Annotated in this window: 81 protein-coding genes and 1 tRNA gene; 41 read left to right on the forward strand and 41 right to left on the reverse strand. The window is 32.0% G+C overall.

Annotation, left to right across the window (positions count from 1 at the left end; genetic code table 11):
• Positions 1-372: 372 nt before the first annotated feature.
• The 4 genes from HYY52_02810 to HYY52_02825 form a co-directional block, all read right to left on the reverse strand.
• On the reverse strand, positions 373-1350 hold the full coding sequence (locus tag HYY52_02810) for a VCBS repeat-containing protein (GenBank protein MBI2995622.1): 978 nt from the start codon (positions 1348-1350) through the stop codon (positions 373-375).
• A complete protein-coding gene (locus tag HYY52_02815; GenBank protein ID MBI2995623.1) occupies positions 1347-3206 on the reverse strand; it encodes a hypothetical protein in 1860 nt (619 codons plus the stop codon). Before HYY52_02815 ends, HYY52_02810 begins: the two co-directional genes overlap by 4 nt.
• Before the next feature lie 76 nt (positions 3207-3282).
• Positions 3283-4029, reverse strand: coding sequence for a glycosyltransferase family 2 protein (locus HYY52_02820; protein ID MBI2995624.1), 747 nt, complete (start codon positions 4027-4029; stop codon positions 3283-3285).
• Positions 4026-5402 carry an AAA family ATPase gene (locus HYY52_02825; protein MBI2995625.1) on the reverse strand — a complete coding sequence of 459 codons (1377 nt, stop codon included), beginning with the start codon at positions 5400-5402 and terminating at the stop codon, positions 4026-4028. The genes HYY52_02820 and HYY52_02825 overlap by 4 nt, the downstream gene beginning before the upstream one ends.
• Before the next feature lie 137 nt (positions 5403-5539).
• Here HYY52_02825 and HYY52_02830 point away from each other — a divergent pair, with 137 nt between their 5' ends.
• Complete coding sequence (locus HYY52_02830) at positions 5540-8659, forward strand: VCBS repeat-containing protein (GenBank protein MBI2995626.1); 3120 nt, start codon at positions 5540-5542, stop codon at positions 8657-8659.
• A gap of 4 nt (positions 8660-8663) precedes the next feature.
• On the opposite strand, the gene HYY52_02835 is transcribed toward HYY52_02830, so the two are convergent.
• The 5 genes from HYY52_02835 to HYY52_02855 form a co-directional block, all read right to left on the reverse strand.
• Positions 8664-10589, reverse strand: a complete 1926-nt coding sequence (locus HYY52_02835; GenBank protein MBI2995627.1) for a hypothetical protein — start codon at positions 10587-10589, stop codon at positions 8664-8666.
• 63 nt (positions 10590-10652) lie between these two features.
• Positions 10653-11375, reverse strand: a complete 723-nt coding sequence (locus tag HYY52_02840; GenBank protein ID MBI2995628.1) for a glycosyltransferase — start codon at positions 11373-11375, stop codon at positions 10653-10655.
• A complete protein-coding gene (locus HYY52_02845; GenBank protein MBI2995629.1) occupies positions 11372-12073 on the reverse strand; it encodes a class I SAM-dependent methyltransferase in 702 nt (233 codons plus the stop codon). Before HYY52_02845 ends, HYY52_02840 begins: the two co-directional genes overlap by 4 nt.
• Before the next feature lie 40 nt (positions 12074-12113).
• Complete coding sequence (locus HYY52_02850; protein ID MBI2995630.1) at positions 12114-14099, reverse strand: hypothetical protein; 1986 nt, start codon at positions 14097-14099, stop codon at positions 12114-12116.
• A gap of 10 nt (positions 14100-14109) precedes the next feature.
• Positions 14110-15618 carry a hypothetical protein gene (locus tag HYY52_02855; GenBank protein ID MBI2995631.1) on the reverse strand — a complete coding sequence of 503 codons (1509 nt, stop codon included), beginning with the start codon at positions 15616-15618 and terminating at the stop codon, positions 14110-14112.
• A gap of 128 nt (positions 15619-15746) precedes the next feature.
• On the opposite strand from HYY52_02855, the gene HYY52_02860 reads away from it, so the two are divergent.
• Positions 15747-17432 carry a hypothetical protein gene (locus tag HYY52_02860; GenBank protein ID MBI2995632.1) on the forward strand — a complete coding sequence of 562 codons (1686 nt, stop codon included), beginning with the start codon at positions 15747-15749 and terminating at the stop codon, positions 17430-17432.
• Positions 17433-17579: 147 nt separating this feature from the next.
• Positions 17580-18452, forward strand: a complete 873-nt coding sequence (locus HYY52_02865) for a class I SAM-dependent methyltransferase (protein MBI2995633.1) — start codon at positions 17580-17582, stop codon at positions 18450-18452.
• A gap of 86 nt (positions 18453-18538) precedes the next feature.
• On the opposite strand, the gene HYY52_02870 is transcribed toward HYY52_02865, so the two are convergent.
• The 4 genes from HYY52_02870 to HYY52_02885 form a co-directional block, all read right to left on the reverse strand.
• Positions 18539-19582, reverse strand: a complete 1044-nt coding sequence (locus HYY52_02870; GenBank protein ID MBI2995634.1) for a galactokinase — start codon at positions 19580-19582, stop codon at positions 18539-18541.
• Positions 19579-20304, reverse strand: a complete 726-nt coding sequence (locus tag HYY52_02875; protein MBI2995635.1) for a nucleotidyltransferase family protein — start codon at positions 20302-20304, stop codon at positions 19579-19581. The genes HYY52_02870 and HYY52_02875 overlap by 4 nt, the downstream gene beginning before the upstream one ends.
• 83 nt (positions 20305-20387) lie before the next feature.
• Entirely contained in the window at positions 20388-21521 is a 1134-nt protein-coding gene (locus HYY52_02880) for an ATP-binding protein (protein MBI2995636.1), read from the reverse strand.
• Positions 21522-21748: 227 nt separating this feature from the next.
• A complete protein-coding gene (locus tag HYY52_02885; GenBank protein ID MBI2995637.1) occupies positions 21749-22996 on the reverse strand; it encodes an ATP-binding protein in 1248 nt (415 codons plus the stop codon).
• 186 nt (positions 22997-23182) lie between these two features.
• Here HYY52_02885 and HYY52_02890 point away from each other — a divergent pair, with 186 nt between their 5' ends.
• Both HYY52_02890 and HYY52_02895 read left to right on the forward strand, forming a co-directional pair.
• Positions 23183-23803: a hypothetical protein gene (locus tag HYY52_02890; protein MBI2995638.1), complete on the forward strand. Its 621-nt coding sequence runs from the start codon at positions 23183-23185 to the stop codon at positions 23801-23803.
• Positions 23796-24572, forward strand: coding sequence for a nucleotidyl transferase AbiEii/AbiGii toxin family protein (locus HYY52_02895; protein ID MBI2995639.1), 777 nt, complete (start codon positions 23796-23798; stop codon positions 24570-24572). The genes HYY52_02890 and HYY52_02895 overlap by 8 nt, the downstream gene beginning before the upstream one ends.
• Positions 24573-24578: 6 nt before the next feature.
• Here HYY52_02895 and HYY52_02900 read toward each other — a convergent pair whose 3' ends face one another.
• Positions 24579-25289, reverse strand: a complete 711-nt coding sequence (locus HYY52_02900; protein MBI2995640.1) for a glycosyltransferase family 2 protein — start codon at positions 25287-25289, stop codon at positions 24579-24581.
• A gap of 67 nt (positions 25290-25356) precedes the next feature.
• Between HYY52_02900 and HYY52_02905 the strand changes: the two genes are divergently transcribed.
• From HYY52_02905 to phoU, 5 genes are read left to right on the forward strand one after another with little or no spacing between them, the layout of a single operon-like run.
• Complete coding sequence (locus HYY52_02905) at positions 25357-25989, forward strand: SIS domain-containing protein (GenBank protein MBI2995641.1); 633 nt, start codon at positions 25357-25359, stop codon at positions 25987-25989.
• Positions 25982-26566: an HAD-IIIA family hydrolase gene (locus HYY52_02910; GenBank protein ID MBI2995642.1), complete on the forward strand. Its 585-nt coding sequence runs from the start codon at positions 25982-25984 to the stop codon at positions 26564-26566. The genes HYY52_02905 and HYY52_02910 overlap by 8 nt, the downstream gene beginning before the upstream one ends.
• 23 nt (positions 26567-26589) lie before the next feature.
• The gene (locus HYY52_02915; protein ID MBI2995643.1) at positions 26590-27357 is read left to right on the forward strand and encodes a transaldolase; all 768 of its coding nucleotides are present in this window, start codon (positions 26590-26592) and stop codon (positions 27355-27357) included.
• Positions 27358-27367: 10 nt separating this feature from the next.
• The gene (locus HYY52_02920; GenBank protein MBI2995644.1) at positions 27368-28723 is read left to right on the forward strand and encodes a UDP-glucose/GDP-mannose dehydrogenase family protein; all 1356 of its coding nucleotides are present in this window, start codon (positions 27368-27370) and stop codon (positions 28721-28723) included.
• Between the two features lie 19 nt (positions 28724-28742).
• On the forward strand, positions 28743-29399 hold the full coding sequence (gene phoU, locus HYY52_02925) for a phosphate signaling complex protein PhoU (GenBank protein MBI2995645.1): 657 nt from the start codon (positions 28743-28745) through the stop codon (positions 29397-29399).
• Here phoU and HYY52_02930 read toward each other — a convergent pair.
• Positions 29396-29845, reverse strand: a complete 450-nt coding sequence (locus HYY52_02930) for a hypothetical protein (protein MBI2995646.1) — start codon at positions 29843-29845, stop codon at positions 29396-29398. The two genes, phoU and HYY52_02930, sit on opposite strands and share 4 nt — an antisense overlap.
• Positions 29846-29970: 125 nt before the next feature.
• On the opposite strand from HYY52_02930, the gene HYY52_02935 reads away from it, so the two are divergent.
• The gene (locus HYY52_02935; GenBank protein ID MBI2995647.1) at positions 29971-30438 is read left to right on the forward strand and encodes a 2-C-methyl-D-erythritol 2,4-cyclodiphosphate synthase; all 468 of its coding nucleotides are present in this window, start codon (positions 29971-29973) and stop codon (positions 30436-30438) included.
• Positions 30439-30539: 101 nt separating this feature from the next.
• A complete protein-coding gene (locus HYY52_02940) occupies positions 30540-31373 on the forward strand; it encodes a hypothetical protein (GenBank protein ID MBI2995648.1) in 834 nt (277 codons plus the stop codon).
• On the opposite strand, the gene dnaX is transcribed toward HYY52_02940, so the two are convergent.
• The 4 genes from dnaX to HYY52_02960 are packed head-to-tail and all read right to left on the reverse strand — an operon-like array spanning position 31374 to position 37444.
• Positions 31374-32954, reverse strand: a complete 1581-nt coding sequence (gene dnaX, locus HYY52_02945) for a DNA polymerase III subunit gamma/tau (GenBank protein ID MBI2995649.1) — start codon at positions 32952-32954, stop codon at positions 31374-31376.
• Positions 32951-33538 carry an aminoacyl-tRNA hydrolase gene (locus HYY52_02950; protein MBI2995650.1) on the reverse strand — a complete coding sequence of 196 codons (588 nt, stop codon included), beginning with the start codon at positions 33536-33538 and terminating at the stop codon, positions 32951-32953. The genes dnaX and HYY52_02950 overlap by 4 nt, the downstream gene beginning before the upstream one ends.
• Positions 33528-34706: a 1-deoxy-D-xylulose-5-phosphate reductoisomerase gene (locus HYY52_02955; GenBank protein ID MBI2995651.1), complete on the reverse strand. Its 1179-nt coding sequence runs from the start codon at positions 34704-34706 to the stop codon at positions 33528-33530. The genes HYY52_02950 and HYY52_02955 overlap by 11 nt, the downstream gene beginning before the upstream one ends.
• A gap of 38 nt (positions 34707-34744) precedes the next feature.
• Positions 34745-37444 carry a valine--tRNA ligase gene (locus tag HYY52_02960; protein MBI2995652.1) on the reverse strand — a complete coding sequence of 900 codons (2700 nt, stop codon included), beginning with the start codon at positions 37442-37444 and terminating at the stop codon, positions 34745-34747.
• A gap of 68 nt (positions 37445-37512) precedes the next feature.
• On the opposite strand from HYY52_02960, the gene HYY52_02965 reads away from it, so the two are divergent.
• The 9 genes from HYY52_02965 (at position 37513) to alaS (ending at position 47819) form a co-directional block, all read left to right on the forward strand.
• Positions 37513-37857 carry a divalent-cation tolerance protein CutA gene (locus HYY52_02965; GenBank protein MBI2995653.1) on the forward strand — a complete coding sequence of 115 codons (345 nt, stop codon included), beginning with the start codon at positions 37513-37515 and terminating at the stop codon, positions 37855-37857.
• Positions 37858-37949: 92 nt separating this feature from the next.
• Entirely contained in the window at positions 37950-39557 is a 1608-nt protein-coding gene (locus HYY52_02970) for a DUF3536 domain-containing protein (protein ID MBI2995654.1), read from the forward strand.
• Positions 39558-39691: 134 nt separating this feature from the next.
• Positions 39692-40348 (forward strand): hypothetical protein, encoded by a 657-nt coding sequence (locus tag HYY52_02975; protein ID MBI2995655.1) that lies wholly within the window; start codon positions 39692-39694, stop codon positions 40346-40348.
• Positions 40349-40690: 342 nt separating this feature from the next.
• On the forward strand, positions 40691-41476 hold the full coding sequence (locus tag HYY52_02980) for a response regulator transcription factor (GenBank protein MBI2995656.1): 786 nt from the start codon (positions 40691-40693) through the stop codon (positions 41474-41476).
• 49 nt (positions 41477-41525) lie between these two features.
• Entirely contained in the window at positions 41526-42920 is a 1395-nt protein-coding gene (gene argH, locus HYY52_02985; GenBank protein ID MBI2995657.1) for an argininosuccinate lyase, read from the forward strand.
• Positions 42917-44011 carry an NDP-sugar synthase gene (locus tag HYY52_02990; GenBank protein MBI2995658.1) on the forward strand — a complete coding sequence of 365 codons (1095 nt, stop codon included), beginning with the start codon at positions 42917-42919 and terminating at the stop codon, positions 44009-44011. The genes argH and HYY52_02990 overlap by 4 nt, the downstream gene beginning before the upstream one ends.
• Before the next feature lie 46 nt (positions 44012-44057).
• Positions 44058-44558, forward strand: a complete 501-nt coding sequence (gene rimM, locus HYY52_02995) for a 16S rRNA processing protein RimM (protein MBI2995659.1) — start codon at positions 44058-44060, stop codon at positions 44556-44558.
• Positions 44559-44560: 2 nt separating this feature from the next.
• On the forward strand, positions 44561-45202 hold the full coding sequence (locus HYY52_03000) for a phosphoribosylanthranilate isomerase (protein MBI2995660.1): 642 nt from the start codon (positions 44561-44563) through the stop codon (positions 45200-45202).
• Positions 45203-45218: 16 nt separating this feature from the next.
• The gene (gene alaS, locus HYY52_03005) at positions 45219-47819 is read left to right on the forward strand and encodes an alanine--tRNA ligase (GenBank protein ID MBI2995661.1); all 2601 of its coding nucleotides are present in this window, start codon (positions 45219-45221) and stop codon (positions 47817-47819) included.
• On the opposite strand, the gene HYY52_03010 is transcribed toward alaS, so the two are convergent.
• Both HYY52_03010 and HYY52_03015 read right to left on the reverse strand, forming a co-directional pair.
• Positions 47808-48560, reverse strand: coding sequence for a hypothetical protein (locus HYY52_03010; protein ID MBI2995662.1), 753 nt, complete (start codon positions 48558-48560; stop codon positions 47808-47810). The two genes, alaS and HYY52_03010, sit on opposite strands and share 12 nt — an antisense overlap.
• A gap of 37 nt (positions 48561-48597) precedes the next feature.
• The gene (locus HYY52_03015; protein MBI2995663.1) at positions 48598-49560 is read right to left on the reverse strand and encodes a metallophosphoesterase; all 963 of its coding nucleotides are present in this window, start codon (positions 49558-49560) and stop codon (positions 48598-48600) included.
• Positions 49561-49679: 119 nt separating this feature from the next.
• Here HYY52_03015 and purD point away from each other — a divergent pair, with 119 nt between their 5' ends.
• On the forward strand, positions 49680-51005 hold the full coding sequence (gene purD, locus HYY52_03020; GenBank protein MBI2995664.1) for a phosphoribosylamine--glycine ligase: 1326 nt from the start codon (positions 49680-49682) through the stop codon (positions 51003-51005).
• A 115-nt stretch (positions 51006-51120) separates the two neighbouring features.
• Here purD and HYY52_03025 read toward each other — a convergent pair whose 3' ends face one another.
• The 7 genes from HYY52_03025 to rpmH form a co-directional block, all read right to left on the reverse strand.
• Entirely contained in the window at positions 51121-51798 is a 678-nt protein-coding gene (locus tag HYY52_03025) for a hypothetical protein (protein ID MBI2995665.1), read from the reverse strand.
• A 101-nt stretch (positions 51799-51899) separates the two neighbouring features.
• Positions 51900-52118, reverse strand: coding sequence for a hypothetical protein (locus HYY52_03030; GenBank protein MBI2995666.1), 219 nt, complete (start codon positions 52116-52118; stop codon positions 51900-51902).
• Between the two features lie 379 nt (positions 52119-52497).
• The gene (locus HYY52_03035) at positions 52498-52938 is read right to left on the reverse strand and encodes a prepilin-type N-terminal cleavage/methylation domain-containing protein (protein ID MBI2995667.1); all 441 of its coding nucleotides are present in this window, start codon (positions 52936-52938) and stop codon (positions 52498-52500) included.
• A 3-nt stretch (positions 52939-52941) separates the two neighbouring features.
• Positions 52942-54036, reverse strand: a complete 1095-nt coding sequence (gene yidC, locus HYY52_03040) for a membrane protein insertase YidC (protein ID MBI2995668.1) — start codon at positions 54034-54036, stop codon at positions 52942-52944.
• Positions 54026-54304, reverse strand: coding sequence for a membrane protein insertion efficiency factor YidD (gene yidD, locus HYY52_03045; protein ID MBI2995669.1), 279 nt, complete (start codon positions 54302-54304; stop codon positions 54026-54028). Before yidD ends, yidC begins: the two co-directional genes overlap by 11 nt.
• Positions 54305-54350: 46 nt before the next feature.
• A complete protein-coding gene (rnpA, locus tag HYY52_03050; protein MBI2995670.1) occupies positions 54351-54719 on the reverse strand; it encodes a ribonuclease P protein component in 369 nt (122 codons plus the stop codon).
• A gap of 6 nt (positions 54720-54725) precedes the next feature.
• Complete coding sequence (gene rpmH / locus HYY52_03055) at positions 54726-54863, reverse strand: 50S ribosomal protein L34 (protein ID MBI2995671.1); 138 nt, start codon at positions 54861-54863, stop codon at positions 54726-54728.
• Between the two features lie 128 nt (positions 54864-54991).
• Between rpmH and dnaA the strand changes: the two genes are divergently transcribed.
• Together dnaA and HYY52_03065 are read left to right on the forward strand one after the other, a co-directional pair.
• A complete protein-coding gene (dnaA, locus tag HYY52_03060) occupies positions 54992-56344 on the forward strand; it encodes a chromosomal replication initiator protein DnaA (protein MBI2995672.1) in 1353 nt (450 codons plus the stop codon).
• Positions 56345-56394: 50 nt separating this feature from the next.
• Positions 56395-57894, forward strand: a complete 1500-nt coding sequence (locus HYY52_03065) for an aldehyde dehydrogenase family protein (protein ID MBI2995673.1) — start codon at positions 56395-56397, stop codon at positions 57892-57894.
• On the opposite strand, the gene HYY52_03070 is transcribed toward HYY52_03065, so the two are convergent.
• The 4 genes from HYY52_03070 to murA form a co-directional block, all read right to left on the reverse strand.
• Entirely contained in the window at positions 57886-58752 is an 867-nt protein-coding gene (locus tag HYY52_03070) for a patatin-like phospholipase family protein (GenBank protein MBI2995674.1), read from the reverse strand. The genes HYY52_03065 and HYY52_03070 overlap by 9 nt on opposite strands.
• On the reverse strand, positions 58695-59000 hold the full coding sequence (locus tag HYY52_03075; protein ID MBI2995675.1) for a YggU family protein: 306 nt from the start codon (positions 58998-59000) through the stop codon (positions 58695-58697). The genes HYY52_03070 and HYY52_03075 overlap by 58 nt, the downstream gene beginning before the upstream one ends.
• A gap of 5 nt (positions 59001-59005) precedes the next feature.
• Positions 59006-59653, reverse strand: a complete 648-nt coding sequence (locus tag HYY52_03080) for a hypothetical protein (GenBank protein MBI2995676.1) — start codon at positions 59651-59653, stop codon at positions 59006-59008.
• Positions 59654-59746: 93 nt separating this feature from the next.
• Positions 59747-61069 (reverse strand): UDP-N-acetylglucosamine 1-carboxyvinyltransferase, encoded by a 1323-nt coding sequence (gene murA, locus HYY52_03085; GenBank protein ID MBI2995677.1) that lies wholly within the window; start codon positions 61067-61069, stop codon positions 59747-59749.
• A gap of 92 nt (positions 61070-61161) precedes the next feature.
• Here murA and HYY52_03090 point away from each other — a divergent pair, with 92 nt between their 5' ends.
• Genes HYY52_03090 through HYY52_03110 form a run of 5 tightly spaced genes read left to right on the forward strand, consistent with a single transcriptional unit; the run spans position 61162 to position 66280 of the window.
• Positions 61162-62739, forward strand: a complete 1578-nt coding sequence (locus HYY52_03090; protein MBI2995678.1) for a UbiD family decarboxylase — start codon at positions 61162-61164, stop codon at positions 62737-62739.
• 3 nt (positions 62740-62742) lie between these two features.
• Positions 62743-63405, forward strand: coding sequence for a phosphatase PAP2 family protein (locus tag HYY52_03095; GenBank protein ID MBI2995679.1), 663 nt, complete (start codon positions 62743-62745; stop codon positions 63403-63405).
• 26 nt (positions 63406-63431) lie between these two features.
• On the forward strand, positions 63432-64160 hold the full coding sequence (pyrF, locus tag HYY52_03100) for an orotidine-5'-phosphate decarboxylase (protein MBI2995680.1): 729 nt from the start codon (positions 63432-63434) through the stop codon (positions 64158-64160).
• Between the two features lie 3 nt (positions 64161-64163).
• Positions 64164-65252 carry a molecular chaperone DnaJ gene (gene dnaJ / locus HYY52_03105; protein ID MBI2995681.1) on the forward strand — a complete coding sequence of 363 codons (1089 nt, stop codon included), beginning with the start codon at positions 64164-64166 and terminating at the stop codon, positions 65250-65252.
• A gap of 26 nt (positions 65253-65278) precedes the next feature.
• Complete coding sequence (locus tag HYY52_03110) at positions 65279-66280, forward strand: AAA family ATPase (protein MBI2995682.1); 1002 nt, start codon at positions 65279-65281, stop codon at positions 66278-66280.
• Here the strand turns inward: HYY52_03110 and fusA are convergent.
• Together fusA and recO are read right to left on the reverse strand one after the other, a co-directional pair.
• Entirely contained in the window at positions 66255-68333 is a 2079-nt protein-coding gene (gene fusA / locus HYY52_03115) for an elongation factor G (protein ID MBI2995683.1), read from the reverse strand. The genes HYY52_03110 and fusA overlap by 26 nt on opposite strands.
• Before the next feature lie 138 nt (positions 68334-68471).
• Positions 68472-69239 carry a DNA repair protein RecO gene (recO, locus tag HYY52_03120; GenBank protein MBI2995684.1) on the reverse strand — a complete coding sequence of 256 codons (768 nt, stop codon included), beginning with the start codon at positions 69237-69239 and terminating at the stop codon, positions 68472-68474.
• Positions 69240-69358: 119 nt separating this feature from the next.
• Here recO and HYY52_03125 point away from each other — a divergent pair, with 119 nt between their 5' ends.
• Positions 69359-69685, forward strand: a complete 327-nt coding sequence (locus HYY52_03125; GenBank protein ID MBI2995685.1) for a hypothetical protein — start codon at positions 69359-69361, stop codon at positions 69683-69685.
• A gap of 8 nt (positions 69686-69693) precedes the next feature.
• On the opposite strand, the gene HYY52_03130 is transcribed toward HYY52_03125, so the two are convergent.
• Positions 69694-69945, reverse strand: a complete 252-nt coding sequence (locus HYY52_03130) for a hypothetical protein (protein ID MBI2995686.1) — start codon at positions 69943-69945, stop codon at positions 69694-69696.
• A 424-nt stretch (positions 69946-70369) separates the two neighbouring features.
• Here HYY52_03130 and HYY52_03135 point away from each other — a divergent pair, with 424 nt between their 5' ends.
• The 3 genes from HYY52_03135 to HYY52_03145 are packed head-to-tail and all read left to right on the forward strand — an operon-like array spanning position 70370 to position 73021.
• Positions 70370-71185: a hypothetical protein gene (locus HYY52_03135; GenBank protein MBI2995687.1), complete on the forward strand. Its 816-nt coding sequence runs from the start codon at positions 70370-70372 to the stop codon at positions 71183-71185.
• The gene (locus HYY52_03140) at positions 71182-71907 is read left to right on the forward strand and encodes an ABC transporter ATP-binding protein (GenBank protein ID MBI2995688.1); all 726 of its coding nucleotides are present in this window, start codon (positions 71182-71184) and stop codon (positions 71905-71907) included. The genes HYY52_03135 and HYY52_03140 overlap by 4 nt, the downstream gene beginning before the upstream one ends.
• Complete coding sequence (locus HYY52_03145) at positions 71897-73021, forward strand: hypothetical protein (GenBank protein MBI2995689.1); 1125 nt, start codon at positions 71897-71899, stop codon at positions 73019-73021. The genes HYY52_03140 and HYY52_03145 overlap by 11 nt, the downstream gene beginning before the upstream one ends.
• Here the strand turns inward: HYY52_03145 and HYY52_03150 are convergent.
• Entirely contained in the window at positions 72957-74048 is a 1092-nt protein-coding gene (locus HYY52_03150) for a glycosyltransferase family 2 protein (GenBank protein ID MBI2995690.1), read from the reverse strand. The two genes, HYY52_03145 and HYY52_03150, sit on opposite strands and share 65 nt — an antisense overlap.
• A gap of 28 nt (positions 74049-74076) precedes the next feature.
• On the opposite strand from HYY52_03150, the gene HYY52_03155 reads away from it, so the two are divergent.
• Complete coding sequence (locus HYY52_03155; GenBank protein MBI2995691.1) at positions 74077-75021, forward strand: glycosyltransferase family 2 protein; 945 nt, start codon at positions 74077-74079, stop codon at positions 75019-75021.
• On the opposite strand, the gene HYY52_03160 is transcribed toward HYY52_03155, so the two are convergent.
• On the reverse strand, positions 75018-76529 hold the full coding sequence (locus HYY52_03160) for a glycosyltransferase family 39 protein (protein ID MBI2995692.1): 1512 nt from the start codon (positions 76527-76529) through the stop codon (positions 75018-75020). The genes HYY52_03155 and HYY52_03160 overlap by 4 nt on opposite strands.
• A 121-nt stretch (positions 76530-76650) precedes the next feature.
• On the opposite strand from HYY52_03160, the gene HYY52_03165 reads away from it, so the two are divergent.
• Positions 76651-76725: transfer RNA gene (locus tag HYY52_03165), tRNA-Arg, on the forward strand.
• A 1-nt stretch (position 76726) separates the two neighbouring features.
• Here the strand turns inward: HYY52_03165 and HYY52_03170 are convergent.
• Entirely contained in the window at positions 76727-77950 is a 1224-nt protein-coding gene (locus tag HYY52_03170; GenBank protein ID MBI2995693.1) for an ATP-binding protein, read from the reverse strand.
• Between the two features lie 173 nt (positions 77951-78123).
• Between HYY52_03170 and folB the strand changes: the two genes are divergently transcribed.
• From folB to HYY52_03185, 3 genes are read left to right on the forward strand one after another with little or no spacing between them, the layout of a single operon-like run.
• Positions 78124-78498 (forward strand): dihydroneopterin aldolase, encoded by a 375-nt coding sequence (gene folB / locus HYY52_03175; GenBank protein ID MBI2995694.1) that lies wholly within the window; start codon positions 78124-78126, stop codon positions 78496-78498.
• The gene (locus tag HYY52_03180) at positions 78482-79759 is read left to right on the forward strand and encodes an anthranilate synthase component I family protein (protein ID MBI2995695.1); all 1278 of its coding nucleotides are present in this window, start codon (positions 78482-78484) and stop codon (positions 79757-79759) included. Before folB ends, HYY52_03180 begins: the two co-directional genes overlap by 17 nt.
• Complete coding sequence (locus HYY52_03185) at positions 79744-80583, forward strand: aminotransferase class IV (protein MBI2995696.1); 840 nt, start codon at positions 79744-79746, stop codon at positions 80581-80583. The genes HYY52_03180 and HYY52_03185 overlap by 16 nt, the downstream gene beginning before the upstream one ends.
• Here the strand turns inward: HYY52_03185 and HYY52_03190 are convergent.
• Together HYY52_03190 and pckA are read right to left on the reverse strand one after the other, a co-directional pair.
• Positions 80567-82144, reverse strand: a complete 1578-nt coding sequence (locus HYY52_03190; GenBank protein ID MBI2995697.1) for a 2-isopropylmalate synthase — start codon at positions 82142-82144, stop codon at positions 80567-80569. The two genes, HYY52_03185 and HYY52_03190, sit on opposite strands and share 17 nt — an antisense overlap.
• The gene (gene pckA, locus HYY52_03195; GenBank protein ID MBI2995698.1) at positions 82145-83707 is read right to left on the reverse strand and encodes a phosphoenolpyruvate carboxykinase (ATP); all 1563 of its coding nucleotides are present in this window, start codon (positions 83705-83707) and stop codon (positions 82145-82147) included.
• A 474-nt stretch (positions 83708-84181) separates the two neighbouring features.
• On the opposite strand from pckA, the gene HYY52_03200 reads away from it, so the two are divergent.
• On the forward strand, positions 84182-85426 hold the full coding sequence (locus tag HYY52_03200; protein ID MBI2995699.1) for an aspartate kinase: 1245 nt from the start codon (positions 84182-84184) through the stop codon (positions 85424-85426).
• A 3-nt stretch (positions 85427-85429) separates the two neighbouring features.
• On the opposite strand, the gene HYY52_03205 is transcribed toward HYY52_03200, so the two are convergent.
• Positions 85430-85993 carry a thermonuclease family protein gene (locus HYY52_03205; protein MBI2995700.1) on the reverse strand — a complete coding sequence of 188 codons (564 nt, stop codon included), beginning with the start codon at positions 85991-85993 and terminating at the stop codon, positions 85430-85432.
• 141 nt (positions 85994-86134) lie between these two features.
• Here HYY52_03205 and HYY52_03210 point away from each other — a divergent pair, with 141 nt between their 5' ends.
• Both HYY52_03210 and HYY52_03215 read left to right on the forward strand, forming a co-directional pair.
• Positions 86135-87181, forward strand: coding sequence for a hypothetical protein (locus HYY52_03210; GenBank protein MBI2995701.1), 1047 nt, complete (start codon positions 86135-86137; stop codon positions 87179-87181).
• Positions 87182-87231: 50 nt separating this feature from the next.
• Positions 87232-88041: an LpxI family protein gene (locus HYY52_03215; protein ID MBI2995702.1), complete on the forward strand. Its 810-nt coding sequence runs from the start codon at positions 87232-87234 to the stop codon at positions 88039-88041.
• Positions 88042-88192: the final 151 nt, after the last annotated feature.

An 88192-nucleotide genomic window follows, 5' to 3' on the forward strand; every position in this document is an offset into this window, starting at 1 on the left:
CATATTTTGTGCATTTGTTGCTTTTATTAGACTTGAATTAAGGAGGTTTAAAGATGGCATTACTTGGTATCAACAAAAATGGGATATCGTTAGAGACTCAGTAAGAAATCATCTTGCTATGTCAACTGCGTAAGATATCTATTTTTCTTCCAAAATGATTTGCCATTGCTTTAGTCCTTTCAAAAAGCATGGCCGTATTTTTACTTAAATCTGTTCCATGAGTTAAAGATTTATTTACACGTTTTGGCTTTTAATTCCTGCCCATTTTAAACAATTGCTTCTTTATTAACCGTAAGTCCTATCTTCTTATCCTGACAGCTATGAGTGACATGCTATCCTCGAATTTCTTACACACCCTTTTAAAGGAGCCTTCTATTCTAATTTTTGTAATATTGAAACTGCTGGTATGCAACCATCTGGTACATCCCATTTATATGAGAATGATTCGTTTTGTCTTGTGTTTAAAATGTTCCAGGATTTTTTAGATTGGTTCCAGGTAATTAGCTCGGGTATATTGTCACCATCTAAATCAGCTGAAAGCGGAATATCCTCCTTTCCACCAAATTTAATTTGATTACTTCCTAAGTTTCCAGCATAATGGAAGTACCAAGTTTGATCTTCTGGTCTCCAAAAAACAAGATCACATCTTCCATCTGCATTATAGTCATTTGGGACAATTACATCCCATTCCTTACCGTGTTGAATATGTTCACTTTGATTGTGATCAAATCCTGAACTTGATTTTACTATGTGCCAAAAACCATCTCCTGGTCTCCAAACAATTAAGTCTGATTTTCCATCACCATCATAATCAGCGCTAAAGGCAGAATCTTCATTAGCACCTTCATAAACTGTTTTAAGAACTTTATTCCCATCCTTGTCTACATCAGTTAAAAACCATAATTTGATGCTTGCTCTCCAAATAGCAGGCTCGTACTTTTTGTCGCCATCTATATCAGAAGGTATTGGCAAATCATTGATTGCTCCAAAAAAAACTTTTTGAGATGGTAGGCCAGGATTTGAGGACTGATATATAATCCATTGTGCTGAATCTTTGTGGAAGAAAGCAAAATCTGTTTTTCCATCACCATCGTAGTCAGCAAGTACTGGAATATATTCAGTTGCATTTTCAAAAAAGTTTGACTTGTAGAATTTATTGTCAGATGATTGTTGGTAAAACAAGGTACCACTTTTTGGATCCCAAACAGAAAGATCCTCTATCTCATCTCCATCAAAGTCAGAACCATAACAAGATAATGAAGCAAATAAAATTAGTTTGTCTTTAGTTAAGTCAAGAAACCATGCTGGTAAGATAAGTAACAAAAAGGATAATACAACTGCAGCATTCATGCTATATGCTCCGCTTGCGTTCTAGTTTTAGTTATTTCTTTTTCAATTATATTTTTCAGATTTATTTGACCTAGGTATTTTGTAAGTAACAATAAAAAGACTATTAATGCTCCAAAGCTAATGTACAAAGAGATTTTACGAATTGGTGTATTTTCAAAGCGTACTGTTATCTCATGTTTCCCGCCAGGAGCTTCAAAAACCATAGCACCGCTTTTAGGATCAATATTAATAATTGTGTTTTTCCCATCAATGTAAACATTCCATCCAGGGAAAAAGAAGGTTCTCAATCTAACTTGATGTGGTGTAGGAGAAAAAATCTCAAACATTCTCTCATGTGACAACCATTTTTTTATTGTTATATCTATGTAGGGGTTAGTAGATTGTATAGCAGGTGAAAAATCATGTCTTAGATCTGTTTGCCTCCAATCCGGATCCCCTGTGATATTTGGCCTATATTCATCACTTGCCCAACTAATGCTAATTGCAGATTTAAGAAGATTTTCTTCTGGTACCCATCCCCAATGATACATGTTTATAAAATCAACATATAAAAGCAAACAAAAAGTAAATCCAGTAGCATAAATTATAATTTTGTAACCATAAATGTCAAATTTTTCTTTTAAGATTTTTCCAATTAAATCAAAAGCATACACTAAAATAACCACACCAAATGTAAGGACAAATGTAGTAAACCTCCAAGGGAATTGAATTGTTTGAAGCGGCTTAATCATAAGCCATACATACAAAGAAACAGGAGTCATCATTAAAAAAGAAATTACGAACATCAGTGAAGCCATTTTTATTCTAAGTGGTTCTATAAAATAAAGTTTTACTTTCCCCCAGTTTAAGAGCAAAGTTACAAGGCAGGTAAGAACAACTAGAGAAAATAGTGCATTGCTTACTTCATAATATCTATGATCAAAAATTGCCCATGCATATCCATCATCTCTGTGCCTGTCTAAGTATGTGTACAGGAAATTTTTAGAAAAATCCCAAAGAGGACCCTGTGTAAGGATTTCATCTGTGTGGACAAATCTTTTTTCAAGGCATGCAGGGAGCAAATAAAAACTACTAAGTGCAACCCCAAATCCATAACTTAAAAAAAACCACTTAACAAACTTTTTTGTTCTGTATAGTAGCAAGCTAAGAAAAAAGTATGGAACACTTAAAAGTACAAGAACGAAAGCTGTTGCTAAGTGAGATAAAGCAAGACAAGCAAAACCTGTTGATGTAATTAAAAATGATTTTAAATCAAACTCTTTATTCTTATCAAAACTATCAATGCCATATAAGGTAAGAAATAAAAATGGTATGGCAATGGTACTATTTGGCCAGTTCGTGTTATAGATATAAATATGAATTGCAGGAGAAAAAATTACAAAGGCACAAGCAAGAATACTAGCAACAGGTGAGCCATGTCTTCTTAGATATAAGTAACCAAAAACAGTGGATAAGAGCATTGGTGTTATATATATCCATTTGATTGAAAGTAAGGGATTTCTAAAAATTAAATCTATTAAAACAAAAAAATAATAAACTAGTGGTGCGTAGTAGTTAAAAATAGGTAAACCATATCCACTTGTATGAGCATCAATCCATCTTGGTAGCCATTGTCCCTGCCAAAAACATCTCTTAAAGTTATAAACATGTTCCATGTGAATATGCCAGTCAGCATGGCTTGGAATACTTTTACCAAAAATCATTGGGCCACAAGAAATGAGAGTTAGCAAGACAAGAAAAACAATTCTTTCCATTCTATTTCCAAGGAAGTGATATCCTTTTACTTCGTGTTGTATAGGTGATTCAGCGGTTGGTTCAGTTTGGCTTATAGTTTGATTTTCTGTGCTTTCAATCATAATTTAGACCATAGACTATAGACCATAGACCATAGACCTGGGGAAAGAATTCTTTTTAGATTTCTCATTTCTCATCTTAGAATTCTTTTATATTATACTGGTAAATAAATCTTACTTTTAACACTTCAAGAAACATTTTTATTGAATCCCTGAGCATGCTTACTTTTGAATCTTCAACATGGTACCAGTTTACACCAACCTCTTTGATCTTATATCCAAGTCTCTTTGCTAAATAAAGATGTTCCACGTCGAAAGTATAATTAAAACATTTCTGTAAAGAAGCTAACTTTTCTGCTACATTTTTTTTATAAAGTTTAAAACCACATTGAGTATCTCTAATAGTTGCAAGATTTAAAGTTGCAAGGATCAAGTGAAAAGAAAACCCGATAAACCTGCGCTTAAAGGACATTTTTACTTTTGTAACCTCATCTTTTAAAACCCTGGAACCAACTACCACGTCATGTCCTTGATCAATCCAGGGTAAAAGTTTTTCTATCTCTTCAATTGGGCTTGCACCATCAGCATCAGTGTATAAAACAAGCTCGGTAGAAATATCTTTAAATGCTTCTCTTACAGCGTAACCTTTACCACGATTAATTTCATAACTAATAACGCTAAAGCAATTTTTATTTTTACTTATATTTTTAATCCAGTTATTAACTACCTCGTTAGTGTTATCTCTGCTGCCATCATTTACTACAATTACTTTAAATAAATTTGATCCTGATATTTTAGTTATGTAACTATCAATATCGTTTAATGTTCTTAGAATTCTTTTTGATTCATTGTAGGCAGGAATGACGATTGAGAGAGATTTGTTCATAATGTTAGTAAGTCCTTTGCATCAATTAATTCAACATTTTTTACTCTTGCAAAATCAATAGTGTCTTTTGTAAATCCACCTGAAGAGAAACAAAGAAATCTTGGAGATTTAATTCTTAGCACCTCAGCTTGTTTTGCAAGATCTGAAATTATGCTTGGTCCGTAAGGTTTTGATGACCATTTACATGAAGCTAGTGTATTAGTCTTGTCTGTGTTGTATGTAAAAATGTCGATTTCAACTTGTCCTGTTACAAATCTTCCCATTTTTTTTATCATAAATTCCTTGTTATGTGGATAAAATCTACGAACGTATTCCATACAAATACTCTCAAAAACTGAAAACCCAATATGTGTGTCCAGATTTGGATAAATGACTTTATTAAAAACGTCTTTTTGGTTTCCTAACTTTAACAGGCTTTGATTAGGAAGGATGAACCTGTACCAGAAATAAAATAAAGGATCTTTTAATTTGTAAATTGCTTTTCTGCTTTTCATTTCGTCTTCATTTACAGGTATTTCTTTCTGCATATAACCTAGTTCAATAAGTATTTTTAAATATTGGCTGATTTCACTTGCACTCATGCTTAATCTAGAAGTAATATCTTTCATTTTTGTAGCTCCTGTTGAAACTGATAACAATATTTGTGAGTACTTAGTAATTTCTCTTAATTCGCTTTTTAAAATTAGATTTGGCTCATCAAATAAACGTTCATTCGGGGGTAAAATTTTTTCTATAACATTTTCTTCCCATGACATTTTTTCATCTAACAAGGATAAATATGCCGGTGTACCACCAAAAATTGAGTAAGTATAAAGCTTTTCTACAGGATTATATTTTTCTACAAATAAGCTTGCATCTATATAATTAAATGGTTCCAACTTTAATACGCCAGTAATTCTTCCATACAAAGGTGCTTTATATGATATTACTTTGCTTTCCATAAAACTTATGTGAGAGGTACATAAGATTATTACCATATTTGACTTTGAACCTTTTTGATCCCAAAACCTTTGCAACTTTGACATCCAGCCCTTATGCTCATTAGCAATAAACTGTATCTCATCAAGGACAATTAACAATCTCTCATTCTTGGATTTTTCTGAAAGTAATTCAAAAGCATCCTCCCAATCGTTAAATGTGAAAAACTCTTCTATTAATTTATTGTGTAAAAGAACCTTAGAGAAATCATTTAAACTATCCTTCGCAGTAGCTTCAGATGCTTGAAAATAAACACTGGTTTTATTTTTAATTAATTCAAGAAGCAATGTAGACTTTCCTATCCGCCGTCTTCCATATATAACTAAGAGCTCAGGCCTTTTTGAACCCCATTTCTTGTTTAAAAAGTCTATTTCGTCTTTTCTATTTATAAACATTTAGTATAATCACGATTATACTATTAGCATAATTTAGATTATGCTAATAAAACAGGACTTTGTTATTAAACTTTATACAACAGGGAGCAAAAGTTTTAGTTTTTTAGTCATTTCTTGTTATAAGGGGAGAGTGTGAAATGAGTTTTATAGTTGCAATTGTAGTTAGTTTAATATTAGTTTTTTTATTTGGGTTTATTGGCCACATAGTTACAAAAGAATTAAAACTAGGTGAAGAAAATAAGCTCTTATCTCATCTTATAAAAATTGCTTTGGGTGGCGCAGCATTTTTAATAGTAATTAATTTGGCTGGTAACATTCTAAAAGATTTTAACTGGGCTTTGATTCTTACTTTTTTAGTAATTATTGCTTTAGCTACCTGGAAAAACCAAGAAACAATAAGTGTTTTTAAAAAGCTAAACAAAAGTTCTGTAAAAGAATTCTTTTCTAAGATAAAACAAAGCACTGATAAATATTTCTGGATTCTAATTGGAGTGATTAATTTTATTTATGGTATTACTGCTTTTTCCACAACCAAGTTGGATCACTTTGGGCTTCCTTCTGGACATGTTTTTACTATAAATCAATTATTGGCTGGGACCTATCCACCTAAATACTCTTTTCTACCTAACTTAGCTCAAAAATATCATTATGGAGCAGACATTCTTGGAGCAATAGTATCAAAGTTTTCTAACTGTCATCCGGAAATTTCACTTGATGTTTTACTAATTGTTTTTTTGAATCTAAGTTTTCTTGCTCTTTATGCACTTGCAATAAAGTTTTGTAATTCAAGTCCAGTAAACAAGTATTTAGTACCTTTTGCAGCGTTTTTAGCATGGGGACCAATAACAAATTTATTTATTAAAAATCCTGGAGAAAATATTCCACAAAAGTTTCTTGAGAAGATACAGTATCTAACTCAAAGCAGATTAATTGATGCAGCACAATGGTCTGGGCTTGTGCTTCATTGGTTTTTTGCCCCACCAATTGGAATTGGAATTTTCTTTTTTTTAATTGCTTTGTATTTGGTTTATAACTTCTTGGATGGGAAAAAAGGTTACAAATCTTTGTTTATTTTAGCAATCTTTCTTAGTAGCTTAGTAATTATAGATATTACAAAATTTATCGTAGTGATTGCTGGATTACTAATATACATAATCTTTAAAGCATCTGAATTAATCTTTGAAGAACCTAAATCAATAGCTGAAAAAGACTTACAGTTTTCATTTAAAAGTTTTGGTGTATTGTTTGTTGTAATTTTAGTTCTTTGCTTAATTCATGAGAATTGGTTTACTTTCAACAAAGCCTTTGTTCCACTTATGTCATTTTACAAATTTGGCACTACAAATTTACCAAGTGATTATAATCCAGTGAAAGCCAGTCTAATACTACTCATTATTTTTAGCTTTGGATATTACTTGGCTAATAAGCAAAAAAATAATTGGGTTTCATTTCTTATACCTTATTTTATAGTTAGTATGGTAACTCCATTTCTTTTTACGATACCCAATGCTGGTATTGGCAAATTATTTATGGCAGGAAACTACATTGGAGCATTTGCAGTACCTTTAACAATTGATTTTGTAAAAAACAAATTTAATTTTAAAGAACAGAAACTAACTGTTTTTTACATTGCTATCTTTATACTACTTAGCTTCAGCACATTTATGTTTTGGGCATTTGGAGATAAGACTAAACCAACTTTTTTAACTCAAGGTGGTAAATTAAAATTTTCAGGTAAGCAAGTATTCCCCTACAAAGACAATTTAGAAGAAATGGAATTTGCAAAAAATCTGAGATCAAATAAATTTAAAAACTCAACAATATTAAGTGAACCCATGTATGGTGGAATATTAACTGTTAATTCAGGATTATTTGGTACATGGCCAATTATAGGTAATTTCTACGAAGAAAATCCAATTAAAAAGGAAGTTATTGATTCAGTACTTGCAAATTTTAACTCTCTATTTACACTTAACAGTAAACTGCTTCAAGGACAAAGGATTCGTATACTATACTTAACCCCTAAACTAGTAAGATACATTTTGTCACCCAAAGCAAGACAGGTCTTATTAGCTACTGAATTAAATGGTGGCGGAAAACTAATATACTCAAACAATAAAGATCTAGCTCAATTAAAGGAGACATATTTTATTGATCCTAAAAAACTAACTTATGACTCAGTCCTAAATTATGGTAAGAAGTTAAAAAAATATCTTAAGTCTGCAAATTTAAAAAACAATCACCCCATGTACTTAAAACAAATTGCAGAATGTCCATATTTTGGTATTTATAATGCAATGTCAAATGACTTTGACGGAGATAAAATTTCAGACATAGCATTTTTCGATTATAATTCAAAAAAATGGACTACTATTTATGGAAAGGATCTACAAGAGGAAGAAGTTGATTTAAATAGTTCTATATTCGCAAATTATAATGGTAACTTGTTTACTCCTGTTCCATCAGATTATGATGGTGATGGAAAAACAGATATAGCATTCTTTAATGAAAATAATGGAACCTGGAATATCTTACAATCCTCAAATTTGCAAGTCGATTCAAGCAAACAATTCGGGATACTTATAGAAGAACTTCCTCTGCCTGCATATCTGGATGAGGATTTAAAAACAGATCTATCTTGCTTTAATGCTAACCATGGAACATGGTATTCTGGAACAACAACTAAAGGTACTTATAGTAATAACTTTGGTCTTTCGCCATTAGATATTCCTGCTTTTGCAGATGTAGACGGGGATAAGCAGGCTGATTATATTATTTACAAACCAGACACAAAATTACTCGAAGTTTATCTGTCAACAAAATCATTTGACAAATCTGATCACTTAAAACTAATCATAGGAAATAATAATGCAAGGCTTATCCCTGGAGATTATGATGGTGATAAAAAAGTTGATCTGGCAGTATGGACGCCAGAAAGTGGAGAATGGGAAATAGCTTATGCCAAAGATTTGTTAACAGCAAAAAGTAAACCACAAGAATCAGCACCTTTTATTGGGTGTGGAGCAACAAGACAGTTAAATGAGGATTCTCAGCCATGCTTAACAAAAATAGTAAAGCTAGGGAACGCTGGTGATATTCCAATACCAGGAGATTATAACGGTGATGGAAAAACTGAAATTGCAATTTATCATATATCTATAGGACAGCTTGAAATTTTGCTTGATGGTGAAGTCAAGAAAAAAATCGATTTGTCAAAATACAAAAATTTAACTCCAGTAAGTTTTATTGGAGTATAAAAGTCTATTCCCACTCAAGAAAAATTTCACTGTATCCTGGATATGCAGGATACTGTAATTCTATTTTACCTGTTGATGTAATCGAAAACGGTTCTTCAAAATTAAGAGCAATCTTATTGACAAGCATTTTATCTAATTTAATTCGCCATATCATTTTTTCTGGATGAATAAACTCGTAAGAATTGCTGAATACTTGGTTGTCATCTAAATATGCTCTTAAAGAAAGTTTCCGCCAGCCCTGAATAGAATTTGGTGCTCTTGTAATCAACCAAATAGATTTAATATGTGCAGGATGCTGTGGAGTTATATTTACAGAAGCAGGTCCAGGACTTCTTGCAGCCCAGCTTGTTGCAGGATTATTGTCAAAAGCTTTGTTTACATTGAAGTCGCTGTTAAATTCGCTTGAGGAAGTCACGATTAATGGAATGTATAACATTTTTTCTTTTGCCGACTGCCATGAAGGGGATATTTCGTAAATGATATCTGAAACAGGTTTGAACCATGCCTCAAGTTTTTTAAACTGTCCAGGATCCTGTGTTCTAAGCCCATCATAACAACCGATTATTCCCAAAGATATTCCTGTTAATATACTCCAGAATGCAGACAAAACAGCAAATGAAGTAACCAACTTATTTGCATTAATTTTCTCATAGAAATAAAACCAGACCAAAGAAGCACAAAGTATCAAACACGCAGAAAAGTCCATTACATAACGCCAGGTTACACTGGTAGCAATCAAAAGAATACCTATATTTAAATAGGCAGGAATCAAAATTATCCAAAATTCAATCTGTTTTAAAATAGTATCCTCTTTTATGAAGCGTTTAATATTCAGCTTCTTATCAAAGCAGTAGAAAGCTGGTGCTAAAAAAATCAATAAAATAAAAGGAATCCCTGTAAACATCCCAACTGTTTTTTCAAAGTAGTAAGCCTGTGGAACTTGAATGAATGTCGGAACAGTATAGTTTATGTGTATAAATGGGAACGCAGAATTTATAATAGGCAACTGAAAAAAATAAAAATAACTATTAGGAATTATATTTTCAAAATTGAAGAATTTATCTGTGCTAGTATTTAGAACACATGTAAGCACATAATGTAAACCAAACTCTATGGGGTTTTCAAAACGAAGGAAATTATAAACAAAAAGAGAAGCAAGGCACATTAAAAAAGGAATTGTTAAATAAGCCCCTAATAAAATTTTTGAATGTTTAGTCAGACTCTGTTCTCCTTTTGTTAATTTCCACCAAACTAAAGGTAATAATATTCCAGACAAAATAAATTGTGGTCTACATCCAATTGATAATCCCAAGAATAAACTAGCTAGTATAAAAGTTCTTTTTGAAGAACACTCCTTGCCTAAGGAACGACACAAAAAATAAAGCGCCCCCGATAAAAAGAAAGCACCTCCTGAGATAGCAACTTCATACATATCAGCACGCCTGAGATTATATAGAGCCCCATTAGCAAATGCTAATACTAAAACCGATAAAAGCAACATCCATTCCGGGATTCTCTTAAAATACTTATTTTTTAAGTGATATATTAAAGCAACAGAGAAGATAAATAAACCAAAGGAAAAAATAAAAACTACAAGACTATCTGGGATTTTATTTCCAAGTAAAATTCTAAGTGGTATATAAAGGAATATCAACGGGACAGGACCATGAGATAAATAATACTTTCCCTTATATAATGAAGCATCATGAAGCCTAAGTCCCCAATTATAAGCAGGATTATATGGATCTGACAAAGCTAATAGTTCTTTTGGCGGTTCTATCGGTAAATTAATCTTACCTGCAAGAAATGCATCAGTAAGTAAATTATACATAGTATTATGCTCTCGATCTAATTGAAAGCTATTTGTACCACCTGTTGCATCCCAGAGATAAAAAAGAAAAACAAAAACAATAATATATCGTAATTTCATAAAAATAATATCGCCAACCAAACTTTTAGTTTAAAAATCACTCAATCTACTCCTGCATTAATATTAATCCTTATATTTTAATAAAAAATTGTTAATTTTTATTCTTAGCAAATCGATTGGAGCATCATAAAAACATTTGAATAAACTTATTCTACTTACTCTATTTTCTGGTTCGGGTGATACCTCAATTTGGTTAATTCTCATTTTTAAAACTAGAGCCATATACAATAGTTCAATATCAAACATACCACCATTGATCTGCTGTCTTCGTACTAGTTGCATAACCGCTTCTTTCTTAAAAGCTTTGAACCCACACTGTGTATCATAAAAAAAAGTAGAATTAAAAATCAATATTCTCTGAAGCAGAAACAAACATATTGAAAGAATATATCTGAGAGGACTTCTACCTTTCCTATTTAACAACCTTTTTCCTATCACAATATCATAATTGTTATTTATAATCTCACTTATGAAAACATCAATTTGTACGAGAGGGATTAACATATCTGCATCTAAATAAAATACAATGTCTCCAGTAGATTCTAGAATACCTACCTTTACAGCGGCCCCTTTTCCATTTCTTGCTCCTTGAATAATCTTGAGATTTGCAATCTCATTTTGCTTTATATACCTATTTATTAAATTAAAGGTGTCATCTGTACTATCATCAACAATAATAATTTCATAGTTATATTTCTCGACCCAGGACAAGAGTTTTTTAATAGATTGGAGAATATTTTCTCCTTCATTATAGGTAGGTACTATAAATGAAACTTTTTTATTCATCTAGGTTTACAAATTCCAATATTGTATATGTTCAAGTTGATAACTCTGATATTAAATGGCAAAAACACTTCTTTTGATAAATTAAAAAAATTCTTTAACTCGCTTGTTATACTTTTATACTCATTTATATGTTCTTCTTTACCAAGCCATTTCATGTAATCTAGATTTTTAAACTTAGTATTCATATACCTTTCAGTAGTCAGTTGCCTGCCTAAGTTGATCAAAAAAGATGAATCTAAGGGTATTATATAAAGAAAAATCCCATCTTCTTGCAGATACTTTAATACGTTACGAAATATAATTTGTAAATGTTCATTGGAAAAATGTTCCAATGCCTGAATAGCTGTGACAACATTATATTTTTTCTCTAAATTCCAGTCAGCATCTAAAACACTCTTATGAATAAAGCTATGCTTGTTATAGTTTTGTCTTGCTTCATTTATGAAATTTATATTATGATCTATTCCAGTATAAATTTCAAAATCGTTTAGAAAATCACAATTATGTCCAAGCCCGCAACATAAATCTAGAATATCAATTTTTTCTTTTTTTGATTTCTTTCTGTACTTTTCCTTCAAATCCTTTATTGTCCAATGCCCCCAGTTTGACATGAATGAAGTAAGGGGGTTTTTATAGATATATTTTTGGATTTCTTCTCTTATTTCATTACTGTAGACTTCATAAAAAAGATTATTCATAGTTATAGTTTATTTGCTTTAGTAATTATTGTTATGTTTCTTATTTATTTATAGAGTAATAAAAACCAGGACAATTTACCAATTTTATACTCTTTGAAACAAATAAATTATCACTCGCCAACTTTGCTAGTTTCCAATTCTTAGAAGAAAAACCTGCATTTATAGTTCCACTGGCAGTGTCAAGAAATACGATATCTGATTTCAAATCACCATCTATATCAGCTGTAAATGAATACCCATTTATCCCATTTCTAAAATGATAAGGATATATTTTACCATCAGAACTAGAGGAATAAATGAACTCATTATTATATGGATCTAAAATAGCAGGATCAACTTGCATATCACCATCAAAATCACTGCTTAACGGGGTTATAAATACTGCATTGTGAGACTTATTTTCTTGAAGAGCTACTTCAATTTCTTTTAGATTTGAAGATTTTACAATAACATATAGAACTTTATCTGGGTTAAAAACACAAAAATCATCAATTCCATCACCATCATAATCATTAATCTGTGGTATTCCGTTATTCCCGGCTATTGGAGTTAGCATAATTATTTGAATGTTTTCAGGAGATGATATACCGAGGTAACGTATGTAAAAAGTCTGATTGCTTGCTCTATAAGCACCTAAATCCTGGATAGAGTCATTATTAAAATTACCAACCACAGGTTTATCATTTTTATTGCCAACCTGAATAGCAAATTTATATCCTAATCTACTTGAATCGCACAAAAAAACACCTGTATTAATTGACCAGAGGCAATTATCAAGAACGTAATCACCATCTGTATCAAAAACAAAAGGTATGTAGTTATCCATCTGATTTAACTTTAAGAGTTTCTTTTCTCGACAATCATTTTTATATAACCTTTGAGCTTTTAATAATTTTTCAAATTTGCAATAAATTATATTTCCATGATCATAATAAGCCAGCACAGGTCTGTAGTTAAAATTAATCAGAGGACTTGAAATTGAATTATTGTTATAAAGTAGTTTCATTAACAAAAAATTATTGACCGGAAATGAGTTGGCAATTTGCGGATAGTAATAAATATTTTTTCTTACAGAGTTATGGAGCAAGTTGAATGTTAATAACCTTTTTGAGGAACTACTCCAAAAAGCAAGTTCGCTTGCTCCATCACCATCATAATCTGATGAAACAGGGAAATAATCATCTTTTAAACTAAGCTCTTTTTGGATAACCTCAATAGTTTTATCTGATAATAATTCCCCACTTGAACTAAATAATAATAAAACTTTATTGTTTGTGTGTTCCCATACACACACATCAGCTTTACCATCTTGATCATAATCTGCAGGAATTGGCAGGAAATTTTTACCGCCCAATTTTTTTCTAGCCAGAGTGCCATCTCTTGACGATTTAATATTCCAGAAACCATCTTTGGAACTGTAAACAGCAAAATCAGCTTGCCCATCTCCATCATAATCCTTCGGCACTGGAATATTCTGCCCCATACCCAATTTAACTTTTATAAAAAGATTATTTGAACTTAATATCCCTTGAAAAGTATTATCTCTGGTTCTATAAAATATGAGATCGAATTTCCCATCACCATCATAATCACTTGGTAAAGGAATATCTTTATATTGACCTAACTTGGTAACATTTGCATTAGGATTGTTTCCATTTTTTATGTGCCATTCACCTTCTCCTTTAAGGTTAGTTCGATATACGCCGAAATCAAGAATAGAATCACCATCAAAATATCCTACAAATGGAATATCACCTACTGTGCCCAAATTAAATTTGGAGTGTTTTATGTCCGATGAAGTTATTGTTTCAAAGAAGCAAGGTTCCAAAAATTTATTGAATCCTGACATTGAGGATGTATTCCAAAATATAAAATCAGATTTTCCATCCTTGTTTATATCAAGCAGATTGTTTATTTTTTGACATGGAGTTTTTATAGAAAATGATGATTGAAAATCTGGATTCTTTGTACACCCTGACAAAAACATAAAGACAAAAATTTGTAAAATGATAATTCTAGAAATCATGCAATTTCTTTTATTCAAGACAAACCTCATCATATTTATAGTTCTTGCTAGATTGAAAAAGACTGCAAACAGCAGTAACTGGATCATATAAAATCAAATCAGCCATAAAATCAGAATCAATATCAGAAACAAAGGGTATTCCATCAACTTTTTCATTTAAAGGGAAAGAAATATTTTTATTTAAAGCTGAAGAAGAGTAACTGAATGCTTTATTAGCTGGATTTATAAATCCAAGCTCACATTTGCCATCCCCATCAAAATCTCCTACGACAGGTTTACCTTGGTCATTAAAGTGCAAATCTATTGATTTATTAGTTGATGACAACAAGGTTGAAAAGCTCATGTTATTTAAATTTAACATCCCTTTTTCTTTTATAAAGTCACCATCAAAATCACAAAGTATGATTCCTTTGTTAACATTCAACATTCCCTTGTTAACTACAGATCTTAAGTTAGCTAAAGATTTCAAATCCCCATCTTTAGCCACAAATTTTCTCAATAAAAAGTAATTAACAGGTTCAGAATTTTCAGATACATTCACATTAAATTCTTCATAGTTTATTTCACCTTTTCCAATCTTAAACAAATGAACAGATTTTTGCTTGTCTTCCCAGAATGCAAGTTCATATTTTTTATCCCTGTCGATATCTAGTAATAACGGAAATATTTTTTTACCTGTTAATTTTTTATAAACTTCAGATTCTACCCTATTAGAGGAGCTGTGGATTTTTGATGTAAAAACGATTTTGCATTTATTGTTATTAAAATTCCATACAGCTAAATCAGCCTTTCTGTCACCATCATAGTCTGAGGGTATTGGAAGAAAGTTTTTTCCTCCTAGCATTATTTGTTCTATCAATCCTGTCTTTGAAAACTTAATAAGCCATTCCCCACTGGATGGTCTATATACGGAAAGGTCAATTAAACCATCTCCATCATAATCACTAGGAGTTGGTATGTCCCCTCTTATTCCTACATAATCTTGTAATATTTTATTCATATAAGACAAGATTCCATAAAAACCAGCATCTTTTGGTTTATAAACTACAAAATCATAGATTCCATCACCATCGTAATCTCCTGGAACAGGCAAATCACCTATTTCACCATATCTGTTAGTGAATGAAACTTTTGTCGAGCCATTAATCAAATTCCATTCATTGCCATTTTCTTTATATCTGTAAATGCCATAATCAATTATCCCATCTCCCGAAAAATCTCCACATACCGGCATATCCCCGATCATGCCCAAAGACACTATTTCTTTATTACTTTTATCTTCTATGCTTATAATTTCGAAGAATGAAACCTTGCCGACAAATTCAGCATCCGATTTTAATGAATTACGAAAATTCCAAAATAAAAGTTCTGATTTATTATTATTTATTTGTGGTTTTAATTTATCATTGTGTAAAAAAGCTGACTTAAACTCATTAAATAAATTTCTGCAACAAGGAATGCTAAATAACAAAATTATTAAAATTAAAAACAAAATTTCAATTCTACGGTTTTTATTCATTTCCAATCTTTTAATATAATGTATTATTAAATACTTGAAAGAGTTTAACTGATATTTGTAAGTATTACCTTCGGAAGCTTAGTTGATACTTAGTTTATCTTCAATTTGAATTTCAATATTCTGTAAAAATGCCCCCGAATTTAATAACTAAAAAGTTGTCCTTAGCAAAAGTTGCTACCACTGGATTGATAGTCTTTATATTTTTATATGTTCCTTACCATACTCTCAAACCGTTGTTTCTTTGTGAAACCTGGCATGGCGGTCATGATGGCGGTGGGACGGTTTTTAATGCATGGAGTATAGTAACAATTCTTCAGGAGAATTTCCATCTACCACTTTGCTGGTTACCAGAAAATTTTGGTTATAAAGGTAACCCTTTTTGGCAATATTACCAGCCACTTCCTTACCTAGTTATTTACTTGTGCTCTATTTTTGTTTCAGCACTATACAAAACTGATGTTTATCTTTCACTAAAACTAAGCACATATCTATCCTTTGTTATATCAGAGCTATGTATGTTTTTCCTGTTAAAAACGATTTTTAAAAATTCACCAAATGCAACTTTAACAAGTATTTTTGGCTCTCTGATTTATTTATTTGCACCGTATAGATTTATTGACTTATATGCTAGAAGTGCTTATTCAGAGCTTTGGATATTCTCCTGGATACCTCTTTATTTTTTGGGCTTCTACAAATTGTTTTTTTTAAAGGATAAAACAGGTTGTGTGCAAATTGCGGTTTCGATGTCACTTCTTTTATTAAGTCATTTTATGCCTTCCATTTTCTTTTTAATTATTCTATACATAGGATTCCTGATTTTTAAAGTGGTTAGAAAAGAACTTGGTAATTTTATAAAAGAAGATCTTGTAATCATAAAATGGTGTGCGATCTCAAATCTAATCGGGATGTGCATTTCTTCTTTTTATACTTTACCTCTTATCAATTGTAAAAAATATTTGTTTGGTGATATTGCTGGTTTTGATGGGATGAGTTTAGAGGCTGTAAAGTACCACATTGTTGTTGCAGTAAATATGTTAAATCCATTGAGCTACAACTATCATTGGCGAGTTGGACAAGTATATTTTCTGTCAATATTATTCTTAAATTTTATGCTTCTTAGCAAGAAAAAACTTAGGTTTAGACATCTCCTGTTTTTTTTAAATGTTGTTATATTCATAGCCATGTTTTTTATTTGTGGAAATATCCTTTGGGAGCATCTACCACCAATTTTCTATAGTTTGCAATTTCCCTGGCGCCTATTTGTTGTTTACTCATTTTTTGGTTCTCTTATAATAGCACTTATAGCTAACGAATTTAAACTTACATTGCCAATATTAGTTCTAATATTATCTCTTCATATTTATACAACAAATAGATTTATTCCAGGCTCTATAGGTCCCGGGTTTGTGTATAACTATTACAATATAGAATCCTGGATTAATGACATTTATAAGAAGCAATTTTCAAGTTTAAATGGTGGCAGCTTTGCTCATGGTTTTTTACCTAAGACATCGTTTCCTGTACTTTTTAATTTTTCACCTTCACCAGATACAACCGGTGATGAAAATAATCCTACAAACTATCTAATTATTAAACCTGGTATAAACATTCTTTCACATAAGAAAAATGCAAGTACTTTTATTTATGAGTTGTTTTTGGAAAAATCTAACTTTATAGTCTTAAGACAATACTTCTATCCAACATGGAAAGCCTACCTTGATTCAAAAGAGACAGATTTATATTTAACTGATTTAGGTTATATTGGGGTTGATGTTCCAAAAGGCAAACATATTCTGGAGATTAGATCAAACTAGTACACCTCATCTTGCTTGCACATTCTCAAAATGGATTAAGCTGCTTTTGAATCTAATTTTTCACAAGTCGTTGTAGTATAATAAAACAAAAGTGGTTTTTATAGATTTGCGGTTTACAAAAAAATTAGCCCAAACTTTATTCAAAATATGGAATGTGATCTGTGTAAATCTAAAAACCTCAAAACATGTTTTCCATATCATACTTATTCACTTGTTGAATGTAGAAATTGTAAGCTTAGGTTCTTAGATCCATTACCCAGTCCAGATGAATTAAAGAAACTCTATTCTAGTGATTACTATTTTAGTCCTGACTCAAACTTATATGGTTACTCAAACTATAAGGAGGATGTGAATCTTATAGTCTTAACTGCAATACAAAGGTATAATACCTTGCGATTGATTCTTGGAAAGAGCTCGCACTTGAAATTACTGGATACCGGGTGTGCTTACGGATACTACATCGATATAGCGAGGTTATACGGCTGGGACGTTAGCGGCGTAGAAATAAACGAAGAATGTGTTAAAGAAGCTAAAAATAAACTCAATCTGGATGTCAGGAAAGGGACTCTTGAAGAGCAGCATTTTCCTGCAGAGACATTTGATGTTGTTACTTGCTGGGATATGATAGAGCATTTATTAAATCCTAGTAATTTCTTGCAACAAGTTAACAGAATTCTTAAGCCTGGCGGATACTTCCTTCTTACTACACCTGACGTTGGAAGCATTCCCGCAAAAGTTCTTGGAAAACGTTGGATGGGATATAAGTCTTATGAACACGTGTATTTCTTTAATAAGAAAACTATCAAGCTATACTTAGAGGCTAATGGGTTTGCCCTTACAAGGTTCCAGTATACCGGCAAATATATCTCAAAGCAGTTGTTCTTAGATCGTTTAAAGTACTACTCAAAATTTTTAGGTTGGTTAGTATCTTTTCTAAACAACCTTCCTTTAAATGTTTTTTACTTAAACCCACTTGACATAATGTTAGTGATAGCTAGAAAAGAAAAATTAGTGCCTTGAAATTATTTTGAAGCTATTTGGAATGTGAGTTAAATCAAATTAAATTATCAGCATAATTTAATTTCTTATTTTATCTCTTGCTGTACTTAAACCAACTTAAGTTCTCTTTCTAAGGCTTGCCTTCTATTAAAAATATTCATCATAACTTTTGACCCATCAAAGTCAAACCTAAATCTCATTCTTCTCATACCTTTTAAGCTCATTACATTCGTAAGGCCTGATTGTCTTTCCTTTGGGCAATAAAACATTAAAAATCCGCCACCACCTGCACCAAGAACTTTTCCACCTAGGGCACCATTTTTTATACCAAGCTCATAAATCCCATCTATGTTGTTTGATGATATTTTGTTAGAAAGTCTCTTTTTAGCTTTCCAATGATCATGCATTAATTTTCCAAATGCATCTAGGTTTCCTCGAGAAATAGCATCTAAAATTTTGTAACCGATATCTTTTATTTCATGAAGGCTGTCAACAACCTGATTATGTGACTTTGATTCTTTGTCTTTAGCAGCTGTGCTTTGCTCTTTTAGGATCTGGCTTGCGGATCTGCTTGTGTGTGTGTAGTAAATTAGTAGTGAACTTTCTAGTTCATCAATGATATCTTCAGATACTTTTGGTCTCTCTACCTTTACTACGCCATCTTTTTCAATGTTTAAAACTGTTAAGCCACCAAATGCGGCTGTATATTGATCTTGCTTTCCTACTGGTTCGTTTAGTACATCTATTTCAATATGGCATGCTTCCATAGCAAGCTCATAGGCAGAGACAGGAATATTTTTGTAGCAGTGTAATGCATTTAAAACTCCTACTAAGTAAGCTCCAGAAGAACCCAGTCCAGTCCCGGCGGGAATATCTGCTATTGATTGAATTTCTATTGCATTTTTTATATTCATAAACTTTAGAGCTTCTCTTACTAAAGGGTGTTGAACGTCCTTTACGTCTGAAACTTCTTCGTATTTGGAATATTTCACTCTTATTAAGTCATCAACTATTGGTGTATTTAAATGAATGAACATATATTTATCAATAGTTACTGAAAAAACAAAGCCACCATATTCATTGTAGTAAGAAGGAAGGTCTGTGCCGCCTCCTCCAAGTGTGATTCTAAACGGTGTTCTTGTAATTATCATTGTAGTTTTTTTGATTGGATTAAATTTTCAGCAATATTTAGTGCATCCTTTGTATCAATTGCTATTACAAAGTCATTAGTCAAAAAAGCTTTCATTGTTTTTTTTCTCTTTAAAATTTCTGGAAAAATATCTTTTCCAAAGTCTAATTGGTTTTCTAACTGAATCATATCTAGAACTTCTGGCTCCAAGATATAAATTCCAGCATTAACAAAGGATTTATACCCTGGAATCATATTTTTTTCTCCTTCTGAAAAAGACAAGACGTTATTATTTTCATCAACAATTACATAGCCGCCTGCGATTTTTGAGTTAATTGACTTATCAGGGTCAAAAATACCAATTGTTACAAATGGGTTACATAAATTATGATAACTCATCATTCTGCCTAAATTGAAGTTCGAAAAATTATCACCATAAATTACTAATAATTGTTCGTTACCAATAAAGCCTTGAGCATTTCTTACAGCTCCAGCAGTCCCTAGTGGTTCTTTTTCAAGCGAGTAGGTAATTTCAACTTCCCAATTCTTACCGTCTTTAAAATAATTTTTAATTATTTCAGGCATGTAGTGTAATGCAATGCATATTTCTTTTATGTTATGTTTTCTTAAAAGTAATATATTGTATTCAAGTAATGGCTTGCCATTTACTTTATACATTGGCTTTGGAATATCTTGTAATCCAAGTCTTGTTCCAAGTCCGCCTGCAAGAACTATTGCTTTCATAAGTTAGTTATAAAATTTTACCAATAAACTTTGCACTCAGCTTATAAAATTTGCTGATTTTTAATGGAAGTAGCAAAAGAATACTAGCAAATAAACTTTAAGTAGTTATCTTTGTTAATTACTGTAAAAGCCCCATTCTTATAATTTTTTAACCAAGCTAGTGGTTTTCTTACTTTCTTTTTAACATTCCATTTTACTTCATATCCATGCAACTTCCCTTTTTTTTCTTCAACAAAATCAATTTCTTGCCCTTCATATGTTCTCCAAAAGTAATTGTTAGTAAAGATTTGACAATATTCTTGTTTTTTAATTCTTTCTGTAATGATGTAGTTTTCCCAAAGCATACCAATGTCATCTCTTAAATCTATAGGATTAAAGTTATTCACTAATGTATTTCTAATGCCATTATCATAAAAACAATATCTAGGATTTTTGCTTATTTCTTTTCTTAAATTCCTACTATAACCAACTAACTTATAAATTACAAATGTTTTCTCCAGTAATTCTAGGTACCTTTCTGCAGTATTTTTACTAATGCCTAACTGACTGCCTAATTCATTGTAAGAGACTTCTTTCCCAATCTGAAAGGCTAAAAGTTGTAAAAGCCTCACTATTTTATCAGAATGTTTTAATCCTTCTAATTCAAGAATATCTTTGTATAAATATGAGTTCACTATTTCTTTTAGATATCGTTGTCTTTGCCCATTGTCATTCATTGTAACTACTTCAGGATATAAACCATAGATTAATCTTGTCTCTAAATTTGCTTCAGTTTCATGTTGATTTTCAATAGAACTTATTTCAATTTGAGAAAGAGGAAATAATTTTAAAGTGTATTTTCTACCTGTTAAAGGTTCTCCAACATCTTTAGCTAAGTCAAAAGCAGAAGAACCAGTTGCAATCACCTTAATGTCTTTTATATGATCTACAATAAGTTTTAAGTTTAATCCAATGTCTTTAATTTTTTGTGCCTCATCGATTACTAGAAGCTTCTTATTACCGACAAAACTTTTAAGTTTTTCAATTGATTGGCTGCTAAGATAACGCTGGACTGTTATATCTTCTCCACTCACAAGTAAATGTTTTTGTTTTGTTTGTTCTAGAAATTTATTAATTAAAGTAGTCTTGCCACACCTCCTGGGTCCATAAATTATTACTACCTTATTGGGATAAAGTGATTTTTTTAAATTCTTTAGTTGTTTCTGAGGAATATACATAATTTTATAAAATTAAATTCTGTCAATGAACTGACATTATTATACCAAATTCTGTCAACAAATAATCATGTAAACCTACACTCCACTATATATCCTAATGCTACAAAAAAATCCATCCACCCATTACACTTTTTCCCTTCTTTAAATGAATATTTAGAAAGAGCTTAATTTTGAATACTGTGGAACCCCTTCCTTCAAAACAAACTTAAAAAATCTTCTGATTACAACTAATAAAGAAATGTCAAAGGTACACCAATTATTTTCTCATCTAAATATGTAACGTGCTCTCCTCTGTAAAAGATAATCCCATATTCCACTTTATATCTGGAATATGATTCTATAAATAACTTCAAACCTCTTAGTACTTGTGGTTTAATTTGGTATGAGGATTTTATTTCAATAGGGATAATTTTCTCTCCAAGCTGTAAAATAAAATCAATCTCTGCATTATTTTTTGTCCGGTAAAAATAAAAATCTGGTCTATGCAGGTGATTTTTAATTGATTTATATATTTCTGAAAATACATAGGATTCTAGAATATTTCCCCAATAGCCTGAAGTCAGCATCCTCTCCTTGTCAAAGTTTTTAAGGATGAAATTTATTATTCCTGTATCAAGCGAGAAAATTTTTGGATTCTTAACTAAGATCTTGTTTCTTTGAATTCTAAAAGGATAAAGTTTTTTAAATTGATAGGATGTTTCAAGGATTGAAATATAATTTTTTACAGTGTTTACATTTATACCTACATCAGAGCTAATATGTGACATATTTAAAACATTTCCTGACTGATAGCAAAGCATGTTATATACGGTTTGGAAATTTCCTAACTCAGGGATTTTTGCTATGTCACGTAAATCCTTCTCTATATATGTTGTAATGTAGTTTTGGAACCATTGTTCTTTCTGTTGATTTGAATTTAAATTATGAACCTTTGGGAAACCTCCGTGAAGAATAAAGTTCTTTAGTTTCTCCTCCTTAATTGGCTTAATTGGAGATATTTCTTTGTAAAGTTCTTTAACATTTTTTGATTTAAGTATTGTTTCTACAATACCTCCTTGTTTAATTGACAAGCTTTCGGAAATTGAAAATGGTAATAATTCTAATATGCCGGCTCTTCCAGCAAGAGATTCTGTAATGGATTTCATTAAAAGAAAATTAGCTGAGCCTGAGAGAATTATTTTCCATTTAAAACCCTCATCAACAATTTTTTTTATTGAATGGAATAAGATGGGTGCTTTCTGTACCTCATCCAAAATTACATTTGAATTAAAATCTTTAACAAATAAATCCGGATCATCTATAGCTTTAATTAGTAAACTTCTATCATCAAGATTAAAATATTTCCAGGACTTGTTCATATAATGTTTTAACATTGTAGATTTCCCGCTTTGTCTTGGACCTGTAATTGATATAACAGGAAAAACCTTAAAGAGAGGCTCGATTTCTTTTTCGATATTTCTTTTTTGATAAACCATACAATTATTATACCAGTAAATTTTGTATTTAGCTTACAAAATTTACTGGTATTGAGCAAAGATGGCATGGCAAAAGTTTTTTTGGTAAAATAAGTTCTCTTTTTATCATGATATTATAAATTAGGATTTATGAACAATTATACTCTGTTTCTCACATATGCTATTATTAGCATGTTTGAGAACTATATGAAATTTGTTGAGATTAAAGAAAAACTAAAAAGGTTTATAGTCTTTTCTATAAATGACATAAGAAAAATTGATGAAAGTAAAAATCTTTTAAGAAGATTATACGAATGGCAAGATAAAAATTATATCAAACGAATTAGCAAGGGTTTTTATATACTTAGTGATTTGGAAATCAATGAACAGATTTTATTTTTAATAGCAAATAAAATATATGAACCTTCTTATGTTTCACTCGAATCAGCATTAAATTTTTATAATCTAATTCCTGAAATTGTGCCAAATATTACCTGTGTAACTACTAAAAAGACCCAGTTGTTTAATACCGAAAAGATTTTATTTATATATAAAAAAGTTAAGTCAAAATCCTTTTTTGGTTATAAATTAATTAAATACAAAAATTGGACATACAAAATTGCTGATGTTGAAAAAACAATCCTGGATTACCTGTATTTAAATCCAAATTTAAAGTCAGAGAATGATTTCAAGGAGCTTAGAATAGATAAAAAGACTTTAAAGAAACAGATTAACAAGACAAAATTAAATCTTTACTTAAAATCAATTGGAAATCAAAAACTGTTAACCAGAGTTAAAAAATTTCTCAGGAGTGTTGAATATGCTTAATTACGAGGATATTGAGAATTATTTCCCTGAGAGTATAAGGCATCAGAAAAAATATATTCTTATGGAGTATTTTCAATACAAAATTTTAAACATATTATTTAGTTTGAAATTTTCAAGGAAACTGATCTTCATAGGTGGTACTGCAATAAGAATAATTTATAATACTAAAAGATTTTCGGAAGATCTGGATTTTGACAATTTCAAATTAACACTTGATGAATTCTCAGATACTGCAAGTGAAGTAAAGAAAAAGTTAAAGCTTGAAGGATATGAAATAAATATAGAAACAACAAGTAAAAAAGATACTTTTCACTACCTAATTAAGATTCCAAAACTACTTTATGACTTTAATGTGACTCCACACGCAAACCAAAATCTTCTTATTAAGGTTGACACACAATCGCATAATTTTAAATATATTCCTGAGGAAAAGATTTTAAACAAATTTGGAGTTTTTACTCAAATTAATGTTGCACCAAAAGATATTTTACTTTCTCAAAAAATTGCTGCAGTTTTCAACAGAAAACGGTTTAGGAGCAGAGACTTTTATGACACAGTGTTTTTGTTTGGAATTACTAAACCAAATTATGACTACTTAAAGGAAAAGCTTAATATAAACAAACTTAGTGAGTTAAAAGAACTGCTCCTCAAAAAGTGTGAAAAAATTCAATTTAAAGAATTAGAAAATGATATAAAGCCTTTTTTATTTAATAGTGCCGATTCAATGATGGTTAGTAAATTTAAGGAATATATTACTGGATTAAATTAAAAAATATTACAAAATCTCTTCTCCTAGAGTAAATCTATGGTGAAACATATAGTATAAAGCAGCAAAGAAAACCATCCACCCATTACACTTTTTCCCTTCTTTAAAAGAACGCGCTGAATAAGTAATTGGAACTTCTTTAATTTTTATTCCATTTTTTAAAAGCTTGTTTGTAACTTCTGAACAAAATTCAAATCCTTTGCTTTTTAAGTCTAGATTTTTAATTAGTTCAGACTTAAAAGCTTTATAAGCAGTACATTGATCTGTAATTTTTGTCCTATATGACAGGCTTGTTAAAAAGTTTAAAATCCTGCTTCCAATTTTATTTATTAATCTCATTTTTTTTATATCACCTAAAAATCTAGAGCCATAAACTACTTGAGATTCACCGTTGAGAATTGGCTCAATGACGTTTATATATTCGTTTGGATTATATTCTAAATCCCCGTCTTGAATAAGAATAATATCTCCAGTAGCACTTTTAATTCCTATTCGGACTGCTGAACCTTTTCCACTATTTCTAGAAAGATTAAATGCTCTGATTAAATTTTTACTTGTGAACTCTTTTATAATTTCTAACGTGTTATCTGTTGAGCCGTCGTTTATAACTATTATTTCTTTTTTAATATTACTTGGTAGCTTAGCGTCTATTATTTTTTTTAATACTTCACAAAGATACTTACCTTCGTTATATACAGGTACTATGATTGATAGTTTTATTTGCTTTGTCATGCTCTTTTAAATATTATTACATGACTCTTGGGTATATAATTTACTAGAAAGACTAATGGATTATATCAAAACATATCTAGAACAAACGTCAAGGATTGCACAAATGTTAGATCAAAATGCAATTAATAAAGCTATTAATATTTTAAAAGATGTAAGAGAAAATAAAGGACGAGTTTTTGTTTTAGGAGTAGGAGGTGGTGCAGGTAATGCATCGCATGCTGTAAATGATTTTAGGAAAATTGCTGGTATTGAAACATATGCTCCAACTGACAACGTTTCAGAACTTACTGCAAGGGTAAACGATGATGGCTGGGATTCAGTATTTAAAAACTGGTTAGCTGTTAGTAAATTAAGCAATAATGATGTTGTAATAGTTTTTTCTGTTGGTGGCGGAAACGTAGAAAAAAATATAAGTGTAAATCTTGTAAAGGCTTTAAAGTTTGCAAAAGAAGTAAGTGCAAAAATAATTGGTGTAGTAAGCAGAGATGGTGGATACACAAAAGAAGTTGCTGATTGTTGTATTTTAATTCCTACTCTAACTCCAAATACTGTTACCCCGCATGCTGAAGAATTCCAAGCAGTTATTTGGCACCTTATTGTTTCCCATCCAGAAATTCAAAGAAGTGAAATGAAGTGGGAAGGTGTTGTAGGGAGGGGCTTGATTAATCAAGCCCGTACAAATGCATAGAGCAGTCTTTCTAGATCGCGACGGCGTCTTAAATTATCCGGTTTTTAATTCAGCCACTAATGAATATGAAGCACCGTTTGAAGAAAAAGATTTCAAGTTTTTGCCTGGTGTAATTGAATCTTTAAGAGAGCTACTTGCAATGCATTACAAGCTTTTTCTTGTGTCAAATCAACCTGACTATGCAAAAGGAAAAACTACGCTTGAAAATCTTTTAAGTGTCCATAAAAAAATGCACTTGATTCTTCTAAAAAATAATATTCACTTTGCTGAATACTATTATTGTTATCATCATCCACATGGAATTATTTCAGCATATTCAATTAAGTGTACTTGCAGAAAACCTGGTAATTTATTTTTAATGAAAGCAAAAGAAAAATATGATATTGATATGACTTGTTCCTGGATGATTGGAGATAGAGATGTAGATATTTTTTGTGGACAAGCATCTGGAGTTAAAACAATTTTAATAAAGCTAAGTGAGTCAAAGAGTAAGGTAAATAAAAGTAAGCCGGATTTTATAGCAGGTAGCTTACAAGAAGCAGCTGAGATAATTAAAAAATTGACAATTGAGAATTAGAGATTAGAATGGAGGATATTGAAATGACTATTAAAGAACAAAATAATTTAACATTACCTGTAAGGGCTTATTGCAGTAAGCCCTTACCAAACCTAAAAGTAAAAATATTTGCAGATGGTGCTGAGCTTAAATCAATGATAGAGGCCTATAAAGGCGGCATTATAAAAGGCTTTACTACAAATCCTACTTTAATGCGAAAAAACGGGATTAGTGATTATGAAGCATTTGCAAAAGAAGTTTTAAAAAATATTCCAGATATGCCTATTTCTTTTGAAGTGTTTTCAGATGATTTTAATGATATGGAACGTCAGGCAAGGTTAATTGCGTCATGGGGTAAAAATGTAAATGTAAAAATACCAATTACAAATACAAAAGGACAGCCTTCAATTCCACTTATTAAAAAGCTTTCAAGTGATGGCTTATCTTTAAATATTACTGCAATACTAACTGTAGAACAAGTAAAAGCAGTAAGTGAAGTCTTAAATTCAAATGTTTATACTATTGTTTCTGTATTTGCAGGGAGAATTGCTGATACAGGAAGAGATCCAATGCCATATATAATTGAATGTGCAAAAATTTTGAAGCCACTAAAAAGTGTTGATCTCCTTTGGGCAAGCTCCCGTGAATTATTAAATATTTACCAGGCTGAAGAAGCAGGATGTCAAATTATTACTGTAACTAATGACATAATAAAAAAATTGCCGAATATAAATAAAGATTTAAAAGAATTATCTCTTGATACTGTAAAAATGTTTTATAAAGATGCTTGTGAGGCAGGGTTCTTAATATAGGAGATCTTAAATGAAAGTCGCAGTAATAGGTTTAGGTTATGTTGGTCTTGTAACAGCAGCATGTTTAGCTGAACTTGGGCATGAGGTTTTAGGGATTGATATTGATTCAAGTAGGATCAATATGCTTAAAGAAGGTGAAATGCCAATTTATGAACCTGGTCTTAGAGAGTTAGTTACAAAAAATAATTCTGAAGGCAGATTAATTTTTACAGAAAACTTTAATGAAGAAGTTGATAAAGTAAAACTTATTTTTTTAGCAGTTGGCACCCCATCAAATTCAGATGGTACTCCTGATTTAAGTGCTGTTTATGGTTCTTTGAATTCACTAATGCCATTTATTAAGAGCTATAAGATATTTGTTTTAAAGTCTACTGTTCCAATTGGTACAAGTAGTGAAATAAAAAAATACATAAGTAAGAAATTAAAAACAGATTTTGATGTAGTTTCAAATCCTGAATTTTTAAAAGAAGGTACTGCAGTCCAGGATTTTATGAAACCAGACAGGATAATTATTGGCACTGAAAATATTAAAGTTGCTGAGATTATGAGAGAACTTTACTCTCACTTTACTAGAAATGGCCACCCAATTTTAATAATGGACCTTGTATCTAGTGAAATAGTAAAGTATGCTTCTAATTTAATGCTTGCTTTAAGAGTTTCTTTTATTAATGAAGTTGCATTGCTTTGTGATTTTACTCATGCTGATGTAAGAAGGGTTAGAGAAGGTGTAATTAGTGATCCAAGGCTTGGAAGTCAGTTTTTATATCCATCTTTAGGTTTTGGTGGTTCATGTTTACCAAAAGATGTTCAAGCACTTAGTCATTTCATAGATGAGAAATTAATTGGTCTTTTAATTCCAAAAGTAACACTATTGGTAAATGAAAGACAATCAAAGTGGTTCATAGACAAAATTATTAATTGGTTTGGGAAAAGTGGGATTAAAAACAAAGTAATAACAATTTGGGGTACAAGTTTTAAAGCAGGTACAGATGATATTAGAGAATCACCTGCCCTAAAAGTAATTGAGGGGCTTGGTGAAGCTGGTGCAAAGTTAAGACTTTATGATCCAATTGCACTTAAAAATACTAAGAAATATTTTGTAGATGCTTCTTTTAATGAGAATCTTTACTTTGCCACTAGTGAAATGAACTCAGTTTCTGGTGCAAATGCACTTGTTGTTTGTACTGAGTGGCTTCAATTTAGAAACCCGGATCTTGAAAAATTAGCACAGGAATTAAAAGACAAAGTAATTTTTGATGGAAGGAATCTATACGATCCAGAGAAGCTTAGGCTACATGGCTTAAACCATGTTGGGATTGGGATACCGCTAAATAAACAAAGAGCTGAGCTGAAAGCTGAGAGCTGAAAGCTTGTATAATATATTCATGACTCAAGCACGTGTAACTTTCCGGGATGAACTTATTGAACTACAGTCGTTAGTTTTGGACCTAGCAGAAAAGGTTAAAGCTAATGGTGAACTATTGCTTGAGTATTTTAAAAAGCATGATGTATCTGAACTTTTCTTTAAGATAAAAAATAAGGATAAAGAAATAGACAATGCTCGTTGGCAAGTACATGACTATGGTGATAAGTTAATTGTTTTACAACAGCCAGTAGCTAAAGACTTCAGGCAGATTATTACTTCTATTCAAATTACAGATAATTTAGAGAGAATAGGAGATCATTATAAGAAAATTGCAAGGTTTCTTGAAAAAGTTAGTTTTCCCGATATTGGAATGCCTGAAGAAATAGTTGACATGGCTCGCTTAAGTGTTCAAATGCTTGGAGAAGCAATTCAAGCCTACTCAGTTTTATTTGATGGAAGAGTAAATAAAATTGCTGAAGAAGATGACAGAGTAGATTCTATATATAGGAGTGCAATTAAAAAAATCATCAATATGATTAAGTCATCTCCTGAAGAAAAAGTTGACAGCATTTCAAAACTTTTTTTCATAGCACAAAGTTTTGAAAGAGCAAGCGATCATGCTGCAAAAATTGGGCAACTGGTGAATTTTGCTATAACAGGAGAAAGAAAAAATTAATTTCTAACCTGTAAGTATTTTTTAGGTTCTTTTAAAATCTTTTTTACATTGAACCTGTGGATAATTCTATTAATTAAAAAGTATGTTGAGAATTTTCTGTTAGGATTAAAGAATTGGTCGCAAAGGAAATGTGTTATAAGTGAAAGACTTATTCCAACTCTCCATGGTGTAAGTGCTGGATCTAAAGTTAGGATAAAGAATAAAATCAAAAGCTCATATGAGTGTAAAGGTATATAAAGCTTTCCACTGAAATGCTCATGATGTGCTCCGTTAACTTTCTTCCAATCCCACTTTTTCCCATGTGCATAAAAATAATCAATAACATGATCCAGATCAATTAACGTACCTACTAAAAAACTTGCGACGGCTGGAGCAATTTGATCATAAAGTAAATAGGTACTTAAACCTATTGCGGCTGATATTGCAATATGTCCTGAAGTTCTCATAATGGTTTTTTACCCTGCTTAATTAAATTATCAACATTTTTGGTTAAGCGTTACTTAAGACTATAGACCATAGACCATGAGCAGTGGTAAAATTTTTTTTGGTCTTTAGTCTATAGTCTTTTTTTATGCGGATTGGTCACGGGTATGATATTCACAAACTTGTTCCAGGTAGAAAACTTATACTTGGAGGTGTGGAGCTCCCTTACTCAAAAGGTCTTCTTGGTCATACAGATGCTGATGTCCTTACGCATGCAATTATTGATGCACTCTTAGGTGCAGCTGGCCTTGGTGACATTGGTCAGTATTTCCCTGATACAGATCCTAAATGGAAAGGCGCTTATAGCATTGATTTACTTAAAGTTGTTCTTGAATCATTAAAAAATAATGGATATTTAATAGAAAACATAGATTGCTCAGTAGTAACAGAGGAACCTAAGTTAGCTCCGTATATAAGTCAAATGAAAAAAAAGTTAGCAAGTGTCCTAGAAGTTAAAGATAACAAAATAAATATAAAAGCAAAAACAAATGAAGGTTTAGATTCAATTGGAAATAAAAATGCAATTTGTGCCTGGGCTGTAGCAATGCTTGAGTAGAATATCTTGTAATTTACATTTTGTTACTTTTTAAAGCCTTGTCCTCAAAGCAGGGAATAAGAACAACAGGGATGTGAATATCTACTTTGAAGGGGGATGAAATGAACAGGTATAAAACTTTTTTTCTTTTTGTAATTTTGGTCTTTGTTTTTTGTGCTAATAAAGCTATTGCACAAACAACACCAATCACTTATACAATTACCTTATCAGGTAATGTATTAAATTCATTGTCAGCAACAAATATAACAGTTGCATTTAATCCAAGTGGTTCAGCACAGTTAGATAGTAGTTTTACAGTTATGGCAAATGGCGCATCAGTATTATTGTCTAATGTAGACTCAACAAAAAATGTAATCTCTGTTGTATTTAATGGTGCAATTACTGATGGAGCTTTAACAATAAATGGAAATTTAAAACAAGGCTCAGTTGTTGGTAGTCCAACTATAACAGTTACTAAAGTAGAAGCAGCTGGCGGGACAAATATAACTAGTCAACTAACAACAACAGCTAAAATAAATACACAATCTGCACCAGAACCAACTCCAACTCCAACTCCAACTCCAACTCCGACCCCAACTCCTACCTCAGACGAGCCTGAAGAAGATGAACCAAGTCTATCCATAACTGCTCCTAGCTCAGTTCGACTAAAGTTAAAGAAATTAAATGTAATTAAGATAGTAGTTGAGCAAACAGATTTTACATCAATTAGCAGGTGTGATGTTGACAGTTCAGATGAAACGTTTTTAAAAGTAAGACCAAGCAGATTTGTTTTAAGCCCGAGCAGAGGTAAAAAAATACTAGTAGGTAAAGTACCAATCTTGGCTGCTAGAAATCTTATTAAACAAGGAACTTCTGAAACGGTTACCGTTGAAGTGACATGTGACAACGGGGCATTTGGTGAAAAGGATATTGCTCTAGTAGGAGGTTCGCAGTAACTATTCAATTTGTTTAGCACCAAGTAAGTCTTTTATGCTTCTTGATAACTCATCATCATTGGAGGTTTCAAGGTTTCGAGGTTTCAAGGTTTCGAGATTTTGAAGTTTCGAGGTTTCTGAAATCTGAGCATGTGGTTCAACTTTAAATCTAATTACTTTTGGTTCTATATTAGTTGAGAGTTTAATAGCTCTAATTATCATTTCTTTCTTTTTTGTATCTTGTTCTAATCTTGGCAGAAACATATCTCTAGATAAACCAATCTCAGCAAGTTCACTAGATAAACTAATTAGATAACTTTCAGATTGATTAAGTAAAGTTTTTGTTGGGTTACTGTCTATTAGACTGATGGCTTGTTTCCATGAGGTTTCAAGGTTTTGAGGTTTTGAGGTTTCAAGGTTTTGAGGTTTTGAGGTTTCAAGGTTTTGAGGTTTCAAGGTTTCAAGGTTTTCAAGCTTTTCAATTCTTTCTTTTAACTCTGTCATAGAAACTAAAAAATCTTCATCAAGCATACTCATAATCTCTACCATAAACTGTAACTCTTGACTTAGTGCAAATCGGAGCTTTGTCAATGCATCCTGTAGTTTGTCAATAATTTTTAGTAAATGCCCTTGTTTAACTTTTTCTAAGACATTTAAATCGTTTGATAATTCCTTACTTAATTCATTTCTACATTCAGGGTCAATTTTTGCTTTTGCTAGATCAATAATTAACTCTAGTAAATCTTTAAATATTTCACTTATATCTTTTCCAGTTTTAATTAACTCTTCAGCAAGATCTATAACTCTTTTTTTATTAAAAGTTAATATTGCTTCCATTAATGTAAACAAAGCACTTCTTTCAACTGTTCCCAGAAGTTTAAATACTTCCTTTGAATCTATTGGTCTATCATCATCTTGTAGAACACTTATTTGATCTAAAAGTGATATTGCATCTCTCAAACAGCCAAGGGACTTCTTTGAAATAAAATTAATAATATTTTGATCAATGTTTATTTTTTCTTCTTTTGTAATTGCTTTAATCTTGCTCTCAGTTTCAATTATTGATGCAGGCTTAAAATCAAACTTTTGACATCTGCTAATAATTGTTGGAATCACTTTGTATTCTTCTGTTGTAGCTAAAATAAAAATTACATTTTTTGGCGGTTCTTCAATTGTTTTTAAGAGTGCATTAAAAGCATGATCAGTAAGCATATGCACTTCATCAATAATATAAATTTTAAACCTGGATCCATATGTAACTAGTCCTACTCTGTTTATTAAATCTTCAGCGTCTTCTACCTTTCTATGGCTTGCAGCATCAATTTCTATTACATCAAGCGAGTTACCTTGAATGATTGATTTGCAGCTTAGACATTTATCACAAGGTTCTAACGTAATCCCAGACATACAATTTAGTGACTTAGCAAGTATTCTTGCTGTAGAGGTCTTTCCTGTACCACGTGGCCCGCAAAAAAGATAAGCATGAACAATTTTATTGTATAAAATTGCATTAGAAAGAGTTTTTCTAACAAACTCCTGTCCAATTATTTCAAACAATTTTTGTGGGCGATATTTTAAATATAAAGGTTGATATTGTTTCATACTTTTATTTCTACTCCATTAAACTTATTCATGGCCTTTTCAATATTTTCATTTATTATTATCTCGATGGCATCTACTGAAATATCCACTACTTTTTTTACTAGCTTTTCTTCATTAGGCGTAAACTTCCTTAAAACATAATCTGCCCTTATATCTCCACCAGGATCAGGTCCTATGCCAACTCTAAGTCTTGTAAATTCTTGTACACCTCCTAAAGACTGGATTATAGATTCTACACCATGATGACCAGCTGCACTACTATTAAAAACAATTCTAATTTTTCCAAGATTTAGTGCTACTTCATCATGTACTACGATTAAATCTTTAGAATCAATCTTAAAGTAATTTAGTAATTTAACAACTGCATTCCCAGAATTATTCATGTATGTAGTTGGCCAAGCTAGGATAATATTGTAATTTTCTGTCTTTCCATGTCCATACCAACAAAGAAGCTTTTTTTCTTTTTTCTTTGATATCTTATATTTTTTACTAAGAGTGTTAAGCACAGTAAAACCAATATTATGTCGAGTATCTTTATACTCTTCAGTTGGATTTCCAAGACCAATAATTAATTTAGTTAACACTTACTTCTACTTTTACTTTTTTTCTTGTTTCATTATCTATCTCAATAATTTCTTCAAGTGATGCAGGAAGAGTTGGATTATGATTTTCTAGAGCTTGAGAAATAATTTTTTCAATACCACCGAAAGATATTTGTTCTTTTAAAAACATATCAACAGCAACTTCATTTGCAGCATTTAGAACAATTGAATAACTTTTTCCTTTTGATGCAACCTCATAAGCTAGTTTTAAACATGGAAATTTATTGAGATCAGGCTTTTCAAACTCAAGTTTTCCAATAGATAACAAATCACAAAACAAGTTAAATGGTAATTCTTTTCTTTCAGGATAAAAAAGCGAGTATTGAATAGGAAGTCTCATATCAGTAGCACCAAGCTGTGCAATTATATTCCCGTCAATAAATTCAACTGCGCTGTGCATAATACTTTGAGGATGGATGTAAACATCGATTTGTTTTTCACTTAAATTAAAAAGAGTCATTGCTTCAATAACTTCTAATCCTTTATTCATGAGAGTTGCAGAGTCTACTGTAATTTTTTGTCCCATTACCCAAGTAGGATGTTTTAGTGCTTGCTCTTTTGTTGCTTTTTGTATTGCATTTGTTTCCCATGTTCTAAATGGACCGCCTGATGCTGTTAAAATAATTCTCTTTATTTTTTCTTTGGGGAGACGCCCTGTTGGGGCGTCTTTACCAATACATTGGTGAATTGCAACATGCTCGCTATCAAGTGGAATAATTTCACCATGGTTTTTTATAAGTAATTCTTTAATTAAGCTTCCTGCAATTACTAAGGTTTCTTTATTTGCAAATGCTACTCTTTTTCCATAACTTAGTGCAGAAATTGTTGGCTTTAAACCAAGCGATCCAACTAATCCGTTTACTACAATGTCACATGAGCAAGAGGAAATAAATTCGAGTCCAATATCTCCCCAGAAAATCTCAATGAGTGGATTTTTTAAAATTAACTTTAATTCTTGTGCTAAAGATAAGTCTTTTACAGATACAAATCTTGGCTTATGCTCTTTTACTTGCTCTGCTAAGAGCTGTGCATTTCCACCTGCTGCTAAACCAATAACTTCAAAATCATCCTTAAATGCTGATATTACATCAAGAGTTTGTCTACCTATTGATCCTGTTGAGCCTAGGATTGCAATTTTTTTTTGTTTCATATAGTTTATTTGGGCAGACACACAGGTCTGCCCTTACATTATTTCAGAAGCCCTATCTGCTCGTTAATTATTTTTATCTGGTTTTCAAGTTCTGAGACTCTGTTCTTAACTTCATCTATTTTATCCTGAGCAGCATTGTTAACAAAGTTTGAATTATTAAGCTTTGTTTTTTGATTTTCTAGCTCTTTTTCAAACTGACCTTTTCTTTTGTTTAAGTTGTTTAACATATTGTCAAGATCAACAAGACCTGATAGTGGAATTAAGATTCTTGTATTTCCAATAAGTGCTCCAGTTGAAGGTTTTATTGGATGAAAGTCACTTAAAATATCTAAATCAGACTGAGTAAGAGTTTTAATAAATTTTGATGAACTCTCAAGTGCGAGTTTTTCAAGTTTATCTTTAGTAAATAATTTAACTTCTATTTTCTTTGACCAGGGAATTCCAGAAGTTTGTCTTAAATTTCTAATTGCTTCAGTAGTTTCAATTACATGGCCAAGGCTGTCTATAACTTCGTTATCTAAAAATTCTGTTTTAGCATTTGGATAACTAGCATTAGAAATCAATCCCGATTGTTTTAACATCTCCCATATTTCTTCTGTAATAAATGGCATAATAGGATGCAGTACTCTTGTAATTCCACTTACTATATAAAAAAGGATTTTTTGAGTTGATTCTTTTAAATCAGGATCAACTAACTGGCTTTTTGCTATTTCAATATACCAATCACAAAATTGATTCCAGGTAAACTTATAAATTTGATCTGCAAAATATGTAAACTGATACTCAGTAAAACACAACTTAGTATTACAAAGCAACTCAGTATATTTATGAAGTATCCAACGGTCTGCTATGGTAAGTTTTTTCTTGTCTAAGTTATTTAAATCAAGTTCATATTTTTTTTCTTTATCTAAATTTTGCAGGACAAATCTAACCGCGTTCCATAATTTATTTGCAAATCTTTTATATTGTTCAAGAGTATCTGATTCCCACTTTCCATCTTTATCTTTTCTCCCTGGGAAGCGGACATCCTGATTCCCAGTTACTCCAAGACTAAAATACCAAAACCTGGTTGCATCAGCTCCATATTTTTCAATCATTTCAAGTGGATCAATTGCATTGCCTTTTGATTTTGACATTCTTTTCCCGTCTGGTGTCTGAATTACAGGATGAATTAATACTTCTTTAAATGGAACTTGACCAGTAAACTCTAAACTCATAAAAACCATTCTTGAAACCCAAAGATTAATTATTTCTCTTGCTGTTGCTAAAATACTTGTTGGATAAAAAGTTTTAAAATAATTGTTCGCCGGTTTGTTCTCATCTGGCCACCCTAATGTCACAAAAGGCCATAGTGCAGAACTAAACCATGTGTCTAAAACATCTGGGTCCTGAGTATAGTTTCCCACATCTTTTGGAGGCTCTTCAGAAACGTAGATCTCACTTGTTCCCTTCCTATACCATACCGGTATCTGATGTCCCCACCAAAGCTGTCTTGATATGCACCAATCTTTAATATTTTTTAACCAGTTTAAATAATGATCTTTGTATCTTTCAGGAATAAATTTTATTTTCTTATCTTCTACAACTTTAATAGCTGGTTTAACAAGTGGCTCCATTTTTATGTACCACTGAAGAGATAAGTACGGCTCAATTACTGCCCCACACCTATCATGCTTGATTGAAGGTTGATTATATTCTTCAATTTTTTTTATCAGATTAAGCTCTTCAAGTTTTTGAATAGTTATTTCTCTTGCTTTAAACCTGTCTTGATTTACTATTTCACTTGGTATGCCAAGATTTTCTTTGTCTTGGATTTTCCCATTTGGTGACAAGATTTCAGGAAATTCTTTAAGATCTTTATTTCTCTCAAAAATTTCATAGTCAGCAATGTCATGAGCAGGAGTAATTTTTAAACAACCAGTTCCAAAATTAATTTCAATTGTAGAATCTGAAATGATTGGAATTTGTTTATTTAGTAAAGGCAGGGTCACCCTGCCTCCTGCAAGTTTCTTATATCTTCCATCATTTGGATTTACTGCTACAGCAATATCTCCAAACATTGTCTCTGGGCGTGTTGTAGCTACAGTAAGCCCGCCTTTTGAAATATCTTTAATATCAAATGGATATAAAATATAATAAAGTTTTCCTTTTATTTGTTCAGTTTCTACTTCTAGATCACTTATGCTTGTTAAACATTTAGGACACCAGTTAACTATTCTTTTTCCTCTGTAAATCAGTTCTTTTTTATAAAGTTCTACAAATACTTTTCTGATTGCTTTTGTGTAATTTTTATCCATTGTAAAAACCAGGCGATCATAATCCATAAAACAACCTAGTTTTTTCATTTGATCAATGATTTCATTTCCATGTTTTTCTTTCCATTTCCAGACATAGTTTAAAAATTCTTCTCTTCCTAAATTTTCTTTTCTCTTTTTCTCATTTTTTAAAATATCCCTTTCAACTAAAACTTGTGTTGCAATACCAGCATGATCTGTCCCACCTTGCCAAAGAACGTTTTTCCCATTCATTTTGTGGTATCTGATTAAAACATCTTGAATAGTATCCCCAAATGCATGACCCATGTGAAGATTTCCAGTAACATTTGGCGGCGGGAGTGCAATTGAAAAGTTTTCCTTAGTTGAAATAATTTCGGACTTAAAAAGTTTTTCACTCAACCAAATCTTTAGCCATTTTTCTTCAACTTCTTTTGGATTATAGGTTTTAGAGAGATCGTGCATCTTTTTTACAGAAATCACTAAATACTATACAATGCGGGGTGTGGTAATATTTTCTTTGGGGTAAAAAAATGCCTGCTCTTGATAAAGATCCAATTATAGTTTTTGTAACTACTAAAGATGTTACAGAAGCTGAAAAAATTGCAGGTGAACTTGTAAAAGATGGTTTAGCTGCTTGTGTAAATATTATAAATAAGGTCAGATCAATTTACAGATGGCAGGGAGAGATTTGCAGAGATGCAGAAGCTCTTTGCATAATTAAAACAGTAAAAGGGAATTTCGGAGCCTTAAAAGATAAAGTTAAGTCAATGCATAGCTACACAGTTCCAGAAGTTATTGGGTTGCCTATAGATATTGGATCTGAAAAATATTTAAAATGGCTTGTAAAAGAGGCTAAAGTACTGGCAAAAACGTAAATTCACAAAAGTTTAGCTTTTACGAACCTGGACAAAAATAAAAACATCTTATAGAATTACAAATTAATTCAAGGAAATAAACAAAGGAGTTTATGAGTATACAATTAGGTGCAGTACTTCACTGCTATCAACCTATTAGAAATATGTCCGATGTTGCTTTTATTCCTTTAAAACTAAGACTCAATGATAAGGCAATAGGAGCAAGAAACTTAATTCCACATGCTGATGGAAAAGAAGCAACTGACTGGAATATTAGAGAAATAACTCCTCAATGTTATGAGGCTCTTGCTAAAGGAGGGGTATTTAAAGCATTAGCTTTTAATTTTGGACCAACTTTATTAAAGGATTTATGGATGCATGCTCCTCTCGTATACGACAAGATAATAGAAAGTGAAAAAGCTAGCACTGATAGATTTGAAGGACATAGCAATGCACTTGCCCAGGCTTCTCCAAACCATGCAATATTGCCACTTGCAAAAAATGGAGATAAGCTTACTCATATACGTTGGGCACTTGCAGAATATGAAATGCACTATAAAAAACGTCCTGAAGGAGTCTGGCTCCCTGAAACTGCAGTAGATGAAGGAACCTTAGCTTTGCTTGCTGATGAAGGGATAAAATATACAATACTTTCTCCAACACAAGCAAAGCAATTTAGAAAAATTGGCAGTGATGACAAGAGTTGGCAGGATGCTGGATGGGAAGGGAAAAATGTTGATCCTTCTTATGCTTATAAAGTTCATTTTAAAGACGAGAAGTACAAAAACAAAAATATAAATGTATTCTTTTATGATCATAAATTCCAAAATAATATAGCATTTCCAAATGGAAGCGATAGTTGGGTATATGATAGGAGTGAAAATTTCTTACATAGATGGTTTGGAGCACGAGGTGATTTTAAACATTTTGGAATAGATGGAGAAACATTTGGCTGGCACCAAAAAGGGAAAGCATCTTTACTTGCTGGCGCAGTAAATATTATTGATACCAAAAAGAAAGATTGGCAGAGTGCTGAGTTTATGAACTATGGTTTGTTCCTTGAAAAAAATCCTCCACAAATGGAAGTACAAATATACAATAACTCTTCCTGGAGCTGTGATGTAGAGCTTAACAGATGGGGACAACTTGTAAGAGAAGAAAAGGAACAGAATGGAAATAAGTGGCTTGAAGACAGATATTCTCTTTATGGAATTACTCATTGGCATCCGTCTTGGAGAGTACAATTTAGAAATGCACTTGATTCTTTAAACACAAGTCTTAAGCTTGTATATGAAAAGAATGCGCCCAAATATTTTAAGGATCCAGAAAAGGCTGCTCTAGACTATGGTCTTGTAGTTTCAAATTCAAGATCTTTTTATGAGTTTTTTGATCTTCATAAAAAGCCAAATGCAGATATTGACAAGGCCTATAAGCTTCTTGAAATGCAAAAATTCATGAAGTACATGTTTACAAGCTGTGGGTGGTTTCATGAATATGTAGGCAGAATTGAACCGTTTACTAATTTTATTTGTGCTAACAGTGCTATAAGAATAGGTAGAGAATTTGAGTTTGAGTCTCAAGCTGAAATTGAAGAGATTTTTCTTAACTCGCTTTCTCCTGATATGGCGCAGTCTTACAAACGAGCAAAGGAAGAAAATGATAAATGGAGCACTAAGCTTGATTCTTTACAACCCCAGCCTCAGATAAGGACTGCTGCATAGATAAAATAAATTTAATCTGCCTTGCTCTAGACAAATATGTAAGCAACCTTTACAATAAACCTTAATTGTTTGTGATGACTTGGAACAACTTGTGGCAAAAGGAATTCATATACACATAACAAAGGAGTAAGTGTATGGGGATAGCATCAGTAGGAAGACTAGGTAACCAAGTAGGTTTCCAAGGAAGGCTTCATATTCCGAACATAGGACATGAAGAAGTCCATGAACTTTATACAACTGAGCCAGCTACAGAAGTTGGAAAACCAAAAGATGGTTGGGTAATACTTAGAGTTGATCATGTTTTAATTACTAATTCAAATCAAGATGATGGGATTTATCGTGTTGAAATAAATCCAGCCTTTCAAAACTTTGCAACTTTTAATAACAAATCACAGGATTTAAAAAAACTTGAAGAAGAACTTTTCCACTTGCTACAACAAGAAAATGTAAATCGAGTCATTTTTAGTTTCAATGATTGCAAAGGAGTAGACAGATTAAAAATTAATGGAGATTATAACTTAGTAGATGAAACTCTTAAAAGTCCAGATGGCCGTGAGTATATGGAAAAGTTAATGTTTCGTGCTCTAGCAAGAGCAATAAGTTTAGGAAAAGAGTTTACAATTATTCACCTAGAACCAAGTCTTTACGGAGAAGGCAAAGGCGCGCTTTTATTTAATTCTCTTGTACATAAAACATTAGCTGATGTAATTAAATTTGAAAGTGGTGACTTACCTGCTAGAAATCAAGAAGCTAAAGGTCTTCCTCTATCTTCAGACTATTACTTGGGATAAATAAACTTACCAGTCTTAAAAAAATTTTATCTATTTTGTTTTTATAATCTCTGACAAGGATTTAAGATTTAGCTAGTACTCGTTCGTCAACAAATCTTCTTTGGCCGGAGCGAGTTCATAAAGCTTCTTAATTGTATTTTTATCTCGCTATTGCTATTTTGGACAGAGCTTAAGCAGATAATAACAATAGTTAATACTAGAAAAATCAATGTCTTTTGAGTAATTTTTAAGGGTTTACAATAAAACACAGACTGTTCATATTTCTTAACATGGGATATATTAGTGGTTAAATAAGATAAGCATAGTTCACAAATTTAAATTTATTTACTGGAGTGCAACTTTATGGAAACAGTTTTAAAAACACAAAATGAAACTGTCCAAACTTCTCCTTTACCAACAAGTGAAATTATAGAGAAGGAACCAAAAACTAAAGTGTTAGTTGTTGATGATGAAACTGCTATAAGAAGAATTCTTGAAACACGTTTAAAACTTTCAGGATATCAAGTTGATGTTGCAGTAGATGGTGAACAAGCAATAGAGAAATTTAACACTTATCATCCAGACATTGTAATTCTAGATATTATGTTACCAAAAACTGATGGCTTTGCAGTATGTAAGGAAATTAGATCATACTCTGAAGTCCCAGTCATAATTTTAAGTGCAGTAACAGATGTCGCTGATCGAATTAAAGGACTTGAAATGGGAGCAGATGATTATGTAACAAAACCATTTAGTCCAAATGAACTTGAAGCAAGGATTAAAGCTGTCCTTAGAAGAGTTACAGATAGGCCAATGGATCAAAGTGTAGGTCACTCAAATAATGTAATTGTAATTGGCAATTTAAAAATAGATACAAGCAAAAGACAGGTTTATAAAAACAATGAAAGAATAAGGTTAACTGGAATGGAGTTTAACTTGCTTGAACTTTTAGTAAATAATTCTGGTAAACCATATTCACGAGCAGAAATCTTACAACAAGTCTGGTCGTATCCTGCAGATCATAGAATAGATACTCGTGTTGTTGATGTTCATATAAGTAGGCTTAGATCAAAACTTGAAGAAGATCCTACAAATCCAGAACTTATACTTACTTCACGTGGAACTGGTTATATGTTTCAAAAGATTTAAGGGAATAAATCGGTGGAGGGATGAACCGGTGAACCGGTGAAGCTGTATCATGAATAGGTCTAACGATAAAAAACTATGGTCTGGACGTTTTAAGGAAGAAACAGCTCTTCTTTTAGATCAATTTAACTCAAGTCTTAGCTTTGACAAAAGACTTTATAAGCAAGACATTGCTTGCTCAATAGCTTATGCAAAGATGCTTGCTCACTCTAGGATTATTTCTAAACAAGAGTCTGAAGAAATAATCCGTGGTTTAGCAAAAATTTATGAAGAAATAGAAATTGAAAAAAATAAATGGTTTGAAGAAAATAAAAACGAAGATATTCATTCTGCTATTGAATGTAGGCTAATTAATATAATAGGTGAGGTTGCAAAAAAACTTCATACTGGCAGAAGCAGGAATGATCAAATTGCTACAGATATTAGATTGTGGTTAAAAGAAGAAGTAAAAGAAATAATAAATTTATTAAAAAAATTAAGAAGTATACTAATACAGCTTGCAAGAAATTACTACAATACAATTATCTTAGGATACACTCATCTTCAACCAGCTCAGCCTATTACACTTGGGCATTATTTGCTTTCTTATGAACAAAAAATTTTAAGAGACATAGAAAGATTTAAAGAAAATTTAAATAGAATTGATATTTTGCCACTTGGATCTGGTGCACTTTCTGGAACAAGTTTTCCAATCGACAGAAACTTTTTAGTAAAAGAATTAGGTTTTAAAGCTTTATCAGAAAATAGCATGGATGCTGTAAGTGACAGAGATTTTCTTGCAGAATGTTTGTTTAATATTTCCTTGTTAGGTATACACTTAAGTCAATTTTCAGAAGAGTTAATTTTATGGAACAGTGAAGAATTTAAATATATAGCTATATCTGACTCATATGCTACAGGAAGCAGCATGATGCCCAATAAGAAAAATCCTGATGTTCCTGAATTAATACGTGGAAAAGCAGGCAGATTTCTTGGCAATCTAGTTAGTATGTTGACAGTTTTAAAAGGACTTCCTCAAGCATATAACAAAGATCTTCAAGAAGATAAGGAAAGAATTTTTGATTCAGTTGATAACATAAAAATTGTCTTGCAAATAGCAGATGAGTTTTTACAAAATATAAACTTTAACAAAGAAAAGATGTACGAAACTGCCAACAGTGGTTTTGTTAGTGCAACAGATGTTGCAGATTATTTAACTAAAAAAGGAATACCATTTAGAGTTGCTCATGAAGTAGTTGGGAAAATTGTTGCATATTGTATTGAAAGGAAAAGACAGTTTAAGGATTTAAGCATGAGTGAATGGAATAGTTTTCATAGATCATTTAATGATGACATCATTGAGAAAATTAAGATTGAGTCTTGTGTAGAATCAAAGAATATTTATGGAGGAACTTCTCCAATGCAGGTTTTAAAAGCTATTGAACGTGCTGAGAGGAGAAATAGTTGAACTCTCATAATCAAGCAATGATACTAGCAGCTGGTGTAGGTTCCAGACTTGATCCACTTACAACTCACATTCCAAAACCACTTTGTCCTATTCTTGGGAAACCAGTTATGGAGCACATTATAGACCTTTGCGTAAAACATGGTTTTACTAATTTAGCAGCAAATACTCATGTTCATGCAAATAAAGTCTCAGATTATTTTAAAGATGCTAATAAAAAATTTGGTGTAAATCTAAATCTTGTCTATGAAAAAGATTTGACTGGCATTGCAGGAGGGATTAGGAGTTGTAAAAAATATTTAACTAATGATGTTATTTTAATTATTATGGGTGATGCTTTAACTGATCTTGATTTAAGTTCTTTATATGAAGAACACATAAAAGGTAAATGTCCTGTAACCATTGGGATAAAAGAGGTTGAAGACACAAGCCAATTTGGAGTTGTTGTTACTGATAAAAATAACAAAGTCATTTCATTCCAAGAAAAACCAAAACCAAATGAAGCTAAAAGTAACCTAGCAAATACTGGAATTTATTTTTTTAGTCAAGAGATTTTAAATGAGATCCCATCTGAAAAAGAAGCTCCTAAATATGATGTAGCAACTGATCTTTTTCAGAAACTAATGGCTAAAAATATTCCAATGCAAGCTATTAATATTCATGCGTATTGGGCTGATATTGGGACTTTAAAAAATTATCGCAAGGGCATTCAAGATTCATTAGATGAGAAAGTAAAGATTGACATCAGTGCTCTTAAGACCAATTTTGGCTATAGGGAAAAAGGAGTTTCAATAAATTCAAGTGCAAGAATTAATGGAAAGGTTTACATGGCTGAAAATGTAAAAATCGAATCAAATGTAAAAATTACAGGACTAACGTACATTGAGAAAAACTGTACAATAAAAGAAAATTCTTACATTGATAATTCAATAATTTGGGCTAATTCTTATGTAGGTAGTAATGTAAAAATTATAAATAGCATTCTTGGAAATGATTGTAAGGTAAAAGAAAACACAGAAATGATTTCAAATTCTGTATGGGCACCAGAGACAATAATTGAGGGTGGTACAAAGCCAAGCATAGTATTTGGCTAGAGACGCCCCAGTGGGGCGTCTGTACATGGATGATAAATAAAGCAGTATGTTTTTAATTGGCACAATTGTAGGCGTATTTGGGAATAAGGGAGATTTAAAAATTATCCCTTTAATAAATCCATCTAATTATCTTTTACAAATTAATTCAATTTTTTTAGAAGGAGCTAATACTATTAAGCAAGAGTTTAAAGTTTTAAAATCAAAAAAACATAAAAATGTTCATCTGTTTACATTAGAGGGAATTGATAATATTGAGGTTGCTGAAAGCTTAGTAGGTTTATCTGTTTATGTTTCAACTATTGAGTTTAAAGAGCTTCAAAAAAACGAATATTACTATCATGATTTAGAAGGTTTAACTGTTTATACCGAAACTGGTGAGTTAATAGGAAAGGTAGATCATATATTAAACACAGGGCATGATATTCTTGTAATTAAAAATGAAGAAGGAAAAGAAATAATGATACCTTTTGTAGATGAAATAGTTCCAGAGGTTAATTTAAAAGAAAAAACAATAACAATAAATGCAATTAGTGGATTGGTGGAATAAAAGTGCACAATATAAGGATTAAAATCTGTGGGATAACATCAGTTTACGATGCAAGAATGGTTTGTTCATTTCCAATTCATGCTGTTGGGTTAAACTTTGTTAAAAGATCGAAAAGACGAATCAATATAAAGACAGCAAGAGAAATAATTGATAGATTACCACCGTTAGTTGAACCTGTTTTAGTTTTTCAGGATGAAAGTATAAGTGAGGTGCTTTATTTAACTCATCTTTTTGGAGTGAATACTGTTCAGTTACACGGGACAGAACCAGTTTCTTACTGTAATGAGTTGAAAAGATTTAATAAGTCTCTAAGAATAATTAAAGCTCTTCCTACGAAAGAAGCATCAGTTATACAATTAAATGCATACAAAAAAGCCTGTGATTGTTTTTTACTTGATTCATATGACAGAAAGAGTCAAATGGGCGGGACAAGAAAGCCATCTGACTGGAATATTGCGCAAGAAATAGTTTCAAAATCAAGGTTACCAATTATCCTTGCAGGAGGTTTAAATCCTTATAATATTCAAAGTGCAATTAAAAGAGTAAAACCTTTTGCAGTTGATTTAAATAGTGGTGTTGAATCACGTGTTGGAAAGAAGGACAGAAGCATGATGGAGAAATTATTTGAAGAATTGAATTCGTGATATATAATTATTCAGAATGGGACCAGCAACCTCAAAAGAAATTCGTGAGTCTTGGATTAGTTTTTTTTCTAAAGAGCATGGTCACACATATGTCAAGAGCAGCTCTTTAATACCAGACAATCCAACACTTTTATTAACAGGAGCTGGCATGGTTCAGTTTGTACCATATTTTTTAGATTTAAAAGAACCTGAATTTAAACGTGCAGCAACTATTCAAAAATGTACACGTGTTGGAGGAAAAGATTCTGATCTTGAAAATATTGGGAGAACAACAAGACATCACTCGTTTTTTGAAATGCTTGGAAATTTTAGTTTTGGAGATTATTTTAAATCTGAAGCAATTTCTTGGGCATGGGATTATGTAACAAAGATTTTAAGCTTGCCAAAGGAAAAGTTGATTGTCTCTGTTTTTAAGGGAGATAAAATAACACCTTTTGATAGTGAAGCTTATGATTTATGGAAAAAACTTGGTTTAGATGAAAGTAAAATTAAAAAACTAGGTAGGAAAGATGTGTTTTGGGGTCCTCCAGGGCCAACAGGTCCTTGTGGACCATGTTCTGAGATTTATTTTGACAGAGGGCCTGATTTTAAAGATCCAGATGAGAGATATTTAGAGATCTGGAATCTTGTTTTTATGGAATTTGAAAAAGATGAAGAAGGGAAGATTAAATTACTTGCGAAAAAAAATATAGACACAGGAGCTGGACTAGAAAGAATTGCTCTTATTTTACAGAGTAAACCAAGTACATTTGAAACAGATCTTTTAAAACCGATTCTAGACACAGTTTGTGAAATAACGAAGGGTAAATCTGATTTAAAAACAAGAATCATTACCGATCACATTCGTTGTATTTGTTTTTTAATTGCAGATGGAATAAGACCTAGCAATTTAGGACGTGGTTATGTACTCCGCATGCTAATTAGAAGAGCAGCAAGATTTGGTTACTTGCTTGGTATGAGAGAGCCATTTTTATATAAATTACCAGGAGTAGTGACAGAAAATTATTCAGTGGTTTACACTGAGCTGTTAAACATAAATTTAACTATTGAGGTAGTTAAACGAGAAGAAGAAAAGTTCTTAGAAACAATTGAACGAGGACTTGTTTATTTGGATAATTTATTTTTAAAACCAGGGAAAATAATTTCAGGAGAAGATGCTTTTAATTTATATTCTACCTATGGTTTTCCAGTTGAATTAACTATTGATATTGCAAAAGAAAAGGATAAAGAAGTTAATCTTGTAAGTTTTGAAACTGCAAAAGAAAAGCATTCAGAAGTTTCAAACAAAGATGTTTTTGCAGTTAAGTTAACAGATAAAAAAAATTATGGAGATCTTTTAAAAGAACTTGGAACTACACAATTTTTAGGATATGAAGTAGAAAGATGTGATGCAAAAGTTCTTGCAATTTTAAACTCAAGTGGAGAAAGAGTAGAAAAAATAAAAGAAGGAGAAAGTGGTGAAATTATTTTAGACAAGACTGTTTTTTATGCTGAATCTGGAGGACAAGTAGGTGATATTGGAATTATTAGAGACCAAAGACTAGAGACTATAGACCAGAGACCTAAGGTTATAGTTACTGATACACAAAAATTTGAAGGACTCTTTATGCATCATGTACAGGTAAAATCTGGAGAAATAAAAATTGGAGATAATGTTTCATGTGAAATTGACTTAGAAAGACGAACTCGCACAAAACATCACCATAGTGCTACACATCTTATGCACTCAGCACTTAGAAAGATCTTTGGAGAAACCCTTCAGCAAGCAGGTTCAGAGGTAAATTATGAAAGAACAAGATTTGATTTTACGCTTGATCGAGGAGCAAAACCAGAAGAAATTAAAATGATTGAAGACATGGTAAATAACTGGATTCAAAAAAAACTACCAGTAGAAATAAAAGAAATGTCATTTGATGATGCAATAAAAACAGGTGCTCTGGCATTTTTTGGGGATAAGTATGGTGATTTTGTAAGAGTCATAAAAATGGGGGATGAAAAAGAACTTGCAAGTGTTGAGTTTTGTGGTGGAACGCATGTAAAAAACACTAGTGAAATAGGTGAATTTAAAATAATTAAAGAAAGCTCAATTAGTGCTGGTACAAGAAGAATAGAAGCAGTTAGTGGAGAGGCACTAAGAGAGTACATGGTTAAGCAAGAAAAAGAAAGAGAATTAAAATCACAGAAAGAAAAGGAGCTAGAAGTAAAAAAGATACAAGAAGAAAAAAAAACTGCTCTTAGTTTGGAAAAATTAAAGATGCAAGAAGACAAAATACAAAAATTACCAAATGATGTTTTACTTTTTATTCCCAAGTCAGATGATTATGGATCAAATGCAATTAAAATCTATATTGAAAATAAAATTAAATCAGAGACAAAACTAGTTGCTGTAATTGTAAATGTAGAGACGTTGCTCGCAACGTCTCTAACATTTTATGTAGGCATCACAAAAGACCTTATCCAGAAAGGCTTAAAAGCCAAAGAACTTGTAAACAAAATTGCAGAGGTAACTGGTGGTCGTGGTGGCGGTCGCGATGATTTTGCACAAGCTGGTGGGAAAGATATTTCAAGAATTGAAGAAGCTTTAAAAGCTGGTCAGAAATTTATTCTACTTTTTTAAATTGTGTAGCCTTCTTATTGCCTCAAGTTCTTTTTCTTTTTGAGCTTTTTGAACTTTTCTTGCTTCCTGGATCCACGATGATAAATTAACTTTGCCATTATTGTTTCCATTTTCTTGTTCGGCAGAAGGATCTTCTTGATTGCTTAGTATTTTTTCTAATTTAGTTTTATTAAATCCGTATGGAGAATTATATGTAAGAGGCTTGGGAGGTTCATAGTTTAAGAGCCAGCTTTGAAGCCGGCTTGCTCTTCTAGTTGAATCATAAAGACCTTCTGCGTCAAATAAAAGATAGTAGTTCTCCGGATTTTCCCACTGAACTTTAGCAGGATCTATCTTGTTAATTAATTCTTCAATTAAAATGGCTGCTTGTTCTATTGTTTTAAGAAACTTGTGTAGCCTTGGAATATCCATATTTTCAGTATTAATTGCTTTTGATAGTTCAAAAGATTCTAACTTTATATCACTTGCTTTTTTAGAGAGATTACTTTGTTTTAACCTTTTTGCAAAATCTTCTAAGATTTGTGCAGCATATTCAGCTCTGTTATCAATTAGTTCCCTAACAAGTTCAGTTTCAGCTTCTTTTGGATCTTGTGGTATTTTAGGTAGCTCAACTTTTTCAATGCTTGAAGTAGGTTTGTTTTTTATTGTGTCATTTGCACTGGCTTGAGGTAATGGATGAGCTAATGCTGCACTTAATACAGCAAATGAGGCATAGCCTAATAATTTTGTTGACCTTAGCAAGATTGTTGTTAAGTATAACAGGTAAGAAATAATAATGCTAATATTTCTTTAATTTAATAAGCCCTTCTCTGTCCTTTGCTTCTCCTTGTGTTAAAGACCAAGCCCTGGAGCTATTTTTACTTTTATTCCTAAGTTCTTCACCATTTACTTCATGCCACTTGAAATCAAATAAAATATGTTTAGGATCATCATTGTAGATAGTAATTTCTCTAAATGCATTTGGGTATTGAACAACAGCAGGACAGCTGTTGTGAATTATATTTTTAATTTTGGATAATTTTGCAGCATGATAATGACCACTAAATACTGCAAGAACATTTTTATATTCTTTAATTAAATTTAAAAGCTTAGTTCTGTCTGGTTCAACAATAAAATGATCCTTACTTTTATATGGTTCAACTATTGGGAAATGAATAGCAATGATTACAAACCTATCCTTACTATTTTCTAACTCATCATGTAACCATTTAAGTTGCTTGTCATCAATTTGCCCAAGTGCTGTAACAATTTTATCTGTGGTGCCATCAAGACAAATAAATTTAAACTTTTCATTAGGCAAAAAAGAATAATAAGTAGAGACGGGGTTAACCCCGTCTCTACTAAATTTTTTAATAAATCCTTTTTTACCAAGTCCACCACCTATACTTACATCATGATTGCCAAGTAAAACATACAATGGATATTTTAATGACATAGTAATATTAATAAACTTATCTACTAAGTCTTCTTCTGGTGTGTCTACAAGATCTCCTGTAGCTAAAACAAGATCCAGATCTTTTATATTATTTATTTGTTCAACAGCACTAGTTAAAAGTTTTTCAGAGCTTCCAAGTAGTCTCTCTGCATCTTTTGCATATGAATGTTGAAGATGAATGTCAGAGATCTGGACAAAATGTAAAAGTGGTTTTAATTCCTTAGAACTTGTAAAAGAAGTAGAGAAGCAAAGAAGTAAGGAAGTAAAGAAACATGAAAATAAAAAATATTTTCTTTTTTTAGTCATAGCTTTTTCTAATCTATCATGAACTGAGGTTGGGAAGTTACGAAGTTATGAACCTTGTAACCTCGTAACCTTGTAACCTCGTAACCTTGTAACTTCGTAACTGTAATATAATTTTTATTATGAATGTTTTAGTAATTGGTGGTGGTGGAAGAGAACATGCAATTTGCTGGAAATTGCATCAAAGTCCACATGTGACTCATATATTTTGTGCTCCAGGAAATGCAGGTATTGCTGAAGTAGCAACTTGTATCCCTGTAAAGCCACACGATATTGAAAGATTAGCAGAAACTGCAATTGCACAAAAAATTGATCTAACAATTGTTGGTATGGATGAACCTTTATCTCTTGGTATTGTTGATCATTTTAAGAAGAAAGGACTTAGAATATTTGGACCTACAAAAAACGCAGCAAAATTAGAATGGTCAAAATATTTTGCAAAAGAGTTTATGCTAAAGCACAATATTCCTACAGCATCTTACGCATGTTTTGATAGCAGGGATTTTGCTATAGCTTATGCAAAATCCAAAGAGCCTCCAATTGTAGTAAAAGCAGATGGTCTTGCACTTGGTAAAGGAGTAACAGTTGCTAAATCTCTTGATGAGGCTAAAATTGCTATTCATGATTGTTTTGATGGGAAATTTGGCAGAGCAGGAAGTCTTGTAGTAATTGAAGATTTTTTAAAAGGGCAAGAAGTTTCTGTTTTTGCATTTTGTGATGGGAAAGATGCTGTTACATTAGCTACAGCTCAGGATTATAAAAGATTAGAAGATGGCGATAATGGCCCAAATACAGGTGGAATGGGAGCATATGCACCAGTCTCTTTTGTAAGCCCAGAGCTGCTTGGAAAAATAAAAGAAGAAATCATTTCTCCTACTTTAACTGGGATGGCTAGCGAAGGTAATCCATATCAAGGCATTCTTTATCTTGGACTTATGATTGATGAACATGGAAATCCAAGAGTTGTTGAGTTTAACTCAAGACTTGGAGATCCAGAAGCACAAGTTGTTTTACCTTTATTAGATGAAGATTTTTTTGAAATTTGTTTTTCAGTTACTGAAGGTGACTTAGGAAAGTATAAAGAAGGTTTACACAGATTAGGTGGTGCTGCACTTTGTGTAGTTATTGCTTCAAAAGGTTATCCTCAAAACTATGAAAAGGGTATTCCAATTGGATTTCAGAAACTTAATGAGCCAATAGAAGTTGTTAGCGGTAAAAACCCACAAACAATTGAGTCAATTTTAAAAGCCAAAGGAATTATTTTTCATGCAGGTACAGCAAGAGATACTGATGGCAGGCTTGTTTCAAATGGAGGAAGAGTATTAGGTGTTACTGCACTTGCAGACAATCTCTTAGATGCCCAAGTCCTAGCATATAAATTATGTGAAAGAATTGATTTTGAAGGGAAATATTATCGTAGGGATATTGGTGATAAAGGAATGATTTAGCTCATTTAATACTGAGATCATCTTGTGTAAAAATGTTATTTTCTCCACTGTTAAACACCTCACTATCCTCTCCACCACAACAACTATTCAGTTTTATTTCTTAAGAGGAATGTAACTACTTGTATATTACATAATGATCATCGTCTCTTCCATCACTTCCCCACAGACTACTAAAAAGTCCCTTCCTTACATAATGATCATCGTCTCTTCCATCACTTCCCCATAGACTACTAAAAAGTCCTTTCCCTGAACTACCAAAAAGCCCTCCCCCTGAACTATTAAAAAGTTCCCAAAGTGAAAGCAATGAAGTAAGAGCAGTCATCCACGAAGGACTTTCATTCTCTGGAACTCCAACAGTGGGATTTGAGTTTGTTGGAGGAGATCCAATAACAGGATCATGAGGGCTGGGTGTAATAGGCCTTTCAACTGGAAGTGTAACATCAGGAGGTCCAGAAGGCCCAGGGACAATAACAGGATCATAGGGGGGACGTGTAGTAGGCTTCTCAACTGGAAGTGTAACAGTAGGAGGTCCAGAAGGCCCAGGTCTAACAACAGGATCATAAGAGGGACGTGTAGTAGGCTTCTCAACTGGAAGTGTAACAATTCTATCTGGTGGTCCTAGTGCTTTTTTCTCTTCTATATTGTTACTAGTTGAAGTATTTCTACCAGTAGCAGTTAAAGGTATGACAGAGTCTCCATTGGGATTACGTCCATTTACAACCTGTGGAATGCCCTTCTTTGTTGTTACTGCTGCTATTGGTTGGGTGGATGTTGTAATAGATGTATGTACCATATAGTTCTCTAATTTAGTTTAATAGTAATAGACTTCTACAGTAAAACATAAACAGGTTATCTTCTTGTTAAAGGAATTAAAGGATTAGTGTAAATTAATTTTTAAATACTTTCTTGATTTATTTTATATTGAGTTTGAACTAATGCACTTTGAAGTTTGTTTTCTTCGTCTGGTTGTCCTCTTACTTTTTTAAGCTTAGCTAATAGTGCTGCTTGTTCCTCTTTAAGTTTTTTTAGTCCTTCGCTTCTTTTAGTATCTGTAGTGCTTTGAGCATCAGCTCTGCTTGTTTGGTTTGATGAATTTATTGAGTTTACTTCCATAGGGAGTACCTGACTAATTACAAAGTAAAACAAATGTTGGTTAATTTTTGGATAACATCTTCCAAAAAGTAACCCCCTGTATGAGCTCTAACACAGGGGGTTATTTCCTTTTATTACTTTTTATTGTTTGTTAATTCTCTAGAGAAGCTAGAGAACCGACCTACTTACCGATTTGATTTAACACTGCGGTTAATTTTTCCGCTCTCCTTTGGGTCAATTATACTAGCTTGTGTTGCCCACTTTGATTTAGTGTCTTATCAAATGGCTACTATAAGCATACTCACAATTAATAAAAAATTCAAGTTATTAATTATCCATATTTAATGTTGATTAAAAAAAATTTACAAAAGTTATGAGGCTTTAACCAATGTATAATATGCTAACCCTTGCCTGGTTTTGCTTTTGAAAAATAAGTGATGATATTAGTTTGTGCTCCAATATTGTCTTTTCTTTTAACACTTATAGTTACTTCTTTAAGTCCAGTATCTTCAGATATGTTAACTGGATAGTTTTCAGGCCTCCCCACAGTTTTTGGATCAATATACTTAACAGTAACTCTTACTAAAAAATCTTTAACATTTTTAACGACTGTCATACCATCTGTACTGCCTAGTGCGTCAAGTTCTTGATCATAATAGCTTAGTGACTTTAACCTTTCCCATTCGTTTTGAGCTAGATTAACTGCCTGGTTTTGCATTTGAATCCTGACATTTTTTTGAATAATGTATGGAAATATTGCAATAATTCCAGATAAAGCAGTAGTAATAATCACTACGCTTACCATAAGTTCAATTAATGATTGGCCAAATTGATTACGCATAAGTTATGTTCTCATTACCATCCATGTTTGCAATGCTTGAATAAAACCACTTACTACAAAATATAAAAGTACCCCTGCAGGGACAGGAAACATTAAAGTCATTACACCTACCATGGACGGCATTATTTTTTGCATTGTTTTTTGCATCTCAGCTTGTTTTAAATCTATTGGAGGTGGTGAAGATTTTGCAGTAACTTTTCCAGAAAGCCAGATTGTTACTACAAACAAAAAAACTAAAATTATTATATCCATGTTTAGTTTTCCACTTATTGGATCAACTGCCCCAGTTTTTCCAAGTCCACTTATAAACAAGAAATTATCTTTTTCAGAACTGCCAGGTAAGATTGCTTGTAAGTAAACTTTTGTAGGTTGCTTTGTTTTTAAAGTAACGTTATTATCAGGCTTTACTTTAATTTCAGCAAAAGAGTTTAAGTCTTTTGCTGTATATCCTGGTGTATAGTATGGCCTGTCAGAAAGTTGCCACTGAATGTTTTCTGTAATCCCATTTATATTTCCTTCAAGCTTAAAAATACTGTATGTAATTTCTTTATTAGCTGGAATCCTTACAGGACCAGGGTTTAAAACTAATCTTCCTTTTTCTCCTTTCTTACCAACAAAAATAGTTGGTGTAGATGAACCTTTTATTTGTTCATTTAATGTTTGATCTTTGTTTAAAATTTCTACTGGTACAGTTATTGCAACTGGTTTAAATGGAGAACCATTGAAAGCCCAAAAAAGAGCAATTAAAATTGGGAGCTGAAATAACATTGGGAAACAACCACCAAGAGGATTTACTTTATTAGTTTGATAAAATTCCATCATATCTTTTTGAAATGCAGCTTGTACTTCTTTTAATTTCCCTGGCTTATCTTTATATCTTTCTTTTTGTTGGTTAAATCTGTCCTGAAGAATTTTTATTTTAGGCTGAAGTGCTTGCATTTTTCGCATTGATTCAGTTTGTTGTTTTGTAAGTGGATAAAGAATAATTTTTACAAGTATTGTTACTGCAATAATTGCCCAGCCGTAACTCCCTAAAGTACGATTGAAAAAATCAAGCATTGGCAAAATAAAGTGATATGTTATTAAACTAAAATCCATGAATTAACCTCGCAACCTCATAACCTTGTAACCTCGAAACCTTGTAACCTCGAAACCTCGGTACTTCGTCTATCCCTCCTTCACATAATGGATGACATCTTAAAATCCTTTTAACTGAGAGAGCAAGGCCAATAAACAGGCCATGTTTTTGAATTGATTCTAAAAAATAATCAGAACAACTTGGATAAAAACGACATTCAAAAAAGCCAAATAAAGATCTTAAAAATCTTGTCTTTTGCCATAAGTTGGTTGAAAAAGGAAGGGCCATATAAAGGAATGTGTGTATTGTAGAAAAAACTTTTGTAAACATATACCTAATTAATTTTTCTTAACAAGTCTTCCATTGTATCTCTTATTTGCATGAAGGTAGAATTCTTTATGCCTGGATTTGCTATCCATATCAAAACATTTGGAATGGTTTTATTTTGTAAAAGAAATGTGTTTTTAATTAATTGATATGCAGCTCTCATTCTTCTTTTTATTAAATTTCTTTTAGTTGCTCTTTTGTCTACTTTTAAACCTACAATAAAAGCAGCTTTAGGTAACTTGTTAATATCTTTTCTCTTAAATAAATAATAAAGACTTAATAAATTAGAACTTAGCCTTCGTTTCATTTTATTCCTAGGATTAAAAATAAAATTAAAAAGACTTCTATCTTTTAGTCTTTCAGATTTAGGTAGCATAATAAATTAACTTATTGCAAGTCTCTTGCGACCTTTTAACCTTCTTCTTTTTAATACGTTTCTACCTGCTTTGGTTTTTAATCTTGCCCTAAAACCACTAGTTTTAATTTTTTTTCTTTTTGATCCACCTAAAGTTCGTTTCATTGATTGTTTCCCTTATGTTTTTGCAACACCAATATTTATAACATAAATTCTCAATTCTCAATTCTTAATTCTCAATTTTTTCATGTTAAGCTCATAAGTCCGCTTTAAAAAGCTAAAGAGTCTTTGTTATGAATTATGATGTTGAAAAAATTTGGCAAGATGTTCAAGTCCATCTTTCTAAGGAAATAAAAGGCCCAAGCTTTCAAACTTGGATAAAGCCTTCTAAGCTCATTGAGCTAAAAGAAGATAAAGCTACTCTTGCAGTAAAAAATGAATTTAATAAGAACTTTCTCAAACAATGCTACATAGATAAGATTTCATATTGCATTGAAAAAACAATTAAAAGGAAAATCACATTAGAAATTGTTGTTAAAAGTGATTTAAAGATAAGTGAGTTTGTTTCATCAATTGCAAATTTAAAAGAAGTAGAAATTCAACCCTTGGCCCTCAGCCCTCAGTCCGCAACAAATTTAAATCCTTCTTATACTTTTGAAAATTTTGTTGTTGGGCCATGTAATCAGTTTTGTCATGCTGCTGCACTTGCTATTGCTGAAACACAAGGGGAGTTATATAACCCATTATTTATTTATAGTGGAGTTGGCCTTGGAAAAACTCATTTAGTACATGCAATTGCAAACTATGCAATGAGTGAAAATAAGAATGCTCATGTAAAATATACAAGCTCTGAATCTTTTACAAATGAGTTGATCCAATCTATAAGAACCAATTCAATGTCTGGGTTTAGAGAAAAATTCAGGCACGTGGATATTTTAATGATTGACGATGTTCAGTTTTTAGCTGGAAAGGAAGCAACTCAGGAAGAATTTTTTCATACATTTAATACACTCAAAGAAAATGGCAAGCAAGTAATTCTAACTGCAGACAGGCCTCCAAGCTCTTTGTCTTCTATTGCTGACAGACTAAGAAGTCGGTTTGAAGGCGGGTTAATTGCAAATATTCAATTTCCTGATCTTGAAACCAGAACGGCCATCATTCTTTTAAAAGCTGAACGTTTAAATATTAATTTGCAAATGGATGTTGCAGAGTATATTGCGACTATGTATTCAAATAATATAAGAGAACTTGAAGGTGTATTAAAGAGAGTTCATGCATATTTTTCTTTTACTCAAGAAGAAATAAATTTAAAAAATGTTCAAAGAGTTTTATCGTCAAATCATTCCTCTTGTAATAAACCATCTCCAGAAACCATGCTTAAGATTGTTGCCTCTTTTTACAATATTTCCTCTGACGATTTAATTAGTTTAAAAAGGTCTTCTGATTTAACATTGCCAAGACATATTGCTATTTATCTCTTACATAATTCAGGGTTAAGTTTTCCAAGAATTGGAGAATTATTATCTAAGAGGACTCATAGTTCTGCAATTTATGCTTATAAACAAATTAAGAAAAAACTTGAGCAAGACAAAGTGCTTTCCGAAAATGTTAATTCTTTAATGGGATTAATTGAAAGAAGAAGATAAAGACTTATAATTTATTTATAAGTACACTTAACGAAAAAAGGAGAAAACCAATGGCAACAAAACAATTAGAGTTACATCAATCAGTAGTAAAGTTTTTAAGTTCTGCACCAAAAAAAATGTTAATTGGTGGTGAGTTTGTAAGTGCTAAATCTGGAAAAACTTTTGACACAATTAATCCTGCAACAGGTGAAGTAATTGTAAAAGTTTGTGAGGCTTCTAGTGAAGATATTGATAAGGCAGTTAAGGCTGCAAGAAAAGCATTTGAAGGAGAGTGGAAAAAAGTTACTCCATATCAAAGGCAACAGCTTTTACTTAAGCTTGCAGATTTAGTTGAAAAAAATTCAGAAGAGCTTGCACAACTTGAAACCTTGGATAATGGAAAACCAATTAATGAATCAAGAGCAGTAGACGTTCCATTTACTGTAGAACATTTTAGATATTATGCTGGCTGGGCTACAAAAATACATGGTGAGACACTTCCAGTCTCATGTGGGAATTATTTTACTTATACCTTACGTGAGCCCGTTGGTGTAGTTGGCCAAATTATTCCATGGAACTTTCCTCTTCTTATGGCAGCATGGAAAATTGCAGCAGCAATTGCTTGTGGGAATTGTGTAGTATTAAAACCTGCAGAACAAACACCACTTACTGCTCTTAGGCTTGGTGAACTTATTATGGAAGCAGGATTTCCAGCTGGTGTTATAAATATTTGTCCAGGCTTTGGGCCTACTGCTGGTGCTGCTTTATCAAGTCACATAGATGTAGATAAAGTAGCCTTTACAGGAGAATATACTACAGGCCGGGAAATTATAAAAGCTTCAGCAGGAAACTTAAAAAGAGTTTCACTTGAACTTGGAGGGAAATCACCAAACATTGTTTTTATGGATAGTGATCTTGAAGGTGCATTAAGAGGATGTATGGGAAGTGTATTTTTTAATCAAGGTCAGGTTTGTTGTGCTGGTACTAGGCTTTTTATAGAAAAACCAATCTATGAAGACTTTGTATCAAAGCTTTCAGACAGAGCAAGAAAAATAAAACTTGGTCCTGGCTTAAGTGAAGAAACTCAAATGGGGCCACTTGTTAGTGAAGACCAGTTAAAAAGAGTAACTGGATATCTGGATATTGGTAAAAAAGAAGGAGCAAAAGCAGTATGTGGTGGTGAAAGAGCAAAAGATGGTGACTTACAAAGAGGATATTTTGTAGAGCCAACTATTTTTGCAAATGTTAACAATAAAATGAGAATTGCACAAGAAGAAATTTTTGGACCTGTTGTAAGTGCAATTCCATTTAAAGATGTTAATGATGCAGTGTTTCAAGGGAATGAAACTACATACGGCCTTGCTAGCGGTGTATGGACAAAGGACATTAAAAAAGCACATGCAGTTGCAAGAGCATTAAAAGCAGGGACAGTTTGGGTAAATTGTTACAATATCTTTGATCCAGCTACACCATTTGGAGGCTACAAACAAAGCGGGTTTGGACGTGAAGGTGGACTACATGCGCTAGAACTTTATACACAAGTAAAAAGTGTGTTTGTAAATTTAGATTAGTGCATTTTTGTTACTTGATGCACCCTTATATTCTGAAAGTATTCTTCTTGCTGCAAGATAACCAGCATTAATAATCTCGTCGATTTGCCAGTTTTTTAAATTAAAATCTAATGAGCTTACATTCCATACAGCTGGATTTATTACAAATAAATCCCCTCTTTGTTTGCAGTCTTTTTCAAATTTCCATCTGTTAATGTCTTCTTGAACTCTTGCAAAGGATAAGATTTCAAATCCTTGAATAATTTTTGATATTTTTCCACCTTCGTTTTCTTTTAAACCAACATAACCAAGACTAATAGCTAATAATGAAAGGAAGTTGTCTTGAAAATTAAAAAATATTGGACAAGAATTCCAGTGTCCACCGTCAATATATGTACAGTTGCCTACCTCGTGTTCTTTAAAAATACCACTAATTGCACAACTTGCTGCAATTGAATTTTTTAAGTCAGTAATTTTTAACATGTCTGTGTACATAGCTTTTATTCCACATCTTGGGCTTTTGGTTGCCATGATATGTAATTTACTAACAAGTTCAATTTCTTTTAGTTCATTTTTTGTAAATTGTTTTTCTATCCACTCCCCAATTTTTATTGTTGTAGGTTCTGTAAATAAAAATTCAAACTTATCTGATATAAACCAAAATGGGAACAACTTTTTATGCATTTTTTCTTCTTTAAAAAGATTAATTACATCTTTAGGGTCTTTTCTTAAAAAGATAAATGGTGCTATTAAAGAACCACCTGACACTGCAATAATTTCATTAAACTTTATTTCATTCTCAAAACAATATTTATAAACACCTAAATGAGCATAAGATCTAACTCCGCCACCAGATAAGACAAGATTAAATGTTTGCATGAAGATATTATAATTGTTTTTCTTTTTTGTTTATGCCCTTTAATAATCTTGATATTTGATTTTGGTATTTTTAGTTTTTCAGCTAAAAATCTAACTAATTCTTCATTTGCAGCATTATCTTGTGGAGGGGATTTTAATTTAATTTTTAGTGAGTCATTGTATATGCCAACAATTTCTAATTTTGAAGAGCGAGGAATAACGTAAATGTTTAACGTTAGATTATTGTTTTCTTTTTTATACCAGTTCACTTTTTTTAAAAATGAAAACGTTGTGGGCTGGTCTCAAATCTGTCTGTCTTAAAATAATAACCGAGAAAATCTACAAAAAGTACATCGTGTACATCGTAACTCTTAGAACCGTTACCAGAGATTACTGTTGTTGCATCAGGATATTGCTTCTTGAGCATGTAATCTTGTGCAGCTGAATATCCTGAATGAACTTGCTCAGCTTCAGGTGTAGTTTCACCAAGCTCTTTTTCGTGTTTTGTTCTAGCTTGATTGATCATATTTTTTAGAGCATAAATATTTGCAGAGCCTTGTGTTACTCTGAGATCAAAGACTGGTGATATTAGTACAATCTTAGTATCTTCTTGCTCGTCTGTTCTAGTGCTAGCCACTGCTCCAACAGCTAACTCAAGCTGTTGGTTCCTTCTTATCAACATTAGTACAACTGGGTAATCACTTACATCTGTACAATACTTATCCCATTGCTCTTTTGTCCATTCCTTAAACCCGCCTGTAGCTGGTTTAGGTTTATAAACAACATATGGTTCTAATGTTTTTATAACACTAGGTATATCCATAGCTTTTAATAAGTTACTTGCTGGAGCTTGTTGAAGAGATGAAATCCCTCCAGTACCGGCGCTTGTTTTGCTAGGTGTTGTAGCGTCATTTACTCGCATAAATAATTACTATACAGCAAGAAAAAAGCTTTTAATTTTTCCTTTAGAATTATTTAATTAATTTGCTTAACTTGCCGTAAATACTGAATTTATTTAACTTTTTGTTTTTTGTTCCACTGGTATATTTTCTTCAATTGTTTCACCAGAAATATTTTTTGTTCTTGTAATTTTTGCTCCTAATGAACAAAGTTTTTGATCCATGGATTCGTAGCCACGATCAATATGTGATAAGCCAGTAATTTCTGTTTTTCCACTAGCAATTAATCCTGCAACAACTAATCCAGCCCCACCACGAATATCTTGAGCAGTTATTTTTGTACCACTTAATTTTTCTACACCATTTATTACTGCAACATTGTTACTTACTTTTATATCTGCTCCCATTCTTACTAATTCATTTACATGTGAAAAACGTTCTTCATAAATTGTTTCTTTAATTGTGCTTGTACCAACTGCAACTGTAAGTGGCACTGTAATTAATGCTTGCATGTCAGTAGGAAATCCAGGATACCATCCTGTGCTTATGCTTACAGGATGCAGTCTACCATAAGATGCTTTGCCTTTTACTACTCTATTGTCAAGTACTTCAATTGTTACTCCTGCTTCTTGAAGTTTACTTGTTGTAGCTTGTATATGCTCTGGATCTATATTTCTTATAATAACTTCTCCTCCAGTAGCAATAGCTGCAATTAGATAAGTCCCTGCTTCTAATCTGTCGCTAAGAGGTACATATTCTGTTGAATGTAAATCTTTTTGCTTAATTCCTGCAATTGTCATCTGATGAGTACCAGCCCCATGGATATTTGCTCCCATTGAATTTAAGAAACAAGCAAGATCAACAATCTCAGGATCACAAGCAGCATTTTCAATTATTGTTTCACCTTCAGCAAAAATGCTAGCTAACATTATATTTTCAGTAGCGCCATTACTTGGTAAATCTAAATAAATTCTTGCACCAGTTAACTTACCTGCTTTTGCAAGCATATAACCTTGATCTAGTTTTACTTCAGCACCTAATGCTTTTAAACCTTTTTCATGAAGATCTAATCTTCTAGTTCCAATTTGACATCCTCCAGGAAGTGCAACTCTTGCTTCTTTAAATCTAGCAAGTAATGGACCTACTACATTAAATGAAGCTCTAAGTTTGTTTACTAATTCATGTGGTGCAAATGATCCTGAAATATCAGAACTATCAATTTCTAATGAGTTACCTTTAAATTTTATTTTTGCTCCTAAGAACTCTAGTACTTCAACCATACTAAACACATCAGTTAGTCTTGGTACATTAGTTATACAAACAGAGCCTGGAAAAATTAATGAAGCTGCCATTTGTTTTAAAACAGCATTTTTTGCTCCAGAGATTATGACTTCCCCAGATAATTTTTTTTCACCAGTTATGACTAATTTCTCGTTCATTTTCCCTTAAAATAAAACACAAAGAGGCATTGTACCATTTATTCCGTTATTCTTTATACCCTCATTTTATAATAGTTTGGTAAAGGTTTTTGATGTACAAAGATCTAAGAACATTTATAAGAAAACTTGAAGAATGTAGTGAACTTATAAGAGTAACTGCACCAGTAAATCCCTATCTTGAGATTTCTGAAATAACTAACAGAGTTTCAAAAGCAAACCAGGACAAAAATAAAGCCTTACTATTTGAAAATGTTTTAGGGTGTCAGATTCCAGTTCTTATTAATGCCTTAGGTTCTTATAAAAGAATGTACTTAGCATTAGGTGTTAATTCATTTAAAGAGATTGCAGAGAGGATTGAAAAGTTCCTAGATAAAAAGATCCCTGATAGCTTTTTAGGTAAGTTAGGGATGCTACCAAAACTTGTTGAGATAGCTTCTTTCCCTCCACGTATTGTAAGTAATGGCCCTTGCCAAGAGATAGTGATAACTTCTCCAAAAGAACCCATGCTAGATAAGTTACCCATCATTACTGCATGGCCTCAGGACGTGGCTCCTTTTATTACTATGACAGTTGTTGTAACAAAAGATCCTATAACAGGTATACGTAATGCAGGAATGTATCGCCTGCAAAAATTGGACAATTGTACTACTTGTATGCATTGGCATAAGCATCATGATGGAGGTCAGAACTATATTGAGACTATAGACTATAGACCAGAGACCAAAGACCTTGCTTCTGTTTTGGAATTGAGAGCAAGGATGACAGATAGATTAGGACAAGAAGTAGAACGAGACGGCGAGACAGCTATAAAGCTTCAAGAAAAAACCTTGAAACCTCGCAAGATGGAAGTTGCTGTTGCAATTGGCTGTGATCCAGCTATTATGTATGCAGCAAGTGCTCCACTTCCACATGGAGTTGATGAGTTTTTATTTGCTGGTTTTTTAAGAAGTGCACCAGTTGAGCTTGTTAAATGTAAAACAGTAGATCTTGAAGTACCGGGGGCAAGTGAAATTATACTTGAGGGTTATGTTGATTTAGATGAGCTTACCGTAGAGGGGCCATTTGGAGATCATACTGGTTTTTATAGCCAGCCAGCTTTATTCCCGAAGTTTCACATTACTGCAATGACTCACAGAAAAGATCCAATTTATACTACAACTATTGTTGGCAAGCCACCAATGGAAGATTGTTATATGGGAAAAGCAACTGAACAAATATTTTTGCCGCTCATTAAAGTTTTTTTGCCAGAAGTTGTGGATTTAAATTTTCCACTTGAAGGAGTTTTTCATAATTGTGCAATAGTAAGTATAAAGAAAAAATATCCAGCTCATGCAAAAAAAGTTATAAATGCAATCTGGGGTTTAGGACAAATGATGTTTACAAAATATGTTATAGTTGTTGATCATGATATAGATGTTCATAATATATCTGAAGTTGCATTTCATGTTTTTGCAAATACAGATCCAAAACGCGATTCACTTTTTACAGAAGGACCAGCAGACATTTTAGATCATGCACCAAATAAAATTGCTATGTCTGGTAAGATGGGGCTTGATGCAACAAGGAAATTGGCCTCAGAAGGATATGAAAGACAGTGGCCTTGTGAAATGCTGATGGACAAAGCTACTAAAGAGTTGGTATCTAGAAGGTGGAAGGAGTATGGGCTATAGAAAATGATGTATTTTATACTCCATCCAATCTCATCTTTAAATCATCTTGTTGCAAGGTTATTTACTGATCAAGCAACTTTTTTAATTTCTATAATTGTCTTTGTATTAATTTCACTAAATTTTAAAAATAGGTTTTGGCAAAAAGCTGATAGAGAAATTTCTGAATGGGCAAAAGAGTCAAGTAACAATTTTTTTAAAACACATGCTGAAGACAATGCTATTTTTGGAAATGCAATATTTCATATTTTGTTTTCAGTTGTACTTTCACTTATTTTTTTCTTAGTAAAACATAAGTTTAGTCTTGTAATGTCGATTTTATTTACACTTATTTTTTCGTGGGGTTTAAACCGTGCCATGAAGTTAATTTTCAGAAGAATAAGACCTGAAAATATTCCAGCTAGTACAAGGAGAAGGCTTAGCTATTGCTTTCCAAGTGGGCATGTTATGGCAAGTATTCCAATTTATTTTTTTAGTGCAATTCTTTTACAAACCTTGTTACCATTTTTGCCTTGGTATTTAATAGCGTTTGTGATTTCAATTCTTGTTGTGATGTCTAGAATTTACTTAAACCATCACTATTTTTCAGATGTCTTAGCAGGGATAGCTGCTGGAATCTTTTGCTTACATATTTCAATATGGTTTTATTTTTTTACCGGGCTTGTGTAGTTAATGATTAGATACAATTTTAACCAATGAATTGTAAAGCAAAAGATTATTTAATAGTTGCACTTGATACGTCAAGCAAGGATGAAGCTTTAAAAGTAGTTCAGGAGCTTAAAGACTGTGTTGGATTTTTTAAGGTTGGCTTAGAACTTTTTACAGCTTGTGGACCTAAAATAATTCAAGAAATAAAAAAGAGAAATTGTAAAATTTTCTTTGACGGGAAATTCTTAGACATACCAAATACAGTCAGTAAAGCCATTGCGAATTTGGTTTGTCACAAAGTAGATATGATAAATGTACATTTATCAGGTGGGATTAAAATGTTGCTTGAAGCAAAAGAAATTTTACAGAAGACTGCAAAAGAAAACAATATTCAAGCTCCTAAACTTCTTGGAGTAACAGTTTTAACTAGCATAACTAATGAAATCCTTCAGGATGATCTGCAAATTAAAACTCAAATAGAAGAGTATGTTTTAAGCAGAGCAAAACTAGCTATGCAAACAGGTTTAGATGGCATTGTGTGTTCTCCAAGAGAAGCAAGTGTTATTAGAAAAGCTACAAGTGAAGATTTTTTAATTGTTACACCAGGAGTAAGGCCTTTATGGTCAACTGCAGATGATCAAATGAGAATAGCTACTCCAAAAGAAGCAATTACAAGTGGTACAAATTATATTGTAGTTGGAAGGCCTATTACACAAGCAAAGGACCCTCTTGAAGCTACAAAGAAAATATTAGAAGAAATTGAAAGTTGTTGTTAAATTATGGCTCAAACAAAAGATTTATATGCAATATTAGGTGTAAGCAGAGATGCTTCTGAAGATGAAGTTAAAAAGGCCTTTAGACAGCAAGCAAGAAAATACCATCCGGACAATAAAGAGACTGGCAATGAAGATTTGTTTAAAGAAATTAACCATGCATATGAAATTTTAAGTGATCCTGAAAAAAGAGCAATTTATGATAGATATGGCTTAGATGGTCTAAAGAGCACTTTTGGTGATTTAGATATTTTTGATTTTGGTGATTTAAGTGATATATTTTCACAATTTTTTGGAGGTGCAGCAAGAGCTCACAGACCTACTGGGCCTGAAAGAGGTGCTGATCTTAGATTTGAACTAGAAATAGATTTTTTAGAAGCAATTCATGGTTGTACCAAAAAAATAACTATTTACCCCTTTGAGGAATGTGGAGTATGCAAAGGTACTGGTGCAAGACCAGGGTCTAAGTTAACTACCTGTAGAAGTTGTAATGGACTTGGAGAAGTAAGGAAAATTTCTGAATCATTTTTTGGTCATGTTACACAAATTACAACATGTCCAAGCTGTTTTGGAACAGGAAAAATTGTTGAGCAGATATGTACAGAGTGCCATGGCAAGGCTTTAAAACAAGTAAAAAAATCTATTGATGTTAAAGTACCATGTGGTGTAGATCATGGTGCAAGATTACGATGGGGCGGGAAAGGTAATGCAGGGAAAAAGGGAGGTCCGCCTGGTGATCTTTATGTAGTTGTTAATGTAAAAGAACATGAGATATTTGTTAGGGAAGAACAAAATATTTTTATTGAACAAAAGATTTCTTTTACTCAGGCAGCACTTGGAGGGAATATCAAGGTTCCTACTACTGAGGGAGAAAAAGCACTAAATATTCCAAGTGGTATTCAAACAGGCACTATTTTAAAAATGCCAGGTCTTGGTGTTCCAAAACTAAACAATCCAGCTAGGCGTGGAGACGAGCTTGTGCAAATTATGATTGAGACACCCACTAAACTTTCAGCAGAAGAAAGAAAAATCTTTGAACAATTAGCTAAGATTCAAGAAGAAAGAGAACATAAGAAAAAAGAATTTTTTGACTGAGAGTATAATATTTAACCATACTAGCTATGTCAGATGTAAGAAAAGAATATATTGAAGCTGCAAAAAAAATAGAATCTGCTCTATATGAAGTAAAGAAAATCATTGTAGGACAGGATCATATCTTAGAACGAGTGTTAGTGGGACTTTTGTCTAAAGGGCATGTTCTTCTTGAAGGTCCACCAGGCCTTGCAAAAACTTTGATTTTAAAAACTTTTGCAAGTGTATTAGACTTACACTTTCAAAGAGTTCAATTTACTCCTGATCTTTTACCATCTGATTTAATTGGTACACAAATTTACAATCAAAAGACAAATGATTTTGAAACTGTTTTAGGTCCAATTTTTGCAAATCTTGTTTTAGCAGATGAGATAAACAGAGCGCCAGCAAAGGTTCAAAGTGCACTTCTTGAAGCAATGCAAGAAAAACAAGTAACCATTGCTAAAAAATCCCATAAAATTGAAGAACCATTTATTGTTTTAGCTACACAAAATCCAATTGAACAAGAAGGAACATATCAACTGCCAGAAGCACAAATAGATAGATTTATGTTTAAACTTTTAATTACATATCCAAGTGCAAAAGAAGAAATTGCAATTGTAAATAGATTTTGCAATGAAAAGTTGCCAGAGATAAAAAAAATAATTAATAAGAGTGAACTCTTAGAATATGAGCAATTAGTAGAAAAAGTTTATGTAGATCCAAGTATTGTAAATTTCATTGCTGATTTAATTTCAGCTACAAGAGCACCCTTTGATTATAAATTAGAAGGCCTTTCTCAATATATAAGTTACGGTGCAAGTCCAAGAGCATCATTAAATCTTACCCAGGCTTTAAAAGCATATGCATTAATTCATGAAAGAGATTATGTAAAAGAAGAAGACATTGAAAAGTTGGTTTATGATGTACTAAGACACAGGATCACGTTAAGTTATGAAGGTATCATGGCTAAAGAAACACCAGTAAGCATTTTAACTACAATTTTAAATAAGATAAAACCAAAACTTATTTCTTCTTACCACTTATTATAGGTTCAGCTACATTATTAGGTACTTCTTCATAACAAGCAAACTCCATGGTAAATGTACCTTGACCTTTAGTCATGTTTCTTATGTCAGTTGCATAACCAAACATTTCTGCAAGCGGAACTTTTGCATGTACTTTTGATACACCCATTTCTGTATTCATTCCTTCAATTCTGCCGCGTCTGCTTGAAATATTTCCAATTACATCACCCATAAAACTTTCTGGGACTTCAACTTCCAAATCCATAATTGGTTCAAGCAAGATTGGTCTTGCTTTCATGAAACCTTCTTTTAATGCCATGGATCCTGCAATTTGAAATGCCATATCTGAAGAGTCTACTTCATGGAAACTACCATCATGAAGAGTTACTTTTAAATCAATAATTGGGTATCCAGCTAAAACACCACCAACCATTGCTTCTTTTATGCCTTTTTCAATTGCAGGAATATATTCTTTTGGAATAATACCACCAACAATTTTATTTGCAAATTCAAAACCTGAAGCTGGTGGAAGAGGTTCAAGATCAATTACACAATGCCCATACTGACCACGACCACCTGATTGTCTAATGTATTTTCCTTCTTGAGTTACTCTGCCTTTTACTGTTTCCCTGTAAGCAACTTGTGGTTTCCCAACATTTGCTTCTACTTTAAATTCTCTAAGTAATCTATCTACAAGAATTTCAAGATGAAGTTCTCCCATACCTGAAATAATTGTTTGTCCTGTTTCATGATCAACTCTAACTTTAAAAGTAGGATCTTCTTCAGCAAGTTTTTGAAGTGAGATACCAATCTTTTCTTGATCTGCTTTTGTTTTTGGTTCTATTGCAACAGATATAACAGGATCAGGGAAGTGCATTGATTCAAGAATAATTGGTTTATTTTCATCACACAATGTATCACCTGTACTTGTATCTTTTAAACCTACTACAGCACATATATCACCTGCATAAACTTCATCTACCTCAGTTCTTTCATCTGCCTGAAGTTTTACAAGACGACTTATTCTTTCTTTTCTATCTTTTGTAGCATTGTAAACGTAGCTTCCAGACTTTAAGTGTCCACTATAAATTCTTAAAAATGTTAAACGGCCTACGAATGGATCAGTCATTATCTTAAATGCAAGTGCACTAAACGGTTCATTGTCATCTGCTTTTCTTTCAGTGTGTTCACCATTTCTAAGCCAGCCTTTTATTGATTCAACTTCATCTGGTGCTGGTAAATAATCTACAACTGCATCAAGTAAAAGTTGTACACCTTTATTTTTAAAGGCTGATCCACAAGTAACAGGTACAATTTTTAATTTGCAGGTTGCTTCATGGAGTGCTTTCTTTAATTCGGGTACTGTAACTTCTTTCCCTTCAAAATATTTATGCATTAAGTCATCGTTAGTTTCTACAATAGCTTCAACAAGTTTCTCTCTATACTGTTTTGCTTTTTCAAGCATATCACTAGGAATGTCAACTATTTGAATTCTTTCACCTTTTGGATCATCTTCAGCATAAATATGTGCTTTCATTTCAATTAGGTCAATTAGTCCTCTAAAATTATCTTCAATACCTATAGGTAAATGGATAGCATGTGCATTAACTCTGAGATTGTCTTTAATTTGATGTAAGACTTTATAAAAATCAGAACCAACTCTGTCTAATTTGTTTACAAAAATAATTCTTGGGACTTTATATCTATCTGCTTGTCTCCATACTGTTTTTGTCTGTGGTTGAACCCCGCCAACACCACATAAGACAATTACAACACCATCTAGTACTCTCATTGATCTTTCAACTTCCACTGTGAAATCAACGTGCCCTGGTGTATCAATTAAGTTTATATATTTATTTTTCCATTTAGTTGAAATGGCTGCAGCAGTAATAGTTATCCCGCGTTCTCTTTCTTGTTCCATAAAGTCAGTAACAGTTGTTCCTTCATGGACTTCACCCATCTTATGTACAAGCCCGGAGTAAAAAAGTACTCTTTCAGTAGCTGTAGTTTTTCCTGCATCAATATGAGCAGCAATCCCCATGTTTCTAAATTCTGATAATGGTATTTGACGTGGCATTGTTTAGTGCTCTTCTCTTTAAAAGATAACTTATATAGAATAAAGCATAAGTCAATTGTTTCCAAGTATCTTTAACATCTTTTAATTATAAATTAGTGTTTACAATCTAGGTATCTCTTATTTCTTTTAACCGAGATATTACTGTAATGAGAGTGCTAAATCAAAACTTTTAATTTTATTTTTTGCTCTAGCATCTAAATGCTCTCGGAGAAGATCTAAAGCCGCATGAATATCTTCCTTACTAAAGGCTGAGAGCTGATAGCTGTCAGCTGATAGCTGATAGCTGATAGCTGATAGCAAAATTCCCAAAGCGTTAGCTCTTACTAATTTGTGCTCAATGAAATTTGCACATTCATCACAGAGTAACCCTCCAAGTGCACTTGAATATGGAAACCTTGTAACCTTGTAACCTTGTAACCTTGTAACCTCTTTACTACAAGAAACACATGTCTTAAACTGTGGTCTGTAGCCATGAATTGATAAGAACTGAACTATAAAATTAATTGAAAAAAGATCAACATCACTTATCTTTTGTAATTTATCTAGGTAGTCATAAAGCAAATCATAAGTCTGAATACTTTCAGATTCTTGTTCGTGTGCAAAGTTACTAACTACTTCTAAAGATAAAACCCCATATGTTAAACGTGTAAGATCAGATCTAAGTAAAAGAAAACTATTTATTTGTTCACACTCACAAATTATGTCTAGGCTTTTTCCTTTTGCAAACTGAAAAAAGCAACAGGACAATTGATCAATTTTGCCTCCTAATTTGTTATTTAATTTTCTTTTACCTTTAGCAATTGCTCTTACTAAGCCATTATGCTTTGTGTATATATTTAATATTTTGTCTGCTTCAGCCAGGTTGTAGCTGCTTAAAACTATTCCATAATCATTGAAGGTAGGCATAATTATCTTTAGAAGTATTACCCTTTATGACTAATTATAAAGCTTTAATAAATTAAATTTAAATAAATATTTAAAGGGTTGTAATATCTGCTAGGTTAATATAATTAAAGAAAAAGGTTATGAATGAGCCAAGAAAAGTAGTTGAACAATACATTCCTCAAGAGGAAGTTGCTGAGCTTAGTGATGAAACCAGAGTAGCTCTTGCTCTTTATTTAAAAGTTTATTCCGAAGGAAAAGTAACACCACAAGGAGTTATAGTTCCTGAATTAAATATTTATAAGTTAGCACATGCTGCAGAAGTACCAAATCGAATTGTAAGTAAAACATTTGAAAGACTAAGAGGAAAAGGATTCTTAGGTAATCTTCCTTCAGGTCATTTGACTGTAAAAAATTTAGAAGCTTTTCAACAATGGTTAATTAGCCAGGGTGCATCAATAGAGATTTAAAGTAGTTTTTAACCCTTGTCTTCACTACCTTTTTCATCTATTTTGCATTCACCTACACCATATTCTTCTATGCCCTCACACTTTAAAGTCTTGCCGGTGCCTCCATTAGATTCTGGTTCATCAAAGGGGCAACATACTTGTCCTTCATTATCACAAGTAGCACCTTTACCCTGACAACAAAAACCAGCTTGAAATGGAAATATGGCCGCCAAACTTGCTGTAAGGCCAATAGATGTTAGTTTGCTTAAATGTTTTTTCATATAGGTAAAGAATGATTCTTTTTTGACTTGTTACCTATCATATACCCAGATATTGTAATTAAATGTAGTGCTTATCACACTTTAAGCTGTTTCAAGCGTTAAATATCATCCCCATGTATTAGATTTTTTAACCTATCTTTAATAAAGTAGCCAGGTAACTGCTTAAATTGCTTTTATGTCTTTGTTAGGTTAGTATAAAAATGGCTCTTAAATTTCTGTCTATAATTTTTGTCCTACAAAAACAAAGTTAAGGGAGTTCAGTATTTTTAGTAGCTAAGTATATCGGTGTGTGTATAACAATCGGAAACGGATGCTATTAAACAAGAACACCCACCTGGATTAAAGTCTGGGCAAACAATTTTCAGAAATTAAGGGCCTTTTAATTTTTCTTGTTCAATTATTAAAAGTGATAACCTAATTAAATATGGTTATTACTACTAGGAATGTGGATATCTCTCTTCAGGTAGGAAGAACTTTTAAACAAAATTTTGAATTATATATTGAGTTAGTCAAAAGAGATTTTAAGGCTAGAGGTAATCATCCATATCTTGATTTTTGTCTTTTGGTTTTTACTCCTTACATAGGTGCTTCTGTATTAATATTCATTGCAAATAATTTTGCAGTTAATTTCCCTGGTTTAAATTATAAATATTTTACAACTCTTGCAATGCTTATTTTCTGGCAGTTTTTTTCAGCAGGATTAAGTACAACTGCAAACAGTATTGTTTATGTTTATAATAAAAATCTTTTATTAAGAGCAAAGTTTCCAATTATACTTTTGTTATTAGCTTCTATTTCTGTTCCTGCATTTTCTACCCTTGCTAATTTAGTTGTTTTTACATTGATTTTTATGAGTACAGAGATAGTTTTTTTAAAGCTTTCATGTTTTATATTTTTGTTTATTCTGTTTGCAATTTTTGTCTTTTCACTTGGAATCTTTTTTTCAGTTATGCTGTGTTTTGCTAGTGAAGTTAAGTTTCTTATTTCGCTTATAACAAGGCTAGGATTCTTTTTACATCCAATACTTTATGATATAAGTGTTGTACCGGAAAAGATCAGGCTTTTTTTAGAATATATACCAAGTATCTGGATAATTTCTTCTGTAAGAAACATATCATTTGGGGTTTTAAATTTTCTTAATTATCAATTTGTTTATGTTCTTCTAATTTGTTTAATTTTTTTATTAGCATCTGTTTTTATCTTAAAAAAGTTGGAGAATGTACTCGTAAAATATATATGAATAATAGTGTAATTTCTCTAGAGAACATATCTCTTAGCTTGCCAATTAAGCTAACTAAAGAAAAATTTCCATTGATTGCTCTCTTCAAATCACAAGAAAGAAAAGTCTTAGATGATATTGGCTTTTCAGCTTTAGAAGGTGAATGTATTGGGCTTATTGGTAAAAGTGGTTCAGGGAAAACAGTTCTTTTAAAAACAATAGCCGGGATATTTTATCCTTTAAGTGGCAGGCTAAAAGTAAGAAGAAAAGTTTTTCCACTTTTTGGTGTTGGAGGCTGCTTCAATGAGAGATTAAATGCATATGAAAATATTTATTTTTATGCCTCACTTTTAGGGGCAAGTAAAAAATTAATCAGGGGAAAAATTCAAGATATTATTTCTTTTTCCGGGTTAAAAGATTATGCGTATGAAGAATTAAGAGATTATTCAAGTGGTATGAAAATGAAACTTGCATTTTCAACAATAAGTTTCTTAAATCCAGAAATATTTTTTGTAGATGAATCTTATTTATATTGTGATGCAGCTTTTCTTGAAAAAACACTTTTAAGAATTCAAAAACTTTTAAAAAATAATTCTACTATCATAATTACTTCTCATTCAAAGGAAGTTCTAAAGAAAGCTTGTAAGAGAGGTATTGTTCTAGATAAAGGTACAATTGCTTATGATGGTGGTATAGATGAGGCTCTTCTTTATTATGAGAAAAATTTGATCAATGCAAACTGAAACACTAGCTCTTAATAAGCAAGAAACATTTCGTTTGGCTGATAAAACAGTAACAGAGTTATTTAAAAAATTAGAAGATGCAGGGATTCCATATGCAATACTTGGTAATTATGAACGATTCCCTTACTTTGAAAGAGATGTAGATATTGCAATATCACTTTCAGAGATTGAGAAACTTAAGGATGTTTTAATTTATGTGACTAGTGAATTAGGCTGGGATTTACTTCTTTCTGCTCATATAAATGATACAAAAGATGCCTCTGACACAATAAATTTTGTTTTTTATAATTATGATCCATTTCTAATTTTTCAAATGGATGTAGCTTACTGTTATGATTTCTGTAAATTACCAGTTTTAACTACAAGTAACTTGTTAAATGATAGGTATAAGCATAAATTTATAAAATTTTCATATCTTAATCCTTTAAAAGAAAACTTTATCTATTTACTCAAGATTAGAAGACATGTTGCAAGAATTATTTCTAGTAGTTTCAAAACTGCTTATACTGAATCACTAAAGAAGTATTGTTATAAAAAAATAAGATACTATAGAAAAAAAATAGTGAATTTTTGTGAATTGTCTTCTAATGAAAAAAAACTAAAGCAGCTATTAGGTAAAAAACTTGGTATTTTTGGAGTATTAGCTCTTAATTCTCTTAAGGGGAGTAATCTTTATACGTTTTATTTTTTTATGCTTTTTGCTACTGCTTACTTTCTAGTGATTAATTTTTTTAAAACACCTTTTAAAACACTTTTAGCAGTAAAACATGAAATAAATCTAGCAGTTAACAAACATTCTGCCTATGTGCCTAAGCATGTAATGAAGATATGTGCTAAAAAAGAAAACAAGAAAATCTTAATGTTAAACTTTCTTGAAGATCTTTTAAAAAGGGATTATATAATTGCATGGTCAGTGAAACAAAATAGCAAGACAACCATGCTTACAGAAGCTATAATTTCTGCTGCAAACGGAAGAGTAATAGAGTGGATAGACATCCCGTCAGAAGAGGCTTTTGATATTTCAAATATAAATTCTAAAGATGAGATTGCTAGAAAGATACTACCATTTCTTTTTCCTTGTCATGGAAGAATTTACGAAAAGACTTATCAGTAGATATACAAGACAAAAATTTATTTCTTATTTCCTTGTATAAATTTCTTCTTGGGATAAATATCATCATTAAGTATCTTAAATCAATACCAAAGTACTTAGTAAGAAATTTATCAAACAAAAGTGTGTAAACTAATGCGTTGCTTCTTCTTTTTACTTCATCTATAGAAAAAATATATGGGAGGGACTTCTTTATGAAGAAGAAAAAATCACCTTTAATCAGAAGTGCCAAAATCTCATCATTATATCTGCAGCGTCCTTGTTCACATAAATCGTACTTAATTACTTTATATGTAGGTTTTGCTTTATCTTTAATATATTTTTCTTTTATGTATTTAATTGCATTTAACATTAACAATGGTTTATGAGTAATTCTTGTAGTTGCTGGGTAAATTCGATAAATGTAGCTTGAAATATCTGTAACAATTGTTCTGTTTAATAACTCTTGGTTGTTCATTATTTGTAATCTTAAATCAAGATCTTCCAGAGCACTGGTTTTTTCATCAAACTTTAATAAGTTAAAGACTTCTTTTTTAAAAGATAACTGAGGTGGAATCAACTGGAATTTATCGTTGCTTGTTGATCTTGGATAAGCAGACCTAGTTATTTTTTTTATAAAATAAAAACTTGCGAAATATAAATATTTGCCAGCTATGATCTTGCACCCTGGATTTAGTTTCAGCTCTTCCATGATTTCTTGTAAATGCCAGGGAAGAATAAAATCATCTGCATCAAGAAATGTAATTATTTCTCCTTGTGCCTTTTCTATCCCTTTATTTTTTGCAATTGATACACCAAAGTTTTTCTTAAGATGAATTATTGAGATCCGTTTTTCATTTAAAGTAGAAACATATTTTTCAAGCTTGTTAGTTATTTCAACACTGCTCCCATCATTGACAATGATTACTTCCCAGTTACAGTAACTTTGTAATAAAATACTTTCAATAGCTATCTTACAAAGGTCGAGTCTTTGATTAAAGAAAGGAATTATTACACTAATTAGTAATTTATAATGATCATAATCTTTCACGGCATATAATTATATCCTTAGAAATAAAATGTTTTTAGAAGTAATCAATAAACAAGACCTTTCTCAATCATTAGTTTCTGTTGGTATTACGACTTACAACAGACCAAATACTCTTTTACTAGCTTTAAGATCTGTGATTAACCAGTCTTATAAAAACTTAGAAATAATTGTTTCTAATGATTGTTCTACAGATTTGCAGACAGAAAATATAGCTAGAAATTACATGAAAAAGGACTCACGAATTAAATATTTTTGCCATAAGGAACATAAAGGTGTAACTTTGAATTTTAACTTTACTGTAAGTAAGGCAAGTGGTGAATATTTTATGTGGCTTTGTGATGATGACTGGATTGATTCAAATTACATTGCTCAATGCTTGCAGGAATTAAAGAAAAATTCTAATTTTGTATTAGTATCTGGAAGGACAAAGTTTTACTGGGGGAATGACTTTGCTTATGATGGAGTTAAAGTTAATGTTCTTCAAGAAGATAGGTGTAAAAGAATAATATCTTTTTATGATCAGGTTCTAGGCTCGGGAAATCCTCCAAATTTTGGAGTAATAAAAACAAAATACTGGACATCTGTGCTATTACAAAATGTAATGGGGAATGATTATTTAGTTAATGCAAACTTTGCATTTGTCGGGAAAATTAAAACACTGGAAAATGTCTTCATTCATAGAAGGCTTGGAGGTTTAAGTGAAACTGTAAAAAAAGTTGCAGTTAATTGTAATTATTCAGATTTTACAATTAAATATCCCTTTATTACTTTTTGGCTAAACATCTTTAAGAACATTGTTTGGGAATCAAAAACTTATGAGTCTTTAAATTGGTTAGTTAGATTGTGGTTAGGAGTTAAGTTCTCTGTAGTAACTTTTTTAAATATTGATAAGTATTTTCAAAGGTACAAAATGCACGTTGTGAATCAAGACAAGCAAGCAAATAATATCTCAGTAGTAAAAGTAACTAATTAACTTAGATCATATAAATAAACTTCTATTCCTGGTCTTATAAAAGAAGCTATTCTAATACCTGTTTGATCTAAATATTCAAGTATGAATTTTGGATCTTCTGCCCTGTTTGAATTAGGAAGAATAATCCAAACTCTCTTGTTGCCTTGAAATTTTTCAAGATCCTCTTTTTCATTATTGTATCTTGCACTTACCCCAAGGATCACTGTATATTTTAAGTTGTTGAAAGTACGTTCCTCAATTGGTGTTGTAAAGTTAAGTTTTGCTGGTGATTTTGTTATTAAGTTGTATCTATTTGCATAGTATGAGTATGCATGTCTTAGTATTGAATTCACATAAATAATGTCACCATCTTTTAAATATTGCCTCACATAACTTAAAGCAGGCTTTATTTCATCAAAGGTTCGTGGATTAGTTAAATTCTGATTTACAAAGTAAACAGGACCAGTAAACAATAAAACTAAAACAATAATTCCAATAAGTGGTGTGTAATACCAGGTTTTACTTATAATTTTTTGAACTCCTTCTCCTATAAAAATAAGTAATGAAGGAACAATGAATAAAAGAAGTCTTTGCCAAAGTGGATATAAATGAAGACTGGAAGCAAACAGCATAATAAAAAAAGGAGAAGCTAGTATAAAAAATATTTTTCTTTTTTCTTTAAATAAGAAATAACAACCAATCAAGAGAAAAATAACTGTAACATATGAAAGATTTAAGAAATCAAAAAAGGCTAAGGCTATTTTCCCCGACTCTGCTAGTGATGGTAAAAAGTAATTTCTCCAAAAATCTCTTAAGTCATTAGCAGAAACCATAGTTCTTAGTGAAACAAAATATAAAATTATGAAACAAACTATCCATGGAATATAAGCAATTAAAAGTCTTGTAATTTTTCCATTTTCTTTTTTAGTTAAATATGAAATGAATAACGTCAATCCAACTCCAGTTAGTACAAAAACAGCCGGATGAGAAAACCAAATAGCAAGTGAGCCTACAATCCAAAAAATAACTATATTTTTAAAATTAAAACCACTTTCATCAAACTTAATAGCAAGAAGAAACAACATTAAAGCAAATAAAATATCGCTAGAGTATTGCTTGGCTTCAGTTGAGTAATAAACAAGCGAAGGTAGTATTGAAAATAAAGCAAGAGATATTAAACCACTATTCCGGGTCAGTGTAATAGTTACTAATTTATAAAACAAAAACAAAGAACATATTCCACAAATAAAAGGAAACAATCTAAGAATGTATTCATTGTTTCCCAGAGCACTGACAAAAAACTTTTCAGTTAAAAGGAAACCCAAAGGAGCATATTGGTTATAACTTAGCGGTTGTAAAAGTTCTAGATATGATCTCTCAATTACATTCAGAGCAATTCTTACCTCGTCCATCCATAAGGATCTATTGTCGTAATATTGAGCTAGTCTTAGGATAGTTCCAATTAAAATTAAAAACCAAGGTAAAAACTTATAGATAGGGGTTTTGATTTTTTGAAAAAAATCACTCATGTGACTTCACATTTTACCTTAATAAGAAAAGCTATAATAAATCATGTTCTTTTCTAGTTCTTTAGTCTCTGATTCTCTGATATTCTGATTTCTGACCTCTGATTTTCTGATTCTCTGATATGGGCCCTTACCTCAGTCTGGATAGAGGACATGGCTACGAACCATGGCGTCGCGAGTTCAAATCCCGCAGGGCCCGTTTAACTGTTAAAAATTGATTTAGGATTTCTAAAAAAGTCATCTATGTTTATGTTGTATACTGGTTCTAACTTTTGTGTCTTTGAACTTGAAATTGTAATTAAGCTGGCATTACCATATCTTTTTTTAAAAATGCTAAGACCTGCCTGAGACTGCTCAATGCTTCGAGATTTTACTTCTATTGCCCATATCTTGTTACCAATTTTAAGAATGTAATCAACCTCATAATCCCTTTCTTTCCAATAAAAAAGTTCACCACCTAAGTTTGTTGCTAGAAAATACAACTGAGCCCCAATCGCATTCTCTAGTAATCTTCCCCAGCTAGATTTATTGTTGAAGGTAGGTTTGAAATTCTGCCCTGACATGCTAGAAATGATTCCATTGTCTAGGACGACTAGTTTTGGTGTTGAACCTTTTTGTCTTATTTTGCTCCCACTCCATCTTTCAAGCAATGCAAGTAAAAATGCTTTGGATAGTAATTGAAGATATGAAGCAATAGTAGTAGTATTGCCAGCATCCTGTAGTGTGCCAAGCATCTTTTGATAACTAAGTATTTGTGCAGGATAACTTACCGCAAGTCCAAAAGCCTGCCTAAGCAAAACTGGTTTTGTAATTGGAGAAAGTAATAAGATGTCCTTTGACAGAACAGTTTCAATTAATGAGTCACGAATATACCGCGCCCATCTTTCTTCTTCTTTTCTCATTGGTAATGCACCTGGATACCCGCCGAAGTATAAATATTCTTTTAGAGAAACCTTGAAAAATTTATTACACTCATTAAAATCCCATTGATAGTGCCTATGGAGCTCAAATCGTCCAGCTAAGCTTTCTGTTAAACCTCTTTGCATGAGCAGTGCAGCAGAACCAAGAAGAATTACACAAACATTAAATCCTTTTCTACGATCTTCATCAAAAAGCTTTTTTACTGCTTCACTCCAGTTAGGGATTTTCTGAACCTCATCTAAAATAATTAGTGGTTTAGATTTTTTGTTCTTGCCTTTGGCTCGAATTTTATTCCATTGTGTACTTATCCATTCAGAGTTTGGTGTGCTAAGTTCATCAGCAGATTCATACAATTTGGGACCTTTCCATCTTTTAAATAACTGTAATGCAAGTGTAGTTTTCCCAACCTGCCTAGGTCCTACAATTGCTTGAATAAGGTTTTGTCTTCCACTAATTGACCTAAGCAATTCATTACAAAGAGATTGTCTTATATATTTCTTCATAAGCCTGCATATTAGTGTAATTTAAAATCTACAATTTGCTCAGTCTATTGAGCAAATTGTAATTATAGTTTAAATGTGATGATATAAGTGAAGTAAAGGAGACAAGTAGGGGTCAGATCCATGGATCTGACCCCTATACTTATGCTATCCTTTCTTGTGTAGGAAAATTAAAATTGACTGTTACAAGAAAAACTGTAACTATAAATATTCAAAATATTCCTTGTTATTGTTCTATTGGAATTGATCCAAAAGAAAAAAAACTTGGTCAAAGATTATTAATTGATGTATATCTTGAAATTTCTTCATTTCGAGCTGTTACAACAGATAATGTCAAAGATACAATTAGCTATGTGGATGTTTATAAAGCAATTCAAAAAATAGGGAAAGATAAATCATATTCTTTAATAGAAACGCTTGCTGATGAAATTGCTGAAACCTTTTTAAAGCATCCACTTGTACTAAAAGTTAGAACTAAAATATCTAAACCGCATATTCCTTATCCAGACTTTGAAGGAAGTGTTTCTGTTGAAGTTGAAAGAGAAAAATAAATTAGATGAGATTTCTTTTTGGATAGATAGTTCTGGAGGTCCAAAAGAGCTCTGTAAGAATTCTTTTTATGGTACAGGTCCAAAATATTATTTTTATGGATCATTGAATAAAATTAATTTTGCTGATAGAGATGCCCCATTGGGGCGTCTCTACGATATAAATTGTTTTGATTTTATAGAACAAAAATTAGAAGAAGAAAAACATAATCCAAACGGGATCTTTGTTGGGTATTTTGCTTACGATTTGTTTCAAAACAGCAAACAGCAATCAGCAATCAGCAGTCAGCCAGGAAACAAGTATCCAGATTTTTTCTTTGCGTATTTTGACAGTGCTGTACGTCATTGCGAGGAACGCAGTGACGAAGCAATCTCACCAACGTGTCACGATAGTGAGATTGCCACGTTGGCTCTTTCAGAGCCTCCTCGCAATGACATGCTTAATTTGAATTCCAATATGACCGATATAGAGTACCTCGATAAAGTCAAATTAATCAAGGAAGAGATAAAAAAAGGTAATGTCTATCAAGTAAATCTCACTCGCGAGTATTTAATCTCAGTTTCTAATCTTAATGAAATAGATCTTTATTTAAGGCTTCGAACTGTTTCCCCAAATCCATATGGTTGTTATTTTAAAACTCCCTTTATAAGTATTCTTTCAAGTTCACCGGAAGAATTTTTATTTATGAAAGATAATCATATAAGAACTCGTCCTATAAAAGGTACATTACCAAAAGGTGAAATAAATATCGATCCAAAGAACCAAGCTGAAAATATAATGATTGTTGATCTTGAGAGAAATGATCTTGGAAGAATTTGTGAATATGGCTCTGTAAAGGCTGAAAAGCTTTTAAATGTTGAATCCTACAAACACTTAAATCATGTAGTTTCTACAATAGAAGGAGAGCTTAAAAAAAATATTTCTTTAAGAGAAATATTTGAAGCTATATTTCCTGGTGGATCAATAACTGGCGCACCAAAAATTGCTGCAATGAAAATTATTGATGAAATAGAACCTACAAAACGTGGAGCTTACACTGGATCATTTGGCTATATAAAAACAGATGGTACTATGAACTTTAATATTTTAATTAGAACAATTTTTATCCAAGAAGTTCAGGAGTCAAAAATCGAAAATCAAAAATCGAAAATTGTATTTAATATTGGCGGTGGCATTGTTGCTGACTCAGATCCACATGATGAGCTTGAAGAAGTAAAGTTAAAAGCTAGAGGTATAATGAGTACACTATGCTTGTCTTTCTAAATGGACAAATTATAAAAGAGGAAGATGCTAAGATTAGCATTAGTGATCTCTCGTATCAGTTTGGATATGGGCTTTTCGAGACAATTAAATGTGAGCAGGGAGTACCTTTATTTTTTGAATCCCACTATAAAAGACTAACTCAAAGTGCAAAAGAAATAGGGATGACATGTCCTGTAGAAATAAATGAAGTTAGAAACTGGATAATAGATTTACTTAAAGCAAATAAACTTACAAGCAGCAGGTTAAAAATAATTATTTCAAAAAGACTTGAGGAAAAGTTTAATATATTAATAATGATTTCACCTCTTAACAAACTGCCAGATTCTTATTCTTTAATTGGACATACTTTAAGTAGAGATCCTAATTCAATATCATTTAAACATAAGACAACAAGTAGAGGTGATAGTTACTTTACATATAAAAGTGTAATTGAAAATGGGTTTAATGATGTTCTTTATTTAAATGAAAAAAATGAACTTCTTGAATGTTCAAGAGCAAATATTTTTCTTGTAATGGAGGATAAAATTATTACTCCTAGCCTGAGTTCTGGAATTTTATCTGGAGTTACAAGAGAGAAAATACTTGAGATTGCAAAAAGAGAAAATATTTTAATAGAAGAAAAAAATGTACATAGTCTTTATTTAAATAAAGCAAATGATGTATTTATTACTAGTGCAATTGTTGGAGTTATGCAAATTTCTAAAATCAAGCTTCAGGATAGAGAATATAACTTTATAAGAGATTCAAAGACAATCAAACTTAAGAATGCTTTTGATAGCTATGCACAGAATTATTTAAAAAAAACTCTTATACACCCTTCTTAGTTTTAAAATCTTCTTTCTGTGGAGCAATTTTAATTCCTGAATCAAGTGTAATGATTAATTTATTTAATGCATTTAAATACGCCTTTGCACTAGCAAGAGTAATATCAGTGTTTGCAGCATGTCCGCTATAAACTGCACCATGTTCACTCATTATCCTTATAGTAACTTCTCCAAGAGCATCAATTCCTTCTGTAACAGATTGGACAGAAAATTCAATAAGTTCATTTGGAACTTGAACAATTTTATTTATAGCTTTGTAAATTGCATCTACTGGTCCTGTACCAAGAGCAGAATCCTTTAGAAATGTGTTATCGCTTGTTCTTCTTAAACACACTGAAGCAGTTGGCAGTCCTGTTCCACAGGCAATTTGAAGATTTTCAAGTTCATAGTAAGATGTGGTTTCTTGTATTCTTTGTTCATCACGAAGGATTGATTCTAAATCTCTGTCTTCAACACGTTTTTTCTTATCAGCAATTTCTTTAAATCTTGCAAATGCTTTATCTAGTTGTTCTTCACTTAACTGATATCCAAGTTCTGACAATTTTTCTTTTAGAGCATGTCTGCCTGATCTTGGGCCAAGAGGAAGCTTGGATGTAAGTAAACCAACATCCTCTGGATTCATAATTTCATAAGTTCTTTTGTATTTTAAAAAGCCGTCCTGATGAATCCCGGATTCATGAGCAAATGCATTTGCTCCAACAATTGCTTTGTTAGGTTGTACAAGCATGTTTGTAAGATTACTGACAAGCCTGCTTGTCCTGTAAATTTGAGTAGAATCAATGTCTGTATATAAATCAAGCATTGGCCTGGTTTTTAAGATCATCACAATTTCTTCAAGTGAGCAGTTTCCAGCTCTTTCACCAATACCATTTATGGTGCACTCAATTTGCCTTGCTCCATTTATTGCAGCACTTAAAGAATTTGCAACTGCAAGGCCAAGATCATTGTGGCAATGAACAGAAATAATTGCTTTATTTATGTTTGGTACATTTTCTTTAATTGATTTAATAAGTCCACCAAATTCATTTGGCACTGTATAACCTACTGTATCTGGAATATTGACAGTAGTTGCACCAGCTTCAATAGTAGCTTGTAAAATCTCAAATAAAAATTTTGAATCTGATCTTCCCGCATCTTCAGGTGAAAACTCTACATTATCAGTAAAACTTTTTGCATAGCTTACCATTTCAACTGCTGTTTTTAAAACCTTTTCGCGAGTGGATTTTAATTTATGTTCAATATGAATATCACTTGTAGCAATAAAAGTATGAATTCTTTTTTTCTTTGCACCCTCTAGAGCTTTTGCTGCTTTGTCAATATCTTCTTTTCTTGCCCTGCTTAAAGCACAAATAGTAGGACCTTCAACTTCTTTACTAATAAGTTTTACTGCTTCAAAATCACCGTGGCTTGAAAATGGGAAACCTGCTTCAATAATATCTACACCAAGCTTTGCAAGCTGTCTTGCAATTTCTAGTTTTTCCTGAACATTTAAAGTAGCCCCTGGAGATTGCTCACCGTCACGGAGAGTAGTATCAAATATAAATACTTTGTCTTTGTCCATTTATTTAGCATTTTCATTATAACTTCTCTCAAACATTCTTAAAAGTTCTTTTGCTTTCTTATCATAAGCATCTTGATCTTTCCATGTGTTTCGTGGCTGTAAAATCTCAGCTTTTACACCAGGACATGAAACAGGGACATGAACTCCAAACAATGGATCTTCTGTAGTTTTAACATTTCTTAAACTACCATCTAGAACTGCTCTCACTACCATTCTTGTTAAAGGAAGTTCCATTCTTCTACCTTCTCCATATGCTCCACCACTCCAGCCAGTATTTATTAGCCACACATCGACATTGTGTTCCTTAATTTTTTTACCAAGAAGTTCTGCATAAACCTTTGGAGGAAGTGGCATAAAAGGTGCACCAAAACAAGCACTAAATGTTGCTTGTGGTTCTTTTATTCCTCTTTCTGTCCCTGCAACTTTTGCAGTGTAGCCACATGTAAAATGATACATTGCTTGATCAAAAGTTAATTTAGATATTGGAGGCAATACACCAAATGCGTCACAAGTTAGCATGATTATATTTTTTGGATGTCCACCTTTTCCTTCCGGTGTCATATTTGGAATAAATGAAACAGGATAAGATGCACGTGTGTTTTCAGTTTTTTTATCACTGTTTAGATCTATTTCTCTGGTAACAGGATCAATAACAACATTTTCAAGCATTGTTCCAAAACGTTTAGTAGTGTCATAAATTAATGGTTCAATTTCTCTGGATAGCTTGATTACTTTTGCATAACACCCACCTTCAAAATTAAAAATACCTTTGCTACTCCAGCCGTGTTCATCATCTCCTATTAATGTTCTTTCAGGATCAGCTGACAATGTAGTTTTTCCAGTGCCTGAAAGTCCAAAAAATATAGCTACATCATCTTTATTTTTTCCATAATTTGCTGAAGCATGCATGGGCATTATGCCTTCTTGAGGTAAAAGATAATTCATTACAGTAAACATTGATTTTTTAATTTCGCCAGCATATGATGTTCCACCAATTAATGCTAGATTTTTCTGAAAGTTTAGGACAATAAAAGTGCCAGAATTTGTCCCGTGAGTTTTAGGATCTGCATTTAAACTTGGTGCGTGTAAAACTATAAAATCAGGAATAAAATTTTCTAATTTTTTTGGATCACTTTCTTGAATAAACATTGTTCCTGCAAAAAGTGCTGCCACTGCTCGTTCTGAAATAACTCTAAGTTTAATTCTGTGATTCTTATCTGCTCCTACATAACAATCTTTTACAAATAAATCTTTTGTTCTTAAATGGTTAGCTACAAGGTCTTCAAGTAAGTGAAATTTATTTTCATCAATCGGTTGATTAACTTTACCCCACCAGATTTTGTCAACATACGAAGGTTCTTTAACAATGAATTTATCATTTGGGGATCTTCCTGTATATGGAGTAGTGTCTACTACAATAGGGCCATCTTTGCTGAGTGTTGCTTCACCCATACCAATGGCTTTTTCGTAAAGTACAGGAACTGAAAGGTTTTGATAAACATTCCCTAATGGTTTAAAGTCTATAACTGGACTGTTGCTTAACATTGCTAATGTTGATTTCATAAATTACTCCTTAAATACACACAAGCGTCCATTATATATTAGCTTTTCTTTTCTTTCTTTTTATCTTGTCTGTATTGCTCAAAAAGTAAAACAGCAACTAGGCTAATTATGCCAAAGATAAATATTACAAATAATACTTCTCCAGACCATGTAATATTCATTATCTTTTCTCCTTTAAAACAATATTACCTATAATGATTAATATCCAACCTAAAGCAAATGATATCACGGCATATATTGAATGACTAAGAAACAAGCTTTTCTTAAGCACAATCCACTGAAAGACAATTGAACCTGTAGGTGCTAAAAAAGCAAAACCAATATTTCTAAAAACTCCAGAGTTGTATTTTTGCTGCTCTGTGATCATAAAAATCATGCTAGCAGAATTAATTATAGAAATACGTAACCAAGGGTTACACAAAGAGATAAAAATTTTTTAATGTTGGTAAGTCTTTAAATGATATCATTTTAACCATGCCAATACTTGTCCAAAAATTTGGTGGAACATCAGTTCGTGATGCTATTTGTATAAGACGAGTAGCAAAAATTGCAACTGATGCACAAAAAAATGGCTATCAAGTAGTAGTTGTAGTTTCTGCAATGGGTGATACAACCGATAACTTAATTGATCTTGCAAGAGACATTACAACTAAACCAGATCCAAGAGAATATGATCTCTTACTTTCAACCGGTGAACAAATAAGTATCCCACTTGTAGCAATGGCAATTCATGATCTTGGTGTAAAAGCAATTTCACAGACAGGTTTACAAGTGGGTATTTTGACAGAAGATAGACATGGTAAAGCAAGGATTACAGAAATTAAAACTACGAAAATAAAAAAATATTTAAATGAAGGAAATATTGTAGTAATAGCAGGGTTTCAAGGAATTAGTGAAACAACAGGGGAAATTACTACGCTTGGACGTGGTGGTTCTGATACTACTGCAGTAGCACTTGCAGTAGCACTTGGTGCAGAACGTTGTGATATTTATACAGATGTAGATGCTGTTTATACAACTGATCCTGATATTGTTAAAGATGCTTCCAGGCTAAAAATAATTTCTTATGAAGAAATGCTTGAGCTGGCAAGTCTTGGAGCACAGGTTTTGCACCCACGTTCTGTTGAAATTGCTAAAAACTATAATATGCCAATGCGAGTTAGGGGTAGCTTTAAATCTCAAGATGAAGGTACACTAGTACAAGGAGTAGCTACAATGGAGATTAACAATCCAGTGAGTGGAGTTGCATTAGATGAATCACAAGCAAGAGTAGCAATAATTGGTGTACCAGATAAACCAGGAATTGCAGCAAAAGTTTTTGAGTCTCTTGCTAAAAAAAATATTTCTGTTGATATGATTGTCCAATCTACAAGTCAGGACGGGGTAAATGAAATTGCATTTACTGTAGATAAAGATATGCTTGATGAAACAAAAAAAGCAGCACAAGCAATAGTTAAAGAAATTAATGCAAAAGATATGACTTGTGATGTAAACATTGCAAAGGTTTCAATTGTAGGAGCTGGAATGATTGGTCGTCCTGGTATTGCAGCAGCAATGTTTAAAGCACTTGCAGATTCTTCTATAAATATTCAAATGATTTCAACCAGTGAAATAAAAGTAAGTTGTGTAGTTGATGTAAAAGATGGTGAGAAAGCAGTTAAAGCTATTCATAAGGTTTTTGAATTAGACAAGGTAAATAAAGAAAAAGAGAAAGTTTAACACTTACTTCTTCTTAAATGGATGTTTATGCCTCCACTGACTTGGAGTTTCTAAAATAAAATTATTCTTCTCCCAGACTCCAAGCATATTTTGTCTAGCATAAACTTGTGCCTTCTTTAGTCTAAAGATGTATCTTAGATTTGGCGGGAAGTTAGCTAAAATTGCAAAGCCGTTTTTTAATAGGGCTTCGTTTAGGAATAAATTATGAGTCCCTCCAATAAACACATACCCTAACGTCCTTTTATAAGGATCTATTTTTTGCAAGTCACTTTCAATACAAACATTTTTATTTAGTACTAAGTTTGCTAAAAAATCCTTTGCTTTTTTCCCATAAATGTTTTGTTCAAGCTCAAATGAATCTATTCCATGTAGCCGTATTGTTTCATTGTTTTCAAGTACTATGGTGTCTCCATCGTAAACAAATTTAACTTTATAAATATTTTGATTAGTGTCTTTTGTGCAATCATTTGTAAATATTGATGAGCTGAAAGCTGAGAGCTGAAAGCTGAAAGCTAGAAAGAGAAATAGTGTAAAAAGTTTTTTTATATTGTTGTTTACTTTAAGCACTTAATAGTACCATCTCAATAATTATGACAGACAAGAAACTTTTTGTTTAAGCTCAGGTTAAAATCAGTTCTTTTAATGTCAAGTAATGTCAAGTAGGCTCTTTGTACTTCAAAAGGCTTATCCTAGGGGTTTGACAGGGTCATGAGTATTGCTGTAATTGTTAGATTTATTCCAGCTATTCTTTCGAAAGCTAAGCCATTGCTTAGATTTTTAAAAAGTGGGAGCTCTATTACTCCTGCTCAAAAAGAAATGATGGTACTAGCAAACAAGATTTACAAAAATGAAATTTGTGAAATGTCAAAAAGGCTCGGAATAAAAGAAGAAGTTTTAAGAAGTTTTTTGCCAAGAATCAAGTTGATTGACACAAGTGGAAGAATAGGTGGGGGTGCTGGCTTTAAGCTTTACGGAAGTACAAGATTTCTTATTGATTTAAAAACAGTTGAATATTTTTTAAATACAGGAATGCCGAGAGTTAATTTGACCGGGAATGTTCTGATGTTAAAACCAAGTAATATAAATAGTGTTATCCATAATTTTGTTTCTCATGAAACAAGACATATTGAACAGATAATGTCACCTTTAGTACATTTGTCTCGAAAAGAGTACATAGATTTAACAGCTAAAACATTTTTAAACCTCATTAAAAAACTCTCGTTAGATAAAGCTCCTGGTAAAATTGCAGACTTACTTTTAAAGATCTATGCAAATATTCATGGTACTTTAAGATTTAATTTTCACTCAGGATTAAAAAAAATCAAGAGTGTTCCAACTACTCAGGAGCATGCTCAAAAAGCCAGATCACTGATGGAAGATTATGCAAACTCACAACTAGCATCTGTAAAAGCACAGTCCTCTTTTGAGATATCAGATCTAAAAAATTATTTTAATGATAAATGTGAAGTTGATGCAAGAATGTATTCTCTGTTTAGCAGACTTAGATCATTATTCAGAAAGATTGATTCAAGTTCTGTGTTGACAAAAGAAGAAGTCCATAAGTTAAGTAAAGAATTAAACTTTCTTAAGCGTGAACGCAGAAGCGAGTCGTCTGGTTTTTTATTTCCACAGGATAAACAGTTAAAAACACAGTTAGCAGAGATACGTACCGTAATGTTTTTGCTCAGAGCACTGATATCTAACAAAAGAATGCCGTCTCATGAATTAAGAGAAGGTTTAAGATGTTTGTTTTAAGAAACCCAATTTGTTAATATGTTCTTAGTCACGCTATAATCTATAAACGTATGCCAAACAACAAACTAGCAATAGTAGCTGGAAATGGTGAATTAACTTCACTCCTTGCAGAATCAGCTTGCAAGCAAGGTTTTGAAACCTGCGCTATTGCAATAACTGATGAAGCAAAACATAGACTAGAAGATATTTGTGATAAGGTTTGTAGATTTTCACCTGGTGAAGTTTCAAAAATGATTAATTTCATTAAAAGAGAAATGATTGATCAGGTTGTATTTATTGGCAAAGTTCCTAAAATTGATTTGCTTAGAAATGTTCATAAGCTTGACTGGATTGCAATTAAAAATTTATCTAAGCTATCAAACTTTAATGATGATTCTATTCATGGAGGAATAGTTGATTTATTAAACAAACATAATATAACTATTTTGCCACAAACAATGTTTTTAAAAAATTTATTTCTTGAAAAAGAAATTTTAAGCAAAAGGAAACCTACTTTAGAAGAACGTGTCGATATTGATTATGGATATGATGTTGCAAAAAAAGTCGCTAGTTTAGATATTGGTCAGACTGTTGTTGTAAAGAATAAAATGATTTTAGCAATTGAAGCTATTGAAGGAACTGATGAAGCAATTAAAAGAGGGTGTGAGCTTGCTAAATCAGGTGCAATTGTTATAAAAGTCTCCAAGTCTAATCAAGATGAGCGTTTTGATATTCCAGCTGTTGGCGAAAAAACAATTGAAACAATAGCAGATTATAAAGGTTCAGTCCTAGCATTTGAAGCAAATAAGACAATTGTTTCAAACAAAGAAAAATTAATTGAAATTGCAAATAAAAAAAATATTTGCCTTTTAGCAATTTAATTTTTATTTAGCGCAACTTTGAAAATTAATCTCGAGAAAAGGCGTAATTCTTGAAAATATTAAAGTTTAAACAAAAATAGATGGCCTACATATTAATTCCTGGCATTGGTAGTTGTAATTGCTTAAAGGCATACTCTGTTCCACCAACTGG

The organism is Candidatus Melainabacteria bacterium, from assembly GCA_016193285.1.
In the GTDB taxonomy this organism is placed as follows: Bacteria; Cyanobacteriota; Vampirovibrionia; order 2-02-FULL-35-15; family 2-02-FULL-35-15; genus JACPSL01.

Bases quoted from the DNA above. Each gene is read 5' to 3' on its own strand.
- HYY52_03135 (MBI2995687.1), top strand. From the start codon at position 70,370: ATGGTTATTACTACTAGGAATGTGGATATCTCTCTTCAGGTAGGAAGA.
- HYY52_02815 (MBI2995623.1), bottom strand. From the start codon at position 3,206: ATGATTGAAAGCACAGAAAATCAAACTATAAGCCAAACTGAACCAACC.
- phoU (MBI2995645.1), top strand. From the start codon at position 28,743: ATGACTCAAGCACGTGTAACTTTCCGGGATGAACTTATTGAACTACAG.
- recO (MBI2995684.1), bottom strand. From the start codon at position 69,239: ATGCCTACCTTCAATGATTATGGAATAGTTTTAAGCAGCTACAACCTG.
- fusA (MBI2995683.1), bottom strand. From the start codon at position 68,333: ATGCCACGTCAAATACCATTATCAGAATTTAGAAACATGGGGATTGCT.
- HYY52_03035 (MBI2995667.1), bottom strand. From the start codon at position 52,938: ATGCGTAATCAATTTGGCCAATCATTAATTGAACTTATGGTAAGCGTA.
- rpmH (MBI2995671.1), bottom strand. From the start codon at position 54,863: ATGAAACGAACTTTAGGTGGATCAAAAAGAAAAAAAATTAAAACTAGT.
- HYY52_02930 (MBI2995646.1), bottom strand. From the start codon at position 29,845: ATGAGAACTTCAGGACATATTGCAATATCAGCCGCAATAGGTTTAAGT.
- yidD (MBI2995669.1), bottom strand. From the start codon at position 54,304: ATGGCCCTTCCTTTTTCAACCAACTTATGGCAAAAGACAAGATTTTTA.
- HYY52_02935 (MBI2995647.1), top strand. From the start codon at position 29,971: ATGCGGATTGGTCACGGGTATGATATTCACAAACTTGTTCCAGGTAGA.
- purD (MBI2995664.1), top strand. From the start codon at position 49,680: ATGAATGTTTTAGTAATTGGTGGTGGTGGAAGAGAACATGCAATTTGC.
- HYY52_03095 (MBI2995679.1), top strand. From the start codon at position 62,743: ATGATGTATTTTATACTCCATCCAATCTCATCTTTAAATCATCTTGTT.
- HYY52_02885 (MBI2995637.1), bottom strand. From the start codon at position 22,996: ATGGTTTATCAAAAAAGAAATATCGAAAAAGAAATCGAGCCTCTCTTT.
- HYY52_02875 (MBI2995635.1), bottom strand. From the start codon at position 20,304: ATGAAAGCAATAGTTCTTGCAGGCGGACTTGGAACAAGACTTGGATTA.
- HYY52_02975 (MBI2995655.1), top strand. From the start codon at position 39,692: ATGGGGATAGCATCAGTAGGAAGACTAGGTAACCAAGTAGGTTTCCAA.
- HYY52_02840 (MBI2995628.1), bottom strand. From the start codon at position 11,375: ATGAATAAAAAAGTTTCATTTATAGTACCTACCTATAATGAAGGAGAA.
- HYY52_03140 (MBI2995688.1), top strand. From the start codon at position 71,182: ATGAATAATAGTGTAATTTCTCTAGAGAACATATCTCTTAGCTTGCCA.
- HYY52_03215 (MBI2995702.1), top strand. From the start codon at position 87,232: ATGCCAAACAACAAACTAGCAATAGTAGCTGGAAATGGTGAATTAACT.
- pyrF (MBI2995680.1), top strand. From the start codon at position 63,432: ATGAATTGTAAAGCAAAAGATTATTTAATAGTTGCACTTGATACGTCA.
- HYY52_03190 (MBI2995697.1), bottom strand. From the start codon at position 82,144: ATGGACAAAGACAAAGTATTTATATTTGATACTACTCTCCGTGACGGT.
- HYY52_02865 (MBI2995633.1), top strand. From the start codon at position 17,580: ATGGAATGTGATCTGTGTAAATCTAAAAACCTCAAAACATGTTTTCCA.
- dnaJ (MBI2995681.1), top strand. From the start codon at position 64,164: ATGGCTCAAACAAAAGATTTATATGCAATATTAGGTGTAAGCAGAGAT.
- HYY52_02830 (MBI2995626.1), top strand. From the start codon at position 5,540: ATGAGTTTTATAGTTGCAATTGTAGTTAGTTTAATATTAGTTTTTTTA.
- HYY52_03210 (MBI2995701.1), top strand. From the start codon at position 86,135: ATGAGTATTGCTGTAATTGTTAGATTTATTCCAGCTATTCTTTCGAAA.
- murA (MBI2995677.1), bottom strand. From the start codon at position 61,069: ATGAACGAGAAATTAGTCATAACTGGTGAAAAAAAATTATCTGGGGAA.
- HYY52_03125 (MBI2995685.1), top strand. From the start codon at position 69,359: ATGAATGAGCCAAGAAAAGTAGTTGAACAATACATTCCTCAAGAGGAA.
- HYY52_03160 (MBI2995692.1), bottom strand. From the start codon at position 76,529: ATGAGTGATTTTTTTCAAAAAATCAAAACCCCTATCTATAAGTTTTTA.
- HYY52_02845 (MBI2995629.1), bottom strand. From the start codon at position 12,073: ATGAATAATCTTTTTTATGAAGTCTACAGTAATGAAATAAGAGAAGAA.
- HYY52_03170 (MBI2995693.1), bottom strand. From the start codon at position 77,950: ATGAAGAAATATATAAGACAATCTCTTTGTAATGAATTGCTTAGGTCA.
- HYY52_02810 (MBI2995622.1), bottom strand. From the start codon at position 1,350: ATGAATGCTGCAGTTGTATTATCCTTTTTGTTACTTATCTTACCAGCA.
- dnaX (MBI2995649.1), bottom strand. From the start codon at position 32,954: ATGAAACAATATCAACCTTTATATTTAAAATATCGCCCACAAAAATTG.
- argH (MBI2995657.1), top strand. From the start codon at position 41,526: ATGAATAGGTCTAACGATAAAAAACTATGGTCTGGACGTTTTAAGGAA.
- HYY52_03200 (MBI2995699.1), top strand. From the start codon at position 84,182: ATGCCAATACTTGTCCAAAAATTTGGTGGAACATCAGTTCGTGATGCT.
- HYY52_02860 (MBI2995632.1), top strand. From the start codon at position 15,747: ATGCCCCCGAATTTAATAACTAAAAAGTTGTCCTTAGCAAAAGTTGCT.
- yidC (MBI2995668.1), bottom strand. From the start codon at position 54,036: ATGGATTTTAGTTTAATAACATATCACTTTATTTTGCCAATGCTTGAT.
- HYY52_02880 (MBI2995636.1), bottom strand. From the start codon at position 21,521: ATGTATATTCCTCAGAAACAACTAAAGAATTTAAAAAAATCACTTTAT.
- HYY52_02850 (MBI2995630.1), bottom strand. From the start codon at position 14,099: ATGATTTCTAGAATTATCATTTTACAAATTTTTGTCTTTATGTTTTTG.
- HYY52_03130 (MBI2995686.1), bottom strand. From the start codon at position 69,945: ATGAAAAAACATTTAAGCAAACTAACATCTATTGGCCTTACAGCAAGT.
- HYY52_02890 (MBI2995638.1), top strand. From the start codon at position 23,183: ATGAAATTTGTTGAGATTAAAGAAAAACTAAAAAGGTTTATAGTCTTT.
- HYY52_02895 (MBI2995639.1), top strand. From the start codon at position 23,796: ATGCTTAATTACGAGGATATTGAGAATTATTTCCCTGAGAGTATAAGG.
- HYY52_02820 (MBI2995624.1), bottom strand. From the start codon at position 4,029: ATGAACAAATCTCTCTCAATCGTCATTCCTGCCTACAATGAATCAAAA.
- HYY52_03070 (MBI2995674.1), bottom strand. From the start codon at position 58,752: ATGCAAACATTTAATCTTGTCTTATCTGGTGGCGGAGTTAGATCTTAT.
- HYY52_02910 (MBI2995642.1), top strand. From the start codon at position 25,982: ATGCATAGAGCAGTCTTTCTAGATCGCGACGGCGTCTTAAATTATCCG.
- HYY52_03030 (MBI2995666.1), bottom strand. From the start codon at position 52,118: ATGGAAGTAAACTCAATAAATTCATCAAACCAAACAAGCAGAGCTGAT.
- HYY52_03185 (MBI2995696.1), top strand. From the start codon at position 79,744: ATGCTTGTCTTTCTAAATGGACAAATTATAAAAGAGGAAGATGCTAAG.
- HYY52_03025 (MBI2995665.1), bottom strand. From the start codon at position 51,798: ATGGTACATACATCTATTACAACATCCACCCAACCAATAGCAGCAGTA.
- HYY52_03110 (MBI2995682.1), top strand. From the start codon at position 65,279: ATGTCAGATGTAAGAAAAGAATATATTGAAGCTGCAAAAAAAATAGAA.
- HYY52_02920 (MBI2995644.1), top strand. From the start codon at position 27,368: ATGAAAGTCGCAGTAATAGGTTTAGGTTATGTTGGTCTTGTAACAGCA.
- pckA (MBI2995698.1), bottom strand. From the start codon at position 83,707: ATGAAATCAACATTAGCAATGTTAAGCAACAGTCCAGTTATAGACTTT.
- HYY52_02855 (MBI2995631.1), bottom strand. From the start codon at position 15,618: ATGAATAAAAACCGTAGAATTGAAATTTTGTTTTTAATTTTAATAATT.
- HYY52_03145 (MBI2995689.1), top strand. From the start codon at position 71,897: ATGCAAACTGAAACACTAGCTCTTAATAAGCAAGAAACATTTCGTTTG.
- HYY52_03015 (MBI2995663.1), bottom strand. From the start codon at position 49,560: ATGACTAAAAAAAGAAAATATTTTTTATTTTCATGTTTCTTTACTTCC.
- HYY52_02955 (MBI2995651.1), bottom strand. From the start codon at position 34,706: ATGAAACAAAAAAAAATTGCAATCCTAGGCTCAACAGGATCAATAGGT.
- HYY52_03080 (MBI2995676.1), bottom strand. From the start codon at position 59,653: ATGCGAGTAAATGACGCTACAACACCTAGCAAAACAAGCGCCGGTACT.
- HYY52_02825 (MBI2995625.1), bottom strand. From the start codon at position 5,402: ATGTTTATAAATAGAAAAGACGAAATAGACTTTTTAAACAAGAAATGG.
- HYY52_02870 (MBI2995634.1), bottom strand. From the start codon at position 19,582: ATGATAATTACAAGAACACCGTTTAGAATCACACTTGGAGGAGGCGGC.
- HYY52_02970 (MBI2995654.1), top strand. From the start codon at position 37,950: ATGAGTATACAATTAGGTGCAGTACTTCACTGCTATCAACCTATTAGA.
- alaS (MBI2995661.1), top strand. From the start codon at position 45,219: ATGGGACCAGCAACCTCAAAAGAAATTCGTGAGTCTTGGATTAGTTTT.
- rimM (MBI2995659.1), top strand. From the start codon at position 44,058: ATGTTTTTAATTGGCACAATTGTAGGCGTATTTGGGAATAAGGGAGAT.
- HYY52_03090 (MBI2995678.1), top strand. From the start codon at position 61,162: ATGTACAAAGATCTAAGAACATTTATAAGAAAACTTGAAGAATGTAGT.
- rnpA (MBI2995670.1), bottom strand. From the start codon at position 54,719: ATGCTACCTAAATCTGAAAGACTAAAAGATAGAAGTCTTTTTAATTTT.
- HYY52_02965 (MBI2995653.1), top strand. From the start codon at position 37,513: ATGCCTGCTCTTGATAAAGATCCAATTATAGTTTTTGTAACTACTAAA.
- HYY52_02940 (MBI2995648.1), top strand. From the start codon at position 30,540: ATGAACAGGTATAAAACTTTTTTTCTTTTTGTAATTTTGGTCTTTGTT.
- HYY52_02905 (MBI2995641.1), top strand. From the start codon at position 25,357: ATGGATTATATCAAAACATATCTAGAACAAACGTCAAGGATTGCACAA.
- dnaA (MBI2995672.1), top strand. From the start codon at position 54,992: ATGAATTATGATGTTGAAAAAATTTGGCAAGATGTTCAAGTCCATCTT.
- HYY52_03155 (MBI2995691.1), top strand. From the start codon at position 74,077: ATGTTTTTAGAAGTAATCAATAAACAAGACCTTTCTCAATCATTAGTT.
- HYY52_03065 (MBI2995673.1), top strand. From the start codon at position 56,395: ATGGCAACAAAACAATTAGAGTTACATCAATCAGTAGTAAAGTTTTTA.
- HYY52_02915 (MBI2995643.1), top strand. From the start codon at position 26,590: ATGACTATTAAAGAACAAAATAATTTAACATTACCTGTAAGGGCTTAT.
- HYY52_02835 (MBI2995627.1), bottom strand. From the start codon at position 10,589: ATGAAATTACGATATATTATTGTTTTTGTTTTTCTTTTTTATCTCTGG.
- HYY52_02980 (MBI2995656.1), top strand. From the start codon at position 40,691: ATGGAAACAGTTTTAAAAACACAAAATGAAACTGTCCAAACTTCTCCT.
- HYY52_02960 (MBI2995652.1), bottom strand. From the start codon at position 37,444: ATGCACGATCTCTCTAAAACCTATAATCCAAAAGAAGTTGAAGAAAAA.